This window comes from Acinetobacter sp. R933-2, from assembly GCF_030325485.1.
Lineage (GTDB): Bacteria > Pseudomonadota > Gammaproteobacteria > Pseudomonadales > Moraxellaceae > Acinetobacter > Acinetobacter sichuanensis.
This window is the reverse complement of sequence record NZ_JACAIJ010000003.1, coordinates 57672-173014: the sequence shown is the minus strand read 5'-3', so window position 1 is coordinate 173014 and position 115343 is coordinate 57672. Positions and strand designations below refer to the sequence as shown.

The 115343-nt window shown below is 35.9% G+C and carries 110 protein-coding genes and 3 tRNA genes (2 of these 113 cut by a window edge); 67 read left to right on the top strand and 46 right to left on the bottom strand.

Going from position 1 to position 115343, the window contains the following annotated elements; all coding sequences use genetic code 11:
* Window positions 1-419: the 5' end (the start) of a CYTH domain-containing protein gene (locus HX005_RS04965; RefSeq protein WP_286376506.1), read on the bottom strand. It extends 1039 nt beyond the left edge of the window; the window shows 419 of its 1458 coding nt (coding positions 1-419); the start codon lies at window positions 417-419; its stop codon lies beyond the left edge, outside the window.
* 190 nt (window positions 420-609) lie between these two features.
* Here HX005_RS04965 and HX005_RS04960 point away from each other — a divergent pair, with 190 nt between their 5' ends.
* Both HX005_RS04960 and HX005_RS04955 read left to right on the top strand, forming a co-directional pair.
* Window positions 610-990, top strand: a complete 381-nt coding sequence (locus tag HX005_RS04960) for an Mpo1-like protein (protein ID WP_286376505.1) — start codon at window positions 610-612, stop codon at window positions 988-990.
* Window positions 991-1099: 109 nt separating this feature from the next.
* Window positions 1100-2302 (top strand): toxic anion resistance protein, encoded by a 1203-nt coding sequence (locus HX005_RS04955; protein ID WP_107006500.1) that lies wholly within the window; start codon window positions 1100-1102, stop codon window positions 2300-2302.
* 58 nt (window positions 2303-2360) lie between these two features.
* Here the strand turns inward: HX005_RS04955 and HX005_RS04950 are convergent, their stop codons facing one another.
* The 3 genes from HX005_RS04950 to HX005_RS04940 all read right to left on the bottom strand — a co-directional run bounded on the left by HX005_RS04950 (window position 2361) and on the right by HX005_RS04940 (window position 4876).
* A complete protein-coding gene (locus HX005_RS04950) occupies window positions 2361-2879 on the bottom strand; it encodes a hypothetical protein (protein ID WP_286376504.1) in 519 nt (172 codons plus the stop codon).
* A gap of 199 nt (window positions 2880-3078) precedes the next feature.
* Window positions 3079-3774, bottom strand: a complete 696-nt coding sequence (locus tag HX005_RS04945; protein ID WP_286376503.1) for a hypothetical protein — start codon at window positions 3772-3774, stop codon at window positions 3079-3081.
* Between the two features lie 79 nt (window positions 3775-3853).
* The gene (locus tag HX005_RS04940; protein ID WP_286376502.1) at window positions 3854-4876 is read right to left on the bottom strand and encodes a hypothetical protein; all 1023 of its coding nucleotides are present in this window, start codon (window positions 4874-4876) and stop codon (window positions 3854-3856) included.
* Window positions 4877-5080: 204 nt separating this feature from the next.
* Between HX005_RS04940 and HX005_RS04935 the strand changes: the two genes are divergently transcribed.
* The 5 genes from HX005_RS04935 (at window position 5081) to HX005_RS04915 (ending at window position 9598) form a co-directional block, all read left to right on the top strand.
* Entirely contained in the window at window positions 5081-5968 is an 888-nt protein-coding gene (locus tag HX005_RS04935) for a hypothetical protein (protein ID WP_286376501.1), read from the top strand.
* Window positions 5969-6258: 290 nt separating this feature from the next.
* A complete protein-coding gene (gene thiE, locus HX005_RS04930) occupies window positions 6259-6879 on the top strand; it encodes a thiamine phosphate synthase (RefSeq protein ID WP_286376500.1) in 621 nt (206 codons plus the stop codon).
* Between the two features lie 41 nt (window positions 6880-6920).
* Window positions 6921-8222 carry a glutamate-1-semialdehyde 2,1-aminomutase gene (gene hemL / locus HX005_RS04925; RefSeq protein WP_286376499.1) on the top strand — a complete coding sequence of 434 codons (1302 nt, stop codon included), beginning with the start codon at window positions 6921-6923 and terminating at the stop codon, window positions 8220-8222.
* 65 nt (window positions 8223-8287) lie between these two features.
* Window positions 8288-8707, top strand: a complete 420-nt coding sequence (locus HX005_RS04920; protein ID WP_286376498.1) for a GlcG/HbpS family heme-binding protein — start codon at window positions 8288-8290, stop codon at window positions 8705-8707.
* 294 nt (window positions 8708-9001) lie between these two features.
* Window positions 9002-9598 carry a GGDEF domain-containing protein gene (locus HX005_RS04915; protein WP_286376497.1) on the top strand — a complete coding sequence of 199 codons (597 nt, stop codon included), beginning with the start codon at window positions 9002-9004 and terminating at the stop codon, window positions 9596-9598.
* A 69-nt stretch (window positions 9599-9667) separates the two neighbouring features.
* On the opposite strand, the gene HX005_RS04910 is transcribed toward HX005_RS04915, so the two are convergent.
* Both HX005_RS04910 and HX005_RS04905 read right to left on the bottom strand, forming a co-directional pair.
* Window positions 9668-10687: a hypothetical protein gene (locus tag HX005_RS04910; protein WP_286376496.1), complete on the bottom strand. Its 1020-nt coding sequence runs from the start codon at window positions 10685-10687 to the stop codon at window positions 9668-9670.
* Between the two features lie 61 nt (window positions 10688-10748).
* Window positions 10749-11453 (bottom strand): YidX family protein, encoded by a 705-nt coding sequence (locus HX005_RS04905; RefSeq protein WP_286376495.1) that lies wholly within the window; start codon window positions 11451-11453, stop codon window positions 10749-10751.
* Window positions 11454-11925: 472 nt separating this feature from the next.
* Between HX005_RS04905 and HX005_RS04900 the strand changes: the two genes are divergently transcribed.
* Together HX005_RS04900 and rapA are read left to right on the top strand one after the other, a co-directional pair.
* Window positions 11926-12570, top strand: coding sequence for an RluA family pseudouridine synthase (locus HX005_RS04900; RefSeq protein ID WP_107006511.1), 645 nt, complete (start codon window positions 11926-11928; stop codon window positions 12568-12570).
* Window positions 12571-12711: 141 nt separating this feature from the next.
* Window positions 12712-15549 (top strand): RNA polymerase-associated protein RapA, encoded by a 2838-nt coding sequence (gene rapA, locus HX005_RS04895; protein ID WP_107006512.1) that lies wholly within the window; start codon window positions 12712-12714, stop codon window positions 15547-15549.
* An 83-nt stretch (window positions 15550-15632) separates the two neighbouring features.
* Here the strand turns inward: rapA and HX005_RS04890 are convergent, their stop codons facing one another.
* The 9 genes from HX005_RS04890 to HX005_RS04850 all read right to left on the bottom strand — a co-directional run bounded on the left by HX005_RS04890 (window position 15633) and on the right by HX005_RS04850 (window position 21456).
* Complete coding sequence (locus HX005_RS04890; protein WP_286376494.1) at window positions 15633-16082, bottom strand: DUF2726 domain-containing protein; 450 nt, start codon at window positions 16080-16082, stop codon at window positions 15633-15635.
* 58 nt (window positions 16083-16140) lie between these two features.
* Window positions 16141-16216: transfer RNA gene (locus HX005_RS04885), tRNA-Asn, on the bottom strand.
* A 177-nt stretch (window positions 16217-16393) separates the two neighbouring features.
* A complete protein-coding gene (locus tag HX005_RS04880; protein ID WP_286376493.1) occupies window positions 16394-16804 on the bottom strand; it encodes a hypothetical protein in 411 nt (136 codons plus the stop codon).
* A gap of 328 nt (window positions 16805-17132) precedes the next feature.
* Window positions 17133-17684 carry a hypothetical protein gene (locus HX005_RS04875; RefSeq protein WP_286376492.1) on the bottom strand — a complete coding sequence of 184 codons (552 nt, stop codon included), beginning with the start codon at window positions 17682-17684 and terminating at the stop codon, window positions 17133-17135.
* Window positions 17685-17872: 188 nt separating this feature from the next.
* A tRNA-Asn gene (locus HX005_RS04870) sits at window positions 17873-17948 on the bottom strand.
* Between the two features lie 5 nt (window positions 17949-17953).
* Window positions 17954-18029 (bottom strand) — tRNA-Asn (locus HX005_RS04865).
* Window positions 18030-18363: 334 nt separating this feature from the next.
* Complete coding sequence (locus HX005_RS04860) at window positions 18364-19053, bottom strand: pirin family protein (RefSeq protein ID WP_107006516.1); 690 nt, start codon at window positions 19051-19053, stop codon at window positions 18364-18366.
* A gap of 160 nt (window positions 19054-19213) precedes the next feature.
* Window positions 19214-20041, bottom strand: a complete 828-nt coding sequence (locus HX005_RS04855; protein ID WP_286376491.1) for an SIR2 family NAD-dependent protein deacylase — start codon at window positions 20039-20041, stop codon at window positions 19214-19216.
* Window positions 20042-20181: 140 nt separating this feature from the next.
* Complete coding sequence (locus HX005_RS04850; protein ID WP_286376490.1) at window positions 20182-21456, bottom strand: L,D-transpeptidase family protein; 1275 nt, start codon at window positions 21454-21456, stop codon at window positions 20182-20184.
* A gap of 242 nt (window positions 21457-21698) precedes the next feature.
* Between HX005_RS04850 and hemE the strand changes: the two genes are divergently transcribed.
* The 4 genes from hemE to HX005_RS04830 all read left to right on the top strand — a co-directional run bounded on the left by hemE (window position 21699) and on the right by HX005_RS04830 (window position 26156).
* Entirely contained in the window at window positions 21699-22772 is a 1074-nt protein-coding gene (gene hemE, locus HX005_RS04845; RefSeq protein WP_286376489.1) for a uroporphyrinogen decarboxylase, read from the top strand.
* A 16-nt stretch (window positions 22773-22788) separates the two neighbouring features.
* Window positions 22789-23595, top strand: a complete 807-nt coding sequence (locus tag HX005_RS04840) for a DUF817 family protein (RefSeq protein WP_286376488.1) — start codon at window positions 22789-22791, stop codon at window positions 23593-23595.
* A 122-nt stretch (window positions 23596-23717) separates the two neighbouring features.
* Window positions 23718-24188, top strand: a complete 471-nt coding sequence (locus HX005_RS04835) for a DUF3015 family protein (protein ID WP_286376487.1) — start codon at window positions 23718-23720, stop codon at window positions 24186-24188.
* Window positions 24189-24269: 81 nt separating this feature from the next.
* Complete coding sequence (locus HX005_RS04830) at window positions 24270-26156, top strand: Lnb N-terminal periplasmic domain-containing protein (protein ID WP_286376486.1); 1887 nt, start codon at window positions 24270-24272, stop codon at window positions 26154-26156.
* A gap of 239 nt (window positions 26157-26395) precedes the next feature.
* On the opposite strand, the gene HX005_RS04825 is transcribed toward HX005_RS04830, so the two are convergent.
* The 7 genes from HX005_RS04825 to HX005_RS04795 all read right to left on the bottom strand — a co-directional run bounded on the left by HX005_RS04825 (window position 26396) and on the right by HX005_RS04795 (window position 31448).
* A complete protein-coding gene (locus tag HX005_RS04825) occupies window positions 26396-26755 on the bottom strand; it encodes a cupin domain-containing protein (RefSeq protein WP_286376485.1) in 360 nt (119 codons plus the stop codon).
* Between the two features lie 63 nt (window positions 26756-26818).
* Entirely contained in the window at window positions 26819-27367 is a 549-nt protein-coding gene (folE, locus tag HX005_RS04820) for a GTP cyclohydrolase I FolE (protein WP_171405017.1), read from the bottom strand.
* Between the two features lie 140 nt (window positions 27368-27507).
* Window positions 27508-28209, bottom strand: a complete 702-nt coding sequence (locus tag HX005_RS04815) for a Smr/MutS family protein (protein WP_107006524.1) — start codon at window positions 28207-28209, stop codon at window positions 27508-27510.
* Window positions 28210-28368: 159 nt separating this feature from the next.
* Complete coding sequence (locus HX005_RS04810) at window positions 28369-28878, bottom strand: GNAT family N-acetyltransferase (RefSeq protein ID WP_286376484.1); 510 nt, start codon at window positions 28876-28878, stop codon at window positions 28369-28371.
* 88 nt (window positions 28879-28966) lie between these two features.
* Window positions 28967-29773 (bottom strand): indole-3-glycerol phosphate synthase TrpC, encoded by an 807-nt coding sequence (gene trpC, locus HX005_RS04805; protein WP_286376483.1) that lies wholly within the window; start codon window positions 29771-29773, stop codon window positions 28967-28969.
* Between the two features lie 30 nt (window positions 29774-29803).
* Entirely contained in the window at window positions 29804-30850 is a 1047-nt protein-coding gene (gene trpD / locus HX005_RS04800; RefSeq protein WP_286376482.1) for an anthranilate phosphoribosyltransferase, read from the bottom strand.
* A gap of 13 nt (window positions 30851-30863) precedes the next feature.
* A complete protein-coding gene (locus tag HX005_RS04795; RefSeq protein ID WP_107006528.1) occupies window positions 30864-31448 on the bottom strand; it encodes an anthranilate synthase component II in 585 nt (194 codons plus the stop codon).
* A gap of 565 nt (window positions 31449-32013) precedes the next feature.
* Between HX005_RS04795 and HX005_RS04790 the strand changes: the two genes are divergently transcribed.
* The 7 genes from HX005_RS04790 to HX005_RS04760 all read left to right on the top strand — a co-directional run bounded on the left by HX005_RS04790 (window position 32014) and on the right by HX005_RS04760 (window position 37831).
* Window positions 32014-32958 (top strand): hypothetical protein, encoded by a 945-nt coding sequence (locus tag HX005_RS04790; protein ID WP_286376481.1) that lies wholly within the window; start codon window positions 32014-32016, stop codon window positions 32956-32958.
* An 88-nt stretch (window positions 32959-33046) separates the two neighbouring features.
* On the top strand, window positions 33047-33580 hold the full coding sequence (locus HX005_RS04785) for a GTP-binding protein (RefSeq protein ID WP_107006530.1): 534 nt from the start codon (window positions 33047-33049) through the stop codon (window positions 33578-33580).
* A 417-nt stretch (window positions 33581-33997) separates the two neighbouring features.
* Window positions 33998-35413 carry a type I glutamate--ammonia ligase gene (gene glnA, locus HX005_RS04780; protein ID WP_171405048.1) on the top strand — a complete coding sequence of 472 codons (1416 nt, stop codon included), beginning with the start codon at window positions 33998-34000 and terminating at the stop codon, window positions 35411-35413.
* Between the two features lie 87 nt (window positions 35414-35500).
* Window positions 35501-35776, top strand: a complete 276-nt coding sequence (locus tag HX005_RS04775) for a hypothetical protein (RefSeq protein ID WP_107006532.1) — start codon at window positions 35501-35503, stop codon at window positions 35774-35776.
* Window positions 35777-35879: 103 nt separating this feature from the next.
* Window positions 35880-36797, top strand: coding sequence for a tyrosine recombinase XerC (locus HX005_RS04770; protein ID WP_286376480.1), 918 nt, complete (start codon window positions 35880-35882; stop codon window positions 36795-36797).
* A gap of 95 nt (window positions 36798-36892) precedes the next feature.
* Entirely contained in the window at window positions 36893-37267 is a 375-nt protein-coding gene (locus tag HX005_RS04765; protein ID WP_107006534.1) for a hypothetical protein, read from the top strand.
* Window positions 37268-37456: 189 nt separating this feature from the next.
* The gene (locus tag HX005_RS04760) at window positions 37457-37831 is read left to right on the top strand and encodes a hypothetical protein (RefSeq protein ID WP_107006535.1); all 375 of its coding nucleotides are present in this window, start codon (window positions 37457-37459) and stop codon (window positions 37829-37831) included.
* Between the two features lie 9 nt (window positions 37832-37840).
* Here the strand turns inward: HX005_RS04760 and HX005_RS04755 are convergent, their stop codons facing one another.
* Window positions 37841-38434 carry a GNAT family N-acetyltransferase gene (locus HX005_RS04755; RefSeq protein ID WP_502872718.1) on the bottom strand — a complete coding sequence of 198 codons (594 nt, stop codon included), beginning with the start codon at window positions 38432-38434 and terminating at the stop codon, window positions 37841-37843.
* A gap of 597 nt (window positions 38435-39031) precedes the next feature.
* Here HX005_RS04755 and HX005_RS04750 point away from each other — a divergent pair.
* The 8 genes from HX005_RS04750 to HX005_RS04715 all read left to right on the top strand — a co-directional run bounded on the left by HX005_RS04750 (window position 39032) and on the right by HX005_RS04715 (window position 47594).
* Window positions 39032-39784: an electron transfer flavoprotein subunit beta/FixA family protein gene (locus HX005_RS04750; RefSeq protein WP_286376478.1), complete on the top strand. Its 753-nt coding sequence runs from the start codon at window positions 39032-39034 to the stop codon at window positions 39782-39784.
* A gap of 17 nt (window positions 39785-39801) precedes the next feature.
* On the top strand, window positions 39802-40734 hold the full coding sequence (locus tag HX005_RS04745) for an FAD-binding protein (protein WP_286376477.1): 933 nt from the start codon (window positions 39802-39804) through the stop codon (window positions 40732-40734).
* Window positions 40735-41067: 333 nt separating this feature from the next.
* The gene (locus HX005_RS04740; RefSeq protein WP_286376476.1) at window positions 41068-41562 is read left to right on the top strand and encodes a DUF2147 domain-containing protein; all 495 of its coding nucleotides are present in this window, start codon (window positions 41068-41070) and stop codon (window positions 41560-41562) included.
* Between the two features lie 349 nt (window positions 41563-41911).
* Window positions 41912-42400 (top strand): DUF2147 domain-containing protein, encoded by a 489-nt coding sequence (locus tag HX005_RS04735; protein WP_107006540.1) that lies wholly within the window; start codon window positions 41912-41914, stop codon window positions 42398-42400.
* Between the two features lie 394 nt (window positions 42401-42794).
* Window positions 42795-45794: a DNA gyrase subunit A gene (gene gyrA, locus HX005_RS04730; protein WP_286376475.1), complete on the top strand. Its 3000-nt coding sequence runs from the start codon at window positions 42795-42797 to the stop codon at window positions 45792-45794.
* 163 nt (window positions 45795-45957) lie between these two features.
* The gene (locus HX005_RS04725; RefSeq protein WP_286376474.1) at window positions 45958-46422 is read left to right on the top strand and encodes a hypothetical protein; all 465 of its coding nucleotides are present in this window, start codon (window positions 45958-45960) and stop codon (window positions 46420-46422) included.
* A gap of 24 nt (window positions 46423-46446) precedes the next feature.
* Window positions 46447-47190: a hypothetical protein gene (locus tag HX005_RS04720; protein WP_286376473.1), complete on the top strand. Its 744-nt coding sequence runs from the start codon at window positions 46447-46449 to the stop codon at window positions 47188-47190.
* Window positions 47191-47279: 89 nt separating this feature from the next.
* Window positions 47280-47594: a YqfO family protein gene (locus HX005_RS04715; RefSeq protein WP_286376472.1), complete on the top strand. Its 315-nt coding sequence runs from the start codon at window positions 47280-47282 to the stop codon at window positions 47592-47594.
* A gap of 82 nt (window positions 47595-47676) precedes the next feature.
* Here HX005_RS04715 and HX005_RS04710 read toward each other — a convergent pair whose 3' ends face one another.
* Complete coding sequence (locus HX005_RS04710) at window positions 47677-48435, bottom strand: nitroreductase family protein (RefSeq protein WP_286376471.1); 759 nt, start codon at window positions 48433-48435, stop codon at window positions 47677-47679.
* 109 nt (window positions 48436-48544) lie between these two features.
* Window positions 48545-49345 (bottom strand): enoyl-CoA hydratase-related protein, encoded by an 801-nt coding sequence (locus HX005_RS04705; protein ID WP_286376470.1) that lies wholly within the window; start codon window positions 49343-49345, stop codon window positions 48545-48547.
* A 104-nt stretch (window positions 49346-49449) separates the two neighbouring features.
* Here HX005_RS04705 and HX005_RS04700 point away from each other — a divergent pair, with 104 nt between their 5' ends.
* On the top strand, window positions 49450-50016 hold the full coding sequence (locus HX005_RS04700; protein WP_286376469.1) for a nicotinate-nicotinamide nucleotide adenylyltransferase: 567 nt from the start codon (window positions 49450-49452) through the stop codon (window positions 50014-50016).
* Window positions 50017-50027: 11 nt separating this feature from the next.
* Here HX005_RS04700 and HX005_RS04695 read toward each other — a convergent pair whose 3' ends face one another.
* Window positions 50028-50918 carry a LysR family transcriptional regulator ArgP gene (locus HX005_RS04695; protein ID WP_286376468.1) on the bottom strand — a complete coding sequence of 297 codons (891 nt, stop codon included), beginning with the start codon at window positions 50916-50918 and terminating at the stop codon, window positions 50028-50030.
* Window positions 50919-51033: 115 nt separating this feature from the next.
* Here HX005_RS04695 and HX005_RS04690 point away from each other — a divergent pair, with 115 nt between their 5' ends.
* Window positions 51034-51633 carry a LysE/ArgO family amino acid transporter gene (locus HX005_RS04690; protein ID WP_286376467.1) on the top strand — a complete coding sequence of 200 codons (600 nt, stop codon included), beginning with the start codon at window positions 51034-51036 and terminating at the stop codon, window positions 51631-51633.
* 48 nt (window positions 51634-51681) lie between these two features.
* Here HX005_RS04690 and HX005_RS04685 read toward each other — a convergent pair whose 3' ends face one another.
* The gene (locus tag HX005_RS04685) at window positions 51682-52482 is read right to left on the bottom strand and encodes an enoyl-CoA hydratase-related protein (protein ID WP_286376466.1); all 801 of its coding nucleotides are present in this window, start codon (window positions 52480-52482) and stop codon (window positions 51682-51684) included.
* A 410-nt stretch (window positions 52483-52892) separates the two neighbouring features.
* Between HX005_RS04685 and HX005_RS04680 the strand changes: the two genes are divergently transcribed.
* Together HX005_RS04680 and HX005_RS04675 are read left to right on the top strand one after the other, a co-directional pair.
* Complete coding sequence (locus tag HX005_RS04680; protein ID WP_286376465.1) at window positions 52893-54590, top strand: AMP-binding protein; 1698 nt, start codon at window positions 52893-52895, stop codon at window positions 54588-54590.
* A 241-nt stretch (window positions 54591-54831) separates the two neighbouring features.
* Window positions 54832-55509 (top strand): response regulator transcription factor, encoded by a 678-nt coding sequence (locus HX005_RS04675; protein ID WP_286376464.1) that lies wholly within the window; start codon window positions 54832-54834, stop codon window positions 55507-55509.
* A gap of 33 nt (window positions 55510-55542) precedes the next feature.
* Here HX005_RS04675 and fabR read toward each other — a convergent pair whose 3' ends face one another.
* Window positions 55543-56238 (bottom strand): HTH-type transcriptional repressor FabR, encoded by a 696-nt coding sequence (gene fabR, locus HX005_RS04670; RefSeq protein WP_286376463.1) that lies wholly within the window; start codon window positions 56236-56238, stop codon window positions 55543-55545.
* 141 nt (window positions 56239-56379) lie between these two features.
* On the opposite strand from fabR, the gene HX005_RS04665 reads away from it, so the two are divergent.
* On the top strand, window positions 56380-57447 hold the full coding sequence (locus tag HX005_RS04665; RefSeq protein WP_286376462.1) for a ferredoxin reductase: 1068 nt from the start codon (window positions 56380-56382) through the stop codon (window positions 57445-57447).
* Between the two features lie 12 nt (window positions 57448-57459).
* Window positions 57460-58554: a fatty acid desaturase family protein gene (locus tag HX005_RS04660; RefSeq protein WP_107006554.1), complete on the top strand. Its 1095-nt coding sequence runs from the start codon at window positions 57460-57462 to the stop codon at window positions 58552-58554.
* 129 nt (window positions 58555-58683) lie between these two features.
* On the opposite strand, the gene HX005_RS04655 is transcribed toward HX005_RS04660, so the two are convergent.
* The 3 genes from HX005_RS04655 to HX005_RS04645 form a co-directional block, all read right to left on the bottom strand.
* Window positions 58684-59463 carry a sulfite exporter TauE/SafE family protein gene (locus HX005_RS04655; protein WP_286376461.1) on the bottom strand — a complete coding sequence of 260 codons (780 nt, stop codon included), beginning with the start codon at window positions 59461-59463 and terminating at the stop codon, window positions 58684-58686.
* Between the two features lie 123 nt (window positions 59464-59586).
* Window positions 59587-60183, bottom strand: a complete 597-nt coding sequence (locus HX005_RS04650) for a phosphatase PAP2 family protein (RefSeq protein ID WP_107006556.1) — start codon at window positions 60181-60183, stop codon at window positions 59587-59589.
* 199 nt (window positions 60184-60382) lie between these two features.
* Window positions 60383-61087 carry an SIMPL domain-containing protein gene (locus tag HX005_RS04645; protein WP_286376460.1) on the bottom strand — a complete coding sequence of 235 codons (705 nt, stop codon included), beginning with the start codon at window positions 61085-61087 and terminating at the stop codon, window positions 60383-60385.
* A 465-nt stretch (window positions 61088-61552) separates the two neighbouring features.
* On the opposite strand from HX005_RS04645, the gene HX005_RS04640 reads away from it, so the two are divergent.
* Together HX005_RS04640 and HX005_RS04635 are read left to right on the top strand one after the other, a co-directional pair.
* Window positions 61553-62926, top strand: a complete 1374-nt coding sequence (locus HX005_RS04640; protein ID WP_107006558.1) for a diaminobutyrate--2-oxoglutarate transaminase — start codon at window positions 61553-61555, stop codon at window positions 62924-62926.
* A 3-nt stretch (window positions 62927-62929) separates the two neighbouring features.
* Window positions 62930-64462 carry a pyridoxal phosphate-dependent decarboxylase family protein gene (locus tag HX005_RS04635; RefSeq protein WP_107006559.1) on the top strand — a complete coding sequence of 511 codons (1533 nt, stop codon included), beginning with the start codon at window positions 62930-62932 and terminating at the stop codon, window positions 64460-64462.
* Between the two features lie 87 nt (window positions 64463-64549).
* Here the strand turns inward: HX005_RS04635 and HX005_RS04630 are convergent, their stop codons facing one another.
* Window positions 64550-65017 carry an Lrp/AsnC family transcriptional regulator gene (locus tag HX005_RS04630; protein WP_107006560.1) on the bottom strand — a complete coding sequence of 156 codons (468 nt, stop codon included), beginning with the start codon at window positions 65015-65017 and terminating at the stop codon, window positions 64550-64552.
* A 130-nt stretch (window positions 65018-65147) separates the two neighbouring features.
* Between HX005_RS04630 and HX005_RS04625 the strand changes: the two genes are divergently transcribed.
* The 12 genes from HX005_RS04625 to HX005_RS04570 all read left to right on the top strand — a co-directional run bounded on the left by HX005_RS04625 (window position 65148) and on the right by HX005_RS04570 (window position 78854).
* Complete coding sequence (locus HX005_RS04625; RefSeq protein WP_286376459.1) at window positions 65148-66869, top strand: alpha-keto acid decarboxylase family protein; 1722 nt, start codon at window positions 65148-65150, stop codon at window positions 66867-66869.
* A gap of 170 nt (window positions 66870-67039) precedes the next feature.
* Window positions 67040-68422, top strand: coding sequence for an amino acid permease (locus HX005_RS04620; protein ID WP_107006562.1), 1383 nt, complete (start codon window positions 67040-67042; stop codon window positions 68420-68422).
* A 197-nt stretch (window positions 68423-68619) separates the two neighbouring features.
* Entirely contained in the window at window positions 68620-69645 is a 1026-nt protein-coding gene (locus tag HX005_RS04615; protein WP_286376458.1) for a hypothetical protein, read from the top strand.
* A gap of 22 nt (window positions 69646-69667) precedes the next feature.
* Window positions 69668-70234 carry a LemA family protein gene (locus HX005_RS04610; RefSeq protein ID WP_286376457.1) on the top strand — a complete coding sequence of 189 codons (567 nt, stop codon included), beginning with the start codon at window positions 69668-69670 and terminating at the stop codon, window positions 70232-70234.
* Between the two features lie 198 nt (window positions 70235-70432).
* Complete coding sequence (locus tag HX005_RS04605) at window positions 70433-72079, top strand: AMP-binding protein (protein WP_286376456.1); 1647 nt, start codon at window positions 70433-70435, stop codon at window positions 72077-72079.
* A 501-nt stretch (window positions 72080-72580) separates the two neighbouring features.
* Entirely contained in the window at window positions 72581-73327 is a 747-nt protein-coding gene (locus HX005_RS04600) for a HesA/MoeB/ThiF family protein (RefSeq protein WP_286376585.1), read from the top strand.
* A gap of 51 nt (window positions 73328-73378) precedes the next feature.
* Window positions 73379-74677, top strand: coding sequence for an ABC1 kinase family protein (locus tag HX005_RS04595; RefSeq protein WP_286376584.1), 1299 nt, complete (start codon window positions 73379-73381; stop codon window positions 74675-74677).
* Window positions 74678-74796: 119 nt separating this feature from the next.
* Window positions 74797-75177 carry a dihydroneopterin aldolase gene (folB, locus tag HX005_RS04590; protein WP_286376583.1) on the top strand — a complete coding sequence of 127 codons (381 nt, stop codon included), beginning with the start codon at window positions 74797-74799 and terminating at the stop codon, window positions 75175-75177.
* Window positions 75134-75577, top strand: coding sequence for a 2-amino-4-hydroxy-6-hydroxymethyldihydropteridine diphosphokinase (locus HX005_RS04585; protein WP_286376455.1), 444 nt, complete (start codon window positions 75134-75136; stop codon window positions 75575-75577). The genes folB and HX005_RS04585 overlap by 44 nt, the downstream gene beginning before the upstream one ends.
* Window positions 75578-75989: 412 nt before the next feature.
* Window positions 75990-76166: a hypothetical protein gene (locus tag HX005_RS04580; RefSeq protein ID WP_171405049.1), complete on the top strand. Its 177-nt coding sequence runs from the start codon at window positions 75990-75992 to the stop codon at window positions 76164-76166.
* Between the two features lie 282 nt (window positions 76167-76448).
* A complete protein-coding gene (locus HX005_RS04575) occupies window positions 76449-77768 on the top strand; it encodes an NCS2 family permease (RefSeq protein ID WP_107006569.1) in 1320 nt (439 codons plus the stop codon).
* Window positions 77769-77852: 84 nt separating this feature from the next.
* On the top strand, window positions 77853-78854 hold the full coding sequence (locus HX005_RS04570) for an adenosine deaminase (RefSeq protein WP_286376454.1): 1002 nt from the start codon (window positions 77853-77855) through the stop codon (window positions 78852-78854).
* A gap of 116 nt (window positions 78855-78970) precedes the next feature.
* Here HX005_RS04570 and HX005_RS04565 read toward each other — a convergent pair whose 3' ends face one another.
* A complete protein-coding gene (locus HX005_RS04565) occupies window positions 78971-79525 on the bottom strand; it encodes a cytochrome b (protein WP_107006571.1) in 555 nt (184 codons plus the stop codon).
* Between the two features lie 229 nt (window positions 79526-79754).
* Between HX005_RS04565 and HX005_RS04560 the strand changes: the two genes are divergently transcribed.
* Together HX005_RS04560 and rnhB are read left to right on the top strand one after the other, a co-directional pair.
* On the top strand, window positions 79755-80138 hold the full coding sequence (locus HX005_RS04560) for a hypothetical protein (protein WP_286376453.1): 384 nt from the start codon (window positions 79755-79757) through the stop codon (window positions 80136-80138).
* A 61-nt stretch (window positions 80139-80199) separates the two neighbouring features.
* Complete coding sequence (gene rnhB, locus HX005_RS04555; RefSeq protein WP_107006658.1) at window positions 80200-80772, top strand: ribonuclease HII; 573 nt, start codon at window positions 80200-80202, stop codon at window positions 80770-80772.
* 89 nt (window positions 80773-80861) lie between these two features.
* Here rnhB and csrA read toward each other — a convergent pair whose 3' ends face one another.
* The 5 genes from csrA to HX005_RS04530 form a co-directional block, all read right to left on the bottom strand.
* On the bottom strand, window positions 80862-81122 hold the full coding sequence (gene csrA, locus HX005_RS04550; protein WP_107006573.1) for a carbon storage regulator CsrA: 261 nt from the start codon (window positions 81120-81122) through the stop codon (window positions 80862-80864).
* Window positions 81123-81352: 230 nt separating this feature from the next.
* Complete coding sequence (locus HX005_RS04545) at window positions 81353-82633, bottom strand: aspartate kinase (RefSeq protein ID WP_107006574.1); 1281 nt, start codon at window positions 82631-82633, stop codon at window positions 81353-81355.
* 25 nt (window positions 82634-82658) lie between these two features.
* On the bottom strand, window positions 82659-83057 hold the full coding sequence (locus tag HX005_RS04540) for a hypothetical protein (protein ID WP_286376452.1): 399 nt from the start codon (window positions 83055-83057) through the stop codon (window positions 82659-82661).
* Between the two features lie 10 nt (window positions 83058-83067).
* Window positions 83068-85761 carry an alanine--tRNA ligase gene (gene alaS / locus HX005_RS04535; RefSeq protein ID WP_286376451.1) on the bottom strand — a complete coding sequence of 898 codons (2694 nt, stop codon included), beginning with the start codon at window positions 85759-85761 and terminating at the stop codon, window positions 83068-83070.
* 237 nt (window positions 85762-85998) lie between these two features.
* Window positions 85999-86778: a hypothetical protein gene (locus HX005_RS04530; protein WP_286376450.1), complete on the bottom strand. Its 780-nt coding sequence runs from the start codon at window positions 86776-86778 to the stop codon at window positions 85999-86001.
* 194 nt (window positions 86779-86972) lie between these two features.
* On the opposite strand from HX005_RS04530, the gene gap reads away from it, so the two are divergent.
* On the top strand, window positions 86973-87998 hold the full coding sequence (gap, locus tag HX005_RS04525) for a type I glyceraldehyde-3-phosphate dehydrogenase (RefSeq protein WP_286376449.1): 1026 nt from the start codon (window positions 86973-86975) through the stop codon (window positions 87996-87998).
* 103 nt (window positions 87999-88101) lie between these two features.
* Window positions 88102-88401, top strand: a complete 300-nt coding sequence (locus HX005_RS04520) for a hypothetical protein (protein ID WP_286376448.1) — start codon at window positions 88102-88104, stop codon at window positions 88399-88401.
* Window positions 88402-88437: 36 nt separating this feature from the next.
* Here HX005_RS04520 and HX005_RS04515 read toward each other — a convergent pair whose 3' ends face one another.
* Window positions 88438-88737, bottom strand: coding sequence for an AzlD family protein (locus HX005_RS04515; RefSeq protein WP_107006580.1), 300 nt, complete (start codon window positions 88735-88737; stop codon window positions 88438-88440).
* The gene (locus tag HX005_RS04510) at window positions 88734-89477 is read right to left on the bottom strand and encodes an AzlC family ABC transporter permease (protein WP_107006581.1); all 744 of its coding nucleotides are present in this window, start codon (window positions 89475-89477) and stop codon (window positions 88734-88736) included. Before HX005_RS04510 ends, HX005_RS04515 begins: the two co-directional genes overlap by 4 nt.
* A gap of 150 nt (window positions 89478-89627) precedes the next feature.
* Here HX005_RS04510 and HX005_RS04505 point away from each other — a divergent pair, with 150 nt between their 5' ends.
* Window positions 89628-90089 (top strand): Lrp/AsnC family transcriptional regulator, encoded by a 462-nt coding sequence (locus HX005_RS04505; protein ID WP_286376447.1) that lies wholly within the window; start codon window positions 89628-89630, stop codon window positions 90087-90089.
* Window positions 90090-90156: 67 nt separating this feature from the next.
* On the opposite strand, the gene HX005_RS04500 is transcribed toward HX005_RS04505, so the two are convergent.
* Together HX005_RS04500 and HX005_RS04495 are read right to left on the bottom strand one after the other, a co-directional pair.
* Window positions 90157-90888: a hypothetical protein gene (locus HX005_RS04500; RefSeq protein ID WP_286376446.1), complete on the bottom strand. Its 732-nt coding sequence runs from the start codon at window positions 90886-90888 to the stop codon at window positions 90157-90159.
* Window positions 90889-90954: 66 nt separating this feature from the next.
* Window positions 90955-91509 (bottom strand): RNA 2'-phosphotransferase, encoded by a 555-nt coding sequence (locus tag HX005_RS04495; protein WP_286376445.1) that lies wholly within the window; start codon window positions 91507-91509, stop codon window positions 90955-90957.
* A 197-nt stretch (window positions 91510-91706) separates the two neighbouring features.
* Between HX005_RS04495 and HX005_RS04490 the strand changes: the two genes are divergently transcribed.
* The 10 genes from HX005_RS04490 to pstB all read left to right on the top strand — a co-directional run bounded on the left by HX005_RS04490 (window position 91707) and on the right by pstB (window position 103204).
* Entirely contained in the window at window positions 91707-92480 is a 774-nt protein-coding gene (locus tag HX005_RS04490) for a YidX family protein (protein WP_286376444.1), read from the top strand.
* Window positions 92481-92718: 238 nt separating this feature from the next.
* Window positions 92719-93885: an ATP phosphoribosyltransferase regulatory subunit gene (locus HX005_RS04485; RefSeq protein ID WP_286376443.1), complete on the top strand. Its 1167-nt coding sequence runs from the start codon at window positions 92719-92721 to the stop codon at window positions 93883-93885.
* 72 nt (window positions 93886-93957) lie between these two features.
* Window positions 93958-95277, top strand: a complete 1320-nt coding sequence (locus tag HX005_RS04480) for an adenylosuccinate synthase (protein ID WP_286376442.1) — start codon at window positions 93958-93960, stop codon at window positions 95275-95277.
* Between the two features lie 488 nt (window positions 95278-95765).
* On the top strand, window positions 95766-96557 hold the full coding sequence (locus HX005_RS04475; RefSeq protein ID WP_286376441.1) for a M48 family metallopeptidase: 792 nt from the start codon (window positions 95766-95768) through the stop codon (window positions 96555-96557).
* 149 nt (window positions 96558-96706) lie between these two features.
* Window positions 96707-97012, top strand: coding sequence for a hypothetical protein (locus tag HX005_RS04470; protein ID WP_286376440.1), 306 nt, complete (start codon window positions 96707-96709; stop codon window positions 97010-97012).
* Between the two features lie 110 nt (window positions 97013-97122).
* Window positions 97123-97899 (top strand): M48 family metallopeptidase, encoded by a 777-nt coding sequence (locus HX005_RS04465; RefSeq protein ID WP_107006589.1) that lies wholly within the window; start codon window positions 97123-97125, stop codon window positions 97897-97899.
* A 478-nt stretch (window positions 97900-98377) separates the two neighbouring features.
* Window positions 98378-99403 (top strand): PstS family phosphate ABC transporter substrate-binding protein, encoded by a 1026-nt coding sequence (locus HX005_RS04460; RefSeq protein WP_107006590.1) that lies wholly within the window; start codon window positions 98378-98380, stop codon window positions 99401-99403.
* 102 nt (window positions 99404-99505) lie between these two features.
* Window positions 99506-100885 (top strand): phosphate ABC transporter permease subunit PstC, encoded by a 1380-nt coding sequence (gene pstC / locus HX005_RS04455; protein ID WP_286376439.1) that lies wholly within the window; start codon window positions 99506-99508, stop codon window positions 100883-100885.
* A complete protein-coding gene (gene pstA / locus HX005_RS04450) occupies window positions 100882-102276 on the top strand; it encodes a phosphate ABC transporter permease PstA (RefSeq protein ID WP_107006592.1) in 1395 nt (464 codons plus the stop codon). The genes pstC and pstA overlap by 4 nt, the downstream gene beginning before the upstream one ends.
* A 13-nt stretch (window positions 102277-102289) precedes the next feature.
* Window positions 102290-103204: a phosphate ABC transporter ATP-binding protein PstB gene (gene pstB / locus HX005_RS04445; protein ID WP_107006593.1), complete on the top strand. Its 915-nt coding sequence runs from the start codon at window positions 102290-102292 to the stop codon at window positions 103202-103204.
* 89 nt (window positions 103205-103293) lie between these two features.
* Here pstB and HX005_RS04440 read toward each other — a convergent pair whose 3' ends face one another.
* Window positions 103294-105909, bottom strand: a complete 2616-nt coding sequence (locus tag HX005_RS04440) for a Lon protease family protein (protein ID WP_286376438.1) — start codon at window positions 105907-105909, stop codon at window positions 103294-103296.
* Window positions 105910-106092: 183 nt separating this feature from the next.
* On the opposite strand from HX005_RS04440, the gene HX005_RS04435 reads away from it, so the two are divergent.
* The 4 genes from HX005_RS04435 to rpmE all read left to right on the top strand — a co-directional run bounded on the left by HX005_RS04435 (window position 106093) and on the right by rpmE (window position 110533).
* Window positions 106093-108261 carry an AmpG family muropeptide MFS transporter gene (locus HX005_RS04435; protein WP_286376437.1) on the top strand — a complete coding sequence of 723 codons (2169 nt, stop codon included), beginning with the start codon at window positions 106093-106095 and terminating at the stop codon, window positions 108259-108261.
* A 229-nt stretch (window positions 108262-108490) separates the two neighbouring features.
* Window positions 108491-108892, top strand: coding sequence for a lactoylglutathione lyase (gene gloA / locus HX005_RS04430; RefSeq protein WP_286376436.1), 402 nt, complete (start codon window positions 108491-108493; stop codon window positions 108890-108892).
* Between the two features lie 192 nt (window positions 108893-109084).
* Window positions 109085-110092: a bile acid:sodium symporter family protein gene (locus HX005_RS04425; protein ID WP_286376435.1), complete on the top strand. Its 1008-nt coding sequence runs from the start codon at window positions 109085-109087 to the stop codon at window positions 110090-110092.
* Window positions 110093-110308: 216 nt separating this feature from the next.
* The gene (rpmE, locus tag HX005_RS04420) at window positions 110309-110533 is read left to right on the top strand and encodes a 50S ribosomal protein L31 (protein WP_005015004.1); all 225 of its coding nucleotides are present in this window, start codon (window positions 110309-110311) and stop codon (window positions 110531-110533) included.
* A 130-nt stretch (window positions 110534-110663) separates the two neighbouring features.
* Here rpmE and HX005_RS04415 read toward each other — a convergent pair whose 3' ends face one another.
* The 3 genes in view from HX005_RS04415 to epmB are tightly spaced (at most 27 nt apart) and all read right to left on the bottom strand, a layout consistent with a single transcriptional unit that may run on beyond the window.
* Window positions 110664-112886, bottom strand: coding sequence for an EAL domain-containing protein (locus HX005_RS04415; protein WP_286376434.1), 2223 nt, complete (start codon window positions 112884-112886; stop codon window positions 110664-110666).
* Complete coding sequence (locus HX005_RS04410; protein ID WP_286376433.1) at window positions 112868-114622, bottom strand: cyclic-di-GMP receptor FimW-related protein; 1755 nt, start codon at window positions 114620-114622, stop codon at window positions 112868-112870. Before HX005_RS04410 ends, HX005_RS04415 begins: the two co-directional genes overlap by 19 nt.
* Before the next feature lie 27 nt (window positions 114623-114649).
* Window positions 114650-115343, bottom strand: the 3' portion of a protein-coding gene (gene epmB, locus HX005_RS04405; RefSeq protein WP_286376432.1) for an EF-P beta-lysylation protein EpmB. Its footprint extends 320 nt past the window's final position; 694 of the gene's 1014 nt are visible here — the last part of the coding sequence; its start codon lies off the right edge, out of view; its stop codon occupies window positions 114650-114652.

Here is a 115343-nt window from a genome sequence, read left to right as displayed (position 1 = left end):
ACTTCAATTTCTGCATCTTCAAATGTAATGACTCGACACGTTCTTTGAATATCAGTTTCAAATTGCAATTGTAGTTGGTCAAATTGATCACCTAAAGCATTTTGCAGAATTTGATCAGCTTCGGAGTTTTTTGGATAGAGTGAAAGATCCAGTTGTGGTGCTTCAGCTAATTCACCTAAATTGTGATTTTCTTCAATACGTTGTAAATGGTTTTTAGTCGCAGCTTTAAGGGTTTGAACCCATGTTTTACCTTCTAAGCGTTGACGCAGTGCAGCACCGTGTGCCGCCAATTTTTTATCAGGTGTATCGTAATACTTGGCTTGAAGTTGAATAATTTCAGACTTTTTAGGGTCAATGGCTTTGAGTAAAGCATTACGACGGCTTTCTGAAATCTGAAATTTCAATTCAACTTCAAGCATGGTGAAATCCTGAAAAATAGTAAAATTTGAATTTTAATGCGCTATTGTAGCCTAAAATATACTGTAAAATTGTTCGCTTTCTTGTCGATTCAAACTGCATTATCAGTATTTATATTGGTCAAAGTTCATTTGGCTTTTAATTCGGCATCCATTAGAATAAAGCAATACAAAATAAATAAGGAAAATCAGAATGAATGCACTCGTTGAACCAAAATCAGAATTAACGACGCCGAACTTTCAGCTACCAATTAAAAATTATTCTGAATTTTATCGTTTTTATCTTACCGAACACCGAAATATTATGAGTCGCCGTTTACATGCGGTAGGCAGTAGCGTCGGGATTTATTTTTTCACTAAAGCAATTCGTCAGCGTAAACCTAAATATTTTGTATATGGATTAGTTTCTGGCTATGCCTGTGCATGGGTAGGGCATTTTGTTTTTGAAAAAAATAAACCAGCAAGTTTTAAACAACCGTTATATAGTTTTATTTCAGATTGGCGGATGTTATCTGATATTGTTCGTGGTAACTTAAGTTTAAAAGACCGTCAGTTTGATAAAATTGATCGTTAATCGTTTTGATTAAAATTTAATAATTCACTTAAATAATAGATAAAACCTCTTTGAATGATTGAATCAAAGAGGTTGAAAAAGATCATAATAAAATAAAAGAGGACAATGTATGGCTAAAATAGAATTAACTGCACCTGATGCATTACCTTTAGTAGATCATCAACAAGTTGGTGGCGCAGTAAAAATTAAGCCAGAGGTTGTACAAAATTTAAATCAACAAGTTGAACAATTTTTACAACATTTAATTGATCTTCCTGTACATGAAAAAACCTTTCAAGATAAGGTGAACGCAGTTCATCAACTTGGACATAATAGTGTTAAAAAATCATCACGACTGAGCCACCGCTTACTTTCAAGATCATTGAATCAACTCAATGATGATGCTGACAGTCAAAATATTAGCCAAAGTTTGATTGATCTTAAACAAACTTTAGACAGTTTGAATCCTGCAAATAATCAGAAATTTTTTGCTGTGCGAAAATGGTTAAAATTTTTACCTTTAGGTGAGCGAGTCGAAGACTATTTTGATAAATATAAATCTTCAGAAGAGCATATTAATGTTGTACTGAGTAGTTTAGAAAATGGTAAAGATGAATTAATTAAAGATAATATCGCATTAGAACGTGATAAACGTAATATGTGGGAGACTATGCAAGAGCTTGAACAATATAGTTATATTGGGCAGGAACTCAGCCGAAAAGTTGAAGATATTATTGAAAATGTACGGGTGACAGATCAGCAAAAAGCAATGGTTTTACAAGAAGAAGTTTTGTTTTATTTAAAGCAGAAAGTCACCGATTTAATGACGCAACAAGCGGTGAGTGTACAGGCGTATATGTCGCTAGATTTAATTCGAAAAAATAATTTAGAACTGATAAAAGGTGTAGACCGTGCTTTGATGACAACGGTTTCTGCCTTACAAACGGCTATGGTGGTGGCTCAAGCCTTATCAACTCAAAAACTTGTTCTAAATCAGGTTAAAATTATTAATAGCACCACTGAAGATTTGATTGTTGCAACCAGTAAAATGTTGAATCAACAAACACGAGATATTCAATCACAATCTTCAAATAGTGTAATTAATGTTGAAAAACTACAAGTGGCTTTTAACCAAATTTTTGAAACCATTGATTTAGTGAACGAATTTAAAGTTCGAGCTTTGCCTAATTTACAACAAAGTATGGATCATTTAGCTGCACAGTTACAACGTGCGCAGCAATTTACAGATCAAGTTCGAGCTCAAGAAGTTGCAGAGCAATTAAAAGATGAGCAGCTCACTGTAAAAGATTTTATTTCTGTCAATGAAAAGTAATTTGATATCTGATCATCTATAACCAATAAAAAGTTGTAAGAATTGCAACTTTTTACTTTTAAGCTGAATGATCAGAAATATCCTGCTGCGTCTTAAAAAGATCGGGTTGTTGTAATTTATATTTTAAGAATTGCCCATGATCAACCAATTGATTTAAATCATTTAAATAAATTGACTCAGCAATATTTTCAAACTCATTTACAATCATTTGTAGCTGTTGTTCAATAATCTGATTTGGTGTCTGTTGTTGATCTAAAACTTTACGATTTCTTAAAAACTCAGGAATATCAATAAAATGTTGTAATGCAGGGCTAAGATAGGCATTTAAGGTTCTTTGAATATCCATGATTTCATTTTGAAATGATTCATCTTGACTCTGCTGAAGTTTTTCATTCATAAATTGCATGATTTCTTCAATTTTTGTCAGTTGATTTTGCGCATTTTGACTTAAATGTCGTAGACTCTGACTTTGTAAATGTTGATAATTTGAAATGAGTTGTTGATATTGTAAAAAATAAGCAGTTGATTGTTGATGGATAACGTCTATTTTATTTTCATCTTCTTGATTTTTTAACATTTTTTTAAATTCTAAATCACTTATTTTATACAGCCAATATACACCAAATACAATTCCCAGTAATATAACGACCAGTAATAGATTAGAAAACCATGTATCTATAAATAGAAGGATACTAATAAAGATAGCAAGTATAATCGAGATAACACACGTGATTAAAGCGTCTTTTCCAGAAATTCGATTATGTGATTGATCTTTATTACTCATCGTTTTGCCAAATTCTCTTTGTGTTTTGCTTTAATTCAAATACTGGTTTCACATCTAAATTTTGTTGTATGAAATATTGGTGGTTTAGTAAGGATTGTAAGTCATTTTGGTATAAAAATTCTATTTTTTTAAGTAATTTTTCTATAATTTTATTGCGTTCATCTATGAATGTTTGCTGATCAAAGTTGTTATATGCATGATTTAAATAATGATCAAATAACAGTTGAATTTTTTTTAAGCATTCATTTTCAGCCAACCTAAGTTTACGGTTTAGTTTTTTAGAAATATTAAATTGAGTGGATTTTTTACGTTGCTCTATATCCAGAAAAATCATTTCAATTTCATCTAAATAAGCTTGGTTTTGAGAATCTAATTGTGTATAAATATTTTTTTTAAAAATTTGAAATTGTTGTATGATCGTGATTTTTTTTTGATTAACTTTTGGATGATCAGTTTTAAATAGCTGAATAGGGATTGATTTTAAATTTTGATTTTCATTTTTTTCAATATGCTCATGTATTGTATTTGGAAATAAAACTTGATTCAAAATTTTCATAAATACAAGTAAGAAAAGATAAAGACATACTAAAGTCAGCACAAAAATACTTAAAGACTTTAAAAAACTTATTTCACTATAGATGAATAAAATACAAATTAAGATAATTAAAGTAATTTTAAGATAATGCATAAATTTAGATCACCTTGAATATTTTGTATTTTCATTCAACCTCTTGATTTTATTATGCTGTTTTTAATATTCTAAAATTTTATTTTTTATCTATTTTAAAATCCTCCTCAGCTTTTAAACTTTGATGTAAGAATTCTTGATGGTCTAATAAAGATTGTAAATCATGATTGTAAATAGACTCAACTTGCTTTAACAAATCATCTAAAATTTTATTCAGCATTTGTGTAAACCAAAGATCAGGAACATTGTTTAAATTTCGACAAAAACGTGTTTGTTCATTTCGCGGATAAGTCAAAAATTGTTGAGTATATTCAAGGATTTGTTCTAATAACGTGAGTTGTATTTTTGAAATACTTTGTCTGTTCTTATAAAATTTTTTTTTGTTTGATAGCTTTAAATCAACTTCTTTGAATACTTTATATATTTCATTGATTTGGCGTTTATGGCGTATGCCTAAATAACTTTGATAATGTATTTTTAGCTCGAACAGTTGTTCTGTACGACTATTTTCAGTATTCAGTATAAATGGAGGAATAATTTTATCTGACGTTGTTTTGATTATCATTGGAGTATTTGGTTTAGGGTTTATAGTACGTTGTTTAAATTTAAGTTGTCGTTCAGAAATTGATGACTTATCTTGAGTATTTGAAGTAGGAGCTTCCCATTTGATTTCAAAAAATGTACTTTTTATTTTAAAATAGATTAAGTAGGCTAAAATAATAGGCAGTTGGTATAATATAAAGTAAACAAGAAAAGTAGAAAAAATGACGATTAAAATTTTAAAAAATTTTAGATGTATAAATGCTGAAATAATTAAAATAAAAAATGTAGAAATAAAAATGATGCTTAAACTATAAATGAGATTTATTTTAAAAATACGATAATTTTTTTCATAATATTGAGGTAGTTCAATTTTTTTTGAATAGAAAAAACACTTATAAAGAAAAAATAAAACTAAATAAGATGTTATAGATGCTAAAAAACTTTGAGTAAAAACTAAAATAAAAAAACCAATTAAGCTGAAAATGAAAATATCACGATAAATTTTCTTAAGTTCTTGACTTGGGGTTTGAAGACCTGCTTTTATTTTGGAGATGAACATTTTTTCGTTTATATATTTAATGTGTTTATAATATAGAGTCTTAAGTATAACAGTAAATAAAAAAGAAGTATTATTTTTATTCAGAAAGCATTCAAATTTTTGAAAATCATAACTTTAGAGATTTAACAACTCCTTATTTGAGGAATAGTTTTATTGCATTTTATTTTTAAAAATAGGATGGCGCTTTCAACAAGGATGATCCAAATGAAAATTAAAATATTAACACTTGTTTGTACTTTAGCATTAGTTGCTTGTGGGAGTGATAATGATGATGATACAAATCCAACAAATCCAACAAATCCAACAAATCCAACAAATCCAACAACAGATGAAACAGCAAAAGCACTGATCAATGAAGTTAGTGGAATTGTTCTCCGAGAATCTTTAGGAGATGGTTTAATTGACTCTTTGGTATATGGAACAGATGAAATATTTGATCATAATATCAAGTGTGAATCTGGTTCATATCAAAAAACAGCCAATACGGTCACTTTAAATAAATGTGTTGGTGTTTTTGAAGTTGAAGGCAAGGGGAGTGCTTCTGGTGTTATTAAGTTTAAGCAAATCAATGATCATAGTCGTGATTATGAATTTAACGACTTGAATGTTTCATTTGCAGATGGAGAAAATCAGGTCATTAATGGTGGGCTGAATGTCAATGATTTACCTTCCGTAGCGACAATCACAGTCAATCAAATTAAAGCAGTGATCAAACAATTTGATCAAAGTAAAAAACTTAGAACAGTCAATTATGTGGTTGATAACTATAAACTTGTTTGGTCAGCACAAGATGCCACAAATGTTAAATTACAATTGAGTGGTAAAATTGCTGCAACAGGTGGTGAAAATGGTGACTTTAGCGTTGCTTATGACAATACTAATCAGCCATTCTTTGTTAAAAAAGATGCAAAAAATGATGATATTGTTTCTTCGCCATATAGCGGTGTCATGACAATTATTGATACCAAAAACAATAAAAATATTACGACAATTTCAGCTTTAAATGATCAGACTGCACAATATAAAGCAGTTTTAAACAATAAGATCTTATTTGATGAAACAAAAAAATGGTCTGAAATTTTAGAGTATTAATATCATCATTTGACCTAAACTATTTGGCTTTTAAGTTATTTGTTTTTTAAATTTATGCTGTGCTCCAGACACAGCATTTTTTTATGTGAAAATTAAAGATGAATTATAAATGTTAATTATAGAAATTAAGGCATGAATAGCCAAAAAAATATAATTTTAGAAAATTTAGCAAAATGTTTGTAATCAATAAACATTATTTGTAAGCATAAAATATTTTTTAATCGCTTTATAACATGAAATATAAAAGAACAACGCTATAATTAGATCAATTAGAAACTTTAGGTATTTGTATGCGCGGTCTTTATCTCATTACCAATGATGATCCAATTGAACTTTTATTGGCAAAGCTTGAAGGTGCAATGTCAACTTATGAAGTGGCAGTGTTGCAATATCGCCGTAAAAAAGTGGCAAAACAAGATCAGGACTATGAAATCGAATATATGAAGTTGATGTGTGCGCAATATAAAGTCCCTTTTGTGATTAATGATGACTTGGAAGCCGCAGTAAAATATGGCGTAGGCGTACATTTGGGACAGGGTGATGGCTCAATTGTTGATGCTGTTGCTCGTTTACCCAAAAATGTCTTGATTGGTCGCAGTTGTAATAATTCGATTGAGCTTGCTGAACAAGCCATTGCGGATGGCGCAAACTATGTGGCTTTTGGTGCAATTTATGCCACTGAAACCAAGCCTGAAGCAGGCAATATTGGATTGGAAACTTTAAAACAAGCCCAAGCAAAATTTGATGTGCCAATTTGTGCGATTGGTGGTTTAACTGTTGAAAATTCAAGTGAAGTGATTGATGCAGGTGCCGACCTTTGTGCTGTGATTAGTGATATATTGGGACAGTCGTTATCAGGCGTTACTGTGCGTACCCACGAATGGGCTGATTTATTTGCATCAAAAGCATAAGCTTTTTTGAATGCCGTTCTATTTTTAAGTTGAGCATTTCCATGACTTTATCTGCTAAGCAAGAACAATTGTTTAAACAAGCAAGCAAACATATTCCAGGTGGAGTGAACTCTCCTGTACGTGCCTTTAATGGTGTCGGTGGTACGCCAGTTTTTATTGAAAAAGCCAAGGGTGCTTATTTATATGATGTCGATGGCAAGCGTTATGTCGACTATGTGGGTTCATGGGGACCGATGATTTTAGGGCATGCACATCCTGACATTATCAAAGCTGTACAAGATGCTGCTGTCGATGGTTTAAGTTTTGGTGCGCCGACTGTGCACGAAACCACATTGGCAGACATTATCTGTGAAATCATGCCTTCGATTGAGTTGGTGCGTATGACCAACTCAGGAACGGAAGCGACCATGACCGCAATTCGTCTGGCGCGTGGCTATACTGGACGTGACAAAATTGTCAAATTTGAAGGCTGTTATCACGGTCATTCAGATTCATTGCTGGTAAAAGCAGGTTCAGGTCTGTTGACGAGCGGTGAAGGTGAAGCGACTTCTGCGGGTGTACCTGCTGATTTTGCCAAACACACTTTAACTTTGCCATACAATGATATTGCCACTTTAAAAGAATGTTTTGCCAAATTTGGTGCTGAAATTGCAGGGGTAATTGTTGAACCTGTCGCAGGGAATATGAATCTGGTCAAACCGATTGATGGTTTCTTACAAGCTATTCGTGATGTGTGTGACGAACATGGTTCAGTTTTCATTATTGATGAAGTAATGACAGGTTTCCGTGTTGGTTTAGGCGGTGCGCAAGCACATTATGGCGTAACACCTGACTTAACCACTTTGGGTAAAATCATTGGTGCAGGTCTGCCAGTAGGTGCCTTTGGTGGTAAACGTGAAGTGATGGAATGCATTGCACCTTTGGGTAAAGTTTACCAAGCAGGTACATTGTCAGGCAATCCATTGGCGATGCGTGCAGGGATTGAAATGTTTAAACATTTACGCCAAGACGGCTTTTATGAAAACATTACTGCACAACTCGAAAAACTACTTATAGGGTTACAGGCTGCTGCGAATGAAGCAGGTATTGCCTTTAAAACTCAGCAAGTGGGTGCGATGTTTGGTTTGTACTTTACAGATCAAGAAGATATCACAAGCTTTGACTCGATGTTGAAATGTGATGTTGATGCTTTCCGTAAGTTCTTCCACGGTATGTTAAAACGTGGTGTCAATCTTGCGCCATCGGCTTTTGAAGCGGGCTTTATTTCGGCTGCACATAATGATGAAGATATTCAATTTACTATTGATATGGCAAAAGAAGTCTTTGCAGAAATGAAAGCTTAATACCTCTCCCTAACCCTCTCCTGAAAAGAGAGGGAACTCCTTAAATTTTGAATAGGAATGAATGGATGCAAACCAAACATTATTTGACTTTGGCAGATGGCGAGTTTTTATTGGATCATGCACATCAATATGCGGTTCAAAAACAATTTAATGTCAGTATTGTCATTGTGGATGAAACCGGGACTTTAGTTGCGATGAAGCGTATGGATGGCGCTGCACCGATGACCGCAAACCTTGCTTTGGAAAAAGCCAAATGTTCTGCAATCAGCCGTAAATCTTCAGGTTTATTTGAAAATTTAATTAAAAATGGTCAAATGGGCTTTCTGACTATGGAAACTTTTTCAGGGATGCTAGAAGGTGGCGAGCCTATTTTATATGAAGGGCAGTTGGTTGGTGCTGTCGGTGTTTCAGGTGTGAAATCATTTGAAGATGCAGAGATTGCGTTATATGCAATTCAAAATTTCTTAGCTCAGTTTTCTTCATAAATTAAATGATTTATGCTGTTAAAATGAGGTAGATTGTATCTCACTGCAATCTATCTTATTCAAATAAAAATAAAGGAATTCCTCAATTCATTAACTATACTCAAACTTTTATTATTCAGTTATACTAAATAGAAATGTTAGTTAATTTTGTTTTAATTTTATTGTAAATCTGGTCACATTCTTAGTTTTGATTGCTATATATATCAAGAATTGCTTGAAAATTAGATTTGGAAATCATTGAATAAATTGCTACATTGATAGGATAAAATAAAAAACCATGGGGATGGGGATTGTATGCGCAATAAAATTTATTCAGAAAAACGTCGTAAAATTTATAGATTACTCAACCAAGTTCTGAAAAATTCCTTGTTTACAAAACTTATCCATAAGGATCAAAAACATCAGGATTTAGAAACAGATACATTAACAGGTGTATACAACCAGTTTGCAATTAATCAATTTTTAAAGGAGTTACATCCACAAGAATTGATTCAATACGGGATTATTCTTTTTAATCTTGATAATTTTAATAAATTAAATGAAGAATATAATCAAAAAGTTACCAATGAAGTTTTGGTTTCGGTTGCTTATCAACTGAGTCACAATATTCGTGATACGGACTTGGTTGGGCGTTTCAGTGATTCAGAATTTATTTTGATTTTAAATGATATTAATCAACAACAAATAGCCCAAATTGCTGAGCGTTTACTTGGTGTGATTAAGAGTCATCCAATTAAAATAAAAAATAAATTGATTCATGCTGAATTAAGTTATGGAATGTCAGTCTCTGAGCAAAATGTAAAAAGTCATGAGGTTTTACAACAAGCAGATCAAAATCGTTTTGAAATACAGGCTCAAGGCTTTCATTCAGGCTCACAAAGTTTATCTTAATGAAAGTATAGATATTCCTGTTTTTAAAGAAAAAATAGGAATATCCATTGCCTGAAAATATAAAATCGTCTAGGAGCGATTACTTCTACGAGCCATGATTTTTTCGTCATTAGCATTTAAAATTTTTAAAACTTGACCATCAGTGGTGTGCAAAATGGCTTGTTGATCGGTGTAAACGGTTCCATCTTTTGCTTTTGCAGTTTTATTTGTTGGTGGTGTAAACAGCCAAGTTTCTTGATTTTTAATTAGGGGATGAAGCAAAAAATTAAATTCTGTTCCTTGAGGATAATCAATACCGCCAAAATGTAAATCTTTGGCAAGTGTGCCATTTTCGATGCCTAATAATTGATGATTTTTATCTAAATAAATATTTGCCCACTCAACCGAAATATTTTTGTAGTGCGTTAACGGATTTCTGATTTGCCAAGTATCTTGAGCAATAAATCCATCGGGGTATTTTGAATATTTACTACGTTGAATATCAGCTCCAGCTTGCAAGGTAATTTGTTTGAGTTTGATAGGATTTGCTAAAATACAAAATTCTAAGCCAGAAATATTTGCTTGTTTATCTAAATAAACTTTTATGTAATTTTCAAGTTTGCATTGCCAGCCCTCAATTTGATCAACTCCTTTACCACGCAAGGTAATTGAACGATCATCAAACATTTCTAATTCATAGCCTCTAGGAATTTGTATATTATTAATTTGAAAATTACCAAAAGCGACGGGTGTTGGAAATGTTGCCTCACGAAAAGATTCTTGGTTGTTGGCTTCAAATAAATAAAGTTCTGTGCCTGTTGGCATAGAAATACCTAAAATATTTTGTGGTGAAGTTAAGGTTTGATAAGTTGCTTCATGATCAGTTTTAACTTCAAGTTGCGCTTTCTTAACCAGAAAAAATAAACCTATACTGAGCAATACACATAAGCAACTTGTGACAAAAAGTGATTGTAGGAAAATATTGCCATTTTTGAGTTTGGTACGGCATTGAGCGCTAAAAATAAGTCCGATTGCAAATAAGCAAAAAACCAAGCTGCCTATTGCTGCAATAAAAAAAATCCATAAATAGCTAAAAGAAAAAGGAATCATATTTAAATATATTTGGAATTATGCAGGATATTCTATAAGTATCCTGCATATCTTTAAATAATTAATCAAATATTTTGTGAATCGCTTGGAACGGTAAAGTCACAACATCAAATGCTACAGCAAAAGGGAATAACATTAATTTATTGGCTGCGTTGCTACCGACTTCAGAATAGTCTTTCTCTTGTTGTTGCGTATAAATGCTTATACGATAAGGCTTACTGAGCGCTTTAAAAGAATCACGGTTGGTTGCAGCGGGATATACGACTCCAGCAAGTTTAATGTCAAAGCAAAAGCGTTGAGCCTCCATACGTTTATCGCTTGAACTGGTACATTCTTCAGCACCATTTTCAATAAAGAACTCACGGTCAGCTTTGCTTACATCTTCGGCAAGTTTGACATAGGAAAGTTCCACAGTTCCCACAAATTTTCCATCATTTTTAGGTGAGGAAAAATCTAAAGAACGTTTGATTTGTATATTTTTAGGATCAAGTGCAGAAATTACTTTTGCAAATCGATTTCCACCATGTGTTAAAACATAACTATATTGTTGTCCAACAATAACGATACTGTCCTGAGGTAGATTTGCTAAAGGTTGGGATGGTTTACCAAAAGCGATGACATAATCTTCAATTAAGGTTTTTTGCACTGTTTGTATGCGTATACCATCATCTTTTTCTAAAAGTGTTTTTGTAGCACATCCTGTCGTAAAGAGGACAGCGGCACTTAAAGTAAGGGGAAGGAAAGGGTTTTTGAGTGCTGTAAGCATTTTTATACTCATTGATTATTTTCAATTTAGTTTATAGCATTTAAGTTATAGCCCGTTAAGTTTATAAGATGCCAAAATTATCGATAAATTTTCTAATTTTGAGATGTGTTTATCGTTTTTCATGGTGTGGGTTGGCAAAATATAATGATTGAATATCTTTAATTTAAGTTTTTAATGTGTTGGGTGAATGTTTATTGACCTGAAACAATTTTTCCATGTAATTCAGCATCATTTGTATATGATGTTGTACCGATATGCATTTTTATTTTCATCGTATTAACGTTTTCAATATTCTAAACATATTTTTTATAAAGATGACAATATTGAAATTGTTTAGTGGTCTAAAAGCTTATTCTACTTTTAGATTGTGTCAATTAGAGCAATCAATCGAAAAAACGAAAATATTCATTGTATTTTTAAGCTAAGATTCTTATCATTGCCTGCTTGTTTGCACGATCAGCGGAATTGAACCTTGAGTAATTTTCTAACCGAACACCTGATACATCGTGATGAAGATTTTATGGTGATTGCAAAGCCAGCGGGTATTCTCACTGTTCCGGGCAAAACAGAAGATTTACAAGATTGTGTGATTAATCGTTTATTAAAGATAGAACCAAAAACATTACTTATCCATCGTTTAGATCGTGATACATCAGGTATTTTAGTCTTTGCTTTGTCTCGTTGGGGACAAAAAAGTATTTCCCGTCAGTTTCAAGAACGCCAAACGTCAAAAACTTATCAAGCTGTGGTTGCTGGGCATTTAGTCGGGCAAGGTACGATTGATGTTCCTGTTGTTTATGACCCAGAACATCCTCCTTTGCATATTGCAGACCCTCAAAATAATAAGCCTGCTTTAACAGAGTGGCAAAGCATTGAGCATTTTGAAATACAAGGGCAAGCTGTAACACGAGTAAAATTAACGCCGATTACAGGACGTTCACATCAGCTTAGAGTGCATATGCAATTTTTAGGACATCCTATTATTGGTGATACTTTATATGCAACGCCAGAACAACAAATATTAATGCCGCGTTTATGTTTACATGCGGAACAGTTGAGTTTTCATCATCCTAAAACAGAGGAGGATGTACAATTTTATTGTCCAGTTCCGTTTTAACTTGGTTTTATTAACAAAGATTGAATGTGCTCACTCTTTTGGTGAGCTTTGTGTCAAAAAGTATTGCTTAATGGGGTTAAACTTTGTTCAAATATTCTCCTAATTTGAGCAACTGTTTTTCAGTCCTAACATGAGATAAAGGTGGAAAAATTGCAACAATTTGCTATAGGTCAACGTTGGTTATCAGATACAGAAACAGAACTTGGTCTGGGAGTATTGATTGATGTCGATGAGCGTTCAATCAGTATATTGTTTCCCAAAAGTGATGAAACTCGTGTATATGCACGTAATAATGCTCCTTTATCTCGTATTATTTTTAATGTAAACGATGAGCTTCAAGATCAGGAAGGCACGACATGGTCAGTAGAGTCACTTGAAGACCGTCATGGCGTTTTACGTTACAATGTGATTCGTACGTTGGCAGATGGCACAGAAGAACGCAAATCTTTAAATGAAACGCGTATTGGAGCTTCTATTCAGTTATCTAAACCACTGGATCGTTTGCTTGCAAGCCAAATTGATTATAAAGAATGGTATGACTTACGCATTGAAGCAATGCAAATGCAAGCAGGAATGCAAACCTCTCCATTACGAGGCATGATTGGTGCACGTGTTGGTTTGATTCCACACCAATTTTATATCGCTCATGAAGTGGGTAAGCGTTTTGCACCACGTGTACTCCTTGCTGATGAAGTTGGTTTGGGGAAAACCATTGAAGCAGGTTTGATTATTCATCAACAGTTAAAAACAGGTCGTTCTGAGCGTATTCTGATTTTAGTGCCAGATTCTTTGCAGTATCAGTGGATGATTGAAATGCGTCGTCGTTTCAATCTGAATTTTTCTTTATTTGATTTGACACGTACAGCTTCGATTAAAGAACATGATCCTGAACTGAATCCGTTCTTAACTGAACAATGCATCATTGCTTCTGTTGACTTGATGATTGACCATGATGATTTGCGTGAGCAAGCACTTGAAGCAGGTTTTGATCTTTTAGTGGTCGATGAAGCCCATCATTTGATGTGGAGCGAAGAAGAAGGCGGTAATGATCGTTATGACCTAGTTGAAGAATTTGCTGAAAAAACGGCTGGTGTGTTGTTATTGACTGCGACACCTGAACAATTAGGTGTAGAGAGTCATTTTGCACGTTTACGTTTGCTTGATCCACAACGTTTTAGCTCACTTGATCGTTTCTTAGATGAAGAAGAGCAATATCATCACACTGCAAAAATTGCTGAAGTGTTGATGTCTGATTTACCATTAGAAGCTGAACATTTTACTGCAATTGAAAAGCTCTTAGGTCATGCAATAGAAGATCAACCTGAGCAACGTTTCCGTGCTATTCATGAGTTGTTAGACCGTCATGGTACAGGGCGTATTTTATTCCGTAATACTCGTGAAGCAATTCAAGGTTTCCCTGGTCGTGATTGTCAGCCTGCGCCATTACCTGCACCAGAAAACTGGTCTAAAGATGGTAAATTGCGTGAGCAAATGTGGCCTGAAGAAGCACAACTTGATGGTGCTTGGATGGAAACAGATCCGCGTGTATCTTGGATTATGGAAATGCTACGTACGCAATTAAAACATAAGAAAGTTTTACTTATTGCACGTAGTGGTCCTGTGGTTGAAGCTTTAGAAAATGCTTTGCGTATTCATGCAGGTATTCGTACAGCAATGTTCCATGAGGGGATGAGCCTACTTGAGCGTGACCAAGCAGCAGCTTATTTTGCTGAAGACTCATATGGAGCGCAAATTTTACTTTGTTCTGAAATTGGTTCAGAAGGGCGTAACTTCCAATTTGCTTCAGATTTAATTTTATTTGACTTGCCAGCAAATCCAGATGTACTGGAGCAGCGTATTGGTCGTTTAGATCGTATTGGTCAAGAAAATCGTATTCAGATTCATGTACCTTATTTGGTTGGAACAGCACAAGAACGTATGTTCCGTTGGTACAACGAAGCATTGAATATTTTTAGTAATATTTCTCCAACAGCACAAACCTTGCAAGAAAACTTTATTGTTGATTTAAAAGATTGTTTATTGGCAGATAAAGGTCAAGATTTTGAAGACTTGCTTGAAGCTGTTAATGTTCAACGCCAAGCACTTGAAAATGAGTTACAAGAAGGTCGTGACCGTTTGTTAGAATACAACTCTTGTCGTCCTATGGTTGCACAAGAAATTGTCAATGCACTTGAAGACTATGATGACAACACATTGTTACCAATGTTTATGAAGCGTTTTATGGCATCGACAAACATTGATTTTGATGAGCAAAGTAATGGCACTGTGATCATTAAGCCAACAGATCAAATGCAAGTGCAAGGTTTAGACCTTGATGAAGAGGGCATGACCGTAACTTTCTATCGTGATCAAGCGCAAATTCGTGAAGATGCGCAATACATCACTTTAGAGCATCCATTTACTGAAAGTGTGATGGAAATGATTCGTACACAATCATTTGGTAGTACGAATGTTGCCTTGCTTAAATCGGCTGCTTTACCACAAGGTTCTGTCTTGCTTGAAGTGTGGTTTAAAGTTGATGTGGTTGCACCAAAAGCTTTAAATTTACCTTCGAGTTTGCCAACACAACTTATTCGTGTGTTATTAAGTGAAAAAGGTCAGGATTTATCGAATAAAATCGCACCTGAAATTTTAAAACCTTATTTACATCATTTAGATAGCAATAGTTGTCGTCAAGTGGTGAAAGCACGTCGAGAAGTGGTTGAGCAACGCTATACACAAGCACTTGAAATTGCAAGAGGCGCATTGCCAGAGCTAAAACAACAAGCCAAAGAAATTTATGGTAGCAAATGGCAATATGAAATTGATCGTTTAACTTATTTGAAACAGTTCAATCCAAGCATTCGTGAAGATGAAATTGCACGTTTACAAAAACTACAAAAAGAAGGTTTGGAATTGTTAGAAGGGTTGGCGGTTACACCAGAAGCGATTCAAGTCTTAGTGGTTGTTAAACCTTAATTTCTATATCAATTAAAGCTCCTTCGGGAGCTTTTTTTTACCATTGAAATAATCAAATGACCTTAGGCAGAGAGGTAGATGATTTAAGAATGGGGGAGATCTTTTTTCAGTTGGCGTACTGACGGAATGCTGGTATAGCGTAAAACTTGATAGCCAGCTTGATGAAACATCGCATCTCGTTCAGCATCTCGTTTTTCTTGACCAATATGACTTGGATCATCAAGTTCAATAATACTCAGTACACGAAAGCTTTGATCTAAAATAACAAAGTCAGTAACTTTGCGATTAAAACGAGATCTTAGTTTATATTCATTTGCGGTAATGAGTGCACTAAAAGCCACTTGTGCTAAGACATGATATTGAGGGAAAGCTTCTTTTAAACGTAGAAACATTTTCTGCTCAAAAGCAGTAATGACAGGTTTGGAATAATATTCCTTTTTACGAAACAAATTTTGACCAAAGCAAATAACTAAAAAGGCGACGAGTGCAAGACACCCAATGATAAAAAACAAAGTCTCATGTGAATTAAACATAAATACATTCATTTCAAAAGAAAAAGCCCACTTCGTTATGAGTGGGCTTTTTGGAATTTGGCTCTCCAACCTGGGCTCGAACCAGGGACCTGCGGATTAACAGTCCGTCGCTCTACCGACTGAGCTATTGGAGAATCTGGAACGCATTTTAGTGATGAAAGGCAGTATGGTCAAGAGGCAAATGTAATATTTATGAGGAATAAAGTTTGTTTGGTATAAAATTAACCATTTATCGTATTTTATGGCAAAAATATTGAAAATAATGTGTTTGAATTGGTGAAAATTGAGTGGTCTACGCTCTATTTTTTATTTTACAAATTTTCAATATGGTCAGCAAGACTATGATTTTGCTGAGATGAAATTAATAAATAACCCAGTAAATCTAATTCAAGGCGTTGTTCAAGACTTAAAAAATTGCTGAAATCAAAATCTGGGTTTTGATGATAGGACTGAATGAATGAGTCTCGTTTAAATAGTGGTAAGGCATAGAGTATAGAAAGCAATGTTACAGCTTGGAAGTGGGAATCTTTGGGTAAAAAGAATAAAGAAATCGCATGATGTTGATATACTTTTTGCTGAGTTAAACTCAATTTTTCATCTATGTGTTTTTGATCAAGGTGTAATATCACGGTGGCTTGGAAAAAGTTAATATCTTCTACTTGAATATTCGTTTGTGCGATGTCTTCAAGCGAAATATCCAAATGATGAAATAAAGTTCTCACCTCAAATCGTTGTTTTGAAATACGTAGATAAGGTTTGCCAAAACGAATTAAAAATAAAAGATAATATATTGAAATAACGACAAGTAAAAAGCCAATCAGTGCTGCAATTAAACTTAGTAATGGTTTTTGGTATCGTAATTCATTAAATATAAAATAAAAAACAAATACAAAAATATATAATCCTAAAAAACTGAAAATAATTGTGGAGAGTTGAGTTTTAAATAGAATGCTTGTCTTGATATTCATATTGAAATAGAGATTATTACCTGAATTGGGTTGTTATTGTTGAAGATAGATGGTTGCTTTTACTAGCTGAACATAAATTCTTTTAATTCGATTTCAAGGTCATTTTAATATGATTTCCTATTAAAATGACATTATTTTCTTGATAGTATTTTAGATCTTTTTCGGATAAGTATTCATTTAAGTGAGGTTTTTCACCCTGATTCCATTGTTGGATAATAGTTTGACGTTGTTGCGTGTTCATGCGTTTAAGCACTGTGATCCATGTAGCAAAATCTAGGTTAATGGATGCATAGCTTTCAGGGAAAATTCGAATACATAATATTTCTGTGTATTTTCCATAACCTGTTTTATGTTGCGCTTGAATATCCCAATCATTCAGTACTAAGTCACATATTGATTGACCAGAAATAGTGTGTAATTTTAGGTTCGTAGAAATAATATCGATAAATTTAATATATTCAGATTTTTTCCATATTCCTTCATGATAAATGGCTTCAGGTGTAATTTTTAAGTGTGGTGTCTTGATTTTAAATAAACGATAAGTTGCAAAGCAAAGCATATAGATCATATAGCCAAAAAATAAGGCAAGTACTGTATATATAATGCTTTGATGTGCAATTGCATTTACAGTCATAATAAATGTTGCACAGCTAAAAATTAAAATAAAAAATGGAAGAAAAAATTTATTTAGATTTTTTTTCTTTAAATAAAAGAGATGATAAGTTTCTGGCATATTTATTTTTTAATCAATTTATTGATGATGTGATTTTAAATCATAAAATAAAAAAAGCCCACTTCGCAATGAGTGGGCTTTTTAGAATCTGGCTCTTCCACCTGGGCTCGAACCAGGGACCTGCGGATTAACAGTCCGTCGCTCTACCGACTGAGCTATGGAAGAATAGATGGCTCTCCAACCTGGGCTCGAACCAGGGACCTGCGGATTAACAGTCCGTCGCTCTACCGACTGAGCTATTGGAGAATCTGATGCGCATTTTAGGGATGAAATGGCAACTCGTCAATAAGATAATGTAAAGAAATGAATTGTTTGCTTTATTAATATGCGTTTTTTGGAAAAAATTTTAAAAAATACGAATTTTGTTGTTTAAATAGGCGATTTTCACTATGCAAGATCATGAAAAATATCCATATTTGCAATAAAAAATGGATGGTTACAGCTTTCAATTATTTTTGAATAAAGTGTAGATATACTTAATATAAACATAAGAGCTTAGTAGTCTGGAAGCGTAAAATTAAACGTCACAATATAAAAAACCTCCATAATCAATATGGAGGTTTTATTTTTGAATAAACAATTAGTTGTTTAAGTCAAACCAAATGAATTGACTGTTTTCATTGGCATTGAGCATTGCATCTTCATCAAAAAGATAAGCATCGCCTGCCTTCAAAGTTTGCCCTGCGATATCAATCTCACCTTCAATGACATGTACATAGTTAAATTTTTGAGTTGCTTTAACCTCAAGTGTATGACCTTTTTCCAAATAAGCAGCTTTAATTTCAGCATCTTGACGGATATGCATTGGTGCATTGTCATTTGGTCCCACAATTAATTGCCATTGGTTGGGGGTTTTACGTGGATCACGTTCAATTTGTTGATAATTTGGCTCTGCATTTTGTACATTCGGCATTACCCAGATTTGCAGCATATGTACAGCTTCATCGCCTTGATTGACTTCACTGTGTTGTACGCCTGTACCAGCACTCATTAATTGCCATTCACCTGCATTGATATGACGCTCATTGCCCATACTATCTTTGTGTGAAATTGTGCCTTTGAGTACACAAGTCAAAATCTCCATATTGTCATGTGGATGTGTACCAAATCCATTATGTGCTGCAATGGTATCGTCATTGATAACACGTAATGAACCAACACCCATATATTTAGGGTTATACCAACTACCAAAAGAAAAACTATGTTTGGTATCTAACCAACCTGCTTTGACATGACCACGATCTTCACTACGATGTAGAAATGTATTCATGATGAAACTCCAAATTTTTATTTTTTAACTTGAGTTCATATTAGCTTTCTAGAATATGGATTAAAACCTTAAAGTAGCAACGTATTGTTGTGTATTTGGAACGATGAAAGGGATTGATGAACAGCATTTATGGAACAATAAATAAAAGCTAAAATTTAAATTATTCAGTTAAATTTAGTGCTTGAAAAATCATTTGCATACCTTCTAGCGCGCCATATTCTAAAGAAATACCTTGTGTTGCTGAGAATTGTGCTTCTCTAGGATTAATTCGAATGACAGCAGGGGCAAAGCGTTCACTAAAATAACGTACTGTTGGAATGGCTGTTCCTGCACCTAGTTCAATGACTATAGGGTGATGGTATTGCGTGAGCCAAGCATTAAGATTTTGTCTTTGCTGCTGACTACGTTGTTCGATCCAATCATAATCATCAAACATCAAAATATTAGGTCGTGCTAGTGCTTGGCACTGAGGACAGTGGGGTAACTCACCTAGCCATTCACAACGGATGTGATCAATATGTGGATTTAATGTTTCTGTTGTCCAAATTTTTGCAGTGCATACATTTAAGCATTGTAAATGTTGAATTGAACCATGACATTCATAAATCAGATTTTCAGCAAAACCTGCTTTTTGAAATTGCCCATCCACATTTGATGTGAAAATAAAATAGGGGAGTTGCAGTATTGCACTGAGTTTTTTTAATAAATGAAAACCTTGATGCGGTATTGTCTCACGATATAACTTTAAACGATGCCCATAAAAACCCCATGCAAGATGAGGTTGTTGTTGAAATACGTTTGGATTTGCAATAGATGTAAATTGCATACGTTGCTTAGCTAAGGCTGGATAAGCTTGCCACATCCCATGATTACCACGAAAGTCAGGCAAACCAGAATCTACGCCCATGCCAGCGCCTGCCGTGATGATTAAGCTATCTACATGTGAAAAAAGCTTTTGTATTTTTGAGATATGCTGAGAATTTAACATCGCATTTGAAACCTATGAAATATTTGTTAGAAATGATCGATTATTATTTGGTATGTATAGGTAAAAGCAAAATGATTGACGATAAAAAACCAGTGTATAACAACACTGGTTTTGAAATCATGTGAAAAGTTTTTTCAACATTATTCTAAGAATTTAACCGTGACACCAGATTTCACTTTTTTACCAAGATCGTTAGCATCCCAGTTGGTTAAACGAATACAGCCATGAGATGCGGTTTTTGAAATCGCAGATGGGTTTGGTGTACCGTGAATACCAAATGATTTTTTGCTTAAACCGATCCAGATATTTCCTACTGGTGCATTTGGACCAGGTGGTAAAGAAAGTGGTTTACGGTTATTTCCTTGTACAAAGTTACTTGGTGAATAGCTATACCATGGATTTGGTGCTACGCCAGTGACTTTATATGTCCCTGTTGGTGATGGTGTGTCAGAGCTACCAATCGTTGCAGGGAATGAACCTACCATCTGGTTTTGAGCATTAAACAAGTAAAGTTGTTTAGCACCTTTATGTGCCACAATGAGGTGAATGTTTTCAGGTAGTTCATTACGAATATTGGTGACAATGATTTTTTCACCAGCTTTTTTAAAGCTTGCTTTAGGATTTAGTTTCTTTAAGAAATCCTCATCCATATGAAATTTTTCACCCAACATTTCCGTCACACGCGTGTAGTACAAGCCTTTCATTTTTGCTTGTAAAGCGTAGTCATGTGGAATAGATGCAGCATAAGGACCTTTCAAGTCTGCATCTGTGATGGTGTACTCTACAAATGCAGGTTTAGCAGCTTGTTTTGCAACAAGAGCATCCCAAGTTTCTTTGGTCAGTTCGCCAGTAGGTTTTAAGCCATTCATTTGTTGAAATGAAGAAATAGCTTTTAGGGTATTCATACCACTTGAACCATCAATCGCACCAGGTGAAGCATGGGCGTTGTTCAGCATAACATGCGCACGAGCATAAACAGGGAATTGACCTTTCCCAATATTTTCATACCATTCAGCATTGTTAATACCATCTAAAGTCCATGATGCTTTAGCTGCATTTGTAGATGGAGATTTAGGCGTTGCTGTTGTTTCACTTGTGCTTGATTCAGTCGTTTTTGCACTTGGTGCAATTGCTGTATCAGCAGTCTTGTCTTCAGTCTTTTCTAGGTTTTGTAGCGTTGTAGCTGCTTGGTCTAAGTCATTAAGCTCTTGTTGGGAAATTTGAGCTTCGCTAGCACTTGCTGTATTTACGGTAGATGCAGCAGATGAATCAACAGCTAGAGGATCGATCGGATCTTCAACTGCTGATGATACTTTACTTGGCTTTAAGGGTTGCTCAGCAGTTGTAGGTGCAGCAAATGCAGTACCTGTTAATATACAACTTAAACTCAAAGCAAGAATTGAGCGAACGAACATGTAATTCAACCTTAAGAATTATTCATATTGATTTATAAAAACCGAATAAGTATTGCAGAATTTAAATGTAGATGCAGTAGTTGTTTTGTGTAAATACTCGTTTTATGCAAATAAAAGCCAGCAAAAGTAAACAGAAAATTTAAGAATATGTAGAAAAATAAAATGTCGAGAAGAAAAGCTTATATTTGAAAGCTTTTTTGATATGATGAGTCAAATTGTTAAATTTGAAAATAGGAAAGTAAATGACGACCCTCAAAAATGATCGTTTTCTACGTGCCTTGTTGCGTGAACCCGTAGATACCACACCAGTATGGATGATGCGCCAAGCAGGTCGTTATCTTCCTGAGTATCGTGAGACACGAGGCAAAGCAGGTGATTTTCTTTCTTTATGTAAAAATACTGAATTTGCATGTGAAGTGACTTTACAGCCTTTACGTCGTTATGATTTAGATGCTGCGATTTTATTTTCAGATATTTTGACAATTCCTGATGCTTTGGGATTAGGTCTATACTTTGAAGTAGGTGAAGGTCCTAAGTTTCATAAGACGATTCGTAGCGAACAAGACGTTGCAAATTTACCGAAATTTAATGCAGCATCTGACTTAGATTATGTCATGAATGCAGTTTCAACTATTCGTTCTGCATTAGGTGGTCAAGTCCCTTTAATTGGTTTTTCAGGTAGTCCTTGGACTTTGGCAACCTATATGATTGAAGGTGGTTCGAGTAAAGATTTTCGCTTTACCAAGCAAATGATGTATGTCCAACCTGAAGTTTTACATGCATTATTAGACCGTTTAGCTGATGCAGTGATCGACTATTTAAATGCGCAAGTCGATGCAGGCGCACAAGCAATTCAAATTTTTGATAGTTGGGGCGGCGCACTAGCACATCGCGAATATCTTGAGTTTTCACTTCAGTATATGCAAAAAATTGTTGCAGGTTTAAAACGTGAAAATGAAGGACGTAAAGTCCCTGTCATTTTATTTACCAAAGGCGGCGGGCAGTGGTTAGAGCCAATGGTTGCAACAGGTGCAGATGCTTTAGGCTTGGACTGGACAACACCTTTAAATGTAGCACGCCAAACAGTTAATGGTCGTGTGGCACTGCAAGGTAATTTAGATCCTGCAACATTATATGGTTCAGCACAAACGATTGAGAAAGCAACAAAAGCCATGCTAGACGATGCTTATGCCTACGGTGAAAAAACAGGTTATGTTGCAAACTTAGGACATGGTATTACGCAATGGGTTGACCCTGCACAACCAAAAATATTCATTGATACCGTGCATGAATATAGTGCGAAATACTTAGGATAAAACGCTTTTTTTCTCCATGTTTTATATAAAATTAAGTATTGAATTTATCATTAAGGCAGTTTCCGCTGCCTTATTTGGTATTTTATTGCTGATCGCTTTTGCACTGAGTGCAAAAATGGGCAGTCATGAGTTTTATGGCTTCTTTCGTTATGATTATTTATTATTTTATGCCTTACTCATTCAAGTCTGTTTACTCTATTTAAAACTCGAATCATGGGCGGAAGCAAAAGTGATTGCTTTGTTCCATGTTATGGCAATGGTGATGGAAATTTTCCTGACTCATCCACAAATCGCATCTTGGCAATATCCACAGCCTGCGGTTTTTAAAATCATGACTGTGCCGTTATTTGCAGGCTTTATGTATTCGGCAGTCGGCAGTTTTTTTGCACGTTCATTAAGGCTTTATCAAGTTTCTTTTTTAAGATTGCCTAGTTTTGCCAATATGTTGAGTTTAGCATTGTTGTCTTATCTTAATTTTATGAGCAAATTTTTTGTTCCAGATATACGCAATGTATTGTTTGTTTGGAGCGTCGTTATTTTTTGGAAAACAAAAATTCGCTTTCAAATACAACAATCTCAATTCCAATTGCCTATGCTACCAATTTTATTGATTTTGGCATTTATCATTTGGATTGCTGAAAATATCAGTACTTTTTATAAAATTTGGTTATATCCAAGTCAGGTCGATGCATGGCATATGGTGGGGTGGGGTAAGCTTGGTTCTTGGTATTTATTACTCTTGCTCAGTCTGGTGTTGGTATTACGAATTTTAGGGCACAGAGCCGATACAGGGCAGTGGTTATTAAAAGAGAATGAAAAATAATCAATTAAAATGGTATATTTTGATTTGCTTATCAGAATAACTGTGTTAAATATTTATACAGTGTAATGATAGTTACACAAATCCCAAGAATAAGGGAAACATTAAAAATATTGGAGAACGACATGTTAAAAAAAATCGCTTTAGCAGCCATATTGGCAACAGGATCAGTTTCAGCTTTTGCAGATAGCGATGTAGGTTGTGGTCTAGGTTCTCAAGTTTGGGAAGGGCAGTCTGGAAAAATTCCTAAAATTTTAGCTGCAACAACCAATGGTTTGTTTGCAAACCAATTATTTGGTATCACATTTGGTACGCTAGGTTGTAGTGGTACAGGTGCTGTGACTGCTCAGGCAGTGACATTTACCAATGAAAATGCTGAATCACTTGCACGTGATATGGCAGTTGGTGAGGGCGAAAGCTTAAACGTTTTGGCTGAATTATTAAATATTAAAGCTGAGGATAAAGCGCGTTTCTTTGCAGTATCTAAACAAAATTTCTCTAAAATTTACTCAGCTGAAAATGCATCTTCAGCAGAAGTTTTAGCATCATTGCAAACTGTGATGTCACAAGACGAAGTGTTAAAAGCTTACGTTTAATGTAAAGAGAAAACCCTGTCATTGATGATGGGGTTTTTTTATTTATTTTAGTAAAATTTTAAATGATTCAATATATTATTAATGAAAATATTTGCGCTTTTGTGCACACTCAGTTTAACGCCCTTGGCTTATGCAACTTCAGTGGATCTTGCATCTGTTCAAAAATATCAACAACTTGCTGAACAAAAACAGCTTTACAAGCAGACTGCATGGCAACGTTTGTTATATGCCAATGCACAAGGTCAAAGTGAAGTGCGTTATGACGGTTTTTTTCTGTCACCACATGGAAAGTCCGATTTAAAGCAAGAAATCAATGCCAATATTGCAGCACTGTTTGAACCTGCTGCTGTCAATCAATCCATTCAATGTCGTTTTCCTGCCCGCAGTCAGTGGTTGATTCAACAACTTGAAATTTCCAAAGCAGCATTGGCTCATGCAGATTGTGCTGAACTGGATGAATGGATGGGGCAAATTAAACCCTATAAAGCCACTTTAATTTATGCCACAGATTTTATGGGCAACCCAAGTTCCATGTTTGGACATACCTTATTGCGATTGGATCCCAAAGATCAAAAACAATTAAATCTGGTGTCTTATGCGCTCAATTATGCTGCTACGGTTCAGGGCAGTGAAGGTTGGTCTTATGCCTGGAAAGGCTTGACTGGACAATATGATGGTGAATATTCACTGATGCCGTACTATCGCAAGGTGAAAGAATATGGTGATTTTGAAAGTCGTGATTTATGGGAATATGAACTCAGTTTAAGCCCTGAAGAAACCTTATTTTTAGTGCAACACATCTGGGAAATGAAGCATGTCAAATTCCCTTATTATTTTATCAGTGACAATTGTGCCTATCGACTGCTTGGTTTATTGGACATCGTCCGTCCTGAGCTGAATCTGCAACAACAGGATCAAATCGCCTCCATTCCTATTGAAACTTTAAAAACCGTTCAAGACAATCATTTGATTCAGGATGTGCAATATCGTCCTGCTCTGGAAACTCAGCTTTTGGCTCAGGCACGCCAGCATGGGCAGCAATTGGCAAAAACCGCCCATCAACTCACTTTGTTAAAAGTCGATGACATGCCTGCAATACTGGCAAAGTTTGATGCTGCTGATCAAGCCAAAATATTGGAAATGGCTTATGACGATCTATACCTGGTGTTTATTTCCCGTAAAATTGCAGCGCAAGAGGCACAGCCAAAGTTACGTCAGATTTTAAGTTTGCGTAGTCAACTTAATATTGAAAAACAACGCACTGAAGTTACACGTCCCCGTCATGATCCTGTTCAGGGTCACCACGCTAAGAATACTTCCATCCATGTGGGTGACGTGCAAGGGCAGCAGTTTGTCGAGTTGGGTTTACGTCAGGCTTATCATGATTTACTTGATCCGCAAGGAGGATACCGCACAGGAACACAGTTAAATTTTTGGGATGGTGCTCTTCAGTATCGTGATGATGAGTTGAAACTTGAACATTTTGATTTTCTTTCAGTCAATTCATACAATCCGATCACGCCATTTAAAAGGCCTTTAACCTGGGGATTTAATCTGGGATGGCAACAGGAAGCCATTCACCAGGGGCAATTCAATTCAGACCAACAGCATGGTGTACTGCAACTGAAAACCCAGTTTGGCTATAGTGTTACTGATCAAGATCGGCAGCATGTATGTTATGCCCAACTACAGCCACAAGTGCAGGCAGGTAAATCTCTGGATGATGGCTGGCGTATTGGGCTTGGACCTGCGATGGGTTGTCAGAATATATGGACAGACCGTTTCAACAGCTTGATACAGCTTGAACTGCCATATTGGCAGGATGCAAATCAGTGGAATTTACGTCTGAATACAGGGCTTAATTATGCAGTTGATGCACAAAATTCGCTACGTATAACATGGCAATATCAACAACAAAATCATGTGGATTGGAATAAAACAAGTCTAGGTTTTGTTCACTATTTTTAACATGATAAATATTCACTCAAATGAATTTTCAACAATCACTACGCCAGTTGCATCAGTAATTATGCTTTTCGAGTGAGTAGTGAAGAATTTTGGTTGTTCTAAGTGAGTTTATATACAGTAAAAATAATGGGCGTAATTGGGTTTATTGTGTTTGATTAATGAAAAAGAACAATCAAATAAGCAGCGTTAATCATGACACTGCTTTATTGAATATATGGTAAGTGCTTGATCATACAAACTTAAACTTCAACCACCACAAAATATTTTTTCACAGCTTCAACAACTTCAAAAGTTCCGACAAAACTCGGTGGAATGACACCTGCTTCACCCGCTTTCACTTCGATATAAGTATTATTTTCTGCATTGTGAATGCGAACAACACCTTCAATAATAGTAAAAAATTCTTGTTTATTGTCTGCAAATACAATATTCCACGCACCGACTTCGCATTGCCAAATGCCACAATTCATATGGGGATGTTCATATAAACTTTGGGTCAGACGTTTTGGATTACCTTTAACCAAACGATCCGTACGTGGATAGTCCACCGTAGTTTCACTGTGTGTTAAACCTTGACCTGCCAAATAAATCGGTGACATTTTAACAATCCATTTTATAAAAAAGCCTCAAAAATTTGAGGCTTAACATATTAAATCAAATGATTAGTGTGCTTCAGGCACAGCAGACAAAAATTCACGACGTGCTTCTTTATCTGTTTTGAAATCACCCACGAAAGATACGGTACGTGTGGTAGATTCTTGTTTGCTGACACCACGCATCATCATACACATATGCGCTGAATCAATCACCACAGCAACACCGCGGGCATTTGTTACTTCTGCAACAGCATCTGCAATTTGCTTGGTGAGTTGTTCCTGAATTTGTAAGCGACGGGCAAACATTTCCGTGATACGGGCAAATTTAGATAAACCTAAAACATTACCTGAAGGTAAATAGGCAATATGCACACGACCATGAAATGGCAATAAATGATGCTCACATAAAGAATAGAACTCGATATTTTTAACCAAGACCATTTCATCATTGTCAGAAGGGAAGACCGCATTATTGGTCACTTCTTCTAGCGTTTTGCTATAGCCAGACGTCAAGTACGAAAAAGCTTTAGCCGCACGCATGGGCGTATCTTTCAGACCAGGACGGTCTAAGTCCTCGCCAACGGCAGTTAAAATATTTGCGTAGGATTGCTGCATAGACATAAAACGTGTTCACTTATACGGATTGAACAAGGACGGCATTGTAGCAGAAAAACATGAAATATTTTCTAACTACGAGATAAACCGTCATTTAAATAAAATTTTTACTGGGATTTGCCTGTTTGACATACAGTAGATCAAGACTCTTTGGCAAATTTTGGATTTTTTTCAGCACGTTTCAATAGAACCAGAACAGCGCCTGTACCCCCTTGTTTTTCAGGTGCGCTGACAAATGCCAATACATCACGGTGCTGACGTAACCAACCATTAACATAGGTTTTTAAAATGGCATCAGGACCTTTGCCATGCACAATTTTAATCACATTTTGGTTTTCTTCTTTGGCGATCTGAATCACTTGCAGTACAGCAGCACGAGCCTCTTCAACTGTACAACCATGCAAATCTACCGCTTCAAACCAGCGCAGATTACCTGCTTTTAAGTCTTCAAACACTTTGTGCTGCAATGTTGCAATGCGGTAACTTAAAGTTGCTTGGCTTGCTACAGGATTTAAAATAGCTTGAGTATCAGACAGTTCTGCATCATTGACTTCAAATGCACCTTCAGCCGAAGCGCGTTTGGCTAAGGTCTTTGCATCAGGTTTTTTACGAATATCTTTACGCTCGATTTTGGCAATATTACTATTATCGAGTTTTTTAACGCCGCCCAAAGCTGTTTTAAATAAATCTGCATCACTGATTTCTTCAGGTGCAGTTTCTTGAACTTTCTTAGGTTCAGGCTGTGCTGCAACTTTTGAAGAATGCGGATGACTGATTTGTTTTTTAAATTGCTTTAATAAATCAAGTTGTGATTTGGAAAATGGAGAATCAGAATTACTCATATTATAAAATAGTAAATAAAGGGTATTTACTGTGAATTATAGTCTGAATCAGGCTAAATTTGAACTGAATTGGATTTAGTTCACATGTTATCAGTGTAATTTTATATTTTTAGTATGAATGACAGTGGCTTTTAATTGATGTGAAATATGACTTTAAATTCATTCTGTCGCATTAAAGGCTGTATCATATTTTACTGTTGCTTTTGGAATAACATCATTAAAACTTAAAGCTTGAAAATATTGTGGAGGTACATCTTCTAAAATCAAATCAGGAAAAGATTTAAAACCAAAGCGTTGATAATAGAGTGGATCACCCAATAAAACACAACCTTTGGCTCCTTGTTTTTTCAAAAGCTCTAAAGCAGAGTTCATCAATTGTGAACCAATGCCTTGTTTTTGCATTGCGGGTAAAATGGCGATCGGACCTAATCCATACCAACCTGATTCATGTGTTGATAGTTCTACAGGTGAAATTGCCACATGCCCAACAATGTTCTGATCGATTTCAGCGACTAGAGAAAGAGTCAGTGTATGATTTCGACGCAACTCATTGACAATAAATTGTTCAGTATGACTAGAATATTCCACATCCAAAAAAGCCAAACGAATGATTTCTGAAATAGCATTTATATCTTGTGCTTTTTCTGGACGGATGATGATTTTATTCAAAGTGTTCTCTCATTTTGCTGAATTTATTATGATTTAAACAGTTAAGAATAATGATCCTTAACTGTTTGATCTCTATTTAAAAATAAGACTAAATGGCTTGAGGCACACCAAATAATTCTGCAAATGCATGATCAGGGCGAGGCTGTTTCATAAAACTTTCACCGACCAAGAAAGCATGAATATCTTGTTCCTGCATGCTGCGTACATCATCAGGGGTGGCAATACCACTTTCCGTGATCAACAAACGAGAAGGATCAAGTAACTTTTTCAAACGAAAAGATGTATTTAAATCGACATCAAAGGTTTTCAAGTTGCGATTATTCACGCCCAATAAACAATGCTCAGAAAGCTTCATTGCACGTTCAAGTTCTTCTTCATCATGTACTTCAACCAGTACATCCAAATTTTGTTCAAACGCTGTCTTCGACATTTCTTCGAGTTGCTGATCTGACAAACTTGCCACAATCAACAAAATACAATCTGCATGTAAAGCACGCGCTTCAATCACACCATAAGGATCAATTAAAAAATCCTTACGTAGCGCAGGTAAGTCACAATGGCTACGCGCGATTTGAATATTTTCATCAGCACCCTGAAAGAAATCGATATCTGTTAATACAGACAAACATGCCGCACCTGCATTTTGATATTGTTCAGCAATTTCAGCAGGATTAAAGTTTTCACGAATAATGCCTTTGGACGGAGATGCTTTTTTAATCTCAGCAATCACCGCAGGACGTTTACTGTGCAAAGCATTGGCAAAACCACGTACAGGTGTTGCTGCCTGAGCAAGCTCTTCAATGTCTTTTAAACTGCGTTGTTTTAAACGTGCTGCAAATTCTTCGTATTTACGATCTACAATTTTACCTAAAATGGTATTGGCGATATCCACCATAATGATATTCCTTAAATTTTGGCTAAATGCTTAAGCTTCGTATTCTTTGAGGGTTTTGGTAAATTCTGACAAAACGCCCATTTTTTCCAAAGCCTGACCGCCATAAATAATGTCATGTGCCAAAGCCACACCTTGTTTATAGGAGTTGGTTAAGCCTGAAACATAAATCCCTGCACCTGCGTTTAAAGCAATCATGTTGGCTGCTTTTTCACCTTTTGCCGATTTTTTCTTACCCAAAGCGTCTTTAATCAGTGTTAGACTTTCAGCAGCACTGTCTACAGATAAGCCTGTTAATGTCTGAGATTCAATCTCAACCTCTTCAGGCTGAATCATCCATTCAGTCACTTCACCATTTTTAAGTTCAGCCACATAAGTTCCTGAAGCCAGACTGATTTCATCCAAACCATCTTTGGAATGAACCACCATCACATGCTCAGCACCAAGTTGCTTCAAAACTTCCGCCATCGGGCGGCAAAGTTCAGTGGAAAATACACCAATGACAAAGCGCTTCACCCCAGCCGGATTCGTAAGCGGACCAAGAAGATTGAAAATACTGCGGAAACCCAATTCTTTACGAGGACCTGCTGCATATTTCATGGCTTTGTGATGATTTGGAGCAAATAAGAAACCGACGCCCATCTCACGGATACATCGTTCTGTTTGTTGCATGCTCAAATCAAGGTTGATGCCTGCCTGTTCCAATAAGTCAGAAGAACCTGATTTGGATGACACGCCACGGTTACCATGTTTGGCAATGGTTGCACCTGCGGCTGCAATCACAAACGAAGATGCAGTCGAGACATTAAATAAATTTTGTCCGTCACCACCCGTACCAACGATATCGACTAAATAGGGAATATCACTGACATCGATTTTGATGGCAAATTCACGCATGACACGTGCCGCTGCGGTGATTTCATCAATACTTTCACCTTTTTGGCGTAAACCCATCATCAATGCACCAATTTGGGCATCAGAGGCTTCACCGCTCATAATGGTACGCATCACTGCTTCCATTTGCGGTTGAGTCAGTTCAATATTTTTGGTGATGTTATTTAAAGCTTGTTGAATATTCATTTGGGTCACTCAATTATGCATAAATATCTAAAAAGTTCTTGAAGACTTGGTGTCCATGTTGGCTTAGGATTGATTCAGGATGGAACTGCACGCCTTCTATTGGCAATGTCTTATGTTTCACACCCATGATTTCTTCCATTGAGCCATCGGCTTCATTGGTCCAGCAAGTAACTTCAAGACATTCAGGCAAAGTTGCTTGATCAATCACCAAAGAATGATAGCGAGTTGCTGAGAATGGAGAAGGTAAATTGCTGAAAATGCCTGTATCACTGTGGTACATGTCAGATAAACGACCATGCATCACGGTTTTGGCACGAACAATGTCACCACCAAAAGCCTGTCCAATCGCCTGATGTCCAAGACAGACGCCAAGGGTTGGAATTTTCCCTGCAAAATGCTGAATCGCAGGCACAGAAACGCCAGCTTCAGATGGAGAACAAGGACCAGGACCAATCACAAGATATTTTGGTTGCCATCGCTCAATATCTTCCAATGTGACGGCATCATTGCGAACGACTTTAACTTCTTGATTTAACTCGCCAAAATATTGGACGATGTTGTAAGTAAAGCTATCGTAATTATCTATCATCAAAAGCATGAGCTAATTAACCTATTGAAATTTATACACATAAGTGCTTATTGTCTGAAAATACTCAAAAGATATTTAGAAAGAATTTATTTGAAATTAACCCTTTTAAATCAATCTATAAAATGAGTAAGATGAATCATAACAAAAAACAAGCTTGGCTGTTTGACTATTTTAGAAAGCTGTATTTTCCTTTGATTTAAAAAATCAAAAACGTAAAAGACTAGATTAATTTTTAAAGCGTCAAAATAGAATAAATTGTTGTATAAACATGAGGTTAATTTTTATATTTTTTTATAATTAAATCTTTATATGTAACAAGCCTGATGATCTTAACTTTATCTTTATAATGGTCGGAAATTTCCACTAAAATAGATGACAAATAACTTTCAATTGTGTGAAGATAGATTGAAAATGCAATTTATATTAAGTTGGCAGATAAGCGTAAAAATATAATGATTTAATACATAAGTATTTGTTATGGGAAATGAGCGCTTCGGTCAAATAATAAAATGTTAATATTTTTGCCTTTTGCTTTTAAAATGATAAAATTGTCACATATTTTAAGGGGAAATTTGTGAAAGAAGAAGTAAAAATAGCAATTTTTGGATTGAGTCTAAATGTTTTAGAAAGCCTAAAACAAAAAATTCAGGCACTTTATGATGGATCAATTCAGATTTCTTGGGCAAATATTGCAGATCCCCAATTAGACATATTATTGGTGAATGATATGTTCTTTGGTTCACCAACGATTCAGAATTTAGTTGGTAATCAGAAAGTTGCATATTTACGTTTGGTGAATAAACAAGATAAGTCGGGTTTAATAGAAGATGATGCTTTATATTTACCATTTACTGCTTCAGATGAAATTCGTAATTGGTTTAAAGCGCGTTATCATGGTGAACCGATTAGACAACAAAACCTAAAATCATCAACTTTAAAAAATGTACAACCACTTGAAATTAAAAAATTAATTAAAGAATTGTTTGATCCACGTAATAGCAATATTCAAGTGTTTGATAATACAGGAAATATTGCACTTATTAATATTCGTAAAGAGCAGGTTTGGGCAGACCCTGAACGTCGTAACAATAATACAGATACATCATTGAACTTTACTTATGCCACGATGCAGAAAGTACAAAGTGTTGATTCAATCCAAGGGCAAGATTTAAAAAATTGGTTATGGAATTTATTGTGGTATTCTCCACAGTTATTAGAAGATCATAATGTAAATACATTTTATAAGTTAAAATTTTGGCCACAACCACAATCAGCTTATGAACGACAAAGTATTTTTAAGATCGCTGCTTGTTTTGAAAAAGGAGCAAGTATTAGTCAAATTGAAAAAAAACTAGAAATCAAGCAATCTATTATTCAACATTTTGTTTCAGTCGCTGTATTAACCAACGCTTTGCAAGAAATAAATGAGACAGATGCGAAATTAATAGTAAAATCAGAAAAAACTGAAGGTGTTCTGAAAGGATTCTTTGGTAAGTTAAGACGAAAGCTTGGCTTATAAAAATATTTAAGTTTGACTTAAAATTTTTTAAATCTATTAGATAATTAAGGTTGTTAACTGTTCATTTAAATGAACAAGGGAGAGAAAATTGATCTTACAGAAATACAAAATTGTATTCGGTGGCACTATGGGGGCTGGTAAAACCGAAGCCATTAAATCCCTTTCTGAAGTTTCAGTGCTTTCTACTGAAGCATTAAATACAGATCAAGATGCGCATAGCAAAGCCTTAACAACTGTCGGCATTGATTACGGTGAAATCAAACTTGAAGATGGGGTTGTGGTTGGCTTATATGGCACGCCGGGTCAGGATCGTTTTGACTTTATTTGGTCTGTGATCTGTAAAGGGGCAATTGGTGCGATTGTACTAATTGATCATTCTCAAAAAACGGCTCTAGAAGATTTGAAGTTCTATCTTGAGGCATTTAAGGCACATGTCGATAACATTATTGTGGGAATAACACATGTTGATGAAAATCCACAAAGTCTTTTAAAGGCATATCGTGATTTTAGTGAAATGGAAAATTATAATTTACCGATTTTTGCGGTAGATGCACGAAAAAAAGACGATGTATTGTTGGTGGTTGAGACACTGATCGCTCGTGCAGAAGTAGAAATGTCTTAATTTATTGTTATTTAAAGTAAAACTTAATAATACTGTTAAGTTTTACTTGACTTAGAGAAAACAAATATCAAAACAATTGGATGTTTTAAGACAAATAATATTGTATAAGATAAACTCAAAGAACAAGCTAAAAAATAAAATCAGCACCAAGTTAATACATTTAAACCTAATTGCACAATAATGGTGCAATTGAGAGATGAGATCAATATTTAAAAGCCAGAAGAGTGTATGAAGATGGTGCAATTATCAATATGGCTTGTATAATAGTAACTAGCTGAACTAAGAAAAGAATGCTTTCTAACAAGGAATTCAACCTTTTAGCAAATATTCTTGAAGTTGGTACGGTAATTGCTATATAAATACCAACTACTAACACGCACAATTAAAAAATGTGCAACAAAAAATCATCGGAGCAAAATGAGCATGGCGAACAAGGTCCTACAACTCATCCAAGAAAGTGGCGCAAAATGGGTCGATTTTCGCTTTACTGATACTAAGGGTAAAGAACAACACGTAACTTATCCTTCCGACAGTATTGATGAAGATACTTTTGAAGACGGTAAAATGTTTGACGGTTCTTCAATTGCTGGTTGGAAAGGCATTGAAGCATCAGATATGATTCTGCGTCCAGATGCTAATTCAGCTTTCCTTGACCCATTCTTTGCTGAAGCGACTGTTGTAGTAACTTGTGATGTCATTGAGCCATCTACAGGTCAAGGTTATGAACGTGACCCTCGTTCAATTGCTCGTCGTGCTGAAGAATATTTAAAATCTACAGGCATTGGTGATACTGCATTCTTTGGTCCTGAACCAGAATTTTTTGTATTTGACGAAGTGAAATGGGACATTGATATGTCTGGCGCTCGTCATACATTGATTGCTGAAGAAGCTGCTTGGTCAACTGGTAAAGACTACGAAGCAGGTAACTCTGGTCATCGTCCACGTGTGAAAGGTGGTTATTTCCCAGTTCCTCCAGTTGATTCTTCACAAGATATGCGTGCTGAAATGTGTGCACGTATTGAAGATATCATGGGACCTGGTCGTGTAGAAGTACATCATCACGAAGTTGCATCTTGCCAATTAGAAATTGGTGTAAGTTTCAATACTTTAGTTCGCAAAGCAGACGAAGTACAACAGTTCAAATATGCAGTTTGGAATGTTGCGCACCAATTTGCAAAAACAGCAACCTTTATGCCTAAACCGATGGTAGGTGATAACGGTTCTGGTATGCATGTTCACGTATCTATCTCTAAAGATGGTAAGAACTTGTTCGCTGGTGATGAATATGCAGGTTTGTCAGAAATGGCACTTTACTTCATCGGTGGTGTAATCAAACATGCGCGTTCTTTAAATGCGATCACAAACCCTTCTACAAACTCGTATAAGCGTTTAGTGCCACATTTTGAAGCACCAATTATGCTTGCTTACTCAGCACGTAACCGTTCGGCTTCTATCCGTATTCCATACGTTTCAAGCCCTAAAGGCAAACGTATTGAAGCACGTTTCCCAGATCCAATGATGAACCCGTACTTAGGTTTTGCTGCATTGTTAATGGCAGGTCTTGACGGTATTCAAAACAAGATCCACCCAGGTGAAGCTGCTGATAAGAACTTGTATGATCTTCCTCCTGAAGAAGAAGCAAAAATCCCAACAGTTGCACATAGCTTAGATATGGCACTTGAGGCACTTGAAGCTGACCATGACTACCTATTAAAAGGTGGTGTATTCACTAAAGATATGCTTGATGCGTATATCGAGCTTAAAACTGAAGAAGTTCGTCGTTTAAATACAACAACTCACCCAGTTGAGTTTGATATGTACTACAGCTTGTAATTCTTTTGAGAATTTAACTGTAAAAAAGACCCGCCTTGTGCGGGTTTTTTTGTATGATAGCTTTATATCAAGCATTGATTTATTTATATGGCACAACGTAAAAAACATACAGGATTTTTCCCGTGGAATGATTGTAAAGATCATGAAAAAGGCTTTAAGTTAAATTTTTCTGAAGTGACTTATTTTGAAGTTGGACGTACAGTTGAAGGTTATAAGCAGGCTGAATTTGTTGCTTTAAGAAATCCTGAACTTGCTTTAGATTTTGATTATCCAAAAAGTTTTTATATCAGTGCTGAAGGTTTAATATTGGTAAAAACCCCTCAAGGTAAGTTTGAAGTGATTGCTAAAACAGATCATGCTTAATTCAATCAAAATTGATCTAAAAAATTAATTAAATAATGGGTATTGCCCTGAGGGATAGAATTTTTTGTTACACTAGCTCAGGTTTAATTTTACGGAATCACTTATGCAATATGGAGCAATGCAACTGCTTTCGATGTGGATTAAAGACCGTAAAATTCAAAATCAGTCAGAAAATACCCTTGATGCTTATTTTCGTGATGTTTCTAGTTTTATAGATTTTTGTTATATCCGAAATATTGAGTTAAATCATGTCGAAGCATCAGATTTACGTGAATATTTAGCTTATAAGGTTGAAAAAGATCAGCTTGGTTCAACGAGTTTGCAGCGTCATCTCAGCTCAATTCGGCAGTTTATGAAATGGGCAAAGCAAAATCATTTTTTAGCAATCAACCCTGCTGATGATTTGCAATTAAAGCGCCAACCACGACCTTTACCGGGCATGATTGATGTTGAAACTATGAATCAAATTTTAGATCAGCCAGCACCTAAAAAGCCAATAGAACAGCAGTTATGGTATAGAGACAAAGCAATCTTAGAATTATTGTATTCAAGTGGTTTGCGTTTAGCTGAAGTGCAGGGGCTAAATATTCGTGATATTGATTTTAATCGTCAATTGTTGCGCATCACAGGTAAGGGAAATAAAACGCGTATTGTACCTTTTGGTCGTAAAGCAAAAGAAAGTTTGATTCAATGGTTGCAAATCTATCGAATTTGGCAGGGTGAATTTAGCCCTGATGCACCAGTTTTTATTCGCCAGCAAGGTCATCGCATTACCCCACGACAGATTGAAAATCGGGTTAAATATCAAGCACAAAGAGCAAATGTAAATGTTGATTTGCATCCACATTTACTAAGACATTGTTTTGCGAGTCATATGTTATCAAATAGTGGTGATTTGCGTGCAGTGCAGGAAATGTTAGGGCATAGTAATTTAACAACGACACAAATTTATACACACATCGATTTTGATCGTTTAGCACAAGTGTATGATCAAGCACATCCAAGAGCGATGAAAAAGTAGCAAATTAAACGCAATTTACTGATCAAAATGACATTGTTTGCGGAAATAAAACGATTTATATTTATTTATCTTCAATAATATGAAAATTTCTAACAATGATTAAAAAAATTATCCTGTCATTATTGTTGCTACAATCTACAGCAATTTTTGCAAAAACTGTACAATTAGATGAATTATATCAACGTTATAGTGAAGCAGATTATTCCTCTTTAGAGTTGGCAGAATACAATACAGAAGTTGATTTTCAAGCTATTGTTTCTGCTTTAGACGAAAATATAGAGGGTGGTGTTTTACTTGAAGTTGCAGGTTTAAAAGATCCAGCGACTGCTTTAGCACGTGTTGTCCCTGTAGATACTGCTGCTGCGCAATTTTCTCAGTTGCAAGAAGGGCAAAAAGTACATCTAAAATGTACAGTTGAAATGGCAAGTGGTTCAGAGTACCTTTCTTTGGGTGAATGTGCTGTAAAATAATCGAAAATTTGTCAATGCTTGCTATAAAAGTACACTTGGTTGCAAATCTTTTATAAAAAGTCATCAAAAAAAGCCGAAAGAATAATTGTTTTTCAAAGCACTCTTGTATATGTTTTAAGCACAATGAGTAATTTAATTAATTCTTTTTCATTTCTGAAAAATTATGTCTGACATGTACTGGGTAATAACATGATTCCTGAGCTTGAGCAAAAATATCAACAATTGACTGAAGCGCAAAAAGAAATTTTTAGAGGCTATGGGTTAAGACAAGTGAAACATTTTGTTGAACTTAGTTTGCCCAAAATTGAGGCAACTTTACCACAACAAGGAAAAGTACTTGGTATTAATGCTGAAGGTAAAGTGCAAGCAATGAATACTGAAACACAACAAGTTTATTTGTGGATTTCAGATCAACAATGGCAAGCTGCAAAAACGAAGTCTAGTCATGTTGATTTAAAAGAAGACTTTTTGGCTGTGTGGGAAATATTTGATTTACAACATCAAGATCTAATCTCACTGAGCCATATTCACCGCGATTTTTTAGAAAACAATCCTATAAATTAAGTGATATTTTTATAAATATTTAATTTTAATGTAAAATTCATTTAATTTTTGTGTGTTTAGTCTAAATTGATCTTGAGTTATTTCATACAGAACATGTTGAGATAATGGGTGATTTTCCATTAAGTTGGGATGATTAAATATCTGAACATAATTCATCTTTAGCCTTTGCATTACTTTTGTAGAGGCTAAATTTACACATGCTGTAAAAGATACAATTTTTGTTAATTTTAAATATTCAAAAGCAAATAATAAACACGCATAAGCAGCTTCAGTTGCATAGCCCTGATGCCAATGCTTTTGGTCTAGACGCCAGCCAATTTCAACGCAAGGTGAAAATAGAAACTGCTCAGGTTGAGAATGTAAGCCAACAAACCCGATGAATTGTTGAGTTGCTTTTAATTCAACTGCCCAAAATCCCCATTGATTTTGTTCGATTAAATTGTGAAAACGAGTGGCTAATAGGTCACTTTCTTCACATGATAAGTAATGAGGAAAATACTGCATTACTTGGGAGTTGGCATTAAGTTGAGCAAATTTTGCAAAATCAGAGTCTTGCCATTGTCGTAAAATTAAACGTGATGTTTCAAGTTGATAGTGGGGCATCATGTACCTATATTTTTTAAGGAAATAGTGTGCAAAATATTGTTGACCAAAATAGCTTAATTTTTATTCAATTTCTTTTTTAGAGTTGAGTTTATAAAATAATCATTTCTAGGGTGAATTTTATTCATAAATAGCATCATATTTTGTTGTTTATCCGAAAGATTGTAAGATTATGACCATAAAGTTGTGACTAAACGTAAAAAAAATAGAGAAAAAAAGCTGATTTTTCGGCTTTATATCTTAAATGACATTTTTTGATATAGAGCATCAGTAAATTTTAGGGAAATTTTTTTTGATGAATTAATCGGTTTTTTATCTTAGATTGACAGTGGTTTTTAGGTGTAATTTGATATTAAACTTTAAAAATCAATGTTTAAAATTTTAATAAATAATAGGCAAAACAAACCGAATTGTGCAAAAAAAATATTTTTGAACTGTACGTTCAACTATTTTTACGCTTTTTTACAACACTTTGATGAATTGTGACTTGACCGAAATGCCAATCACATTGCAAGATAGGACACCTAAATAATTTTAAATGAAGCGTTATTATAACACTTCTTAATTTTCACTTTTGCTAAAACAGCCGAGGATTACATGAAGGCTCTTGTTGCTGTAAAACGTGTGGTTGATGCCAACGTTAAAGTTCGTGTTAAACTGGACAATAGTGGGGTAGACCTTACTAACGTTAAAATGTCGATCAACCCTTTCGATGAGATCGCAGTGGAAGAAGCGGTTCGCTTAAAAGAAAAAGGAACTGTTTCAGAAATCGTCGTTGTTTCTATTGGTCCTAAAGAAGCGCAAGAACAAATTCGTTCTGCTATGGCGCTTGGTGCAGACCGCGGTATCTTGGTTGAAGCTGATGACAGCCAACTAGGTGCTTTAGAAGTTGCTAAAATCTTAAAAGGTGTTGTTGAACAAGAACAACCACAATTAATCCTTTTAGGTAAACAAGCAATTGATGACGACTCAAACCAAGTGGGTCAGATGTTGGGCGCTTTATTAGGTTCAGGTCAAGGTACATTTGCTTCTGAAGTTAAAGTTGAAGGCGATAAAGTACAAGTGACTCGTGAAGTGGATGGCGGTTTGCAAACTGTTGAACTTGCACTTCCTGCAATTATTACGACTGACTTACGTTTGAATGAGCCACGTTATGCTGCGCTTCCAAACATTATGAAAGCACGTAAAAAACCGCTTGATACTAAATCTCCTGCAGATTATGGCGTTACAGCGACTTCTAAGCTTAAAACAGTTAAAGTTGAACCACCTGCTGAACGTAAAGCAGGCGTACAAGTGAAATCTGTAGATGAGCTTGTTGAAAAACTTAAAAATGAAGCGAAAGTGATCTAATACAGAAGGATAAAATCATGAGTATTTTAGTTATCGCTGAGCACGACAATAAAGCACTTAACGGTGCAACATTAAACGTTGTAGCTGCTGCTCAGAAAATCGGTGGTGATATCACTGTATTGGTTGCTGGTTCTGGCGCTCAAGCAGTTGCTGATGCAGCTGCTAAAGTTGCAGGCGTAAGCAAAGTTTTACTTGCTGATGATGCTGCTTATGCAAATCAATTGGCTGAAAATGTTGCTAAACTAGTTGCAGAATTGGGTAAAGGTTATACACATATCCTTGCTGCTTCTACAACAACAGGTAAGAACATTCTGCCACGTGCTGCTGCGCTACTTGATTCAAGTATGATCACAGATGTGATCGCGGTTGAAGGTCCTAAAACTTTCAAACGTCCAATTTATGCAGGTAACGCGATTGCAACTGTTCAATCTGATGAAGCAGTTGTTGTAGCAACTGTTCGTGGTACTGCATTTGATCCAGTTGCTGCTGAAGGTGGTTCTGCTGCGATTGAATCTGTTGCTGCAACAGGTGATGCGGGTATTTCCAAGTTCATTTCTGAAGAAATCGTGAAATCTGAACGTCCAGAATTAACAGCTGCGCGTATCGTTGTATCTGGTGGTCGTGGTGTAGGTTCTGGTGAGAACTACCATAAAGTACTAGATCCACTTGCTGACAAGCTTGGTGCTGCTCAAGGTGCTTCACGTGCTGCGGTTGATGCTGGTTTCGTTCCTAACGATATGCAAGTTGGTCAAACAGGTAAAATCGTTGCACCTGACCTATACATCGCTGTCGGTATTTCTGGTGCGATTCAGCACTTGGCTGGTATGAAAGATTCTAAAGTGATCGTTGCGATCAATAAAGATGAAGAAGCACCAATCAATGCTGTAGCTGACTACTGGTTAGTGGGTGATTTGAATACTGTTGTTCCAGAATTGGTTTCTAAAATCTAATTCTGAAACTTAAGTTTCAAAAAAAGCACGCTTAAGAAATTAAGGGTGCTTTTTTTAGTGGAAAATATTTTTAAGTTTTAAATAAAATATTTAACGTGACTTTAAAGAGTCATTCATGTTGGCATAGATAAAAAGATTAACTTTCAAATATTTTTAGGAATTCTTTAAATAAAAAGTACGAAGAAAAATTATATGAATAGTGATTTATTTTTATAGATGTTCAACTTTAATCATTGATTTATTTTAAAAATAACAATTGTATTTTATTAAGTGCGCAGTAATATGATGCTTACTTCTAGTGATGAAGATTAATAATTCTTAATAGGATATAAGATGAAGGTCAATATTTTAAAAAAAATTGGATTGATGATTTTTGTGGGAATGGGGTATTTAGCACATGTGCATGCAGCAAGTCCATTAGAAGGGTATTGGAAAAGTGTAGATGATCGTACTGGGGAGGATTTATCTATTATTGAAGTAAAAAAAATGCCTGATGGAACATATGGTGGTGTGATTTTACATCGTTTTGCTCCACCTGGAGGTGCTGTATTGACGCATTGTACAAAATGCCCTGAACCTTATAAGAATAAACCTTTGGTGGGTATGCAGATTTTATCTGGTTTTGTTGAGGATCCTAGTAAGCCTAATAGTTTTATTCATGGGAAGTTGTTAGAGCCAAAAAGTGGCAAAATTTTTGAAGGAAAAGGGGTACTTATTTCAGATGGTCGGCGTTTTCGTTTGAGGGGATATGTGGGGGTGTCAATTTTAGGGCGAACTCATGTTTGGTTGAAGGTAAACGATCCTAAGGCTGAAATTAATAAGAAATAAAAGAAATATAAAATTACATTAGAATAACCCCTTAAATTATGTGAATTATAATGATTTAAGGGGTGTTTTTAAGGCAGTTATTTAACAAGTCAGTAAATAAAAATTTTTGTCCTCAATTAAATCTATGAATTTATTTTATTAAAAAATCTATTATCTTTAAAAAAAATTAAAGAAATATAGCCTTTTCATAATATCGAGATAAATTTTAAATGAATATTAATTTATTTTTTTAAATTTGATAAATACTCAGCATAACTTTTAAAAATAACAATTGTATTTTATTAAGCGCACAGTAATATAAAGTTTACTTCTGGTAAGGAAGAATAATTAATTCTTAATAGGATATAAGATGAAAATTAATATTTTAAAAAAAATTGGATTGATTGCTTTAATTGGAATGGGGTGTCTGACAAATATATATGCAAGTCCATTGACAGGATATTGGAAAAGTGTAGATGATCGGACGGGAGAAGCATTATCGATTATTGAAATTAAAAAATTAGAAGATGGAACTTATGGTGGTTTTATTGTCCATCGTTTTGCGGCGCCAGGTGGGGTGGCATTAACGAATTGTACAAAATGCCCTGAACCTTATAAAAATAAGCCTTTATTAGGTATGCAGATTTTATCAGGCTTTATTGAAGACCCTAAAAAAGAAAATCATTTTATTCATGGTAAGGTTTTAGAAGCAAAAAGCGGTAAAATTTTTGAAGGAAAAGGGCAGTTAACAACAGATGGGCGGCGTTTTCGCTTGAGAGGATTTGTGGGAGTGTCGATGTTGGGGCGTACACAGGTTTGGGTTAAAGTGAATGATCCACAAGCAGAAATTAATAAATAAAAAAGAAAAAAGTTTATATCCTCCAAATTACGTAATTTGGAGGTTTTCATTCTCAATTATAGCGTGTGTCATCTTATTTTTTATGTGTAATAAATTTGAATATATATAAAATTTGTACAATTTCCATTCAGAAAACATAAGTTTTTAAACAGAGAAGATGGCGTGATTGAGTAGGGCGAGTAATCAATATTTTATAACCAAAAATTGGTGAATAAATGTACGATTGGTTGGTGAAATTTAACAGGATTTGCAGTCATTTAAAGTCACAAAATGTGAAGTATTTGTGCTATAATTTTCGGCTGAATTTTAGATTTTGGCTTAAATTTTTTAGGTCAAATATTTGCAAGATTGATGATATAAATCGAGCATTTTTTGCTTGAAATAAGGAGTATGCATGAGCGTATCGGAAACTAGACCGATTGCCATTGAGGATGAACTCAAGCACTCATATCTAGACTATGCGATGAGCGTTATTGTCTCACGTGCATTACCAGATGTTCGAGATGGTCTAAAGCCTGTTCATCGTCGTGTGCTATTCGCTATGCACGAGTTAGGCAATGACTATAACAAAGCTTATAAAAAATCTGCCCGTGTTGTCGGTGACGTAATCGGTAAATATCACCCACATGGTGACTATGCTGTTTATGAAACCATTGTACGTATGGCGCAAGATTTTAGTTTGCGTTACCAATTGGTTGATGGTCAAGGTAACTTTGGTTCTGTTGATGGTGACAGTGCTGCGGCAATGCGTTATACCGAAGTTCGTATGCGTAAATTGACCCATGAAATGTTGGCTGACTTAGAAAAAGATACAGTTGAATGGGAAGATAACTACGACGGTTCTGAGCGTATTCCTCAGGTGATGCCAACGCGTATTCCTAACTTATTGATCAACGGTGTCACAGGTATTGCTGTGGGTATGGCGACAAATATGGCGCCACATAACATGACCGAAGTGATCAATGCTTGTTTAGCTTATGCTGAAAACCCACAAATCAGTATTGAAGGGTTAATGGAGCATATCTCTGGTCCAGATTTCCCGACTGGCGGTATTATTTATGGTAAATCAGGAATTGTAGACGCTTACCGCACAGGTAAAGGTCGTTTACATATTCGTGGTAAATACCATTTTGAAGAAGACCAAAAAACAGGTCGTACTACGATCGTCTTCACAGAAATTCCTTACCAAGTCAATAAAGCAAAAACCATTGAGCGTATTGCTGAGTTGGTGAAAGAGAAAAAACTGGAAGGTATTTCAGAACTTCGTGATGAGTCTGATAAAGACGGAATGCGTATTGCAATTGACTTGAAGCGTGGCGAAAACGCTGAAGTGATTGTGAATAATTTATTCCTCAATACGCAACTTGAAAATTCGTTTAGCATTAATATGGTTTGCCTTGATAATGGTCAACCTAAGTTGATGAATTTAAAAGACATCATTGCGGCATTTATTCGCCATCGTCAAGAAGTCGTAACACGCCGTACGATGTTTGAACTGCGTAAAGCACGTGAGCGTGGTCATATCTTAGAAGGTTTGACTGTTGCTTTAGCCAATATTGATGACATCATCGAAACCATCAAAACATCAGCAAACCCACAAGAAGCACGTGAGCGTTTACTTGCTGGCGAATGGGCAGGTGGAAATGTAGTTGCATTGCTTGAAAAAGCGGGCGCAATTTCTGTACGTCCAGATGAAATTGAAGGTGAAGATCCAAATCGTCCATTTGGTCTAGATGATGTTATTTATCGTTTATCACCTGCACAAGTTGGTGCTATTTTAGAATTACGTTTGCATCGTTTGACTGGTCTTGAACAGGATAAGTTACAAGCGGAATATTCTGAAATCTTGGCACAAATTGCTGAATTAACAGCAATTTTAAATGATTTTAACTTATTGATGGGTGTGATTAAAGAAGAACTTGCTTTAGTCCTACAACAGTATGGCGATGCACGTAAAACAGATATTGTTGAATCTCGTATTGATTTTTCACGTGAAGATTTAATTCCAGAAGAACAAGTTGTACTCACTGTTTCTAAAACAGGTTATGCAAAAACTCAACCATTGTCAGATTATGCGGCTCAACGCCGTGGTGGACGTGGTAAATCTGCAACGTCGATGAAAGAAGATGATTATATTCAACATTTAATCGTGACATCGAACCATGCAACGGTATTGTGTTTTACCAATGTGGGTAAAGTCTATCGCCTAAGAGTTTTTGAAGTACCTCAAGCGTCTCGTGGTGCAAAAGGTCGCCCGATGGTCAACTTATTGCCATTAGATGCAAATGAAACTATCACAGCGATTCTTCCTGTGATTGATGCACCGAAGAAATTTACAGAACGTTTAGCAGAATTTAGAACGTTTGTTCGCAATAATGTCGATAAACTACGTGAAAATGCAATTATTGATGCACATTATGAAGCATTAAAAACTGCCTTTGCTGAGTTGGGTGACAATCCAGATGACTTGTCAGATACTTTACGCAAGCAATTGAAAGAAATCGGTTTAGAGCTTTCTGCAACAGATGTACAAGATGATTTGGTTGCTGAATTTGCTGAGCGTGTTGAAAGCGTGCGTAAAAACTTCTATGTCTTTATGGCAACCGCTTCAGGTACGGTAAAACGTGTTGAATTAGAACAATTTAGTAATGTTCGTTCAAATGGTTTACGTGCAATTGAGTTGAAAGAAGAAGATACCTTGATTGGTGTTGCGATCACTGACGGCGAACAGCAAATCATGTTGTTCTCGAACGAAGGTAAAGCCATTCGCTTCTCAGAAACTGATGCACGTGTGATGGGACGTACTGCGAAAGGTGTTCGTGGTATGCGTGTAACACTTGCTGCTGCACAAGCAGAAGAAGATGTGGAAACTGATGTAGATTCTGATGATGAAGATCTATCTGATTCAGCATTTGTGAGCCGTATCGTTTCACTCGTTGTTGTTCCTGAAACGGGCGAAGTATTATGTGCTTCAGCCAATGGTTATGGTAAACGTACTTCTGTCGATGACTTCCCAACCAAAAAACGTGGTGGTAAAGGTGTTATTGCCATTAAGACTTCTGAGCGTAATGGTGAATTAGTTGGTGCTGTTGCGATTGATGTCACCAAAGAAGTGATGTTGATTTCTGATGGTGGTACTTTAGTGCGTACTCGTGCTTCTGAAATTGCACAAACAGGTCGTAATGCACAAGGTGTTCGTCTTATCCGTTTAGGTAATGAAGAGATCTTGGTTGGCGTTGTTGCTGTTGAAGCTGTTGAAGAAGATGAAGAAATTTTAGAGTCAGTTGAAACCATTGATGGTGAAGCATTAGTGGATCAAGAAAAGCTGGTGATTGATGAAACAATTATGGATGAGGCTGATGCTGAATCTAATAATGATGAAGTTGACGAGTAATTTTAATATTTAAAGGAGAGCGCTTAGGCGCTCTTTTTTTTATCTGTATATTTAAGTATTTATCATTTTAATTTATATATGAGTTTTATTTGTAGTTATATCTGTGATAACTTGGTTTCTTAATGAAAGTTAAATGCTTTTATAAAAATAAACTGGAATTTGAATGAAGAATATTTTACTTATTTTGTGTTTAAGTTTACCGCTCATGGCGTGTGAAAAAGTGGGTAATGCGGTATTTGAAAAAGCAATTGGTGAAATACCAGAAAGTAGTGAAGAACAAGATATTAAGGCACAGCAGCTCTTTAGCGCATTGGTTGAAAAAAATGAAATTAAGGTTTACCAGTTGGTTGAATTAGATGTTCATGAATTATTAAATAATAATCCACAAGTGCTGCCAGAAATTTTTGAAATGATGCCTGATCATGTGATTGAGCCAAAAGAGGTAGTTTATCGTGCAAAAACAGTTGATTTAAAAGTAGGAAAAATATTTTCAGTGACTTATTACTATGATTATCCTGAGAAACCCATTCGTTTTACGGTGGTATTCAAAGGGCATGATGGAGGTGCAAAAGTATTAGGACTTTTTGTTACATCAGATCAAATAAAACCAGTTAATGAAAATAAGTAAACGGAAAAACAATTAAGTTAAAATATGGATAATCAAAATATAGATCATGAAAATATAGAAAAACCAGATGTAAAAGGCGAATTAAAAGTCTTTTTTGTTATTTTATGCGCGATTATTTGGTTTACTGTGATGTTTAGTGAATCTCGTAAATCCTATTTAGTTGCATTAACTGAATATGAAATAAGTTATAAATTAAATTGGGCATTAGAAAAAGAATTAGAAGTTGAAGATCTTATTTTTAGTTTCCATTCTAAAAAAGGTAAAACGATAAAACCTAAAGGTCCAGAACTCATTGTTAAAAATCAAAAAACTGGACAAACTCTGGTGAGTAAACAATTTAGTTTTTTTAAAATCAATCATCCTGAAATGAAGTTAATCTCAGATGTGGAATATCCGATAAGCTATCCTGAGTTTTATTATAGTCCTGATTATAGTGTGATGTTGAAGCGTAAAGATTTATATTGGATCACGAAAGCAACTGTGATCAGTGAGGGGCAAGAAGCACGTATTTATTTTAAAAATGCTGATCCAAATTTTAAAAAATATAATCAAATCCGTTCTACAAAAAATATGTACGTTTTTGTATTAATTGCAATATTTATGATTTCTTTTGCTATTTTTGCGACATATTTATTTAGTTGCTTAAAAGATTATAAAAATAATATTTCTTCGATCATTATTTCTATCTTAGGATTATTTTTTGTTATTTATTTTATATTTTACAAACTTATTTATATATGGATACAAGTTGAGTTTAGGATATTTTAGACTTTAAAATACTTTAGAGTTTTAAATCGCTTCAATATATATTTATAAAATTTAAAATCATCAACTATATTATTTAGAATGAAATTGAGATGCTAAAATTAATTTATTACGTTCCAGAATCACATTTAGAAACGACAAAAGCAGCAATATTTGCAGCAGGTGCGGGAGGGATCGGAAACTATGAACACTGTGCTTGGCAAGTTTTAGGAATCGGGCAATTTAAACCTGTAAAAGGTGCGAACCCGTTTATTGGCGAGTTAGGTCTTTTGGAACAAGTTCCTGAATGGCGTGTAGAAACGATTGTTTCTGAGCAAAAAGCACGGCAAGTTATGCATGCTTTAAAAGCAAGTCATCCTTATGAAGAACCTGCTTTTGAATTTATTCAGATAGTTGAGATTGATTGAAACCAGTAAGTTAAAAAGTAGCCTCTCTTTGCGAAACAGTGTTTCTCATTCCTCAAAGGGGGGAGAGGACTTTATTGGTTTTTTAAATCTTTTGAATAAATAAATCACGATCAAAGCGATATTGCGGTAAAAATACACCATCTTCTGCGCGCTCACCTGCGGCGATTACCATAATTGGATATTGTTGATCATTCAAATTTACAATTTGACGCAGCATCGGTTCATCAAAGCCTTCCATCATGCAACTATCAAAGCCATAAGCACGTAAAGCCAAGACAAGGTTTTCGCAAGCCAATGCTGTCGTTTTTGCTGCCCAAAGCTTAGCATCGGCAGGGTTAAAAGCCGTTACAGGTAATTGTTTGTTCATGGTACGGGCAATTTTAAATGCTACTTTTTTAAAATTACCCAAAGTGTTGAAATAACCAGTTTTATAGTTATAAGGAATATATCTATAATATTTTTGCACAATCGGTGGAACTTCAGGAAATGGAAATTCACTTAAATTTCGTTGAGACATTTCATCTATACGGTCTGTACGGGCAACACAAATAATCAATTCTGCGGCTGTTCTGGCAGCAAGTTGGCTTAAACATGCTTTAACCAATTGTTGTTTTTTCTCTTGTGTTTGAACAACATAAAATGTCCAAGGTTGTAAGTTAGATGAGTTGGGTGCAAGTAAAGCCAAATCTAAACATTGCTCTAAAACTTCGTTTGGAATTTTCTTTTCTGTAAATTTACGTACAGAGCGGCGACTTTGTAGAACAAGCTTAAAATTATCAATATCAATATTTTGTGGTGCAGGTTCATAATAACGCTGCTTGGTCGAATTTTCTTGTGCCATAAATCTTGCCTTAAATTTATAAAATAAATAAAAATTTCAAATGAAAAAGCCACTGAATATAATGACTTCAGTGGCTTAAACTTATATGAATATACAAATGAATACATAATTAGTTAAATTGAGAAAAATCTGGTTTACGTTTTTGCATAAATGCTGAAACAGCTTCTGCCATTTCAGGTGATTTGACACGTGTCATAAATACTTCAGCTTCATGATCTACGCATTCAATAATTTGTTCTAAATTGTGTTTCATTAAAGCTTTACTTTGTTTTAATGACGCTAAAGGCAGTGAAGACAAATGACGTGCTTGTGCTTCAGCATGCGCATAAGCATCTTCTACAATTTCATTGACTAAGCCTGTAGCGAAGGCTTTTTCTGCATTAAATTTTTGTGCAGTAAAAATAAGCTCAGCCGCTTTATGATAACCTGCTTGTTGTACCAAAAGTTGTGTAGCAGCGCCTTCAGGAGATAAACCTAGACTGACAAATGGCATTTGAAATAATGCTGTGTTATCGCTATATACCAAGTCAGCATGTAATAAAATAGTGACACCAATTCCAATTGCTACACCACGAACAGCGACAATTAAGGGTTTAGAAAATCGAGCAGCAGACTTTAATAATACAAATGGCGGATTCATACCTGCTTTACGATCTAAAGGCTTTTGCGCACTAGCTAAGAAGTCTTGCATATCATTGCCCGCAGTAAAGTCATTGTCTTGTCCGCGGAAAATGACATTGCGTACAGCATCATCATGATCTGCTTCATCTAATGCTTGAGCAATCCACAAATATAATTCACCATAAAGTGCATTTTTTGCTTCAGGGCGATTGATTGCTAAAGTGAGCGTACCGTTGTCTAAATTTGCATTTAAATGTGGGTGAGGCTGTTGAATACAATTGAGGGTCATCGTACTATCCTTGCTTTAAAATTCATTGGATTTTTATAACGCCATTATGTCGCATATTTTATGTGTAGACGCAAACTGGTCAGTTCATAAAAATGAGGACTATGATGCAATATTGTTTTGATTATCTGGTTTATATTGGTCGTTTTCAGCCTTTTCATTTGGCGCATATGCAAACTATAAACATTGCATTAGCGCAAAGTCAAAATATAATTTTGGCATTAGGCTCAGCACAAAATGAGCGTAATATTAAAAATCCCTTTAGTGCTGAAGAACGTGAAAAAATGATTCTCTCAAATTTTTCACCTGAAAACCAAAAACGTATCCATTTTGTACATGTTATTGATGTTTATAATGATGTGAAATGGGTAAAGCTAGTGAAGTCTTTGGTGAATGATGTGGTTAAACCTGATGACCGAGTGGGTTTAATTGGTCATTTTAAAGATGAATCTTCTTATTATTTACAGCTTTTCCCTGAATGGAAAATGGTTGAATTGGAGAGTTTGAAAGGGTCAATTTCAGCAACACCACTCAGAGAAGCATACTTTCAGGGTGAAATTAAACAGGCTGAATTTCCATTGGGAACCGTAGAGTTTTTAGAGAAATTCCAAAAAACTGAAACCTATCAAAAATTAAGTGAAAAGTTTCAACAACAAGATCGCTCAAATATTTAGCTTTTTATCTTTTAGTTCAGTACATGATGAGCATATTGAATCAAATGAGTTGTTAAGTGTTGAAGTTGCTGAGATTGTTGTTTCCAATGATGCCAATACAAAGCCAGTTGAATTTGAAACTGCGGTGATATTTCTATGAGTTCACCTGTATCTAAAAACTTTTTGACTTGATAATCAGGCAGCCAGCCATAGCCTAAGCCCATGACCATAGCATCAACAAAGGCAGTCGATGACGGAATAAAATAATGAGGATATTGACTGGGACTGAGACCAAAATTTTGTTGTATATAATGAGTATGTAGATAATCTTTTTCATTGAAAATCAAAGCGGGTGCCTGTCTTAAGGCATCACGGTGTACGCCTTGAGGAAACCATTGTTTTACAAAAGAGGGCGTTGCTGTAAAACGATAATTCATACTGCCTAAATATTCAGCGATACAACCTTTCATTGCTTGAGGTTCTGTTGTGACACAGGCATTCACAAGACCTGCTTCAAGTAAATGATGGGTTTCTGATTGGTCGTCGACTTGAAAATGCACAGTGATGTTTTGTTTAATCAGTAAATCACGTAATAAAGGTAATAACCATGTGGCGAGAGAGTCAGCATTCGTTGCAATATTGACCTGATAAAAACCAGAATGTGTATCTTGACCTTGGAGCTGTTGTAATAAATTTTGTTGCATTAAACGAGTGTGTTGTAAATGTTGCAAGAGTATTTGCCCAACTTGTGTTACACGACAAGGGCGTTCTCTTAAAATAAGGACTTGCCCTAACTGTTTTTCTAATGTTTGTAGCCGAAGTGTGACTGCTGATGCTGTAATACATAACTTTTCGGCTGCGAGTTCAAAGCTTCCTGTTTCTGCAACAGTAAGAAAAGCTTCACTTTGTTTGCTTTGTAACATGTGTTCATCCAGCATGAGGCTAAGAAAAACTTAGTTTAGCTAATATTTTATAAGAATAATTTATTTTAATTTTCAAATTTGCATAATGGCTCAGTTTAATGATTAAGATGAAACAATGTATATTTTTCTTCAAGGTTTTGCTGTGGGCATGGGGCTAATTGTGGCGATTGGTGCTCAAAATGCTTTTGTATTGAAACAAGGACTCAAGAAACAATATGTCTTTTGGATTTGTTTGGTTTGTGCATTATCGGATGCGATCCTCATTCTCTTAGGCGTGTTGGGCTTTGCTTCAATAATTAAAAAAACACCTGAGATTTTGATCATTGCTCAGTATTTTGGCGCAGCTTTTTTATTTTTTTATGGTGCTCAGCATTTTTATACAGCATTAACACAAAATCAAACATTAATTGCAACAGAACAATCTGAACAAAATTTATGGAAATTATTAGCCATTTGCTTAGCATTAACATGGCTAAATCCTCATGTTTATTTGGATACGGTCATTTTATTGGGTTCAATTTCTACACAATACGCAGCAGCTAAAATGAATTTTGCTTTAGGGGCAATCACAGCTTCGTTTATCTTTTTCTTTGCATTAGGCTTTGGGGCAAGGCTTTTACAACCGATTTTTAAAAGACCTAATGCATGGAAAGTTTTAGATATCCTTATTGCAATAATGATGTGGGGAATTGCTTTTAATTTAATTTTTCATTGATTTTTAAAATCAAAAAGACTGCATTATCATTTGAATGCAGTCATCACTTTAACGTTTAAAAACAGGTTCACGGCGCTCTGTAAATGCCATGATCCCTTCCATAAAAGCAGGTGTTTGAATCAATTGGCATTGCAAATCTTTTTCATAGTTTAATTGCTGTGTTAAGGTATTTTCGTTGGCAGATGAGTAGGTATTACGAATATGTTGGGCAATATGAGGCGGTAGTGAGGCGAGTTTTTTTGCAATTTTTAAAGCTTCATCAAGCAACTCATTTTTGGGTACAGTTTTCCAGATTAAGCCCCATTGTTCTGCTTGGGTTGCACTGACTTTTTCTCCAAGTAAAGTAATCGCTTTGGTTCTTGCTGTACCAATTAAACGCGGTAAAAACCATGATGTTCCCATGTCAGGAATGAGTCCAAGTTTGGGTGCAAAAGTTAAAATAAAATATGCTTCTTCGGCAGCAAGTGTAATATCACCTGCTAAAGCAATACCAACACCTGCACCTGCTGCAACACCATTCATAGCAATAATCACAGGAATAGGGAAGTTTTCAAGCTGTTCAATCCATTGATTAAAATAATATTGCATATGATAATCTAATGACTCAGCAGGAGATTTACCATCAATACCCATAAAAAATTCTGGATTCAGTTCAGCACCTGTGCAAAAAGCTTTACCTTCACCACTTATCACCAGTGCGCCAATAGCACTATTTTCACGAATTGCTGTAAAAGCATCTAAAACTTCTTTTACCATTTCAATAGATAGGCTGTTCATTACAGAGATGCGTGTAAATTTTAGTAGCACAACTTCATCAAAATATTCAAGTTTTATCGTTTGGTAAGTCATTCATATATCCTTATATTATTACGTTACTGAGAAAATGATTTGCTTAAAAAGATGTATTACATTGCTTTGTTATTGTGCAAATTTTTGAGTCATACCTAGAGATGGAAAATATATTTATCTACGTTATAGGTGAATACTTCTTGATCAGCATTGGCAATAAGTAACAGTTTTTACTCAAAATAAGTGTAAATTGAAATTAAAAGATATTTCACTCAATAAAATGGAAAATAGAGAAAAAGCTTCGGAACAGACTATCTTTTTAAGAATTGCAATAGTATAAATAATAGGCATTTGAATATTTTTTGCAATTGGATGCGAAAAGTAAATGTGTACTGTTTAAAAATTTAAAAAAGGGTATTACTTTGTTTTAATTTTATTAAAACATTGATTTTAAAGTGGATAAAAACAATATGGATAGCAAAAATCAAGTTGAAGCGCGTGACACACATCTGCACTATTTATTACATTGGGAGCAGAAACAACCCAATAAAACTTATTTAGTACAACCTTTGTCTGATGGCTCTGTTGTGGAATATACATGGGGGGAAGTCGCTCGTCAGGTACGTTTAATGGCGAGCTATTTGCAATCTTTAAACTTTCCAGCACACAGCCGTATTGCTATTTATGGTAAAAATAGTGCGCATTGGATTATTGCTGATTTGGCAATTTGGCTTGCAGGTCATGTTTCTGTGCCCTTATATACCACCTTAAATGCAGAGGGAGCAGCCTATGTTTTAGAACATAGTGAGGCAAAATTATTTTTTATTGGAAAATTAGATGGAATCGCTGACAGTTGGCATAGTGTAAAAACAATTATTCCTGAAAATATGCCGTGTATTCGTTTGCCTTTAGCTCCAGATTACCCTGCGCCTACTTGGGATGAAATTATTGCTCAAACGCCACAATCTGAAAACTTATCTTTGCCTCAAGAGGATGATTTAGCAACTATTATTTATACATCAGGCAGTACAGGTTTACCCAAAGGTGTCATGCAAAGTTTTGCAACATTAACTCGTCCTACGCATTCTTTATCAGGAACTTTTGCTGTTACGTCAAATGAACGAACTTTGTCTTATCTACCTTTAGCACATGTTGCAGAGCGAATGTTTATTGAGTCAGCTTCTTTGGCAGCAGGATTTACCGTATATTTTGCCAATAATTTAGAAACTTTTGTACAAGACTTAAACCGAGCAAAACCAACAATTTTCTTTTCAGTGCCACGTTTATGGACAAAATTTTATTTGGGAATTAATGAGAAAATTCCATTATCTAAGCAAAAAATATTATTTAAATTGCCTATTTTAGGTAAAGTGATTAAGAAGAAACTTTTAACTAAATTAGGCTTAAATCATATACGTTTTGCTTTAACGGGTTCAGCACCATTACCTGTAGATATTATCAAATGGTACCGAAGTTTAGGGCTTGAATTACTTGAAGTTTATGGCATGACTGAAAATTGTGGTTATTCACATGTAACACGCACAGGACAATATGCTGAAGGTTTCGTTGGGCATGTACAAACAGGTGTGCAATGTAAAATTGATGAGAATGGTGAAATCTTAGTCAAGAGTCCCGGAACAATGTTGGGATATTATAAAAATCCAGAAAAAACAGCAGAAGATCTCACAGCGGATGGTTTTTTACGTACAGGGGATATGGGCGAGATCGATGCTTCAGGACGCTTAAAAATTACGGGAAGAGTGAAAGATATTTTTAAAACCTCAAAAGGTAAATATGTGATGCCTGTACCGATTGAGCAAAAGTTAGGTAATCATGGTTATATTGAGTCAGTTTGCGTGGGAGGTGCCAGTTTGCCTCAACCTGTAGCATTTGTCATGCTAGCTGAAGATTTGCGACATCACTTAGCTGAAGGCAAGCAGCAAAGAGAACCTGTTGAACAGGAGTTAACAGCACTTTTAAATAGTACCAATGAAAAATTAGAATCTCATGAAAAGCTTGCATTTATTGTCATCATTAAAAAATTATGGACTATGGATAATGATTTATTAACACCAACGATGAAGATTAAACGTAATAAAATAGAAGCTCTTTATCAACAACCTCTAGAAAGTTGGGCGGCTAAGCAGCAAAAAATAATCTGGGAATAGACTTAAATTTAGTCTGTTGGATGGTAAAAAAGGGAGTTTTAGATAAACTGCCTTTTTTACTATATAGTCAAAAATAATAAATATCAAAAAAATAGGCTTTGGTTAGAAGTGTCACTTGTTTTGTGTTTTTAATTTTTTATGTGATTTTTACTGGTTAATTTGTATTAAAAATCACCAATCTCAGGGATATAAAATTGACCAAATAGTCCATAAAATATAAAAAAATGAATTGGATATTGTCATGTTTAATATTTCTTGTCCGTTATTAAAACCGATTTTAGTCTTAGAAGATGATCCTAATGTACAAATCCGTATTGAAAAATTGTTATATGCGTTTGGCTATAAAAAGCAAGATGTGCTTTTTGCACAAAGTATTGCAACAGCAAAAAAAAATGCGCAAGAAAATATTGTGCAGTTAGCATTGGTCGATTTAGGTTTACCTGATGGTAACGGAATCGATTTTATAAAATATTTACGTCAAAAAAAGGAAAAAGAAGATATTCCTGTCATGGTGATTTCCGCATGGAATACAACGGAAATGATTTATCAGGCACTCACTGCTGGTGCAACAGGTTATGTACTCAAAGAACGTGATGATTTAGAAATCATGTTTGCGATTCGTAGCATATTAACGGGTGGCGCAATTATTGATCCTAGCATTGCTAAAGAAATTTTAAATAAGTTTGTGGGTGTGGATGTTGTTTCACAAGATGTGAGCAAGAAAAGTATTTTATCTAACCGAGAAACAGAAATTTTAAAATTGATTGCTTCAGGTTTAAGCAGTAAAGAAATTAGTCACCAACTGGTGATTGCAAAATATACGGTTGATGTTCATATCAAAAATATTTATCAAAAACTTGAGGTAAATTCGCGCACTAAAGCCATTCATGTTGCACAAAATATAGGCTTATTAAGTTAATAATAAGCCTTTGTGCATAGATGATTTTAAGGTTTAAGGAATGGTTGCATCATTCATATGGCGAGCACCTTCAAGCAGCATGCGAATCATAATCATGGTTTGTTCAGCAACTGCTTTGCGTTCATGATTTGGCAGATCTAGCACTTTTGCTCCCATATTAAAAACCAATTGTGTAATGGCTTTGGCTACAAGCTCGGGATGAATGAGTTTATGTCGGTTCAGCTTTTCTAAGCGAATTAAGTCTTCTTGTAACTCTTGTTGAAAAAAAGCCAATTGCTGGTCTACAGCATGTTTATATTGGATTGAACCTGTATAACCTTCACGTAATAATAGACTTAAATTTCCTTCGTCAGCATCTAATTGTTCAATAAATACTTCAACAGAACTACGGATAATACTGCCGTTTTTGGTCGCTTGTAGACGTGCTTGATGCAAAATTTGACGTAAGACACCGCCTGCACGGTCAATTAACTCAATTGCCAGTTCATCAATATCTTTAAAGTGTCGATAAAAACTATTGGGTGCAATGCCTGCTTCACGAGCAACTTCTCTTAAACTTAAAGAAGAAATACTTTTTTGTGGACTAATTAAATTTAATGCAGCTTGAAAAAGTTCTTCTTTAGTAATGGTTGCTTTTCTGCCTACTGAACGCACAGATACTTTTTCAAGACCAGAATCTGTGTCTTGAACGGAAATAGAATTTTCAGAGAGGGCAGAGGGCTGATTCATAAATATCAAGTAAATTAAGTTATTTAACTATTATAGCCGTTGCCATTACATAAATGAAATGTCTAGATACAATACAACCGTATATACAAATATATATACATATGTATAATAATTTAAATCCTATTGAGTGGTACGCCTCTGATGCATGCTCTTAAAAAGCAAAAATCTCCTATAAATTCAATATTTGAAGTTGTATTAGGCACTCATGCAAGCAACTTCTGGCTACAAAAAATTAATCCTTTATGGTCAATTCAGCAAGCACTTGGAAAAATTGTCCAAAAAGAACAAACCGCCGTTGATATGGTGAGTTTGACGATTCAAGTAAATCGTAATTTTAAACATGGGCAAGCAGGGCAGCATCATCCTATCACGATTGAAATTAATGGTCGTCGCTATGAGCGTACTTATAGTTTGACTCAACTTGATACACAACATGTTGTATTAACAGTAAAAAAAGTTGAGAAAGGTATCGTTAGTCAGTGGTTAAATGAACAAGCACAAGTTGGAGATATTCTTGAGTTTGGTCAGCCTTATGGTGAGATGCAACTGCCAAACACAACCCAGCCACTCGTATTATTGGCTGCGGGAAGTGGCATTACACCAATGTATAGCTTAGTTAAGGATTTGCTTCAAAACAAAAAAAATAAAGAGCAAACTGTACATCTGATGTATTGGGTAAAAAAACATGCCGATGTTGCATTTAAACAGCAGTTTGAACAATGGGCATTACAATATCCAAACTTTAAATTTGATGTTTTTTATACACAAGATACGCCTAAAGATGCACGTTTAAATGTTGAGTATTTACATTTGGTGAAAGACCTTACACAAAGTACAGTTTATGTTTGTGGTCCATCAGGTTTTGTCAGCACTGCGGAAAGTTTATTTCAGTCCGCACATGATTTTAAAAGTGAAGCTTTTAGTCTTACGCCCATAATTTCTGATGAAACAGGCTTTGTAAATGTAACTTTAACTCAGTCGAATAAGGTGCTGGCGATTCCAAAAGGTCAGTCTATTTTGGTGAGTTTAGAACAACAAAACATTAAACCGCAGCATGGCTGCCGTATGGGAATTTGCAATAAATGTGCATGTAATAAAGCCCAAGGTGCAACCAAAAATATGGTGAATGGTCAAGAAAACTCTGAACCTAACAATTTACTTAGAATTTGTGTAAATACTGCACAAACTGATTTAGTTATCGACATTTAAGCGAGTTTTATCATGAATATGCCAGTTAAAATTCAATATTTTACCAATCCTAAAAACCGTGAGTTAACTCAGTTTGAGTTAGATGAACTTGCTCGTGAACTTGATGCAATTAAGCAAGAAGTTCTTGATGATATTGGCGAAAAAGATGCGAAATATATTAAAAAGGTTTATGCAGCAATTCGCTATAGCAGTATTTTAGGGCGCGCTTGTCTTTTTGCAGGTTGGTTCCCACCAGCATGGTTGCTAGGTACAGGTTTACTTGGTTTTGCCAAAATCATGGAAAACATGGAGCTGGGTCATAATGTCATGCACGGGCAATATGATTGGATGAATGATCCACGTTTTAAAGGAACAAATTATGAGTGGGATATTGTAGGTACTTCTGATAATTGGCGTCAAACCCATAACTACAAGCACCATACCTATACTAATATTAAAGGCATGGATGACGATATTGGTTATGGTTTATTGCGCCTTTTCCCTGAACAGCGTTGGAAGCCGGGCTATTTATTACAGCCTTTATACAGCATTCCATTTTGTTTGTTATTCCAATGGGGTGTTGCAATCCAAAATCTTGAAATTGGTAAATTGCTTTACAAGCGAAAAACTTGGGCTGAGTTTAAAAAAGAATGGAAACCGACACAGCAAAAAATAGGTAAGCAATTTCTAAAAGATTATGTATTTTTTCCTTTAATTGCAGGACCTGCGGCGTTGCCTGTATTTACGGGTAATTTGGTTGCAAATGGTATTCGTAATGTTTGGACATTTAGCATTATTTTCTGTGGTCATTTCACCAAAGATGTAGAAGTTTTTCCTAAAACAGTATTACAAAATGAAAGCCGTGGTCATTGGTATATGCGTCAAATTCGTGGTTCTTCAAACTTAACAGGTTCAGAAGCGTTCCACATTTTGACGGGGCACTTAAGCCATCAAATTGAGCATCATTTATTTCCTGAAGTACCTGCACGCCGTTATCGTAAAATGGCACCGAAAGTACAGGCTGTATGTGAAAAATATGGTTTGAACTATAACAATGCAAGTTTATTAAAACAGTATGGTCAGGTACTTGGACGTATTGTCAAATATGCTTTCCCATTTAAAAAATAATCAGCATTGATTTTGAAATAAAACCGCTTTCGAGCGGTTTTTTATTGGGAAATAAGTTTGAATTTTGTCATGATCATTGAAACGACACATTGACCATGTTCAGCATGAACATTAAAGATTGAAAAAACCTTAAAATAAGGACAAAGAGAATAGATCAGATCCCATTCGCCCAATTAAAAAAACCAATAAAATCAGAAAGAAAATACGGATGAAACCACTGCCATATTTCATTGCCAATGCTGTGCCTGTAATTGCTCCCAAAATATTACATACAGCAAGGACAACGGCTGCGAGCCAAATGACATGACCTGTTGGAATAAAGAAAAACATCGCGGCTGCATTGGTGGCAACATTGACGAGTTTTGCTGAAGCAGAGGCATTTAAAAAGTCAAAAGCAAAGACTTTGACAAATAAGAATAATAAAAAACTACCTGTTCCTGGACCAAAAATACCATCATAAAAACCAATACATGCACCAAACAAAATACCGAGCGCAATTTCCTTTTTCCCTGCTTGTAAAACGGTATGAACTTGTCCAAGATCTTTTTTGGCAAATGTATAAATGGCAATGGCAATCAGCAAAAAGAACACGATATAACGCATGAATTCTTTGGGAATAAGCGAAACTGACATTGCTCCAAAGAAAGAAAATATAAATGCAGCAACCATGGTCGGTAGGATTAACTTCCAATTGATGGTTACTTTCTTAAAATAAGCAAGCGCAGAAGACAATGTACCTGCCATTGCAATCATTTTATTGGTACCAAAAACAGTGGCTAAGCTGTGTTTTGGCAAAGCATGCATGAGGGCAGGTAATTGGACTAAACCACCACCACCCACTGCGGCATCAATCAGTCCACCACAGAATGCGAAAAAGCCGAGACCCATTAAAAGGGTTTGATATTCCATGGTCAGCGCTGATATTAAAAGGAGATGTTGCGAGTTTATGCTAGAAGTATTTGTAATGAAAGTCATGAAAATAACCAAGTCTCACGATTTGAGACTTGGTTGTTGTAATGTAGAAGGTAGTGTTTATTTTATATACCCTTTATCAATAAAAGGTCTAAAAATACGATAATAAATTGACAAGACCAGATTTAAAATAAAGTCTTTATATTTGTGCCATAGCATGAGCCCAGAAAAATTGACCAATAATGCCAACAAAAAAGCACCAATCATATCGAGTGGAAAATGTACTCCTACATAAACACGAGACCATGCCACTAACCACGCGACCAAGATGAGTAATTTACCCAATTCGCGTTGTGATGAAAAATAGTAAGCAAAGGCGATACTACTAAAAATCGTCATGTGATTACTTGGAAAAGAACCTGTCGGTTTATGTTGAATTAAGGTTTGACCGACTTCCATGACAAAAGGTCGTGGAGAATAAAAAAAATGTGAAATTAACTGACTAATTGACAGTGTCACACAAGTAAAAATGAATGCTTTTAAAATCTGTTTTTTGACTTGTTCATCGCCACGAAACCACAAGATGGCAAATACAACAATCATTAAATACAATAAATCATTAGCAATGAAAATCGCATAGTGCATCATAAAGGATGATGCATGTTCAGGCGCATTTAAAAGATTAAATACAGCAAAATTTAAGTTTTCAATCGACATTAGAGTAAAATTCAAGTAAATCGACGGTAGGCTACTTTAAGCATATTGTCATTAAAATGAAATATAGTGCTCACCTAAAAGCAACAATGTAACTCAAAATTTGAAACCAATCTGACGATTACTTTAATAAAAAAAACAGCAGAACAAGGGATTGATCTACTGTTTTATAAGGTATGTATTTTTGTCAAAATAAGAAGACTTATTTAAATTGGATAGATCCATTGGCATTGACAGTGATTTTAGACTCGCCAGAAGCCATGTTTTGCCCACCTGCATCGGCTGCTTCAAATTTTGCCATGCTAGCACGTGCCGCATAGATCGGCTGAGGATAAGAATTATTGGTGTTGATATTTAAGCTCACCAAGTTATATGCCGATTTATTCCATGCCTGTGTCAAAATTTGCGCACGTTGCTGAAAGTTTTTGGAGGCTTCAACCATAAGTTCATTTTCAACTTTTTTCCGTTGTTCATCAGAAACGGTAAAGTTAATGGATTGAGTTTGGAAAGTTTGTTGCAACTCATTAATTAACTGGCTTGCTGCTTTAAAGTCTTTGCTTTCAATTTGGACTTCGGCACGACCACGCCATTCTTTTAATTTTTGGTTGTCATTGTCATAAATCGGATAGGTGGTTTGAGAACCTGTTTCGACTTTAACCTGAGGATATTTTTTAGCAATGCTCATGGCTTGATTCATGAGTTGTGTAATTTGAGCTGACAATTCAGCAGGTTGTTTGTTGGTTTTTTCAATAAATAAGACAGCATGCATCTCATCATTGGATACTTGGCGAGTTGCGTCTGCTTGTACATTGACAACATTGTAATTTAACGCGTCATTTTCTGCTGCCATAGTCAGGGTGCTCAGCGTTGTTCCTAAAAGTAGGGTGGTTAAGGCTAAATAACGCATAGTTTGTCCTTAAAAGTATTCATTGAAATCATTTATTTGATATTAAGCATAAGTCAGGGAGAGCTTTTGCAGAATTTGTGGTGCATTTGTAATAATTTATACCAAGTTTGCAACAAATAATAAATTAAAATACGATATAAATTAGTATGTTATTTCTATTTTGTAAAAAATAAATGAATTAAAATATTGTAGAAATTAAAAACAAGTAAATTAGAGGCTTTTCTTTGCTTTGTCACATAGTATGATGATAATTCTAGTATAGATATTAATGAGCGTTTTTTTCGATAAACGAATAGACGATAAGTACATAAAAGATATTTATTTTCTTGAAAAAAACTGTATTATCGCGCTCCTAGTTAGGAATATTAAAAGCACTCTAACTAGATTTCTATAAAGCACCGAGTCAAAAGACCACAAGTCCCCCGACTTATTTCTTTCAACCCATATCAGAGATGGTAATTCGATATGAGCGTTACTTCTGTAAATCCTGCTGCCACTTCCACAAACGAATACTACTTGACTCGCCAAAGTCAGATGGAATCGAATGTTCGTAGTTATCCACGTAAATTACCGTTAGCGATAGCGGAAGCACATGGTTGTTGGGTTACCGATGTTGAAGGTACAAAGTACCTCGATTGTTTAGCTGGGGCAGGAACATTGGCTTTAGGCCATAACCATCCTGCGGTGATTAAGAGTATTCAAGACACTTTAGCAAGTGGTCTTCCTTTACATACTTTAGATTTAACAACGCCTTTAAAAGATGCTTTTACTGAGGCATTACTTGAGCAATTACCAGGTGGTAAAGAAGAGTATTGTTTACAGTTCTGTGGTCCATCTGGTGCAGATGGTACGGAAGCAGCGATTAAATTGGCGAAGACCTATACAGGTCGTAGCACAGTAATCAGTTTTTCTGGTGGCTATCATGGGATGACTCATGGTGCACTAGCAATGACGGGTAACTTATCTGCTAAAAATGCGGTGAATGGCTTAATGCCAGGCGTACAATTTATGCCATATCCGCATGAATACCGTTGCCCACTTGGGATTGGCGGTGAAGCAGGTGTAGATGCTTTAACCTATTTCTTCGAAAACTTCATTGAAGATGTCGAAAGTGGTGTAACTAAACCTGCTGCTGTGATTCTTGAAGCGATTCAAGGTGAAGGTGGTGTGGTGACTGCACCTGTAAAATGGTTGCAAAAAATCCGTGAAGTGACTGAGCGTCATAACATTGTCTTGATTCTTGATGAAGTTCAAGCAGGTTTTGCGCGTTCAGGTAAAATGTTTGCATTTGAACATGCAGGTATTGAACCAGATGTTGTGGTGATGTCTAAAGCGGTTGGTGGTAGCTTACCACTTGCTGTATTGGGTATTAAACGTAAGTTTGATGCTTGGCAACCAGCAGGTCACACGGGTACTTTCCGTGGTAACCAACTTGCAATGGGTACAGGTTTAGCTTCTTTACAAGTAATTAAAGAGCAAAACTTGGCGAAAAATGCGCAAGAACGTGGTGATTTCTTACAAGCTGAATTGAAAAAATTGGCTGCTGAATTCCCATGTATTGGTAATGTTCGTGGTCGTGGTTTAATGATCGGCGTTGAAATTGTCGATGAGCGTAAACAAGCAGACCATATGGGTTCATTACCTGCAGATTCACAATTGGCTGCTGCAATTCAAACGGCTTGTTTCAACAATAAATTATTGCTTGAAAAAGGCGGTCGTAGCGGTACGGTGATCCGTTTACTTTGCCCATTAATCATTACTCAAGAAGAGTGTGAACAAGCGATTGCACGCTTTAAGAAAGCGGTTGCAGAAGCACTTGTTGCAGTTCGAGGCGCGTAATTTATGGTAGATTTTGCAGAACATCGTAAAGCGTTACTCTGCAATGATGCTCAATCTATTGCTGACTATGAGTCAGCAATGGGTGAGGCGACCAAAGCGGTCGCAGCATGGTTGCAAAACGACAAAATGTATACAGGCGGTAGTATTAAAGAACTTCGTCAAGCGATTTCTTTTAATCCATCTAAAGAAGGTTTAGGACTTCAACAATCGCTTGAGCGTATGGTTGAATTATTTCTAAACAAAAGCTTAAAAGTACATCATCCGCACTCACTAGCGCATTTGCATTGCCCAACTATGGTGACCAGTCAAATCGCTGAAGTGTTGATTAATGCAACGAACCAGTCGATGGACTCTTGGGATCAAAGCCCTGCGGGTTCTTTGATGGAAGTGCAGTTGATTGACTGGCTTCGTCAAAAAGTCGGTTATGGCGCAGGTCAAGCAGGCGTGTTCACTTCAGGTGGTACACAATCTAACTTGATGGGCGTATTACTTGCTCGTGACTGGTGTATTGCCAAGAACTGGAAAGACGAAAACGGTAATCCGTGGTCGGTTCAGCGCGATGGCGTGCCAAATGAAGCAATGCGTAATGTCAAAGTCATTTGTTCTGAAAATGCGCATTTCTCTGTGCAAAAGAACATGGCAATGATGGGCATGGGCTTCCAATCAGTCGTGACTGTTCCTGTCAATGAAAATGCTCAGATGGATGTAGATGCACTGGAAAAAACCATGGCGCATTTGCAAGCTGAAGGCAAAATCGTGGCATGTGTGGTTGCAACTGCGGGTACAACCGATGCAGGTGCAATTGATCCACTGAAACAAATTCGTGAAATCACTACCAAATATGGCGCGTGGATGCATATCGATGCTGCATGGGGTGGTGCATTGATTCTGTCAAATGACTACCGTTCAATGTTAGACGGTATTGAATTATCAGATTCGATCACATTGGATTTCCATAAACATTACTTCCAAAGCATTTCTTGTGGTGCATTCTTGTTAAAAGACGAAGCGAACTATCGTTTCATGCATTACGAAGCTGAGTATTTAAACTCTGCTTATGATGAAGAGCATGGTGTACCGAACTTAGTGTCTAAATCACTACAAACAACTCGTCGTTTCGATGCGTTGAAATTGTGGATGACCATTGAGAACTTAGGTGAAGAGCTTTATGGTTCGATGATCGATCACGGTGTGAAACTCACACGTGAAGTTGCAGATTATATCAATGCAACAGACGGTCTTGAAATGTTGGTAGATCCACAATTTGCGTCTGTGTTGTTCCGTGTGATTCCAGCAGGTTATCCTGTAGAGTTACTTGATACACTAAACCAAAACGTTGCAGATGAATTGTTTGCGCGTGGTGAAGCAAATATTGGTGTGACCAAAGTTGGCAATGTTCAATCATTGAAAATGACCACTTTAAGTCCAGTTGCAACTTTAGAAAACGTACAGAATTTGCTTGCACTTGTGCTTGCAGAAGCTGACCGTATTAAAGATGCGATTGCGGATGGTAGCTATACTCCTGCAATTGATTAATCATTGTATTCATCAACGAAAAACCCAGTTTTAAAACTGGGTTTTTTGATTTAAAAATGAAATTTTTAGCAACTTGTGTATTTCTTATTAAGTAAATTTAGGTTTCATCATGATCTGATTCTGTTCTTTAAAGTTTTTTAAAACAATGTAAGATTTTATATGTCCAATAAAATCACAAGCCAATAATCGCTCTGTGACAAAATGTGAAAGTTGTTCCAAATTTTCAGCAACAACCTTGAGCATATAGTCTGCATCTCCACTTAAAGAAAACGCCTCCTGAATTTGATCTTCACATTCAATCAAATCTTGAAAAGCCTGTTTTGATACGGCGCCATGCGTACTTAAATTAACATGAACCATTGCCATAACGTTTATTCCGAGTGCTTGAGGAAGAATTCGGGCGCTATAACCTAAAATAATGCCTTTTTGTTCTAAGATCTGTCGACGTCTAGAACATTGCGAAGCTGATAATCCAATCGTGTCACCAATTTCTTGATTGGTTAAACGTCCATTGCGTTGTAATGCTTGTATGATTTGCCAATCAAACTTATCCATTGCATAAAATCCTTTTATGATACACAAATCATGCATATTGCAAAAAATCTGTTTCTATTATGCATGAAATATAAAAATGAAATGCAATATTATTTTTATAAAGGGAATAATAATGTAAAGGAAAGTGAATATGTTAATAGAAATTGGTAAATACCTGAATAAACGTTTACAAGAGCTTGGAATTAAACATGTTTTTGGTGTGCCAGGTGATTTTAATTTATCTTACTTAGAGCAGATTGAAGAAGATAAACAGCTTGATTTTGTTGGCAATTGCAACGAGCTCAATGCCGCTTATGCTGCCGATGGTTATGCACGAATCAACGGTTTTTCTGCGCTTGCAACCACATATGGTGTAGGGGACTTAAGTGCGATCAACGGGATTGCAGGTGCTTATACTGAAAATGTTGCGGTGGTTCATATCTCAGGGATTCCACCTTTGCATGCAGTAAAAAATGGTGCACTTTTACACCATACCTTGGTTGATGGTAATTATGACAATATCATGAACTGTATGCGAGAGTTTACAGTGGCGCAGACCCGTTTAACACCTGCAAATGCAGCCAAAGAAATAGACCGTGTATTGCAACAATGTTTTATAGAAAAACGACCTGTGCACATCCAGCTTCCATCAGATATTACCCATGTCAAAATACAGGTGGAAGACCAGCCTTTAAATTTTGTTATGCCGAAAAGTGATCCTGAATTACTTGAAAATGCAATTGAAATACTGGCGAGTGCGATTGTGCATGCAAAAAGCCCAGTGCTTTTGATTGATAATGAAGCGCAAATCTTCCAAGTGACGCAGCTTGTTGAAAAATTAGCAAACCAATATGCAATTCCTTATGTGTGTTTAAGCACAGCGAAAAATATTGTTGATGAATCCTCACAATTGTTTGCAGGTGTCTATGTGGGCGCAGCAAGTCAGCAAATCGTCCGTCAATTGGTTGAGAATTCAGATTGTTTAATAGCGATTGGCGCACGATTTACAGATGTGGGTTCTGGGTATTTTACCCATCAAATTAATCCCAAAACGTTTGTAGATATTAAGCAGTATGATTTAAATATTTTTGGTCAAAACTTTCCTGCGATTGAATTATCTGAATTGTTGACTGCACTTTGTGATGCATTACCTACTCGAAAAGTCCTCAAACCTGTATTAGAGGCAACGCCTTTTGTACCGCAAAGTATTCAAGCTTCACGAAAGCTTTCACATGATATTTTGTGGAAATATATCGGTGCATTTTTAAAAGAAAATGATGTGGTCATTGGTGAAGTAGGTACTTCAAATTCTGCTCTATCAGGTATTAGATTGCCAAAAACAGCAAAATACATCGCTCAGCCAATTTGGGGTTCGATTGGTTATACCTTGCCAGCATTATTAGGGGCAATGAAAGCAGCACCAAAACGTCGTCATGTTTTGTTTATTGGTGATGGTTCTATACAACTGACTATGCAGGAACTTTCAACGATTATTCGACATGATCTTAAGCCGATTATTTTTGTCATTAATAATGGTGGTTATACCATTGAACGTTTGATCTTAGGAGAAAAAGCAGCTTATAACGACATTCAAAACTGGAAATATACCGAAATGGTTCATGTATTTAATGGGAAAAATACCTATGAAACATGTATCGTGGAAACGGTTTTAGAGCTTGAGCAAGCCTTAGAAAAAATCAATGATCATCAGCATTTATCGTTTATTGAATTAAAACTACCCGCGATGGATGCGCCACTTAGCCTACAAAAATTTGCTGATGTCGTAGCTCGTTATGACTATGGGGATCATGCTTACCAAAAACTAAAAATGCCTGAACAGTATATAAAATGTCAGGATGCGATTTCGTTTTGACGCAAAGAGGAAATGTAGTGGCAGTGCTACATTTCCTCTTCTTTTTTATTTTCCAATTCAAGTTATTTCTAAAATGTGATGCTAATCAAACTATGATCTTTAAGGTATGAGCCGGTAAAGATTATTTCTTCTAAAAAAGTTGTCATGGATACGACAACACAGGAGTTAATATGGAAATTCAGGAAAAAAATACCCTAAAAAAAGAGCTTTCCAATCGTCATATTCAATTGATTGCACTAGGTGGTGCAATCGGAACAGGTTTATTTCTTGGGCTTTCTCAAACCATTAAGCTTGCAGGACCTTCAGTATTGTTAGGTTATGCTTTGGCAGGTGTGATTGCATTTTTGATCATGCGACAACTCGGTGAAATGGTCGTACATGAGCCTGTTAGTGGTTCTTTTAGTTATTTTGCCAATAAATATCTAGGTAAAATGGCTGGCTTTATGTCAGGTTGGAATTATTGGGTGTTGTATGTTTTGGTCAGTATGGCAGAACTTTCTGCGATTGGTACATTTATACATTTTTGGTGGCCTGAGATTCCAACATGGTTAACAGCACTTTTCTTTTTTATTTTGATGAATGGGATTAACCTCATTGATGTAAAGTTTTTTGGTGAATCTGAATTTTTATTTTCAATGATTAAAATTGTGGCGATTTTGAGCATGATTGGTTTTGGTGCTTATTTGTTGTTGAGTGGACAAGCAGGTTCGCAGGCGAGCGTGAGCAATCTTTGGCAATTCGGTGGGTTTTTCCCCAATGGTATACATGGCTTTATCATGGCTATGGCGATGATTATGTTTGCTTTTGGTGGGCTTGAGTTGATTGGGATTGCGGCGGCAGAAACTAAAAATCCTCAGAAAACCATTCCGAAAGCAGTCAATCAAATTGTATACCGTGTGCTGATTTTTTATGTCGGTGCGATTGGAATTTTACTTTGTTTATATCCATGGAATCAGGTTGCACAAGGCGGTAGTCCATTTGTATTAATTTTCCAATCTTTAAATAGTGGTGGCGTGGCAAATGTTTTAAATTTTGTGGTGTTGATTGCAGCCATCTCAGTTTATAACAGTTGTATTTATTGCAATACACGAATGTTACATGGTTTGGCTGAACAGGGGAATGCACCTCAATTTCTCAAGAAAGTGAATAAACGTGGCATTCCTGTGAATGCTGTTCTATTGTCATCGGCTGTGACAGCACTTTGTGTTTTGATCAACTACATCATGCCAAGCAAAGCATTTGAACTTTTAATGATGTTGGTGGTCTCCGCATTGGTGATTAACTGGTTGATGATTTCAATTACACATTTAAAATTTAGAAAAGTAATGTTAAGCACAGGTGAGCAGACTTCATTTAAGAGTTTGTTTGCACCGTGGTCAAATTATCTCACGATTGCTTTTGTATTCTTTATCTTGATTGTGATGAGTTTTACACCAGATATGCGTATTGCCGTGGTGATGATTCCTGTGTGGTTGATATTTTTAGGGGTTATGTATATGACAAAATATCGTAAAAAAGCCCCAATCATGTCTGAGGTAGGTATTTCTCGCTAAATAAAATGTTCTAGACTTGTCGTTAAAGTTTTCCCGAAATTGTTTTGTAGAATCATTTTTTGCAATAATTCGAGTAATTTTTGAGAAACCGAGTTAATCATTTAACTCGGATTTTTTATGTTTATTATTTATCTTTGATCATTCAAAGAATTAAAGCATAATTGTTCATATATTTAAGAATAAATTTTTAGCAGATTATGCCTATTCAAACTGTGAAAACATGGCGGCATGTAACTACAAAACAAAATCAACAGGTGATGAAAAATGTTGCTCGACTATGGAAAATAGGTGAACAAGCAACATCAACACAAAATATTTTAGATGGATTGCATCCTTGGGGTGAGTGTAAAGATTTATATTTCCACAATTTTATTGCCCATTTATTCATAGTTTTAGGTGTTTTTATTCTGATTTTTGGTTGGATGATTCATGTTTATATTCCCTATGCTTTGACTTTCTTGGTCGGTCTATTGTGTTTATTTTTTGCTTATTTAATTTATGAACCTCGTTCACCGATTGAAGAGGTTATTTATTTTTTAGAGCAACGTATGATCGTGTTGCGTTATGATTTAAATTTTAATCGTGTTCCAAGCTTTTTGCCACAAAGTAGTAACTCACTTTTGGTTATGAGTAAATTAAAGCAATCTTTTCCTTTATTTTCAAAGGGAAATGCAACAAATGAAATTACTCAATATATTGCTACAACATGGGAGATTGAACATAAAAAATACCCAGTCTTATTGTTTCATTATTATTACATCAATGAATTGCCAATGAGTCAGTTCAATAAAGATCAGAATAAAATGCAAGGGATACGCAAAGATCAGTGGGGTGTTTTTATTTTTGATATGCCTCGTTTAGGTTTTGCAGTAACTAATCAGCGCCATGCATTTTTTGAACCTTATACACAAAAATGGTCAACCAGTGATATTTTAGTGAATGAAAATCTTAGGATATTTGGGCATGATCAAAATCAACTTGCACGTCATATTAGCCCAATGATGACTTTAAAATTGAGTGATTTTTTTCAAGATTATTCAGGTGAAGTTGTATTTCATTTTGCAGAAGATATGTTGTGCTATATGGGAAATCAAAATTTATTTCAGCAATCACAACAGAAACAACAAATTCGTGATATTTCCACACTTCGTGGGCATTTAAGAACTTTTAGGATGCCTGAATATGAAAAATTTAAACGTAGCATGTTAAGCTTAATCACATAAACAATAATAAGGAGAATGTGAAATGGGGATCATCATTTTTATTGCAATTTTCGTCCTTGTATTTATTTGGGCAGTGATTATTCGTAATAATATTGTTCGTTATTTTAATGCAACCAAACGAGCTTGGGCTGAAGTTGCAAATTTTGAAGTACAAAAAGCCAAAATTTTAGGCAATCTAGAACAAGTTTTGACAAAATATACTGAGTTTGAAAAATCGACTTTAGAAAAGGTCACTGAATTACGTCAACAAATTTTAAATCTCAATTTGAATCATACAGATGTTTCTCAATTGCAACATATTGAAAAGCTCAGTCAAGATTTGATAAAAAATTTAAATGTCGTGGTAGAAAATTATCCTGAACTCAAAGCAGATCAGATTTATCTAAAAATGATGGATGAGATTCAAGAGCAGAATGAAAATGTGGGCGCAGCCATTACGATTTTTAATCGAAATGTTGAAGAATTTAACAATACAATTCAGGTTTTTCCAAACAATTTAATTAATACATTGACCTTATCAAAAAAGGCAATACGTCCATTTTCAGATCCAATTTTGTTGAAAAATTTTGATTATCGACCAAATTTTTAAAATAATAAAATTGCTTTTATTGTTAAATATCCAAAAACTGCATGATCTTTGCGGTGTTTGGAAATTGTTCAATATTTATATTCATGATTATCTATTCCTATCTTTAGAAATGCTCAATGAATGAGCTTTCAAAATAAAAATATGCGAAAAATGTCATAAAAATTATGATGTTTGCACAGGGATTAAAAGGATATTATCATGAAGACATTAGAACAAGCGCATCAAGATTTTGATTATGAAGCATTGATTTCAAAGAGTTTAGTGGGCACAGCACAAGCACTGAATGCGTATATTGAATGTTGTGAACGTTATGTTGGCTCAGACAAAGTTGCTCTGATTTGGCAAGCGAAAGATGGCAGATCTGAACAATGGACGTTTGAGCAACTTGCGGAAGCTTCAGGAAAATTAGCCAATTACTTTAAGCATGTGGGGATTCAAACTGGGGATTGTATTGCAGGTTTATTGCCACGTACGCCTGAGTTATTAATCACTATTTTGGCAACATGGCGAATTGGTGCAATTTATCAGCCTTTATTTACTGCTTTTGAGTCGAAAGCGATAGAGCATCGCCTTGATACTGCCAATACTCAACTAGTTGTGACCAATTCAGAGCAACGAAGTAAATTAAATCATATTGAAGTTGCACAAATTTTGACGGTCTATACAGATCAACATGAGAAAAAAATTGACCCAGATTTTTGGCAAGAAGTCGATAAACAACATGCAGCATTTGAAGCTGTACAACTTGGTTTTGATGATGATTTTTTAATGATGTTTACCTCAGGAACGACAGGTTTGGCAAAATCTGTTCCTGTTCCTTTAAAGGCAGTTTTGGCATTTAAAGAATATATGTTGCATGCAGTTGGATTAACTGAAGAAGATTCGTTTTGGAATTTAGCTGACCCTGGTTGGGCGTATGGTTTGTATTATGGTATTACAGGTCCATTGGCGTTGGGGCATAGCATCATGATGGATGAGCGTGCATTTAGTGTAGATAATGCCTTGGAAATAATCAAAAAATACAAAGTCAGTAATTTAACAGGTTCACCGACCGCTTTTCGTATGTTTTTTGGCTTTAAAGAAAAATTTGATGCTTCAATTCAAGCGCATTTGCGTGTGGTCAGTAGTGCAGGTGAACCCTTAACGCCTGAAGTGATTCATTGGTTTAAGCAAGATTTAAAGGTCAATATTTTTGATCAGTATGGGCAAACTGAATTGGGAATGGTGATCGGTAATCATCATGCTTTGCAGCATCCAGTGAAGATTGGTTCAGCAGGTTTTGCAAATCCTGGACATCGTTTTGCTGTACTCAATCAAAAGCATGAAGAAGTCGAGCGTGGTGAGATTGGAACATTGGCAATTGATTTTTCACAATCTCCCCTAACATGGTTTAAAGGTTATGGTGGTAATAACCGTAAATCATTTGTTGGGCATTATTATTTAACAGGTGATACGGTCAAACTCAATGAGTTAGGCGGGATTGATTTTGTGGGTCGTGCTGATGATGTGATTACAACATCAGGCTATCGTGTAGGTCCTTTTGATGTTGAAAGTACACTTTTAGAATGTGTAGAAGTATTAGAGTCAGCAGTCATTGGTAAACCAGATATAGAACGTACTGAAATTGTCAAAGCTTTTGTGGTTTTGAAACCTCAAGTTGCGGCATCGGCTGCATTAGCCAATCAATTACAAGATTATGTGCGTTCTCGTTTATCTAAACATTCATATCCACGTGAGATCGAGTTTGTAGAGCATTTGCCAAAAACATCGAGTGGAAAAATTCAGCGTAATTTATTGAAACAACAAGAAATTGCAAAGCTACAGATGATACAACAAGCCGTTTAAGTGTTTCAGCACTCCTCTAAGCACCCGAAATGGGTGCTTTGATTTTTGCATCTACCTTTTGATTCAGGTCATAAAACGGTTTTTATAGGTTGATCATTTAATGCGGAAATTGCACACCACATTTGACACATTCAGCAATATGTAAATGTTGCATCTCATATTGAACAAAGTGATGTTTACAAAATAATTGTTTAAACGCTTTAAACATTTGCCATTTACTCCTTTTATAAAAAGATAAAAATGATCTAAATTCATTGAGCGAATGAAGCTGATTTGAATAAATTAGGTTGCTTAAAAATTATTCTACATTATTTAAAAATATTGTCAAATTTCAATAATTTAAATTTAATTTAATGAGTTTTGAAATTAAGTATTTAAAGTTAAATCTCCTAATCACAGTAGATCAACTATAATAATACTTCAACTGATCAAGATTCATCTGAAAAGGATATTCCTGTGGTAACAGAACTTGCGCTAGATTTGGAACTCAGTGATGCAGAAATGCATCTTTATTCACGTCAAATACTGCTTGATGGTTGGGATATTGAAGCGCAGGAAAAATTAAAACTTGCCAATGTACTTATTGTGGGATGTGGCGGAATTGGTTGTACCACTGCTGAATTGCTTGCACGTGCAGGTGTAGGGAAAATTACTCTGATTGATGCAGATACAGTAGAAATGAGTAATTTACAACGACAAATCGCGTATAGTCAGCAAGATATTGGTTTTTATAAAGCCGAAATTTTGGCGAAACGACTACAACAAATTAATCCTTTTATACAGGTTGAAAGTATTACAGAAAAACTCACATCACAAAATGCTGAGCAACTCATTCATGCTCAAGATTTAGTCTTAGATGGTTGTGATAACTTTGAAACTCGCTATTTGGTTAATCAAATGTGTACTCAGCATAATATTGCTTTGATTAGTGCTTCTGCGATTGGTTTTCAAGGGCAATTGTTTATGGTGGCAGAGCATTCGGCATGTTATGAGTGTCTATTTCCCAAAGAACAACATGCCAATGAAAGCTTACGCTGTGCTGATACAGGTGTTTTGGCAACGACCCCGAATGTAATGGCGAGTTTGCAAGCACATCATGCACTTTTATATTTGGGTTTAAATCGGATGGCGTTGAAACAAAAACTCTTGCTTTGGGATGGCTTAACAATGAAACAACGAATTTTAAGCTTTGAAAAAGATCAAGATTGTGCAAACTGTCAGGCAAGCCATACTGCAAATGTCATTTAATTTGTTAAACTCAATCCCATTATTTTTATTCTTTGCTTGTACTTAGACATGATGAAAAACAAAATTTTCTTAGATGGACTGCGCTCCGTTGCCCGTGTCGGTGAAACGGCAGTGATTGCAGCAAAAGCGGGCATTAAATATGCCACTGAAAAACCAAGTAATGCAAAATTGATGCGAGAGACTTTCGAGTCTTTAGGCTCAACCTATATTAAACTCGGACAATTTGTTGCGAGTACACCTTCATTATTTCCACGTGAATATGTGGAAGAGTTTCAAGGCTGTCTAGATCAAACGCCTTATTTACCTTTTAGCTATGTGAAAACTGTGTTAGCTGAAGAGTTTGCGGGTCGTGATTTGACTGAGATTTTTGCTTCTATTGAAGAAAAGCCTTTAGCTTCTGCTTCTATTGCTCAAGTACACGCAGCAAAACTGGTCAGTGGCGAAGATGTTGTGATTAAAGTACAAAAACCAGGTGTAGAAACCATTCTTTATACCGATTTGAATGTACTACATTGGGCAACGAAACTGCTTGAAAAAGCAGTGCCTAAAGTAAAATTTGCTTCATTGGCAGACATTGTAGATGAAATCAAAACACGTATGGTACGTGAGGTTGATTTTATTGAAGAAGCCAAAAACTTAGATGATTTTGTGAATTATTTAAACGTTTCACAAAATCATGCAGCAACTGCACCGAAAGTTTATCACCAATATTCAACACGCCGTGTCTTAACCATGCAGCGTTTATATGGTGTGCCACTGACTGACTTTGAAGTTGTTAAAAAAGTGGCAAAAGACCCATCACAAGTATTAATTACCGCGATGAATACATGGTTCGGTAGTTTAATGATGTGTGAAAGTTTCCATGCCGATTTGCATGCAGGTAACCTGATGTTACTTGAAGATGGTCGTATAGGTTTTATTGATTTTGGTATCGTAGGTCAATTAAACCCACAAGTATGGACAGCATGTATGGCATTTATGGATGCTTTACAACGTACTGACTATATTTTAATGGCTGAAAATATGCTGAAAATGGGCATGACAGATCAACAAATTGACACCAAAGTGCTTGCTGCTGATTTGGAGCGTTTATTTAGTGGTGTTTTATTGACAGATCCACAGCAAATCATGACCTCAAATCCTTCTGACCTCAATGACATTATGTTAGATATGGTGGCAGTAGGCGAGCGCCATGGCATTCGTTTCCCACGTGATTTTGCTTTATTATTTAAGCAAATGTTGTATTTTGATCGTTTTATGCGTGTTCTTGCGCCATATACTGATATTTATGCAGATCAACGTTTGCAAATGGTACAAAATCTAGATCCTGCAACTTTATTGAAGCAGTGATTGAGTGTTCCTTCTCTTAAAATGGAAGTGATAAGGGAGTTTTTATTGGAAAATTCCCTTAAATATCTCCTTTTTTTAAAGGAAGTCTTTTTTAAATTGAAATAGAGAATTTGAGTGTCATGGATGCAATTATTATTGAAGGTTTGAAAGTTGATACAGTTGTCGGCTGTTTTAATTGGGAGCGACAGATTATTCAACCTTTGATGCTAGATTTGACGATACATACATCTTTGCAACAAGCGGCAGATTCAGATGAGTTAGTGGATACGCTGAATTATGCAGAGATTTGTGAAATTTCAGCTCAGGTTATTCAAGAGGCTGCCCCAAAATTAATCGAACATGCCGCAAAATTAGTGTTGAATGCACTTTTTACTACCTTTCCTGCAATTGAATCTATTATCATTGTGGTTCGTAAGCCTGCCATTATCCCGCAAGCAAATTCTGTAGGAATTCGTCTTGAACGCCACCGAAATGATTTTCGCCCTAGCGCTAGCCAGTAATCATCAACCTAAGTACTATTTTCAAAATACTTTTGCTCAAATTTCAACTTTGGGCGAGGTGATCTTTTCCAATATTTACGTTATTCCTTGTCGTGATGGCGTAGGTGCAGAATATTGGAATGCTGCTTGTTTACTAAAAAGTACCTTATCTTTAGATGAAATACAGACGATTTTAAAGAAAATGGAACAGGATTCAGGACGAGTCAGACCTTCACACCAAATTTCTTTAGATATTGATTTGATTGCATGGGGCAAAGACCTAAGTGCAATGCAATTTAACCCGAAAAAATTACCTTTGGCTTTAGATGTAAAAATACCCATGCGTAATATTTGGGAAAATCCAATTTTTAATCATACAGCTCATCAATATCCGCAAGTTTTTCTTCATTCTTCAGTTTAATTTTCAAAGAATATCTTGATCAATAAATCTATCTTTAGAATATTTGGTTGAGTGATTATTTTTAAGAAAAAATAAAATGTAATCGCTGATCATATTTTATTTTATCGCTCAGTATTTTTATTTTGGTATAATTAAACTATTGTTTGAATGATTATTTTCGTTATTGTTTATTTTATATCTGTGTATTATATCTTGAGTAAGTCGTGTATAAGTATATTTTGAATAGAACTTTTTTATGACTAGTTTATAACTGGAGTGATATGTTTTATAAAATAAGATCAAGCACTTAAATTTATTTCTTTGAGATTGATTTGTAGATCTAAAAATATTCTTTAGAAAATTTAATTAAATTGCAAACTAAATCACATTTTTGGTGTTAAAATAGATGAAAGTCGCTAAGAATAGAAAACTCATGGTCAAGATAATCGTATTATTTTCTCTAAGCTCACTTTTTCTTGTTGGTTATTGGACATATATTGATACCAATAAACGTAAGCAACAAGACATGTTAAAGCTCATTCAAGAAGCCAATAAAAATATTTTATCGGTGGAAAACAATCCGCATAATAATATGAATTATGTGAAATAGTGATTGAATTGGTTATGGTGATTTTGTATTTTTAAAAAATAAATAAACAATATGGTATAATTTGCCAATCATACAAAGATAGAGAATAAGGTAATAATTTTGATTGCCTTAAAACGTAGAAAAAGCTGCATTTTTGCAGCTTTTTTAATTAACGTTATCTTTATTTATCTTGCTACTTTGGTATGTAAATTGAATGTATTCTACATAATACTGTGTGGGATTTTCATTTTTTATGCCTATAACTCTTTTAATGAATAGCTCAATTTTCATAGGGGCTCAACAATGACGACTCCAAATCCTTCTGCGGGTTTGCTTGAACGCTTATTCAAACTCAGTGAGAACAAAACCACGTTCAAAACTGAAATTATTGCAGGTGTAACAACATTTTTAACAATGTGTTACATCATCATTGTGAACCCATTGATCTTATCTGAAACAGGGATGGATCATGGGGCTGTATTTGTTGCAACCTGTTTAGCTGCTGCTATTGGCTGTTTTGTCATGGGGCTAGTTGCTAATTATCCAATCGCACTTGCACCAGGAATGGGCTTAAATGCTTACTTTACTTATTCTGTATGTTTGGGAATGGGTGTGCCTTGGCAAACCGCTTTAGCTGCTGTATTTGTTTCAGGTTTGGTGTTCATTGCAATCAGCATGTTTAAGATCCGTGAAGCGATTGTAAATGCTATTCCGATGTCATTAAAGTTTGCGATTGGTGGCGGTATTGGTTTGTTCCTTGCTTTGGTCGCATTGAAAAATGCAGGTCTTATTGTTGCAAATCAGGCAACTTTAGTGGGTTTAGGTGATTTAAAAAATCCAACTGTTTTATTTGCACTTTTTGGCTTTTTACTGGTTGTTGTCATGCATCATTTTAAAGTGCGTGGTGCAATTATTATCAGTATTTTAGTGGTGACAGCTTTATCGACGGTGATGGGCTATAACGACTATAAAGGTGTGGTGGGGTCAATTCCATCTATTGCACCAACGTTTATGCAAATGGATTTTGAAGGTCTATTTACAGCGAGTTTAATTGGTGTAATTTTCGTATTTTTCTTGGTCGATTTATTTGACTCAACAGGAACTTTGGTTGGGGTTTCTCATCGTGCAGGCTTACTCAAAGATGGTAAATTACCACGTTTGAAAAAAGCACTCTTTGCTGACTCTACAGCAATTGTAGCTGGTGCGGCTTTGGGAACATCTTCAACAACACCTTATATTGAGTCATCAGCAGGGGTTGCTGCGGGTGGTCGTACAGGTTTAACTGCCATTGTGGTCGGTTGTCTGTTCATTGCTTGTTTATTCTTAGCACCTTTAGCACAATCTGTTCCTGGTTTTGCCACTGCACCTGCATTATTGTTTGTTGGTGTGTTGATGATTCAAGGGATTACCAACATTGAATGGGATGATATTACTGAAGCTGTCCCAGCATTTTTAACCATTGTATTTATGCCATTTACCTATTCAATTGCTGATGGTATTGCAATGGGCTTTATTAGCTATGCTTTGGTTAAATTACTCACAGGTAAAGCTGCAACAGTACCTTATATGGTGTGGATTATTGCTCTACTTTGGGTGATTAAATTTGTGTATTTTGGTGGCTAATTCAGCATTTTTTTTAAGGGTGTAAACTCAGTTTGCACCCTTTTTTATTTTCATATTTTAAAAAATTTAGATTGAGGTTTTCATATGAATCAAGCAGAACTCATTCGTGCATTACCAAAAGCAGAGCTACATGTACATATTGAGGGAACTTTTGAGCCAGAACTGATGTTTGCCATTGCTCAACGTAACCGCATTGAAATTCCCTATAAATCTATAGAGGAAGTCAAGCAGGCGTATAACTTTCATAATTTACAGTCATTTTTAGACATTTATTATGCTGGTGCAAATGTTCTGATTTATGAACAAGATTTTTATGATTTGGCTTGGGCGTATTTTGAAAAATGTGCAGAAGATCATGTTGTACATACAGAAATATTTTTTGACCCTCAAACACATACAGATCGTGGTATCGCTTTTGAAACAGTCATTACTGGACTAAAACGTGCATGTGATGATGCACATGAAAAGTTAAATATTAGTTCGCATCTTATTATGTGTTTTTTACGTCACTTAAGTGAAGATGTGGCATTTGAAACTTTACAACAGGCACTTGCCTATAAAGATCAAATCATTGCGGTAGGGTTAGATTCTAGTGAAGTTGGACATCCACCTTCAAAATTTGAACGTGTTTTTGCCAAAGCACGTGAAGCTGGCTTTCTTGTGGTTGCACATGCAGGTGAGGAAGGTCCAGCAGATTATGTTTGGCAAGCTTTAGATCTGCTTAAAGTCAATCGTATTGATCATGGTGTTCGCTCTGAAGAAGATGAAACTTTAATGCAACGTTTAATTGCTGAAAAAATGCCTTTGACCGTTTGCCCACTGAGCAATTTAAAGTTATGTGTTGTTGATGATATGGCACAGCATAATATTCAGCGTTTACTACAACAAGGCGTAAAAGTGACGGTAAATTCGGATGATCCATCTTATTTTGGGGGATATATGAATGACAATTATTTTGCGATCGCAGAAGCTTTAAATTTAACGACAGAGGAGCTCAAACAGTTGGCTAAAAATGCGTTTGAAGCTTCTTTTATTACAGATGCTGAAAAGAAAATGTGGATTGAACGTATAGATGCATTGATCTAAATGTTGTGTGTTTAATTCTCAAAAGCAGCATTAAGTGATGCTGCTTTTGACTATTTTATAAAGATTGGGTTATTTAAACTGTATATCTTAGCGCATAAGAAATATGGAAAATAGATTTAATCTTTTTGGCGAGTCATACTACGTAAAACATTATCTTTATCAACAAAATGATGCTTTAACGCTGCTGCGATATGACCAACTAAAAGTAAACCTGCTGCCCAAGAAAGATAAATATGTAATGGTTTTACAATGTCCATCAAGTCTGGATTGTCCTGAACTAATCTTGGAATTTCAAATAAATATAAAACAGGAACAGGGTGTCCTGCACTCCAACTAAATAAACAACCTGTAATCGGGAGAGCCAACAACATAAAATAAAGTGCTAAATGACCTAAATGAGCCAGTGTTTTCATCATCGGCGACATGGTGTCAGGGAGCGCAGGCGTAGGGTGTGTATAGCGCCAAAATATACGAATAATCACTAAAAAAAGAATGGTTGACGCAATATTTTTATGAAAAGTGATGACATCACCTTTAAAGCTACCATCAGCTTCATAGCTTAAAAAATTACCACTATAAAAACCAATGAACCAAGCACTAATGAAAATAATTGCCATAATCCAATGTAGCCATTGAGCTGTTCTTGTGTAATACATTTTATTTTGTGACATTGCTAAAATTACATATTTGCAGGGAGTCTATATCCTAGCGAATTTTTAAATGCGATACCTATGTTAATTTTGCAACGATAGAGCACTAATTTTGCAACGCTGTTTGAAAAAGTGTACGCTTTCTAAACAAATAGCCTTTCGTTACAAGAATACGTTCAAGATAGAGTTTTCTCGGTCAAAGAGTTTGGGCACAATATGCCCACGAAATTTTCATAAAAAGGAAAATACTGTGAAAAAATTGATTGCAACACTTGCGCCTATCGCTTTAGTTTTGACAGCATGTGCATCAACGACAGGCACAACGGGGAATAATTCAGCAGCAACGACTACACAGCAATTGGGTACTGCGGCATTAAAAATTGCGATTAATGCGAAATGTACAACTGAACTGAATAATTTACCTGCTTGGCAAACTGCAACAAAGTTAATGACTACTGAACAAAAAACCAATGTTCAAGGTGAAATTTGTGGCTGTGTGAGCGACAAGGCACCGCAAAGTGTAACAGCAGTAGACTTAGCAACGGCTGCAATTGACCCTCAAGCAAGAGCAACGATTGTATCAAATGCTGTGACGAAAACGATCAATGCGTGTGTAGCAGAAGCTGTAAAATAATTTGTGTTATACTTTATAGAGGCTGACTTGTTCAGCCTCTTTTTTTGTGGGTGAATATATGATGTTAATTGCTGGTGTTGATGAGGCTGGGCGTGGACCTTTAGTGGGGTCTGTGGTTGCAGCGGCTGTAATTTTAGATCCAAATAATCCAATTGAAGGCTTAAATGACTCTAAAAAAATAAGTGAAAAGAAACGTGAAAAGTTATTTATTGAGATTAAGGAAAAGGCGTTAGCTTGGGCAATTGCAGAAGCTTCACATACAGAAATTGATGAACTTAATATTTTACAAGCCTCATTATTAGCGATGCGAAGAGCTGTTGAGGCTTTGAATATAAAACCTGAACATGTATTGGTCGATGGCAATAAAGTACCACAAGGCTTAACCATGAGTTGTGATGCGATTGTTGGAGGTGATGCTTTACATGCAGAAATTTCTGCTGCAAGTATTTTAGCTAAAGTGACACGAGATCATGACATGGTCGCACTTGATGAAAAATATCCTCAGTATGGTTTTGCTAAACATAAAGGTTATCCAACCAAAGCGCATTTTGAAGCGATTGAAGAACATGGTGTGATTGATCAACACCGTCGTAGTTATGCACCTGTAAAAAAAGCATTGGGTTTAGTTGAATAGTTTATCTAAAAAGTAATGTATTTTTCTTGCTTACTATAAATTTAAAGCGGCCTCTTGAGCCGCTTTATACTTTCCAAATTAGCAATAACTTAGCGATTAAAGTTATTGTTATTTTGAGAGTAGTTATCATCTTCAAACGAAGGTTGATAATCTTGATCAATATGTTGAAGATGTTCGTGCATCGCACGTTCGTGTTGGATACGCTGGTAAATTTCTTCACGATGGACAGAAACTTCTTTAGGCGCATTAACACCAATACGAACTTGATTACCTTTGACACCAAGCACAGTTACACTGACTTGATCTCCAATCATTAATGTTTCTCCGACACGACGGGTCAGAATCAGCATGTTTATCTCCTTGCAAAACGCTAAACCTGCAATGAATTTCTTTAGAAAGCAACTTTGAAAACAGAGAGCATTTTAACAGAATAATGTGATCAAGTTTTCACTTTAAATCACTCTGATGAAATTTTTTACAACCTCAGAGCTTAATATAACAGAGCCACTATAAAAAACTATAGTGGCTCCGTCATTTTGTAGGGCAAAATTGCCAATAAATTGTCAATTTTGTTCAAATATTAAGCACGTGTGCTAGATTCACCATGTTCACGGTCTAAACCGAAAGCAGTATGAAGTGTGCGAACAGCAAGTTCTAAGTAATTTTCTTCGATAATGACAGAAATTTTGATCTCAGAAGTTGAAATCATTAGGATGTTAATGCCTTCATCTGCAAGCGCAGTAAACATTTTACTTGCAACACCTGCATGTGAGCGCATACCTACACCCACGATTGAAACTTTAACGATGTCATCACGAGTAGCAACTTCACGCGCATTAATTGCTTTTGCTGTATCTTCTAAGATTGCTTTGGCTTTTTTAAGTTCGCCACGGTTAACCGTAAATGTAAAGTCAGTTGTACCGTCTTCTTCAACGTTTTGGATAATCATATCCACTTCAACATTTGCAGAACCAATCGGAGACAAAATTTTAGATGCAATACCTGGCTCATCAGGTACACCTAAAATAGTTAATTTTGCTTCGTCACGATTAAATGCGATACCTGAAATAATAGGATTTTCCATGTTGTCTTCCGCTTCAGTGGTGATTAGTGTCCCAACGTTTTTCTTAAATTCTTCGTCGAATGCGCCATCATCGTCATTATCAAAACTTGATAATACGCGTAAAGGCACTTGGTATTTTCCAGCAAATTCAACGGAACGAATTTGTAGAACTTTAGAACCAAGTGATGCCATTTCAAGCATTTCTTCAAATGAAATACGATCAACTTTTTTGGCTTTTGGTGCAACACGAGGGTCAGTGGTATAAACACCGTCTACATCAGTATAGATTTGGCATTCATCAGCTTTTAACGCTGCTGCAAGTGCAACACCTGTTGTATCTGAGCCACCACGACCTAAAGTAGTCGTATTGCCTTGTTCGTCTACACCTTGGAAACCAGCAACAACAATGACATTGCCAGCATCTAAAAGTGAAGTCATAACTTCTGTGTCAATTGACTCAATACGTGCTTTGGTAAATGAGTTGTCTGTTTTAATCCCAACTTGGCGACCTGTTAGTGATTGTGCAGAAACTCCAATAGAGTTTAGCGCCATCGCTAACATAGAAATCGTTACCTGTTCACCAGTAGACACCATTTGGTCTAACTCGCGTGGGTCTGGGGTTTCGGTAATGGCTTTCGCTAAAGCCAATAAGCGGTTGGTTTCACCACTCATTGCAGAAACAACCACAACCACCTTGTGACCATGATCATGCCAGCGCTTTATACGACGAGCTACATTTAAAATGCGCTCGGGAGTCCCCATTGAGGTACCGCCATATTTTTGAACGATTAATGCCATAACTTTCCTTACCAAGTAAATAAGTCTAACGACTTAAAGCACTTACACATATTTGAAAACCAGACTTTGCTGGATGTTTCAAAATACCACGTAGCTCGTAAATTTCCCCTTTATTTAAAGTAGGAAGTTCATATCGATACTTTGTGTCAGAGAGGCGAGTTGCTTTAACTTGCCCCTTTGGACTCCATAATTGCAATCCTGTGAATGGCTTAGAATCTAAACGAATAAATTCTAATGTCACAGGTTGCTTAATATAGATTCGATTGTAAAGTTCAGTTTTTACAATCTTCTTTTCAACATAATCAAAAGGCATAAACTCACAATACGGCAAGGCTTTGCTCGGAACATGTAATTGATAATATGTACTCGCAAAAAGCATTGGGCTGAATAAAAATAAACAACACAATGCGAGCCTTGTCATCATGTGAGTGACCTTATTTTGCAGCAATCCACGCAGATAATTCTGTCATTACGCGATCAAACTGCTCATTCAATGGTGCGCCACCTTGAGCAAGGTCTGGTTTACCGCCACCTTTACCACCCAATTCAGTTGCTAAGTGTTTAATAATGTCGCCTGCTTTAATATTGGCAGTAAAATCTTTCGCGACTGAGGCAATCAAACTCACTTTATCGCCATCTACACCTGCAATTACAATAACTGCATTATTAAGTTTAGATTTGACACTGTCATGAAGGTGACGGACTGATTTTGCATCTTGACCTTGTACAGTTGCGATCAAGGTTTGACGACCAGCGATATCTTGAACTTGACCAATAAGATCTGAAGCTTGGAAATTTGCCAATTTTTGATTCAATTGCTCAATTTGTTTTTGCAATTGATGTGCTGTTTCTACAGTGGCTTCAACTTTCTCAACCGTTTGATCTTTTTGTGCTTTGAGCAAATCATTGATGTGAACAATGTCAGCATCCACTTTTTGAACCACTTCAAGTGCTTTCGTACCTGTAACCGCTTCGATACGACGTACACCCGCAGCAACACCACCTTCAGATGTGATTTTGAATAGACCAATATCACCTGTACGTTTTACGTGAATACCACCACAAAGTTCGATCGAGAAGTTTTTCTCATCTTTTGTTGTACCCATAGAGAGTACACGTACTTCGTCACCGTATTTTTCGCCAAACAGCATCATTGCGCCTTTTTCTTTGGCAGCATCAATGTCAAGCAGTTCGGTAGAAACGGCAGTGTTGGCAATCACTTCAGCATTGACAATACGTTCAATTTGCTGAATTTGTGCAAATGAAACAGGTTGGTCGTTGGCAAAGTCAAAACGTAAAATGTCAGAAGCAACCAAAGAGCCTTTTTGTTGTACATGCTCGCCAAGAACTTGACGTAAAGCAGCATGTAAAAGGTGAGTTGCAGAGTGGTTGCGAGCTGTTGCATCACGGATATCTGCTTTTACAATCGCTTCAACTGCTTGAGTCGCTTTTAAGCTTCCCATTGTCACGATACCTTGATGGACAAATGCACCACCAGATTTTTTAGTATCTTGAACTTCGAAAATACCTGTATCGTTTTTAAAGATACCTGTATCGCCGATTTGACCACCACTTTCTGCATAGAAAGGTGTTTGGTTCAATACGATTAAAGCTTCATCGCCTTCAACAACTTCATCAACCTGTTCGCCATCTTTATAGATTGCAACAATTTGACCTTGACCTTGAGTGGCATCATAGCCGTCAAATTGAGTTTCGCCTTCAACGTTAACGATTGCGTTGTAATCTACAGAGAATTTACCCGCATCACGTGCACGTTGACGTTGCGCTGCCATTTCAACTTCAAAACCAGCTTCGTCGATTTCTAATTCACGTTCACGTGCGATGTCTGCGGTTAAGTCAGTTGGGAAGCCGTAAGTGTCATAAAGTTTAAATACAGTCGCACCAGCAATGACTTTACCTTTAAGATTCGCTAATTCACCTTCAAGCAATTTCAAACCTTGCTCAAGTGTTTTAGCAAATAATTCTTCTTCACGGATCAAAGCATTTTCAATGACTTGACGACGTTCAACCAATTCAGGATAAGCTTCGCCCATGACATTAATCAAAGGTTGCAACATTTTGTAGAAGAATGTGCCTGTAGCACCCATTTTATTACCATGACGTACAGCACGGCGAATAATGCGACGGAGTACATAGCCACGGCCTTCGTTTGAAGGATTCACGCCATCTGCAATGAGGAAACAGCATGAGCGTGCATGGTCTGCAACAACTTTAAGCGAGGCAGGGTATTCAACTGGTTTATTATTGGCTTGAGCTGTTGCAACAGCTTCAGTCATATCGACACCGATAATTTCGGCAGCATCTTTAAGTAAGTTTTGGAATAAATCGATTTCGTAGTTTGAGTTTACATGTTGTAAAACAGCAGAAATACGCTCTAAGCCCATACCTGTATCAACAGAAGGTGCAGGAAGATTATGCAATACACCATCCGCAGTACGGTTGAACTGCATGAAGACGTTGTTCCAAATTTCAATGAAACGGTCGCCATCTTCTTCAGGTGTGCCCGGTAAACCACCCCAAATGTGGTCGCCATGGTCAAAGAAGATTTCAGAACAAGGACCACAAGGACCTGTGTCACCCATTGCCCAGAAGTTATCTGATGCGTATTTTTCGCCTTTGTTGTCACCAATACGGATGATACGGCTTGCATCTAGACCAATTTCTTTGTTCCAAATGTCAAATGCTTCGTCATCTGTATGGTAAACAGTGGCATAAAGTTTGTCTTTAGGGAGTGCTAGCCATTCTTCGCCAGTCAAAAAGTCCCAAGCAAAGCGGATGGCATCACGTTTAAAGTAATCACCAAAAGAGAAGTTACCTAACATTTCAAAGAAAGTATGATGACGTGCTGTATAACCAACATTATCTAAATCGTTGTGTTTACCGCCTGCACGCACACATTTTTGTGATGTAGTTGCACGTACATAGTCACGTTTTTCAAGACCTAAGAAACAGTCTTTGAATTGGTTCATCCCTGCATTGGTGAAAAGCAGAGTGGGATCATTGGCAGGTACAAGTGAACTCGACGCGACACGTGTATGTCCTTGCGATTCAAAGTAACGCAAAAATGCTTCACGTATTTCAGCAGTTGTCATAAAACGAGTACTCACAACCAAGTCACTCCTCAATTTTCGTATTGGCTAAAAGTATGTCGCTAAGTCTGATTTTTACGCTTAACTGACACACGGGCTTAATTTTTTAGAACGCCAAAGTATAACGGAAAATGCCGTATGCACCAATGATTTTCAGGGGAATAAGTGCGATTTATATTGAAAATCAAGTATAGAGCGAAATTTAGTGAATAACATGGCAATGTACTGAATATTTGTTAAACGATCAGTCAATCGTTAAATGTCGATTTGCAACAGATTTTTAGCTTTGAAATAATACTTTTTGCCATCGAATTTTAAAATTTGTGATTGTTTTTGTTTGATGATTTTAACATGACAGTTTTGTATATCCACATGAATATTTTCTATATTTTCATTGAGTCGAATATCTGGTAAACCCTGTGTTTTAGAGCTGAGTAAAATGAGCTTTCTGTTTAGTTCGGAGCTTTGGGCATCATCGCATTGATAAGGAGTTGAATTTGCTACCTGATCAGTAATAAGGTCTTGTAAAACCCACTTTATGGCTTGTTTTGCTTGAATGTGAAACAGTTGTAATATTCGTGTCGAGCTACTTACACCACCAATATGAACTTGATGTAATCCTAATCCTATAATGTGTTGATTTGGAATATTGGAATAAGGATTTATATCAAATTTGATATTTTCTAAGCGTGTTTGCGGAATGATTGGAGTCGGGTGGTGGTAGTGTTGAATAGTACTTTGCTTGTGTCGATTGATTAAAAATAAATCGAGTTGATAATTGCCTGCATTGTTTGAAAATTGTTGGATTTCCTGACTTGTTGCAATGAGTACTTGTTCTTGCTGAATGATCAGACAATCGTAAAAAGTGGGATTTAGATTGCTTTGTGACTTTTTAAAGAGATTTGACTGTTGAGTTAAAGCTTTAAGTAAATGATCTGCTTCTAAATCACTGCATCTTTGATAGTTTTCTTGGGCGTAAATTGTTGAGGATAAAGTAAATATCATGAAAATAAAAAACAACATGGTTATTTTCATTTTGGCATATCCTTATTTTTAAAATGATTTATAAAATTTAACTCCATTAAAGTTATTTTAGTGCCGATTTAAAATATGTTTGTGAGATTTAAGTTGATTTTAAATGAGATTGTTTGTATTTGACTATATCTAAGCATGCGTTAAATCCATTAACATAGGAAAGTACAAAAAGCTTTCAATCCGAAGGAAAAATGATGCAACGTGTGGCAATTAACGGATTTGGTCGAATCGGGCGAAATGTATTGCGAGCTTGGTTTGAAAATCCAAAACCTTTTCATTTTGAAATCGTTGCAATCAATGATGTTGCTGATGTTGAAACGATGGTTCATTTGTTTAGGTACGATACAACGCACGGGCGTTTTGATGGTGCTGTAACGATTCAAGAAGAAAATGATAAAATTTATTTATGTATTGATGCCCGTCAAACTAAATTACGTGTGCAAATTCTTCGTCAAGCAGAGCCAAGCCAATTACCTTGGCAGGATTTAAACGTTGATGTTGTTTTGGAATGCACAGGACTGTTTCGCTCACGACAAGCTGCAACTCAGCATATTTGTGCAGGAGCAAAACGTGTCATCATCGGTGCTGCACCTTTTGATACTGTCGATGCCGCAATCGTTTATGGTGTAAATCATCAAGAAGTAAAAGCGACGGATCAAATCATTTCCAGTGTTTCATGTACCACCCAAGCACTTGTTCCTTTGGTCAAAATTATTGACGATGCTTTTGGTATTGATACAGCTTTAATGACTGAAATTCATGCAGTCACAGCCGACCAATCTGTATTGGATCATGCGCATCGTGATTTACGTCGCGCACGAGCATCTGGGCAAAATATCATTCCAACCACTTCATCTGCTTTAGGTGCTTTAAAACAAGTGATGCCAAAAATGGAAAATCGCATTGATGGCTATTCGATTCGAGTACCAACAATTAATGTTGCTGCGATTGATCTGACTTTTATTGCTAAATCACCTATTACAAATCACTTGATTAATCAAACTTTAAAGCAAGCAGCTAAATATGATTATGCTGAGATTATGTCTGTGACAGATGAAGATTTAGTATCGAGTGATTTTAACCATTCGCCATATTCTTTAATTGTCGATTTAACTCAAACCATGGTGGTTGGTCATCAAGCGAAGGTATTTGCTTGGTATGACAATGAATGGGGCTATGCAAATCGTTTACTTGATTTGTGCGAGTCATTTACCGCATAAAGTTAATTTATAATGCATTGAATATTTTATATCTTTTGATGGATGCGGATAGTCATTCATCAAAACTTTAACCAATAAAAATGAACTATAAAGGAGAAAGATCTTGATTTACATACTCATCGCAATTGTTGTTTTGTATGTGGCTATATTATTTTTGGTTTGGAAAATAAATGTGCTAAATCAACAGAATCATGATGCAATGCGGGTCTTACAAGCGCAAGAACAGCAGACACATTTACAAGAAGAACATTTAAAACAAACGTTACAATTGATGCAAGATCTAGCGAAAAAGATGCATATCCAACAAGAAGTTTTAGATAAAACAACACAACGTATGACACAAGTTGAAGTGCAAAATGCGGAGCTAATTCGCTTATTACAGCAAAATTTTTCAGATCGATAATACAAAAATAGATGGACAACGAGATACTTGATTCGGTTAATGAATCAAGTATCGCAAAATACCTGTTGCAACAATACTAATCAACACCGTAGGCAATAACGATAAATAACATGCAGCAAGAAAAGTAATGGCAATCGCGATCAGATTTGCAGGGTTGTCTGAAACAAAATAAGGTGCAATCACTGAAATCAGTACACAACCTGGAATAACTTGAAGAATGCGTGTTGTACGTTTACTTAAGGTTTTATTTTTAAGCAATAAATAACCCAAAATCCGTGTGGAATAAGTGGTTAATGCAACACAGATAATCGCAATAAGTGTTGTACTGTGAATCATTCTTCATCTCCCACTAAAAATAATGCAGCAATCACACCTGAAATAGAGCCAACCAGTACATACCAACCATTAGGCAAATATAAATAAGCCAATGCAGCCGCAATTAAACTTACGAGCCACGGTAATGCAGGTTTAAAACCTTTCCACATGCCGCGTAATAGAACTAAGAAAACGGCTGGAAATGCCATATCAAAGCCAAATTTAGTCACATCACCTAGAAATGCACCGATACCAACGCCCATTGTGGTGAAAACGACCCACATTACATAAAGTGCAAAACATAATCCGATATAAAAAAATACACTAAAGCCCAGATAAGGATTGCGTGGATTATTTTTATGCGCATCGGTAATACTTAAAGCCCAACTTTCATCACACATAAAAAAGAGTAAAGGTAATGCTTTTCGATTGGGTAAATGGCGAATATAAGGCGCTAAACTAGCACCCATTAAAATATGGCGACTATTGACTAAAAAGGTAATTAAAATCAAGAATAAAAGCTGAGGCGGTTGCGTCCACACTTCAATAATCGCAAACTCTGAACCACCTGCAAAGTTTAAACCTGTTAATAATGGCACTTCTAAAGCAGAAAAGCCTTTTTGTGCAGCTTGTGTACCGAGTACCAATGCAAATGGAATAATTCCGAGTAGCATTGGAATAGAAATTTTGATTCCTCTAAGAAATTCTTTAAATTCTGAAGAATAGGAAAGTTCTGTCGCAGTATTTTTAAAGCTGAACATGGGAGGCTCTGAAAGATTATGAATTTTTCAAGATTCATTTTATGCTAAAGAGAGGGCTATATTTCACTAAAAATGATGCTTGAATATTTTATTTTGAAATAATATTGCTAAAATATGCTATTTTTAGACTTTAAATATTAAAAAAATCTTATGAAACTCGATGCGATTGACCGACGTATTTTGCAAGCGTTACAACGGAATGGAAAACTACAAAATAATGATTTGGCTGAGCAGGTTGGCTTATCTCCATCGCCGTGTTTACGTCGTGTAAAACAGTTAGAAGATGTTGGCGTCATTGATCAATATGTGGCATTGGTAAATCCGCATAAAGTGAATTTAAGTCTAACGGTTTTTGCCCGAATCTGGCTGAAAAGTCAGGACGAACGTACAGTAAATCAATTTATTGATGCCATTATGAATATTCCTGAAATTGTTGAGTGTCAACTTATGGCAGGGGATTGTGATTTTTTCTTACGCATTGTGGTGTCGGATCTTGAGGCTTATCGTAAATTTCAAATTAATCATTTAAATAAAATCTCAGGGATTCAAAATGTAAAAACTGAGATTCCTTTACAAAGAATTAAACAAACAACTGAATTGCCACTACACTAAAAATAGCCTGAATATTTGCATTTGATGTTTTTTAAATCTTTTAAAATCATATTTTAAAACGAAATAGTTAACCCTTAACTTGATTAAAGTAATGTTGTAGTAAAGTTTCATGAAGTCGGAAAAAGAGAATTAAAGTTGGGAAAAAGATAAAGAGAAAATAGCAATAAACAGACCATTGTTGCTTTTTATAAAATGTGATGTGTTGCTGTTTGGTGTAGTGGAAATTTTCAGTTTTTAATTCAAAAATAATCGGTTGAAATTGATAAGGTGAGAGTTTTCTTGTACTTAAACTGACTTCAGCCATTTGGTTAAAATGCTCTGTGTAGGCGCATCGTTTGCGTTGAATCAGGTCACAAATGACTGGTTTTGAGTCTTGCTCTGAAAAAACTACACTTTCGACTTTCTGTTTATAGTTGGGTAAGCGTACTTCTTCTAAACTTAGAAACCCTTTGCGAAGTGGTTGAGCCTCATATGCTTGCTTTTCAACATTATACCAAATAGCCTCAACTTTTTTATTGATGAATAAAGGCGTGGCGACTAAAAAAATTACAGCAAGCCAAAAATGAAGCTTTAAACTTTGGAAACGAATATCTTGTTCGCTATTGTTCACATGTTGATAATCAAAATAGTGAATTAAACTCGACCCTAAACAGCAAATGACGAGTGCTAAAATCGTTTCTATTTGAAAGCTTTGGAAAAAATCAACGCTACAAACGACAATGATCCAAAAAATACTATAGGCATAAGTAAAACGAACAAGAGGGAGTTTAAGGAAACTATTTTTCTGAATGTTTTTCATTAATTTTTAAATATTGGCAATGCTAAAAGTATAGGTTTGTTTATTCGTGATGTCGAGTAAATCAGTTTATTTGCTCATCAGGCTCAGATAATGATTTGGTACTTTTTCAGTTAACCAAACGCCATTTTCAGCTTGATAAAATTTAAACCCATCTTGCTGCATTTGTTGCGTATTTACTCTAAAAATCACCACTTTGCCGTGCCGTTGTCCGACTTTTGTGGCTGTGACTAAATCGACAGAGAGATGCACATGGTGACGTTGACCTGCAATTAAACCTTGTTCAAGAATTGCATCTACAAAACGTGTTGCTGTACCGTGGTAAAGTATGTCAGGTGGTGTCATGGCTATATATTCACGTTGTACTTGTTGAGTTGAATGTCCTTGAACAGCACGGATTTTGCTATGATCCTCTGAAAGTTGAAAACGTTTTTTATCGTTATTTTCAACGACCTCAATCAATTCTTGTAGCTTGAGCGGATTTCGATGTTTGATCATCTGTTGCAATAGGATGGATACATCAGTCCAGCCTTCGGCATCAAGTTGTATACCAATCGTTTCAGGTTGGTGGCGTAGGACTAAACTTAAAAATTTACTACGTTGTCGTAATATTTTTTCATTCATTTTTTGTTTTTCGTAGAAATTATATAAAGTGTTATTATGACACTTTATTTTTTAAAAGTAAATGAGTCTCATGGTTTCTCTTGGAAAATGATTTATTTTGCATAGATGGAAATAGAATTTTTATAGAAAATTGAAAAATACAAAGGTGACTGATTTAATAAAGTGAATTTATTTTGAGCAGAAGGGTAATAAAAATAATGAAAAATAAAAAAAGGCTAGGTTTGCTAATGGGTTACATTTGGATGGCTATGAGTTTGTCTGGATGTGCGACAGCGATATTAAATGCTTATGTAGGTGAACAAGATCACTATCGAACAACACAAGAATTTGTTTTTCAGGATCAATTAATTGCTATAGGACATGCGAGCCAAACGGTTGCCGAATATCAAAATGCACTGGTTTTAGCTGGTGAAAAATATAGTTATTTTATAACACCTGCTAAAGATAAAGATGCAACAATGACAACAGAAATGTTGAATACTATTTTGCAGAATATAGACTTGAAGTATTTACAAATACATCAGCCAGGATACATACAGCAGTCAATGAGAGCTGTGATTAGTCGCCAACAACTTGAAAATCCAATCGTTTTTGAAATGAAAAAAGATGGGAAAAGTATGAATACGGAAATTTATCTAGTTTATCGTAAGTCTTTAGCTAAAATAGAAAATAATGAGCAAAATGAACTAGAAAAATTAAAATTCGAATGTTTACATAGCCAAAAAGAATTGCAATGTGTACAAAAGATTTCAATTGATTTACGGTTGGCTCAACATGTGAATAATAAACAACAACTTCAACATCGGTTTAAACAGCCACTTGAGTTAATTGTATTTCAAACTAAACAAAAGTCTAAATTTTTGCAGACAGCAAAGAATGTTGCTTTATACCCCTTAGCGATTACCTTTGATTTGGTAACGAGTCCTATTCAGGTGGTTGGTTTTTTAAGTCATAAAACACCTAAAATATAGATTATTTTTTTAGAGATTAGCTCAAGTTGCAATGATCTGCGTATAAGTTTTCTAGCGTTTATCATTAAACATAATTCAGTATAAAGTCTAAAAAGCATGAGATTGAAAATGAAATGCATCTTTTCTGCAAAAGTCTAATGCACAGTGTTAAGGATCGTGCTAAAATAAGAGAAATCGGGTGTGTTCCCGATTTTTTTATGCGGATTACTTCCGCGCTGACAGGATTTAGGTTTACAACATGCCCATTTCAGAGACATGGTTATTACCTGATGGTGTAGCTGATGTATTACCAGAGCAAGCGCAAGTAATTGAAACTTTGCGCCGTAACGCTTTAGATTTCCTCGCTTCTCGAGGTTATCAGTTGGTGTACACGCCGTTTATCGAATACATCGAATCTCTTTCTTCTCTTTCAGAATCGAATCAAGATTTAGACTTAGCCACTTTCAAAGTAATTGATCAGTTAACAGGTCGTTTACTAGGTGTGCGTGCCGATATGACACCACAAGTGGCTCGTATTGATGCGCATGTACATCCAGTTGAAGGCGTTGCTCGTTACTGCTATGCAGGAACAGTACTTCATACTAAACCACGTGGGTTTAATACCACTCGCGCACCTTTACAGTTAGGTGCAGAATTATTTGGTTCAGACAGTATAGATGCAGATGTTGAAATGATCGACGTCATGCTCAGTTTGATTGAAAATGCTGGTTTGGTTGAAGGTGTCCATCTCGATTTAGGGCATGTCGGTTTATTTAGAAGTTTAGTTAAACATGCTGGATTAACCAAAGATATTGAACGTCATCTTTCAGATTTATATCAACGTAAAGCTTTGCCAGAGCTTGCTGAATTTACGCAAAATTTAAAATTCGGTGCAGATTTTTATGCATTAGGTCGTTATGCAAGTGATATTCAAGCACTAAAAACGAATTTAAGTGCTGAAATTTTAGTTGATGAAGCATTTAAACAAGCATTTGATGTCTTAACGACGACTCAAGCTGAGATTCAAGCGCGTTGGTCAAATTTACATATTGGTATTGATGTCGTTGAATTACGTTCATACCATTATCATACAGGTTTGATGTATGCAGTTTATGCACCAAATCGTGCAGCGCCACTGGCTCAAGGTGGTCGCTATGATGGTATTGGTGAGCATTTTGGTCGTGCACGTCCAGCAACAGGTTTCTCTTGTGACCTTTATGCACTCAGTGCAGGTCAATTTAAACAAATAGAAAAAGTTGTAGCACCAAAAGGTACAAATCAAACGTTATTGGCGGCAATTACGACAGCACGCCAACAAGGTTTAAGTGTAATACAGTTATTGGGTAATGATGATTTAAGCTCAGTTCCAAATGCAACTCATCAAATGATTGAAGTTGCAGGTGAGTGGAAAATCGAAAAAATTTAATGACTAGACACCAGTGTTCATGTCGTTGGTGTGTGGTTTTCAATTTTAACAGCATGATGTAATGAGGCTATTATGGGCAAGAATGTTGTGGTACTTGGTACCCAATGGGGCGACGAAGGTAAAGGTAAAATCGTTGACCTGCTCACAGATCAGGCGGCTGCGGTTGTTCGTTATCAAGGTGGACATAACGCAGGTCATACGCTCGTCGTAGGTGGTAAGAAAACAGTTCTTCACCTCATTCCATCTGGTATTTTACGTGAAAACGTACTGTGCTTAATTGGGAATGGTGTTGTACTTTCTCCTGAAGCGTTAATTAAAGAAATGGATATCCTTGAAAAAGAAGGTGTTCCAGTTCGTGAGCGTTTACGTATTTCTCCAAACTGTCCTTTGATTCTTCCGCATCACATTGCGTTAGACCAAGCACGTGAGAAAAAACGTGGTAATGCAAAAATTGGTACGACAGGTCGTGGTATCGGTCCTGCGTATGAAGATAAAGTTGCTCGTCGTGCGATCCGTGTTGCGGATTTAGTACGTGGTGGTGAACATCTTAAAGCACAACTTGAAGAATTACTTGAGTACCATAACTTCCAGTTAACTCAATTCTTTGGTGTTGAAGCGGTTAAAGTTGAAGACGTACTTGCACTTTGTGACCAATGGCGTGAAGTTGTTGCTCCGTTAGTGATTGATGTAACGACTGAATTACATAACTACCGTAAAAATGGTCAAAACGTGATGTTTGAAGGCGCACAAGGCTCACTTCTTGACGTTGACCACGGTACATATCCGTATGTTACTTCATCAAATACCACTGCGGGTGGCGTAAGCTCTGGTTCTGGTTTAGGTCCTTTGCACCTTGATTATGTTTTAGGGATTACTAAAGCATATACAACACGTGTAGGCGCAGGTCCTTTCCCAACTGAATTGGTGTATGACGCTGCCAATGATGTGGGTGATGCGATTGGTAAACACCTTGGTACAATCGGTGCTGAGTTTGGTGCTTCTACAGGTCGTCAACGTCGTTGTGGTTGGTTTGATGCTGAAATCTTACGTCGTTCAGTTGATGTAAACTCACTTTCAGGTATTTGCTTAACTAAACTTGATGTTTTAGACGGTTTAGAAGAAGTTAAAATCTGTGTAGGTTATGAAGCTGCTGATTCTGGCTGTGTAGGTTCTTCTGATGCACTTGCATTTGAAGTATTAAAACCGATCTATGAAACGATGCCAGGTTGGACTGAGTCTACATTTGGTGCTAAATCATTGGATCAATTGCCACAAGCTGCGATTAACTATATCAAACGTATTGAGCAACTGATTGAATGCCCAATTGATATCGTTTCGACTGGTCCAGATCGTGATGAAACAATTGTATTACGTCATCCATTTGATGCTTAAGCGATTGTAAATAAAAAAGCTCCTTCGGGAGCTTTTTTTAGCACTTCAAATAATTAACTGATGTTACGCATTTGATTCAAATTACATCGCTAAAAATAGAAAAATCTAAATTACGCGAGGGAGTCCTATATCCAAAGTTTAAATTTAGGGATTAGCCTTCGGCTCGACCTACTTTTCTTTCGGGAAAAGTAGGCAAAACCATTGTCATCCGCAGAACTCGTTTACTAGCGTCAAAAGATTGAATGTTTCGCAGAAACTTTATCTATAAGGAGGAGTCCTGCCTCAAACAATTGCGGATGACGTTTCCGCGTATCAACATTTTTCTAGATTCAAAGTATAATTCTACTGCGTAACATTAGTAATTAATAAAAATAAATTGTTCTTTTTTTTGATTTTTTCTTATATTTGTAAGATAATCTACATTCATAAATTAACCAATGTTTATATTGGTTTAAAAATCAATAATGATTTAAGATGTGGAAAATATAATGACTAATAAAAAATTAATATTGGGTTTGGGTCTTGCAGTAACATTATCAGGATGCACAACAATTGCAGATTTGACTGGAAATGATTCAGCAACACTGAATTTTAATGCAGCACAAGACTACCAACTTCTGATTGAAGATGCGAAAGCTCAGCGAGCATTAGATACAACGTCTTCAACATATAAACGTATTAATACTATTTTTCTAAAAATGAAACCATTTGCAGATCAAGCCAACAAAACAGGTCAACAATTTGATTGGAAACTAAGTGTATTACATTCTGATGAATTAAATGCTTTTGTTATGCCAGGCGGAAAAGTGGTATTTTTTTCAGGCATTGTCAATACTTTAAAGCTTACAGATGCAGAAATTGCCGCAATTATGGGGCATGAAATGACGCATGCTTTAGAAGAGCACTCTAAGCGATCTGCGGGTGCGACAGCACTTACGGATATGGCTGTTAAAATTGGCAAAGGCTATGCAGAAGAAAAGTTTGGTTCATTGGGTAGTCAAGCGCTTGATATTGGTAGTAAATATGGTGTTGGTTTACCATATTCTCGTAGCTTAGAGTCAGCAGCTGACCGTGGCGGATTAATGTTAATGGCTCAAGCAGGCTATAATCCTGAAGCAGCAGTGACTGTTTGGCAAAAAATGAATAAAATTGACAGTTCTGGAAATAGTGCTGTACAGAAATTTACTTCAACACATCCATCAAATGATGATCGTATTAAAGAGCTAAATAAGAATATGCTTGAAGCAAAACAAGTTTATTTGGCTGCAACTAAAAAATAATTTTAAAGAATTTTAAAATAGCTCGATAATGCGCGTCGTTATCGAGTTTTTTTATTTGTTATTGCAGACTAAAGTCATGCAAAGTTCTGCTTCTCAATCATTATGTGGTTGTTAGAATGTTGTTAGAAGTTTATTAAACGATTATTGTCATGCAGAAAAATATTTCCAATACTATTTTTTATTCCTCGCTATTTGCAATAGGTGGCGCACCTACATTGGCAATGCTGATTATCCAAGCACAAACCAATAATCCTGAAATTATTCAAAATGCTTTATTGGGCTTAAGTATTTCTTTGGCATGTATTCTAATTCCAATTATTTTGATTCAGAACAGTATTATTTTCTTTAATCGTAATAAAGCAGGGCTGAATGAAAAAATAAAGTCACTGAGCAGTTTTTATTTGATTTTAGATGCATTATGTTTGTTATATTGGTTAGCCATTCAATTTTTATAAAAATGGAAAATTACATAAATACTATGATTATGAAGAAATTTTATATACTCACTCCGTCGTAATTTAAATATAATTGTAGATATAACTTGAGATTATTGGAACATACGATAATGAATAATAAACTTATGATGGGTATTTGTGCAGCAGGCTTAATAACGCTTTCTGGTTGTACAACTATGGCAGATATGGCTGGCGCGGATAGTGCCACGCTTAATGTTGCAGCGACACAAGGTTTTAATAAAACAGTGCAAGAAGCACGTAGTAATAAAACATTAGATACTTCATCTTCAACTTATAGTCGTATTAACTCTGTATTTATACGTTTAAAACCGTATGCAGATCAGATGAACCAAACAGGTCAAAAGTTTGATTGGCAGTTGGCTGTATTAAAGTCTGATCAGGTCAATGCTTACGTTGCTCCTGGTGGTAAAGTGGTATTTTATACAGGTATTGTCAATAAGCTCGGTTTAACTGATGCTGAAATTGCCGCAGTGATGGGGCATGAAATGGTGCATGCTTTAGAAGAACATGCAAAAAATAAAATTGGTGCTCAAGCATTGACAGATTTAGCTTTACAAATTGGTTTAAGTGCAGCAGGTGATCGTGTAGGGCAGCTTGGTACAGCAGCGGCACAATTAGGTTCACAAGTGGGTGTGGGCTTACCTTATTCACGTAGCTTGGAAAGTCGTGCTGACCAAGGCGGTTTAATGCTTATGGCAAAAGCGGGCTATAACCCACAAGCTGCAATTTCTCTTTGGGAGAAAATGAATAAACTTGAAGGTGCTGGTGGTGCATCATTCTTGTCGACTCACCCATCCAATTCACAACGTATTGCTGCAATGCGTGAAAATTTACCTGCCGCACAAGCAATTTATAATAAACGTTAAGTTTGATTATATCTTCTATAAAACCGAGATTTTTAAATCTCGGTTTTTTATTTATATAGATTTAAATGGGTCATAAATACTTTTATATCTCAGTTAAAAATAATGGTTAAATCATATTTGTTGGTAAATTATTGAGATGAGATTTGATTCAGTTGTTTTAATCTGTGTATTTTTAAATAATAAATTTTTGCGAAATTGTGTTTGCTTATAATAAAAAAATTTACATCAGTATGACAGTCTCATGAATTATTACAATTAATGTAGAGAAAGTTGAAAAAATAAATATTTAGAAAAATGTGATTACATATTGAAAATTAAAGAAATTTAAATAAATCAAAAACAAGTCTTTAATTATCATAAAAGCGTCATAAAGCTGTAACTTATTTGTCATATTTTAAAATCAAAATGCAGGTATCCAAAAAGGTACTCCATGATGGAAGTGAAGTACTCAACTTGCAATTTATAAAGAGAGAAAAGAATGCGCTTAAACCATATCGCAATTGCTTTAGTTGTTTCAGGGGCAACGGTGGCAACAGCAGCTAATGCAGCTCGTGACACAATCCAAATCGCTGGTTCTTCAACTGTACTTCCATATGCGAGTGTTGTTGCTGAAGAATTTGGTAATACATTTCCGCAATTTAAAGCACCTGTTGTTGGTTCTGGTGGTAGCTCAGCGGGCTTAAAACAATTCTGTTCGGGTGTGGGCGATAATACAATTGATATCGCAAATGCTTCACGTAAAATTAAAGATACTGAAATTGCAGCATGTAAAAAAGCAGGCGTAAACCAAATTTTAGAAATAAAAATCGGTTATGATGGCATTGTATTTGCTTCAAACTCAAATAAAGCAGCATATAAATTGCGTCCACAACATGTATTTGCAGCCTTAGCGGCTGAATTACCATCAAATGGTAAAATGGTTCCAAACCCATATACACGTTGGAGTCAAATTGATAAAACACTTCCAGATGAACCAATTACTTTAGTCATTCCAGCATCAAATCACGGTACACGTGAAGTTTTCCAAGAGAAAATGGTCGATGCAGGTTGTGAAACTTATGATGCAATCAAGAAGTTAGACAAAGATGCGATCAAAAAAGTATGTTCTAATTTCCGTAAAGATGGCAAAGTGATTGAAATTTCAGGTGACTACACTGAAACATTGGCACGTTTGAAAACATCTCCAAGTGCGGTAGGTGTGTTTGGTTTAGGTTTCTATGATCAAAATCGTGACAAATTACGCGTTGCAACTGTAAATAACGTTGCACCTTCTGAACAAACGATTTTAAATGGCGCTTATCCTGTTTCTCGTCCATTATTCTTTTATGTGAAAGGCGAACATTTGAAATCAATCAAAGGTTTACCACAATTTACTGAGTTCTTCTTAAGTAAAAAAGTATCTGGTAAAGGATCTAAACTTGAACGTGCTGGCTTAATTCCAATGTCTGATACTGAGCGTGCAAAAGTTCTAGCTGCATTTAAAGCAGGTCAAGGCGTTAAATAATTTTCAAAAAATAAGAGGCTAATGGTGGGAGACTGCCATTAGCATTTTTTGCTTAAGCAGTGTTTTTTCAAGCGAAATCATTGGAAAAACTGTGGAGAATGCATGAATCTGCTACTTATTGGTGTGTTATTGGCTCTTGTAGCAATTGCGTATCAAATCGGATTGAGTAAAAGTCGAAATATAGCGGGTAAGGGGAAAAACTCAGCAACCTTACATTCACGCCCAGGCTATTATGGGGCATTGGTTGCCTTGTGGTGTGGTATACCTGCTTTTTTGATTTTGATTGTATGGAATCTGGTTGAACCTAACTTATTAAAACAAATAATTTTAAATCATATACCTGCATCAGTTGTAGCATCTTCAGATCATGCCAGTATTCAAGTTCTTGTTGAGCGTGTGAAAGCCATTGCATCTGGTTTTGGGGTAAGTGATACGCCAGCAGCTTATGAAGTAGCTGCTGCCGCAGAATTAAAGAAAGTACAAACAATAGGTGCTTTCGCCAAATTTGCTGTTGTCATTTGTGTTGCACTCTTGGGATTAGTTTGGGCAAAAAAACGTGTTGAAAAACAATATCGAGCACGTAACAAAGTTGAGAAAGCGATTAATGTTAGTTTAGCATTGTGTTCAGGTGTTGCAATCTTAACGACCGTTGGCATCGTGATGTCAATGTTCAGTGAAGCTATGCGCTTTTTCCAGTTTGTAAGTCCTCTTGACTTTTTCTTAGGTACTGAATGGAATCCTGGTTTTAGTACCTCGGGGAGTGCTGAAGGAAGTTATGGTTTATTACCATTACTTTGGGGCACACTGATGGTTAGTATAGTGGCTTTATTGGTTGCTGTACCTGTAGGCTTAATGATTGCAATTTATCTTGCTGAATATGCTTCACCACGTTTGCGTTCATGGGCAAAACCTGCAATTGAGATTTTGGCGGGTATTCCAACAATTGTATATGGTGTATTTGCCTTAATGATCATTGGTCCATTTTTTAAAATGGCAGGTGATGCAATTGGACTTAATATCAATGCAACAAGTGCTTTAACCGCAGGTTTTGTCATGGGTATTATGATTATCCCATTTGTATCATCCCTTTCAGATGACATTATCACTCAAGTACCACGTGCTTTGCGTGATGGTTCTTTAGGTTTGGGCGCAACGAAGTCAGAAACCATTCGTCGTGTAGTGATGCCAGCGGCATTACCAGGGATTATTGGTGCATTTTTACTTGCTGCATCTCGTGCTATTGGTGAAACCATGATCGTGGTTTTAGCGGCAGGAAATAGCCCATTGTTACATGTCAATCCATTAGAAGCAGTGTCTACAGTGACTGTAACTATTGTCAATCAATTAACAGGTGATACAGACTTTGCAAGTCCACAAGCGTTGGTTGCATTTGCCTTAGGTCTAACACTGTTTGTCATTACACTGGGTCTAAATATTGTTGCACTTTATATTGTGCGTAAATACCGTGAGCAATACGAATGAGTACATCAAATACATCTCCAGTGGATCAAAATGTATTTGATCCTCGTGCAGCAGCAGAGCTACGTGAAAAACGTAAAGCAAAAATTGCGAAATCTTTGGCTTCACGTCATCGTACAGAAAAAGCATTTCGTTTCTTTGGTTTAACCTCAGTCATTATTGGTCTGGCTTTTGTTGCTTTGCTTTTTGGCAGTATTTTAGCAAAAGGTTTACCCGCATTTTGGCAAGCGAGTATTAATGTTCCTGTATATTTTGATCCTAAAGTGATTGATGCGGGACCACAACCTACTCAAGCCGCAAATGAAGCGCCTGCTCATTTTCAAGAACGCTATGTTGAATGGCAAACAAAAATGGGTATGGTGGATTGGGATGCATTACTTGTAAATGGTATGATTACAAAAGACCCTAAATTGGCGGAACATCGTGATGATCTAGGAAGTATTTATACTAGTTCTGAAGCATATCGTTTGCGTGATATGGTCTTTAAAGATCCAGCATTGATTGGGCAAAAGCGTGATGTCAAAATTTTGGCTGATGCCAACGTGGATGTATGGCTTGCGGGTAATATTGATCGAAATCTTCCTGATGACCAACAGCAGCTTAGTCCCGAAGTACGTAAGCTAGCAGATTCGATGAGTGCATCTGGCGTTATTGATCGTACGTTTAATATGCAGTTATTTACAAATCCAGACTCACGTAGTTCTCCTGCAACTGCAGGTCTTGCTGGTGCATTCATGGGTTCATTGTTCATGATGCTGATCGTCATTTTTATCTCGATTCCGATTGGGGTAGCAAGTGCGATTTATTTAGAAGAATTTGCTAAACAAAACTGGCTAACTGACATTATTGAAGTCAATATTAACAACTTGGCAGCCGTACCTTCTATTGTGTTTGGTTTGCTTGGTGCTTCAATTTTTGTTGGTTGGATGCATATGCCAATCTCAGCGCCATTGGTTGGTGGTTTAGTGCTAAGTTTAATGACTTTACCAACAGTTATTATTACGACACGTGCATCGTTGAAAGCTGTGCCACCTTCTATTCGTCAAGCAGCTTTAGGTTTGGGTGCTTCACGTATACAAACAATTTTCCATCATGTCTTACCTTTGGCTTTACCGGGTATTTTAACAGGTGCAATTATTGGTGTTGCACAGGCATTAGGTGAAACGGCACCTTTATTGTTGATTGGTATGAGTGCCTTTGTTGCAAATATTCCTGCGACGCCTTTAGATCAGTCAACAGCTTTACCTGTTCAAGTATTTTTATGGCAAGGCAATGAATTACGTAACTTCTTTGAAGGACGTACCGCAGCAGCCATTATTGTATTGCTTGGTTTGATGATTTTACTCAATAGCTTCGCAATTTGGTTACGTAAAAAGTTTGAAGTACGTTGGTAATCAAGGACAAAATATGAGTACTCTAGATATTAAAAATTCCTTAAAAAAGGATCAGACAGTGAATCAAGATCACACACAATTTACGACTCAAGATACTGAACATAAACGTCCAGCGACTTCATTTGTTTCTCAATTTGAGTCAAATACTGCACCTAAGAAAGACCAAGCAACAACAGTCAAAATCAGTGCGCAAGATGCACATGTATATTATGGTGACTTTGAAGCGATCAAAGGTATTGATTTGCAGATTTATGAAAATGAAGTCATCGCATTTATTGGTCCGTCAGGTTGTGGTAAATCAACATTTTTACGTACTTTAAATCGTATGAATGACACCATTGATGGTTGTCGTGTGACAGGTAAAGTTACGCTAGATAATCAAGATATTTATGATCCTAATTTAGACGTTGTTTTGCTACGCGCTCAAGTGGGTATGGTTTTCCAAAAACCAAATCCATTTCCAAAGTCAATTTTTGATAATGTTGCTTATGGTCCAAAACTACATGGTTTGGCACGTGATAAATATGACATGGAAGAAATTGTAGAAAACAGTTTACGTAAAGCGGGTTTATGGGAAGAGGTGAAGGATCGTCTGAACCAGCCAGGAACAGGTTTATCAGGTGGTCAACAACAACGTTTGTGTATTGCACGTACGATTGCTGTGAGCCCTGAAGTCATTTTGATGGATGAACCATGTTCTGCACTTGACCCAATTGCGACTGCAAAAGTTGAGGAGTTAATTTCTGAACTGTCAGCACAATATACGATCGCAATTGTTACGCACTCAATGCAACAAGCAGCGCGTGTATCTGACCGTACTGCTTATTTCCATTTAGGTGATTTGATTGAAGTGAATTCAACAGAAAAAGTATTTACTCAGCCTGACCATCAACTTACTGAAGCTTATATTACAGGTCGTTTTGGTTAATTTACTGATTTAAATATTTTGTTAATGATCTAATCAATAAAAAAGCCTCTGATAAATTCAGAGGCTTTTTTGATGGGGAAATGTTGGGTTTAGGTATTTTTATGCGTTAAAGCAGCATCTGTTTCATTACTGTCAACTTCATCTTTAACAGCTTTCTTCTTGGCATCTTTAGCTTTTTTCTTCTTTTTCTTTGGTTTTTCCTCGATTTCTATACCATCTTCAAGGGCTTGCCAATATTCAAGTTGTGCCATGACTGCGGCATAAATCGAATTTTTACTATAACGCCCTTTTTTATCTAAAGTTCCAACAGGGCGCGCCATCAGGATTTCAAGTGCTTGGTCAATGGTATCAATGGCATGAATATGGAACTGACCTGTTTCAACAGATTCAATTACATCTTGGCGTAACATCAAATGTTGCATATTTTGACGAGGAATAATCACACCTTGTTTGCCTGTAAAACCTTGTAATTTACACGCATCAAAGAAGCCTTCGATTTTGGCATTGACACCACCAATGGGTTGAACTTGTCCTAACTGATTCATAGAGCCTGTAATTGCCCATGATTGATCGATAGGGATTTGACTGATCGCTGAGATTAATGCGGAAAGTTCAGCAACAGTGGCACTATCACCATCAACTTGCCCATAACTTTGCTCAAAGGCAAGCGCAGCAGAGAAGTGTAGAATCTGTTCACGCCCAAAGTGTGCTTTTAAGAAGCTCGACATCAGCAAAACGCCTTTAGCATGTAAAGAGCCACCGAGTTCGACACTACGCTCAATATCAAGGATATCACCACCACCTTGATAGACGGAAGCGGTCAAACGAGAAGGTAGACCAAATTCTACATCAGCATATTGAATCACTGAGAGTGCATTAATTTGACCTAAACGATGACCTTTGGTTTCAATCAGTTGTGTGCCACGAGACAAATCTTGCCAGTACAGCTCTCGTAAATAGCCTAAGCGATATTGACGGTGTTTGAGTGCTGTATTGATATGGTGTGAGGTGACAAGTTTTTGTTCCATCTGTGCAGCATGATGGTGTGATTCACGAATTAAGTCACCTAAAGTTAAAGCATGTAATGACAATGAACTTTGGTCTTCAGCTTGACGACTCGAATCCGTTAATAACGCAGCAAGAGCAGAGCGGTCAAATGGCAAAAGTTTATCTTGTTGCACATAGTCTGCAATCAACTGCATATAAGCTTGTTCGTTGTCATCATTGCGTTGTAAGGTATCGGTAAAATCAGCACGGATTTTAAAAACACTGCCAAGCTCTGGTTCAAGCTCTAATATTTCATAATAAACTTCAGGCTCAGCCAATAAAACCACTTTAATATCTAGCGGAATTGGCGCAGGCTCAATAGAAATACTGCCTGTTAAAGTCAGCATATGTTCTAAAGACGAGAGCTTGAGTTGCCCAGATTTTAAAGCGCGTTTTAGACCTTGCCATGCATAAGGCTGTTCTAAAAGATGCTCCGCCTCTAAAATTAAAAAACCACCATTGGCTTGATGCAATGCTCCTGGACGAATCAAAGTGAAATCTGTCGTGATGGTGCCATTTTGAGTGAGTTGCTCAACATGTCCTAATAGATTGTAATGCGTTGGAAAATCATCAAAGATCACAGGCGCGCCAGAATTTAACTTATGACTGACAACAACATTGGCTTGATAACGTGAAGGCACATGATTAAATAAAGCAGGTGAAAATTCATCACCTTCTTGATCTAAAATGGTTTCGACATTGTCAATAATATCGGCTGCATAGAGTTTGAGATATTGTTCTAAGCCTTCAATTGCTTCAAATTTATTGCGAATTAATTCTATACGTGGAATGACAACTTGTTTGGCAATATCACGATTAAGTTCAGAAACTTGATCACGCGCATCATCCTCAAGGTCGCCCAACTGTAAGCCAAGACGGTCAAGTTTTTTATCCATGTAACGGATATTGGCAGAGATTTCTGCACGCTGTTTGCTATCAAGTGCATTTAAATCGTCTTGAGATAATTCTAAAACTTGATTGTCTACCACATGAATAGGAACAAAAATATGTTCATCATTATGATTAATCAGTTTTAAGTCGAGTTTTTCACCTTCTTTGGTGAGTTCGCCCAAAGCAAGTTGTTGTTCATTACCTGTGATTTGACGAATATTTTCAATGCGATTGTGATAGGTTTCAGCACTAAAACGACGTTCTAATTGTTTTAAAATCGTTTTCCATGTTTGATGCAATAAAGCTTGAAATTTTGCACCTTGACTGGCAGGAAAGCATAGGGCGATCGGCTGTCGTGCATGTTTGAAGTTGTTGACATACACCCAGTCGTCAGGTGTAGACATGGTTTTAGCATGTTGTTGCAGTAAACGCTTAATCATGGTCTTCTTGCCAAGACCTGCTGTGCCGACTGCAAAAATATTATAGCCTGAGTAAGGCAGGGCAATACCTGCTTCAACCGAAGCCTTAGCGCGATCTTGACCCAAAAAGTTATTTAACGGTTTGATTCTTTTGGTTGAGGATGGAATCGTAGCGTAATTTGGAATATGGGTCAGTTGTTCTGGTTTTAGTGCAGTTTGTGTCAAAGTATTCTTGATGTCCGTTTGATCAAAAGCTGAAGGTAATGTGTTTTCGATTTGTTGTAATGTGGTTGGCGTTGCTGGAGTTGAAACAGTCGTTGAGCTTAATTGATCGTGTCTTTGGGTCACAGGTGAAATCCAAAACTAAATGTGAAATTGAAAGTTTAAAGGTATACAGGAATGGTACTAAAGATCAAGCGTCAAAAACGGAAATATCTGTAAAAGCTGTGCTCTGTTGCATAAAAATGATTGAAACTCGAAGCATTAAGCGGTTGAATAGCACTATTTCATTTTTCAGAAAATAATAACGCAATGTCATCGTCAAGTTCTGAGCAAACATCGGCACAACATCAAGGATGGATCGCTGCTTTTAAAGCATTTTTAGATCGTCGTGCCCTCATCATGTTATTTTTAGGTTTTTCAGCAGGAATTCCTATTTTATTGATTTTCTCGAGTCTATCTCTATGGTTAGGTGAAGCAGGAATCGATAAAAGTGCAGTCACATTTTTTAGTTGGGCTGCATTAGGTTATTCATTCAAATTTGTTTGGGCACCTTTGATTGATGAAATTCCACTCCCATTACTAACCAAAAAACTAGGTCGAAGACGTGCTTGGTTGTTGGTTGCACAAGTGCTTATTATCTGTGCGATTTGTATCATGGCAATGACGAATCCTGCCAATGGACAGTCCGCACTTTATCAAATGGCAATTGGTGCTGTGTTACTCGGCTTTTCAGCCGCAACACAAGATATTGTCATAGATGCTTATCGTATTGAGCTTGCTGAAACAGAAATGCAGACCATTTTGGCATCCACTTATAATGCAGGTTATCGAATCGGCATGATTATTGCGGGCGCAGGTGCATTATTCTTGGCTGCAAAACTTGGTACAGCCAAAGGTAATTATATTTATGAGGCTTGGAGATATACGTATTTAGCAATGGCAGCAGTCATGTGCGTTGGCGTTATGACAACACTATGTATTCGCGAGCCACAGGTTAACCGTGTAGATAAGCATTATAAAAATACAGATTATTATCGCTTGGTTGCGGTATTTTTCGTTGCTGTGATCACTTTTATTGGTTGCTATTATTTTTCTGATGATTTGGTGCAACATTTACAAACTGAATGGAAAATTAATGATAATTTTCTTAAGTTTTTAATGGAAACATTGCGCTTTTTAGGTTCAGGCGCAGCAGCCATTGGCGTAGCAATTATGCTGATCCGCGCAGGTCTTGTAAATTCACAGATGGCGTATGAAACTTGGGTCAATCCAATCGCAGATTTCTTTAGACGCTATGGGGTGAAACTTGCATTAGTTTTACTATTACTTATTGGTTTTTATCGAATTTCTGACATTATTGCTGGGGTGATTTCTAATGTATATTACCAAGATTTAAACTTTAGCAAAGAACAAATTGCCGAGGCTGTTAAAGTTTATGGTGTTATTTTTAGTTTAGTCGGTGGTTTTTTAGGTGGTTTACTGGCACAACGTATGAATATCATGAAATTGATGTTTGTTGGTGCGGTATTAGCAAGTTCAACAAACTTGATTTTTATTGGTTTAGTCAACTCAGGCAAGCCGATGGATCAAGTTACAGTACAGGTTGGGCAGCAACAGTTTACAGCTACACCTGATGAAGTGGGTTATTGGAAAGTTCAAGTTCCTAATCAAGTTTTGGCAAGTAGTCAAAATGTGAGTATTTCGACGCAATATCAAGACAAATCTGAACAACGACAAGTACAACTTCCTTATTTAAAAGATACTGGCACAGCGCAAATTCAACTCCTACCGCTGACCAGTGACAACCAATTATCTACTGCTGAATTAAAGCAAAATATTGTGGTGAAAGGGCAGTTACTTGGAGTGAATATAAGTGACTTAAACGCTGAGCAGCCGATTACGTTAAAGTTGGATACTAAAGAATATCCTGCAAAAATAGATAAAGATGGCTTCTTTATAGGCTCGATTGATGCTCAAGACTTACAAGCTTCTACATCAAAAAATGTCAGTGCAGTGGTTAATTTTAATCAAAATCATCAGCATTTAGTTGCACAACAAAACTATCAATTGGTGAATAGCACATCGACGTTAGATATTGATATTCAACCTTTAAAACCAATTGTTGTTGGTCATAACAACGCTGTTGAAATTAAAGGTAAAGTGATTGAAAAATATAGTTCAAATTGGCTATATTTCGCCATTATTGTTGATAATTTAGCATCAGGTTTGGCAGGTGCAGCTTTTATTGCATTTTTATCAAGTCTCACCAGTGTTTCATTTACAGCCGTACAGTATGCGATCTTTAGTTCTTTAATGACATTAACACCAAAAATTTTAGGTGGTTATTCAGGTACAATAGTTACCAATATTGGTTATCCAAAATTTTTCTTAATGACAACTTTAATTGGTATCCCGATTTTGATACTTGTTGTTTGGGTCGGAAAATTGTTAAGAGATCACCAGAAATCACAAGGATAGAAAAAAAGTAATTTATGTAATATCATGAATACGTTGTGAGGTTTAAATGCCGATTCGATCTACAAGATTGAGTCGGTTTTTTATTTTTATTGGTTTAGAGCAAAGTAAAATGATACTGAAAATTAAACATTCATCATTATTTTTATATTTCATTTGAAGCAATAAATTGAAATGTGAATGCGCATTGCCTATATTGAGAGATTAGTATTTGTTAATTAGGAAATCTATCATGCGCATGCTACATACCATGTTACGTGTAGGCAATTTAGAACAATCTTTGGCGTTCTATACTGAAGTACTCGGTATGACTTTACTTCGCAAACGTGACTATGAAGAAGGTCGTTTTACCTTAGCTTTTGTTGGTTATGGCGATGAAGAAAACAATACTGTTTTAGAGTTAACGCATAACTGGGATACATCAAGTTATGATTTGGGCAATGCTTATGGTCATATCGCTATTGGTGTTGAAGATGCATATAAAGCCTGTGAAGAGATTAAAGCACGTGGTGGAAATGTTGTGCGTGACGCTGGTCCGATGAAGGGCGGTGTAACTGTGATTGCATTTGTAGAAGATCCTGATGGTTATAAAGTTGAACTTATTCAACAAGATCAAGATGCACGTAATAATTAATAGCGTAAAATTGCGATACAATTTATATAAAACATATTATATAAAGCTTAAGTGTCGAAATTAAATACTGAACATTTTGCTCAAAAAGTAGCTATATTCAAGAAGCTCAGTAAGATAAAAGTTTACCTTTAGGTAAATTCATCTCACTGGGCTTTTTAGCTTTTCTTTCATTCAAAAGACAGGATGTTTAAGATGAATATTTTAAAAATACTCGCTTTAGATCGTTTCACAATTCTATTGATTGTGATGGTCATCTTGGCAACTTTTTTACCTGTACATGGTATTGCTGCGGACATTTTTGGGAAAATAACCACTATTGCAATTGCCATTTTATTTTTTTTACATGGTGCAAAACTCTCAAGAGAAGCGATTATCGAAGGAGTATTACATTGGAAATTACACGCAGTTGTTTTTGCATTCACTTTTGCCGTATTTCCAATCATAGGTTTGTTGGCTAAACCAGTTTTATTACCATTACTTGGGCAAGAGCTGTATTGGGGCTTTTTGTTTATGTGTTTCTTGCCGTCAACTGTCCAATCTTCAATAGCATTTACATCAGTTGCACGAGGGAATGTCGCGGCTGCGGTCTGTAGTGCTTCATTTTCAAACTTGATCGGGATGTTTATTACACCTGTAATGGTGAGCTTATTTATCTTTGGTCAATCTAAACATGATTATGACCCAACCTCATCAATTATTGAAATTACTTTATTGCTTTTAGTGCCATTTATCGCGGGGCAGTTGTTACGTCCTTATGTATTTCCATTGATGCAAAAAGTTCCGAGTATTGTCAGAACTTTTGATCAGGGCACAATTCTGATGGTGGTCTATGGCGCATTTAGTGGTGCAGTTGTTGCAGGATTATGGCATCAGGTGAGTTGGACGACACTGACATATTTAACATTGGCTTGTTCGGTTTTTTTAACCATCATCATGCTTTTGGCTTTATATATTCCCAAGTGGCTTGGTTTTAATAAAGCAGATCAAATCTCAATTTTTTTCTGTGGTTCGAAAAAAACTTTGGCAAGTGGTGTTCCAATGGCGCAAATTCTATTTATTGGACAGCCGATCGGAATGATTGTTTTACCGATCATGATCTTCCATCAAATCCAATTGATGGTCTGTGGTGTAATTGCGAACTATTGGTCTAAACAACACGATGAAAATAGTCAAACTCAAGAAAATTCTGTACTCGATTAGTCGCATTATTGAGAAAAACTCGATATAATGTTGCCCACTTGTTGTGCTTAGCTCTGACACTTATAGTCTCGGTGGGCTCAAAAGAAATGGTCTGTTATGGTGTTAGCCTGCTAAATTTATTTTAAAATTTGCTTTCCTTAAATAGTGTTTACACTCTGTTTAAGAGTGGCTAATTGCGATGACAGCAAAACCTTTCTTAACTTAGGAGAATCGACCATGCGCGCCGATATTCACCCAAAATACGAAAAATTAGTTGCAACTTGTTCATGTGGTAACGTAATCGAAACACGTTCTGCTTTAGGTAAAGAAACTCTTTATCTTGACGTATGTTCAGCTTGTCACCCATTCTATACTGGTAAACAAAAGAATGTGGACACTGGCGGTCGTATCGACAAGTTCAAACAACGTTTTGCTGGTATGTCACGTTCTATCAAACGTTAATACGACAAAACATAAAAAACGAGCTTTGGCTCGTTTTTTTGTGTCTATATTTTGCTTTGTGATGATCTTTTGCTTTGAGATTCAAAGAGCTTATTGCTAAGCTCCTGATGTATTTTAGTCAGATCAGATTTTATTGATCTTGAACATCTGTGAGTTGGTCAAGTTTCTTTTGGAAATAGTCGCCTTGTAAGAAACGTGCTTCAACATTCCACGCATTGGCAAAGCTATTCATGTCATCTAGTTGGGTAAGCAGAAACTCTACAGGTTTAATTTCTTGATATTTATCAATCATTTCCTGTAAGGCTTGAGTTGTATTTTCTTTGTTGAGCATCAATGTATATTTTTCATCTAAGGTTAGATGCGTGATATCACTTTGTTGCAAAATAATTTCACTGGAAATACTTGAGCCAAAGCGACGTACTGCGATATCTGCGCCATGTTCACGTAAGATCGCAATATTTTTTTGTGCTTCAACGATATTTTTCGCAAGATCTTCTTCATCAAACTGCAAAATAATTGGGTGCATGGCACGACTTCCAACAATAGTGATTAATTTTGAAACAAGTTCAGGGAATTGTTTATCATGGAATAAAACATGACGATTTAAATTCACAATGATCTTTGCTTCAGGATATTGATGAATAAAGTTATGTAATTGTTTACAAGCTTCTACCAAAATCCAGCGATCTAATTTAATAGAAAGTTCAATGTCTTCATCAAGTTCAATGAGATTGCTAATTTTTTTCCATTGATTTTCATAAATAAAACCACTGGTCACTTGGTAAGTGTATAAGTTAGTATCTTGTTTATCATAAAGTTGTTGATATTTAATACGAATTTCACCTTTTTCCAAACTATTTGCAATTTGGCGAAGCATAGGTGAGGACTGGTGTGAAACGTCTTGTTTTATCACATTTTCTGGTTTCGACACAGGTGTAATCGTCGGTACATCAACGCTTGCTGTTTCAATCGTTTCAATGATAACTGGTGCAGATTCTTGGGAAATAGGCGCCTCTACAATCGGTGTAAGTTCAATTTTGGTCGATTCTAATGAAGCACTCATCTGTAAATCTGATTCAGATGGTTGTACTGATAAACGTGAGTTATAGGCTTGGGTCAGTAACTCAGAAAAATTATTTTCATGAAAATCATGCGCAATAATAGGAGCAACCCCAATTTTGAGATGGAAGTTATAGGCTTGAAAATTAATTTCTTGCAATTGTGGTTTTTGTAGTACATGCAAATTAGAAATTCTAGATTCTAATAATGAATCAGAACCTGCTTGTAATAAGATTCCATATACGCCAGGGTAAATATTGAAAATCGTTTGGTTGGTTTGTTCTTTAAGAAAGTTTTGAATACCTTCAAAATATTTATTTGCGTCTTGCCACGAAAGATCAAAAATAGAGTCAGGACAATCTGCAAGACTAAAAATAACCAACGCATTTGCTTTTGCAGGCTGATTGATTAATGCGCGGTTGATTTGTGGAAATAAGTTCGAGATAGAGCTAGAGTTATTCTGCTGAGGTTGAGTATTTGTACTCTGCTGCGCGCCACCAACTTCAATTGTAAGGCTAAGAGAGTCTTCATCTAAACCTGGTAGAAACTCAATTTTTAAAGGGTTTTGAGTTTTGGCATTTTGATTTTGAGTGCTTAAATCAAAACGAGCATAGTCAAATTGACCTTGGGTTATTTTTTTGAAACGATTTTTGAAATCATTTAAATTTTCAGGCTGTAAAATATCTAAAATTGGTAAGCCGATCAGTTCTTCTTCATTTTTTAGACCAAATAACTCAAGATATTCAGGATTTGCTTGAGTATGAATACCTTCTTCGATCACAGCACATGCTTTATGCTGTTCTTCTACAAGAGATTGTGCTTGAGTTTTAGCATTTTCTAAATCTTGTAATAAATGTTGTTTTGATTGTAGCGCACGGCTATAAGACAATGCCCGAACTAGACTGATATAACAATGTTCTGGTTCTTGCAAATCAATGATGTCATAAATGCCTTTATGAATAAAATATTCATATTGTTCAGGTTTATATTCCGTAGGACGTAATAAAATCACGGGAATATTTACTTGTTCAGACGCTTGAATTAAGGTAACCGCCTGTTCCATTTTTAAATCATAAGCACGTCCAAAAATGATTAAATCCCAAGACGTATTAAGTTGTTTTTCGAAGCTTTTCAAATCATCTAATAGTAAACCTTGTGCGAGATGATCTTTACTCTGAAACATCTCCATCAGCATATTATAACGAATTTGATTATCATCAATAATCAGTACTCGTGTTTCGGAGAGTTTTAACTTCTTAGATAATAATAAATTTCTCACTTCAAAGTGTCCCATAAGTCATGATTATTTAAATCATTTAATTGTTGTTGGATAAATTCATCGATAATCATTTGTTCTTCATCGTTGAGCAATTCAAAATCAAACTGAACAAAACTTTGAGAAATAAACAGTGACTTCAATAAATAAATTTTGATTTCTTGATTTTTAAAACGTAAATACAAAGCTTGTTGTTCTTTGAAATGTGCTAAGTTAGGGAGAACTAAAGACAATCTATTTTGCTCTTCTTGTTCAGTTTGAACCAATAAACAAGGCTGATAATTATAACTTGAAACTTCAGAAGGCACTTTGATGGCACATGGATAAATATCTGGCGATAAAATCTCAATCCCGACCTCATAGCTTTTATTTACACTTTGTTTAATCCAACGTACAACAGCGCATTTCCATTTATTTTGTTGACTTTCACTGACCAAAATCAGTTCGCCTGTACGCAAATTTTTAGGTGCTTCACCTGACCAAGCAATACGATAACCATTAATACTAATATCGAGTACTTCGGTTTGATAAATTTGCTTAACTTCACGGTCAATTTGCTTAATTTTTTGTGTCTGTGCAGCATCATAATTGTGATTTGCAATACTGGTTTGTACATTCGCTTCAGACCTAAAGCCAAAATTTTGATTGATTAATAATGTTTCATCAAAGGTTTTCGCATTAGATAAATAAAAATGTGCTGTTTGTAAAGTAAAGCAAATTTGTAACTGCGCAGAATATTCATAACGTTCATGTTGACGCTCAGAATGCGTTCCTAAAACGTTTTGTACATGAAATTTTAGTGCAGATGAAAGAAAATCTTTTTCATTTTTAGAAATATAAGTGGATTCATTTTGAATCGTATCATTGATATGTTCAAGCAATTGTTGGGTTGAAACAAAGACATTTGCTTTAAAATCTTCATGATGTTTACGGTTGTAAATAGGAGGATGATCTTTTGTCGTATCTACAATATATCTTGAAAGAGAGCTTTCTCTTGGTAAAATTTGTGTGAGCCTTGCCCAGTCTAGACTACATTGATAAAGGGCTTGAATCTCATTAGGGCGAATTTGATGAGTATTAAAAATATCTAATAGCAAGACTTGAGCATAAGCTTGCTGAATATTTTGTACAGGAAAATGTGTTCCTTGTAATTGATTGATATTAATTAATAATTCGTTATTTTTTGCAGCGAGTTCATAAATATTATGAATCGTTTGCCACTGATTTGATAAAGCAGGGCTGTAAAGCATTTGCTGCTGCGTAAGGAGTAAACCGAGTTGTTGTAACGCATAATAGCTAGATAAAATACGAGCAGTTTTAAAGCTACGATTTTGTGCAAATTTTAAAATGGCATATTTTTGTTGATTGAGTTGTAAGGAACTTCGGTGTGTAATATCGACATAAATTTTTGCAAAATAGGCACGCATAAAAGTCGTGAGCTCAATAATATGCTCATTACGATCAGAATGAGAAAGCCCTTGATCTAAAAAGTATTTTTCTAAACCAATTAACACATTTTCAATGCTAGGATGCAAAACTTGTAGCAAATCAAAACGTAATGTTTCGGTGCAATCTAATTCTGCAATTTCATACATTGCATTTAATAACGCTTCTGAACTGTCGCCTAGCTTCATAATAGATAAGTCTGACACCCATTGGTGTAGTGCTTCTACTGATGCTTTTGAAAAGCTCAACTGTTCACGGTTTAAGACCGTTGAAGCGTGGAAAATATCAGAGATTTCCTTATTTATCATACTTATATTGAACTCATTTTAAAAAATCTAAAAACTTGAAGCCCCAAATAGCGGTGTTTTATTTTTCTCTCCCGCAATCTCTCTGACTAATTTAGGAACTAAATAACCGGGTAAGCTAGCGAGTAGTTCTCTATAAATGTCATCAATTTCATTTGTATGTAAATCAAAATGATGTGCACCTTTTACTTTATCTAACACATGTAAATAATAAGGTAATACCCCAGCTTCAAACAAGCGTTGACTGAGTTCAACCAAAACACTTGTAGAATTATTCACCCCTTTTAATAAAACAGCTTGATTCAGTACTAAAATTTGTTCTTTAACCAGCATAGAAAGCTTAGAACAGGTTAAAGCATCAAGTTCTGCTGCATGATTTGCATGCACAACTAGAATGACACGTAGCCGACTGTTTTTCAATAAGTAAACAAGTTCTTCGTCGATTCTTTCAGGAATTACGATTGGAACGCGGGAGTGAATTCTTAGAATTTTAACTTGTGCTAAAGATTCTAACCTTTCAATCCAAAGTGCAAGTTTACGATTTGATAAGGTTAGAGGATCTCCACCACTTAAAATCACTTCATTAATTTCAGGATGTTGTTCTAAATAATTTTTAATATGTAGCCAGTCATCATTTTTAGGTAAATTTTCTTGATAAGGAAAATGACGACGAAAACAATAACGACAATGTACAGCACAAGCCCCTGTTAGGGTGAGCAAAAAT

Excerpts from the sequence above, each read along its gene's own strand:
- HX005_RS04640 (WP_107006558.1), top strand. The coding sequence starts at position 61,553 with ATGAGCGTTACTTCTGTAAATCCTGCTGCCACTTCCACAAACGAATAC.
- HX005_RS04710 (WP_286376471.1), bottom strand. The coding sequence starts at position 48,435 with ATGGCACAAGAAAATTCGACCAAGCAGCGTTATTATGAACCTGCACCA.
- pstA (WP_107006592.1), top strand. The coding sequence starts at position 100,882 with ATGAGTACATCAAATACATCTCCAGTGGATCAAAATGTATTTGATCCT.
- HX005_RS04950 (WP_286376504.1), bottom strand. The coding sequence starts at position 2,879 with ATGTTAAAAAATCAAGAAGATGAAAATAAAATAGACGTTATCCATCAA.
- HX005_RS04920 (WP_286376498.1), top strand. The coding sequence starts at position 8,288 with ATGCAAACCAAACATTATTTGACTTTGGCAGATGGCGAGTTTTTATTG.
- HX005_RS04530 (WP_286376450.1), bottom strand. The coding sequence starts at position 86,778 with ATGAAAATAACCATGTTGTTTTTTATTTTCATGATATTTACTTTATCC.
- HX005_RS04825 (WP_286376485.1), bottom strand. The coding sequence starts at position 26,755 with ATGTCACCGATTTATTTGGCAGGTCAAGGTTTAACACACAGTGAAACT.
- hemL (WP_286376499.1), top strand. The coding sequence starts at position 6,921 with ATGACTTTATCTGCTAAGCAAGAACAATTGTTTAAACAAGCAAGCAAA.
- rpmE (WP_005015004.1), top strand. The coding sequence starts at position 110,309 with ATGCGCGCCGATATTCACCCAAAATACGAAAAATTAGTTGCAACTTGT.
- HX005_RS04695 (WP_286376468.1), bottom strand. The coding sequence starts at position 50,918 with ATGTTACAAAGCAAACAAAGTGAAGCTTTTCTTACTGTTGCAGAAACA.
- HX005_RS04685 (WP_286376466.1), bottom strand. The coding sequence starts at position 52,482 with ATGACTTACCAAACGATAAAACTTGAATATTTTGATGAAGTTGTGCTA.
- HX005_RS04675 (WP_286376464.1), top strand. The coding sequence starts at position 54,832 with ATGTTTAATATTTCTTGTCCGTTATTAAAACCGATTTTAGTCTTAGAA.
- HX005_RS04470 (WP_286376440.1), top strand. The coding sequence starts at position 96,707 with ATGCAGAAAAATATTTCCAATACTATTTTTTATTCCTCGCTATTTGCA.
- HX005_RS04660 (WP_107006554.1), top strand. The coding sequence starts at position 57,460 with ATGAATATGCCAGTTAAAATTCAATATTTTACCAATCCTAAAAACCGT.
- HX005_RS04680 (WP_286376465.1), top strand. The coding sequence starts at position 52,893 with ATGGATAGCAAAAATCAAGTTGAAGCGCGTGACACACATCTGCACTAT.
- HX005_RS04475 (WP_286376441.1), top strand. The coding sequence starts at position 95,766 with ATGACTAATAAAAAATTAATATTGGGTTTGGGTCTTGCAGTAACATTA.
- HX005_RS04765 (WP_107006534.1), top strand. The coding sequence starts at position 36,893 with ATGATTAAAAAAATTATCCTGTCATTATTGTTGCTACAATCTACAGCA.
- pstC (WP_286376439.1), top strand. The coding sequence starts at position 99,506 with ATGAATCTGCTACTTATTGGTGTGTTATTGGCTCTTGTAGCAATTGCG.
- HX005_RS04575 (WP_107006569.1), top strand. The coding sequence starts at position 76,449 with ATGACGACTCCAAATCCTTCTGCGGGTTTGCTTGAACGCTTATTCAAA.
- HX005_RS04480 (WP_286376442.1), top strand. The coding sequence starts at position 93,958 with ATGGGCAAGAATGTTGTGGTACTTGGTACCCAATGGGGCGACGAAGGT.
- HX005_RS04635 (WP_107006559.1), top strand. The coding sequence starts at position 62,930 with ATGGTAGATTTTGCAGAACATCGTAAAGCGTTACTCTGCAATGATGCT.
- gyrA (WP_286376475.1), top strand. The coding sequence starts at position 42,795 with ATGAGCGTATCGGAAACTAGACCGATTGCCATTGAGGATGAACTCAAG.
- HX005_RS04580 (WP_171405049.1), top strand. The coding sequence starts at position 75,990 with ATGGTCAAGATAATCGTATTATTTTCTCTAAGCTCACTTTTTCTTGTT.
- HX005_RS04415 (WP_286376434.1), bottom strand. The coding sequence starts at position 112,886 with ATGGGACACTTTGAAGTGAGAAATTTATTATTATCTAAGAAGTTAAAA.
- trpC (WP_286376483.1), bottom strand. The coding sequence starts at position 29,773 with ATGGTGGATATCGCCAATACCATTTTAGGTAAAATTGTAGATCGTAAA.
- HX005_RS04795 (WP_107006528.1), bottom strand. The coding sequence starts at position 31,448 with ATGCTTTTGATGATAGATAATTACGATAGCTTTACTTACAACATCGTC.
- HX005_RS04770 (WP_286376480.1), top strand. The coding sequence starts at position 35,880 with ATGCAATATGGAGCAATGCAACTGCTTTCGATGTGGATTAAAGACCGT.
- HX005_RS04940 (WP_286376502.1), bottom strand. The coding sequence starts at position 4,876 with ATGTTCATCTCCAAAATAAAAGCAGGTCTTCAAACCCCAAGTCAAGAA.
- csrA (WP_107006573.1), bottom strand. The coding sequence starts at position 81,122 with ATGCTGATTCTGACCCGTCGTGTCGGAGAAACATTAATGATTGGAGAT.
- HX005_RS04945 (WP_286376503.1), bottom strand. The coding sequence starts at position 3,774 with ATGCATTATCTTAAAATTACTTTAATTATCTTAATTTGTATTTTATTC.
- HX005_RS04615 (WP_286376458.1), top strand. The coding sequence starts at position 68,620 with ATGCCTATTCAAACTGTGAAAACATGGCGGCATGTAACTACAAAACAA.
- HX005_RS04545 (WP_107006574.1), bottom strand. The coding sequence starts at position 82,633 with ATGGCATTAATCGTTCAAAAATATGGCGGTACCTCAATGGGGACTCCC.
- hemE (WP_286376489.1), top strand. The coding sequence starts at position 21,699 with ATGACGACCCTCAAAAATGATCGTTTTCTACGTGCCTTGTTGCGTGAA.
- trpD (WP_286376482.1), bottom strand. The coding sequence starts at position 30,850 with ATGAATATTCAACAAGCTTTAAATAACATCACCAAAAATATTGAACTG.
- HX005_RS04665 (WP_286376462.1), top strand. The coding sequence starts at position 56,380 with ATGCATGCTCTTAAAAAGCAAAAATCTCCTATAAATTCAATATTTGAA.
- HX005_RS04915 (WP_286376497.1), top strand. The coding sequence starts at position 9,002 with ATGCGCAATAAAATTTATTCAGAAAAACGTCGTAAAATTTATAGATTA.
- HX005_RS04690 (WP_286376467.1), top strand. The coding sequence starts at position 51,034 with ATGTATATTTTTCTTCAAGGTTTTGCTGTGGGCATGGGGCTAATTGTG.
- HX005_RS04435 (WP_286376437.1), top strand. The coding sequence starts at position 106,093 with ATGTCATCGTCAAGTTCTGAGCAAACATCGGCACAACATCAAGGATGG.
- HX005_RS04490 (WP_286376444.1), top strand. The coding sequence starts at position 91,707 with ATGAAAAATAAAAAAAGGCTAGGTTTGCTAATGGGTTACATTTGGATG.
- HX005_RS04750 (WP_286376478.1), top strand. The coding sequence starts at position 39,032 with ATGAAGGCTCTTGTTGCTGTAAAACGTGTGGTTGATGCCAACGTTAAA.
- folB (WP_286376583.1), top strand. The coding sequence starts at position 74,797 with ATGGATGCAATTATTATTGAAGGTTTGAAAGTTGATACAGTTGTCGGC.
- gloA (WP_286376436.1), top strand. The coding sequence starts at position 108,491 with ATGCGCATGCTACATACCATGTTACGTGTAGGCAATTTAGAACAATCT.
- HX005_RS04935 (WP_286376501.1), top strand. The coding sequence starts at position 5,081 with ATGAAAATTAAAATATTAACACTTGTTTGTACTTTAGCATTAGTTGCT.
- HX005_RS04570 (WP_286376454.1), top strand. The coding sequence starts at position 77,853 with ATGAATCAAGCAGAACTCATTCGTGCATTACCAAAAGCAGAGCTACAT.
- HX005_RS04890 (WP_286376494.1), bottom strand. The coding sequence starts at position 16,082 with ATGTTTAATTCACATGAGACTTTGTTTTTTATCATTGGGTGTCTTGCA.
- HX005_RS04960 (WP_286376505.1), top strand. The coding sequence starts at position 610 with ATGAATGCACTCGTTGAACCAAAATCAGAATTAACGACGCCGAACTTT.
- HX005_RS04850 (WP_286376490.1), bottom strand. The coding sequence starts at position 21,456 with ATGTTCGTTCGCTCAATTCTTGCTTTGAGTTTAAGTTGTATATTAACA.
- HX005_RS04505 (WP_286376447.1), top strand. The coding sequence starts at position 89,628 with ATGAAACTCGATGCGATTGACCGACGTATTTTGCAAGCGTTACAACGG.
- HX005_RS04740 (WP_286376476.1), top strand. The coding sequence starts at position 41,068 with ATGAAGGTCAATATTTTAAAAAAAATTGGATTGATGATTTTTGTGGGA.
- HX005_RS04830 (WP_286376486.1), top strand. The coding sequence starts at position 24,270 with ATGAAAATATTTGCGCTTTTGTGCACACTCAGTTTAACGCCCTTGGCT.
- HX005_RS04630 (WP_107006560.1), bottom strand. The coding sequence starts at position 65,017 with ATGGATAAGTTTGATTGGCAAATCATACAAGCATTACAACGCAATGGA.
- HX005_RS04465 (WP_107006589.1), top strand. The coding sequence starts at position 97,123 with ATGAATAATAAACTTATGATGGGTATTTGTGCAGCAGGCTTAATAACG.
- HX005_RS04735 (WP_107006540.1), top strand. The coding sequence starts at position 41,912 with ATGAAAATTAATATTTTAAAAAAAATTGGATTGATTGCTTTAATTGGA.
- gap (WP_286376449.1), top strand. The coding sequence starts at position 86,973 with ATGCAACGTGTGGCAATTAACGGATTTGGTCGAATCGGGCGAAATGTA.
- HX005_RS04460 (WP_107006590.1), top strand. The coding sequence starts at position 98,378 with ATGCGCTTAAACCATATCGCAATTGCTTTAGTTGTTTCAGGGGCAACG.
- HX005_RS04760 (WP_107006535.1), top strand. The coding sequence starts at position 37,457 with ATGATTCCTGAGCTTGAGCAAAAATATCAACAATTGACTGAAGCGCAA.
- HX005_RS04715 (WP_286376472.1), top strand. The coding sequence starts at position 47,280 with ATGCTAAAATTAATTTATTACGTTCCAGAATCACATTTAGAAACGACA.
- HX005_RS04720 (WP_286376473.1), top strand. The coding sequence starts at position 46,447 with ATGGATAATCAAAATATAGATCATGAAAATATAGAAAAACCAGATGTA.
- HX005_RS04410 (WP_286376433.1), bottom strand. The coding sequence starts at position 114,622 with ATGATAAATAAGGAAATCTCTGATATTTTCCACGCTTCAACGGTCTTA.
- HX005_RS04540 (WP_286376452.1), bottom strand. The coding sequence starts at position 83,057 with ATGATGACAAGGCTCGCATTGTGTTGTTTATTTTTATTCAGCCCAATG.
- HX005_RS04775 (WP_107006532.1), top strand. The coding sequence starts at position 35,501 with ATGGCACAACGTAAAAAACATACAGGATTTTTCCCGTGGAATGATTGT.
- HX005_RS04605 (WP_286376456.1), top strand. The coding sequence starts at position 70,433 with ATGAAGACATTAGAACAAGCGCATCAAGATTTTGATTATGAAGCATTG.
- HX005_RS04650 (WP_107006556.1), bottom strand. The coding sequence starts at position 60,183 with ATGTCGATTGAAAACTTAAATTTTGCTGTATTTAATCTTTTAAATGCG.
- HX005_RS04620 (WP_107006562.1), top strand. The coding sequence starts at position 67,040 with ATGGAAATTCAGGAAAAAAATACCCTAAAAAAAGAGCTTTCCAATCGT.
- HX005_RS04835 (WP_286376487.1), top strand. The coding sequence starts at position 23,718 with ATGTTAAAAAAAATCGCTTTAGCAGCCATATTGGCAACAGGATCAGTT.
- HX005_RS04955 (WP_107006500.1), top strand. The coding sequence starts at position 1,100 with ATGGCTAAAATAGAATTAACTGCACCTGATGCATTACCTTTAGTAGAT.
- HX005_RS04625 (WP_286376459.1), top strand. The coding sequence starts at position 65,148 with ATGTTAATAGAAATTGGTAAATACCTGAATAAACGTTTACAAGAGCTT.
- folE (WP_171405017.1), bottom strand. The coding sequence starts at position 27,367 with ATGCAGCAATCCTACGCAAATATTTTAACTGCCGTTGGCGAGGACTTA.
- pstB (WP_107006593.1), top strand. The coding sequence starts at position 102,290 with ATGAGTACTCTAGATATTAAAAATTCCTTAAAAAAGGATCAGACAGTG.
- HX005_RS04610 (WP_286376457.1), top strand. The coding sequence starts at position 69,668 with ATGGGGATCATCATTTTTATTGCAATTTTCGTCCTTGTATTTATTTGG.
- HX005_RS04905 (WP_286376495.1), bottom strand. The coding sequence starts at position 11,453 with ATGCTTACAGCACTCAAAAACCCTTTCCTTCCCCTTACTTTAAGTGCC.
- HX005_RS04745 (WP_286376477.1), top strand. The coding sequence starts at position 39,802 with ATGAGTATTTTAGTTATCGCTGAGCACGACAATAAAGCACTTAACGGT.
- HX005_RS04485 (WP_286376443.1), top strand. The coding sequence starts at position 92,719 with ATGCCCATTTCAGAGACATGGTTATTACCTGATGGTGTAGCTGATGTA.
- HX005_RS04840 (WP_286376488.1), top strand. The coding sequence starts at position 22,789 with ATGTTTTATATAAAATTAAGTATTGAATTTATCATTAAGGCAGTTTCC.
- HX005_RS04655 (WP_286376461.1), bottom strand. The coding sequence starts at position 59,463 with ATGGAATATCAAACCCTTTTAATGGGTCTCGGCTTTTTCGCATTCTGT.
- HX005_RS04500 (WP_286376446.1), bottom strand. The coding sequence starts at position 90,888 with ATGAAAAACATTCAGAAAAATAGTTTCCTTAAACTCCCTCTTGTTCGT.
- glnA (WP_171405048.1), top strand. The coding sequence starts at position 33,998 with ATGAGCATGGCGAACAAGGTCCTACAACTCATCCAAGAAAGTGGCGCA.
- HX005_RS04860 (WP_107006516.1), bottom strand. The coding sequence starts at position 19,053 with ATGAATACATTTCTACATCGTAGTGAAGATCGTGGTCATGTCAAAGCA.
- HX005_RS04725 (WP_286376474.1), top strand. The coding sequence starts at position 45,958 with ATGAAGAATATTTTACTTATTTTGTGTTTAAGTTTACCGCTCATGGCG.
- HX005_RS04495 (WP_286376445.1), bottom strand. The coding sequence starts at position 91,509 with ATGAATGAAAAAATATTACGACAACGTAGTAAATTTTTAAGTTTAGTC.
- HX005_RS04515 (WP_107006580.1), bottom strand. The coding sequence starts at position 88,737 with ATGATTCACAGTACAACACTTATTGCGATTATCTGTGTTGCATTAACC.
- HX005_RS04565 (WP_107006571.1), bottom strand. The coding sequence starts at position 79,525 with ATGTCACAAAATAAAATGTATTACACAAGAACAGCTCAATGGCTACAT.
- HX005_RS04815 (WP_107006524.1), bottom strand. The coding sequence starts at position 28,209 with ATGAGTAATTCTGATTCTCCATTTTCCAAATCACAACTTGATTTATTA.
- HX005_RS04510 (WP_107006581.1), bottom strand. The coding sequence starts at position 89,477 with ATGTTCAGCTTTAAAAATACTGCGACAGAACTTTCCTATTCTTCAGAA.
- HX005_RS04595 (WP_286376584.1), top strand. The coding sequence starts at position 73,379 with ATGAAAAACAAAATTTTCTTAGATGGACTGCGCTCCGTTGCCCGTGTC.
- HX005_RS04645 (WP_286376460.1), bottom strand. The coding sequence starts at position 61,087 with ATGCGTTATTTAGCCTTAACCACCCTACTTTTAGGAACAACGCTGAGC.
- HX005_RS04425 (WP_286376435.1), top strand. The coding sequence starts at position 109,085 with ATGAATATTTTAAAAATACTCGCTTTAGATCGTTTCACAATTCTATTG.
- HX005_RS04910 (WP_286376496.1), bottom strand. The coding sequence starts at position 10,687 with ATGATTCCTTTTTCTTTTAGCTATTTATGGATTTTTTTTATTGCAGCA.
- HX005_RS04755 (WP_502872718.1), bottom strand. The coding sequence starts at position 38,434 with ATGCCCCACTATCAACTTGAAACATCACGTTTAATTTTACGACAATGG.
- rnhB (WP_107006658.1), top strand. The coding sequence starts at position 80,200 with ATGTTAATTGCTGGTGTTGATGAGGCTGGGCGTGGACCTTTAGTGGGG.
- HX005_RS04875 (WP_286376492.1), bottom strand. The coding sequence starts at position 17,684 with ATGACTGTAAATGCAATTGCACATCAAAGCATTATATATACAGTACTT.
- thiE (WP_286376500.1), top strand. The coding sequence starts at position 6,259 with ATGCGCGGTCTTTATCTCATTACCAATGATGATCCAATTGAACTTTTA.
- HX005_RS04700 (WP_286376469.1), top strand. The coding sequence starts at position 49,450 with ATGCAATATTGTTTTGATTATCTGGTTTATATTGGTCGTTTTCAGCCT.
- fabR (WP_286376463.1), bottom strand. The coding sequence starts at position 56,238 with ATGAATCAGCCCTCTGCCCTCTCTGAAAATTCTATTTCCGTTCAAGAC.
- HX005_RS04600 (WP_286376585.1), top strand. The coding sequence starts at position 72,581 with ATGCATCTTTATTCACGTCAAATACTGCTTGATGGTTGGGATATTGAA.
- HX005_RS04855 (WP_286376491.1), bottom strand. The coding sequence starts at position 20,041 with ATGTTAAATTCTCAGCATATCTCAAAAATACAAAAGCTTTTTTCACAT.
- HX005_RS04705 (WP_286376470.1), bottom strand. The coding sequence starts at position 49,345 with ATGACCCTCAATTGTATTCAACAGCCTCACCCACATTTAAATGCAAAT.